This is a genomic window from Fibrella arboris (assembly GCF_041321095.1).
Lineage (GTDB): Bacteria > Bacteroidota > Bacteroidia > Cytophagales > Spirosomataceae > Fibrella > Fibrella arboris.
The window spans coordinates 1-115,343 of the sequence record NZ_JBGGWE010000017.1 but is presented as its reverse complement, the minus strand read 5'-3'; the positions used below and the strand labels follow the sequence as shown (position 1 = coordinate 115,343).

The 115,343-nt window shown below is 49.4% G+C and carries 93 protein-coding genes, 1 tRNA gene and 1 pseudogene (1 of these 95 running past the window's edge); 61 read left to right on the top strand and 34 right to left on the bottom strand.

Translation table 11 applies throughout. The features are described from left to right. From ACAW75_RS23210 to ACAW75_RS23195, 4 genes are all read left to right on the top strand, one after another. Positions 1–1,307, top strand: partial view of an SdrD B-like domain-containing protein gene (locus ACAW75_RS23210; protein ID WP_370731158.1) — the end only. Its footprint begins 3,064 nt before the window's first position; only the last 1,307 of its 4,371 coding nucleotides appear in the window; its start codon lies beyond the left edge, outside the window; its stop codon occupies positions 1,305–1,307. 95 nt (positions 1,308–1,402) lie between these two features. Further along, positions 1,403–2,419, top strand: a complete 1,017-nt coding sequence (locus ACAW75_RS23205; protein ID WP_370731157.1) for a YpdA family putative bacillithiol disulfide reductase — start codon at positions 1,403–1,405, stop codon at positions 2,417–2,419. Between the two features lie 116 nt (positions 2,420–2,535). Then, positions 2,536–3,522 carry a bifunctional heptose 7-phosphate kinase/heptose 1-phosphate adenyltransferase gene (locus tag ACAW75_RS23200; RefSeq protein ID WP_370731156.1) on the top strand — a complete coding sequence of 329 codons (987 nt, stop codon included), beginning with the start codon at positions 2,536–2,538 and terminating at the stop codon, positions 3,520–3,522. A gap of 56 nt (positions 3,523–3,578) precedes the next feature. Continuing rightward, complete coding sequence (locus tag ACAW75_RS23195; RefSeq protein ID WP_370731155.1) at positions 3,579–4,184, top strand: Uma2 family endonuclease; 606 nt, start codon at positions 3,579–3,581, stop codon at positions 4,182–4,184. On the opposite strand, the gene ACAW75_RS23190 is transcribed toward ACAW75_RS23195, so the two are convergent. The 3 genes from ACAW75_RS23190 to ACAW75_RS23180 form a co-directional block, all read right to left on the bottom strand. Next, positions 4,181–4,726: a GNAT family N-acetyltransferase gene (locus tag ACAW75_RS23190; protein WP_370731154.1), complete on the bottom strand. Its 546-nt coding sequence runs from the start codon at positions 4,724–4,726 to the stop codon at positions 4,181–4,183. The genes ACAW75_RS23195 and ACAW75_RS23190 overlap by 4 nt on opposite strands. Before the next feature lie 10 nt (positions 4,727–4,736). Beyond that, positions 4,737–5,780 carry a uroporphyrinogen decarboxylase gene (hemE, locus tag ACAW75_RS23185; protein WP_370731153.1) on the bottom strand — a complete coding sequence of 348 codons (1,044 nt, stop codon included), beginning with the start codon at positions 5,778–5,780 and terminating at the stop codon, positions 4,737–4,739. A gap of 100 nt (positions 5,781–5,880) precedes the next feature. Beyond that, complete coding sequence (locus ACAW75_RS23180) at positions 5,881–6,546, bottom strand: Rossmann-fold NAD(P)-binding domain-containing protein (protein ID WP_370731152.1); 666 nt, start codon at positions 6,544–6,546, stop codon at positions 5,881–5,883. Between the two features lie 246 nt (positions 6,547–6,792). Between ACAW75_RS23180 and fabF the strand changes: the two genes are divergently transcribed. The 4 genes from fabF to ACAW75_RS23160 all read left to right on the top strand — a co-directional run bounded on the left by fabF (position 6,793) and on the right by ACAW75_RS23160 (position 12,306). Further along, complete coding sequence (gene fabF / locus ACAW75_RS23175; RefSeq protein ID WP_370731151.1) at positions 6,793–8,046, top strand: beta-ketoacyl-ACP synthase II; 1,254 nt, start codon at positions 6,793–6,795, stop codon at positions 8,044–8,046. A gap of 442 nt (positions 8,047–8,488) precedes the next feature. Further along, positions 8,489–9,412, top strand: a complete 924-nt coding sequence (locus ACAW75_RS23170) for a Fic family protein (protein WP_370731150.1) — start codon at positions 8,489–8,491, stop codon at positions 9,410–9,412. 12 nt (positions 9,413–9,424) lie between these two features. Then, positions 9,425–10,486 carry a glycosyltransferase family 4 protein gene (locus ACAW75_RS23165; RefSeq protein ID WP_370731149.1) on the top strand — a complete coding sequence of 354 codons (1,062 nt, stop codon included), beginning with the start codon at positions 9,425–9,427 and terminating at the stop codon, positions 10,484–10,486. Between the two features lie 287 nt (positions 10,487–10,773). After that, on the top strand, positions 10,774–12,306 hold the full coding sequence (locus ACAW75_RS23160; RefSeq protein WP_370731148.1) for a Do family serine endopeptidase: 1,533 nt from the start codon (positions 10,774–10,776) through the stop codon (positions 12,304–12,306). 198 nt (positions 12,307–12,504) lie between these two features. On the opposite strand, the gene gmd is transcribed toward ACAW75_RS23160, so the two are convergent. Together gmd and ACAW75_RS23150 are read right to left on the bottom strand one after the other, a co-directional pair. Beyond that, positions 12,505–13,617 (bottom strand): GDP-mannose 4,6-dehydratase, encoded by a 1,113-nt coding sequence (gmd, locus tag ACAW75_RS23155; protein ID WP_370731147.1) that lies wholly within the window; start codon positions 13,615–13,617, stop codon positions 12,505–12,507. Between the two features lie 81 nt (positions 13,618–13,698). Then, positions 13,699–14,286, bottom strand: a complete 588-nt coding sequence (locus tag ACAW75_RS23150; RefSeq protein WP_370731146.1) for an SPOR domain-containing protein — start codon at positions 14,284–14,286, stop codon at positions 13,699–13,701. Between the two features lie 87 nt (positions 14,287–14,373). On the opposite strand from ACAW75_RS23150, the gene murB reads away from it, so the two are divergent. Both murB and ACAW75_RS23140 read left to right on the top strand, forming a co-directional pair. Continuing rightward, positions 14,374–15,399: a UDP-N-acetylmuramate dehydrogenase gene (gene murB / locus ACAW75_RS23145; RefSeq protein WP_370731145.1), complete on the top strand. Its 1,026-nt coding sequence runs from the start codon at positions 14,374–14,376 to the stop codon at positions 15,397–15,399. Positions 15,400–15,485: 86 nt separating this feature from the next. Next, positions 15,486–16,565, top strand: coding sequence for an NAD(P)-dependent alcohol dehydrogenase (locus tag ACAW75_RS23140; protein WP_370731144.1), 1,080 nt, complete (start codon positions 15,486–15,488; stop codon positions 16,563–16,565). Positions 16,566–16,668: 103 nt separating this feature from the next. Here the strand turns inward: ACAW75_RS23140 and ACAW75_RS23135 are convergent, their stop codons facing one another. Then, on the bottom strand, positions 16,669–17,580 hold the full coding sequence (locus ACAW75_RS23135) for an ROK family protein (RefSeq protein WP_370731143.1): 912 nt from the start codon (positions 17,578–17,580) through the stop codon (positions 16,669–16,671). 105 nt (positions 17,581–17,685) lie between these two features. Between ACAW75_RS23135 and ACAW75_RS23130 the strand changes: the two genes are divergently transcribed. Then, positions 17,686–18,027, top strand: coding sequence for a PadR family transcriptional regulator (locus tag ACAW75_RS23130; protein ID WP_370731142.1), 342 nt, complete (start codon positions 17,686–17,688; stop codon positions 18,025–18,027). A gap of 3 nt (positions 18,028–18,030) precedes the next feature. After that, positions 18,031–18,693 (top strand): hypothetical protein, encoded by a 663-nt coding sequence (locus ACAW75_RS23125; protein WP_370731141.1) that lies wholly within the window; start codon positions 18,031–18,033, stop codon positions 18,691–18,693. Positions 18,694–18,919: 226 nt separating this feature from the next. Here the strand turns inward: ACAW75_RS23125 and ACAW75_RS23120 are convergent, their stop codons facing one another. Next, complete coding sequence (locus ACAW75_RS23120; protein ID WP_370731140.1) at positions 18,920–19,927, bottom strand: T9SS type A sorting domain-containing protein; 1,008 nt, start codon at positions 19,925–19,927, stop codon at positions 18,920–18,922. A 155-nt stretch (positions 19,928–20,082) separates the two neighbouring features. Here ACAW75_RS23120 and ACAW75_RS23115 point away from each other — a divergent pair, with 155 nt between their 5' ends. The 4 genes from ACAW75_RS23115 to ACAW75_RS23100 all read left to right on the top strand — a co-directional run bounded on the left by ACAW75_RS23115 (position 20,083) and on the right by ACAW75_RS23100 (position 25,393). Continuing rightward, complete coding sequence (locus ACAW75_RS23115) at positions 20,083–22,065, top strand: sensor histidine kinase (RefSeq protein ID WP_370731139.1); 1,983 nt, start codon at positions 20,083–20,085, stop codon at positions 22,063–22,065. An 84-nt stretch (positions 22,066–22,149) separates the two neighbouring features. Further along, positions 22,150–22,836, top strand: a complete 687-nt coding sequence (locus ACAW75_RS23110) for a response regulator transcription factor (RefSeq protein ID WP_370731138.1) — start codon at positions 22,150–22,152, stop codon at positions 22,834–22,836. Between the two features lie 13 nt (positions 22,837–22,849). Next, positions 22,850–23,824: a porphobilinogen synthase gene (gene hemB / locus ACAW75_RS23105; protein ID WP_370731137.1), complete on the top strand. Its 975-nt coding sequence runs from the start codon at positions 22,850–22,852 to the stop codon at positions 23,822–23,824. A gap of 231 nt (positions 23,825–24,055) precedes the next feature. Then, positions 24,056–25,393: a dihydroorotase gene (locus tag ACAW75_RS23100; RefSeq protein WP_370731135.1), complete on the top strand. Its 1,338-nt coding sequence runs from the start codon at positions 24,056–24,058 to the stop codon at positions 25,391–25,393. Positions 25,394–25,516: 123 nt separating this feature from the next. Here ACAW75_RS23100 and ACAW75_RS23095 read toward each other — a convergent pair whose 3' ends face one another. From ACAW75_RS23095 to hisH, 6 genes are all read right to left on the bottom strand, one after another. Further along, positions 25,517–25,855, bottom strand: coding sequence for a phage holin family protein (locus ACAW75_RS23095; protein WP_370731134.1), 339 nt, complete (start codon positions 25,853–25,855; stop codon positions 25,517–25,519). Between the two features lie 71 nt (positions 25,856–25,926). Next, a complete protein-coding gene (hisIE, locus tag ACAW75_RS23090; protein WP_370731133.1) occupies positions 25,927–26,529 on the bottom strand; it encodes a bifunctional phosphoribosyl-AMP cyclohydrolase/phosphoribosyl-ATP diphosphatase HisIE in 603 nt (200 codons plus the stop codon). A 43-nt stretch (positions 26,530–26,572) separates the two neighbouring features. Next, on the bottom strand, positions 26,573–27,334 hold the full coding sequence (hisF, locus tag ACAW75_RS23085; protein WP_370731132.1) for an imidazole glycerol phosphate synthase subunit HisF: 762 nt from the start codon (positions 27,332–27,334) through the stop codon (positions 26,573–26,575). After that, entirely contained in the window at positions 27,328–27,759 is a 432-nt protein-coding gene (locus ACAW75_RS23080) for a GNAT family N-acetyltransferase (protein ID WP_370731131.1), read from the bottom strand. Before ACAW75_RS23080 ends, hisF begins: the two co-directional genes overlap by 7 nt. Then, positions 27,749–28,471, bottom strand: a complete 723-nt coding sequence (gene hisA, locus ACAW75_RS23075) for a 1-(5-phosphoribosyl)-5-[(5-phosphoribosylamino)methylideneamino]imidazole-4-carboxamide isomerase (RefSeq protein ID WP_370731130.1) — start codon at positions 28,469–28,471, stop codon at positions 27,749–27,751. The genes ACAW75_RS23080 and hisA overlap by 11 nt, the downstream gene beginning before the upstream one ends. Before the next feature lie 88 nt (positions 28,472–28,559). Continuing rightward, the gene (gene hisH / locus ACAW75_RS23070; RefSeq protein WP_370731129.1) at positions 28,560–29,153 is read right to left on the bottom strand and encodes an imidazole glycerol phosphate synthase subunit HisH; all 594 of its coding nucleotides are present in this window, start codon (positions 29,151–29,153) and stop codon (positions 28,560–28,562) included. A 247-nt stretch (positions 29,154–29,400) separates the two neighbouring features. On the opposite strand from hisH, the gene ACAW75_RS23065 reads away from it, so the two are divergent. The 4 genes from ACAW75_RS23065 (at position 29,401) to ACAW75_RS23050 (ending at position 36,181) form a co-directional block, all read left to right on the top strand. After that, positions 29,401–30,384 carry a GDP-mannose 4,6-dehydratase gene (locus ACAW75_RS23065; RefSeq protein ID WP_370731128.1) on the top strand — a complete coding sequence of 328 codons (984 nt, stop codon included), beginning with the start codon at positions 29,401–29,403 and terminating at the stop codon, positions 30,382–30,384. Positions 30,385–30,515: 131 nt separating this feature from the next. Continuing rightward, positions 30,516–32,888 carry an SLBB domain-containing protein gene (locus ACAW75_RS23060; protein WP_370731127.1) on the top strand — a complete coding sequence of 791 codons (2,373 nt, stop codon included), beginning with the start codon at positions 30,516–30,518 and terminating at the stop codon, positions 32,886–32,888. Positions 32,889–32,895: 7 nt separating this feature from the next. After that, positions 32,896–33,996 carry a Wzz/FepE/Etk N-terminal domain-containing protein gene (locus tag ACAW75_RS23055; protein ID WP_370731126.1) on the top strand — a complete coding sequence of 367 codons (1,101 nt, stop codon included), beginning with the start codon at positions 32,896–32,898 and terminating at the stop codon, positions 33,994–33,996. Positions 33,997–34,303: 307 nt separating this feature from the next. After that, positions 34,304–36,181 (top strand): beta strand repeat-containing protein, encoded by a 1,878-nt coding sequence (locus tag ACAW75_RS23050; RefSeq protein ID WP_370731125.1) that lies wholly within the window; start codon positions 34,304–34,306, stop codon positions 36,179–36,181. A 562-nt stretch (positions 36,182–36,743) separates the two neighbouring features. Here the strand turns inward: ACAW75_RS23050 and ACAW75_RS23045 are convergent. Then, complete coding sequence (locus tag ACAW75_RS23045; protein WP_370731124.1) at positions 36,744–40,094, bottom strand: right-handed parallel beta-helix repeat-containing protein; 3,351 nt, start codon at positions 40,092–40,094, stop codon at positions 36,744–36,746. A gap of 321 nt (positions 40,095–40,415) precedes the next feature. Between ACAW75_RS23045 and ACAW75_RS23040 the strand changes: the two genes are divergently transcribed. The 11 genes from ACAW75_RS23040 (at position 40,416) to ACAW75_RS22990 (ending at position 53,575) form a co-directional block, all read left to right on the top strand. Next, positions 40,416–41,678: an oligosaccharide flippase family protein gene (locus tag ACAW75_RS23040; RefSeq protein WP_370731123.1), complete on the top strand. Its 1,263-nt coding sequence runs from the start codon at positions 40,416–40,418 to the stop codon at positions 41,676–41,678. A 36-nt stretch (positions 41,679–41,714) separates the two neighbouring features. Beyond that, positions 41,715–42,281 carry an acyltransferase gene (locus tag ACAW75_RS23035; protein ID WP_370731122.1) on the top strand — a complete coding sequence of 189 codons (567 nt, stop codon included), beginning with the start codon at positions 41,715–41,717 and terminating at the stop codon, positions 42,279–42,281. Beyond that, a complete protein-coding gene (locus ACAW75_RS23030) occupies positions 42,281–42,934 on the top strand; it encodes a class I SAM-dependent methyltransferase (protein ID WP_370731121.1) in 654 nt (217 codons plus the stop codon). The genes ACAW75_RS23035 and ACAW75_RS23030 overlap by 1 nt, the downstream gene beginning before the upstream one ends. Beyond that, entirely contained in the window at positions 42,931–44,220 is a 1,290-nt protein-coding gene (locus ACAW75_RS23025; protein WP_370731120.1) for a hypothetical protein, read from the top strand. Before ACAW75_RS23030 ends, ACAW75_RS23025 begins: the two co-directional genes overlap by 4 nt. 383 nt (positions 44,221–44,603) lie before the next feature. Continuing rightward, positions 44,604–45,515: an O-antigen ligase family protein gene (locus ACAW75_RS23020; RefSeq protein WP_370731119.1), complete on the top strand. Its 912-nt coding sequence runs from the start codon at positions 44,604–44,606 to the stop codon at positions 45,513–45,515. A gap of 208 nt (positions 45,516–45,723) precedes the next feature. Continuing rightward, a complete protein-coding gene (locus tag ACAW75_RS23015; protein ID WP_370731118.1) occupies positions 45,724–46,851 on the top strand; it encodes a glycosyltransferase family 4 protein in 1,128 nt (375 codons plus the stop codon). Positions 46,852–46,854: 3 nt separating this feature from the next. Next, entirely contained in the window at positions 46,855–47,997 is a 1,143-nt protein-coding gene (locus ACAW75_RS23010) for a glycosyltransferase family 9 protein (RefSeq protein WP_370731117.1), read from the top strand. A gap of 62 nt (positions 47,998–48,059) precedes the next feature. Then, a complete protein-coding gene (locus ACAW75_RS23005) occupies positions 48,060–49,655 on the top strand; it encodes a capsule assembly Wzi family protein (protein ID WP_370731116.1) in 1,596 nt (531 codons plus the stop codon). Positions 49,656–49,805: 150 nt separating this feature from the next. Then, complete coding sequence (locus ACAW75_RS23000; protein WP_370731115.1) at positions 49,806–51,185, top strand: sugar transferase; 1,380 nt, start codon at positions 49,806–49,808, stop codon at positions 51,183–51,185. Between the two features lie 275 nt (positions 51,186–51,460). Beyond that, the gene (locus tag ACAW75_RS22995) at positions 51,461–52,600 is read left to right on the top strand and encodes a serine hydrolase domain-containing protein (protein ID WP_370731114.1); all 1,140 of its coding nucleotides are present in this window, start codon (positions 51,461–51,463) and stop codon (positions 52,598–52,600) included. A gap of 36 nt (positions 52,601–52,636) precedes the next feature. Next, positions 52,637–53,575, top strand: a complete 939-nt coding sequence (locus tag ACAW75_RS22990; RefSeq protein WP_370731113.1) for an alpha/beta hydrolase — start codon at positions 52,637–52,639, stop codon at positions 53,573–53,575. Between the two features lie 85 nt (positions 53,576–53,660). Here ACAW75_RS22990 and ACAW75_RS22985 read toward each other — a convergent pair whose 3' ends face one another. Together ACAW75_RS22985 and ACAW75_RS22980 are read right to left on the bottom strand one after the other, a co-directional pair. After that, complete coding sequence (locus tag ACAW75_RS22985; RefSeq protein WP_370731171.1) at positions 53,661–54,563, bottom strand: prohibitin family protein; 903 nt, start codon at positions 54,561–54,563, stop codon at positions 53,661–53,663. A gap of 282 nt (positions 54,564–54,845) precedes the next feature. After that, on the bottom strand, positions 54,846–55,271 hold the full coding sequence (locus tag ACAW75_RS22980; protein ID WP_370731112.1) for a DUF1573 domain-containing protein: 426 nt from the start codon (positions 55,269–55,271) through the stop codon (positions 54,846–54,848). Positions 55,272–55,566: 295 nt separating this feature from the next. Here ACAW75_RS22980 and ACAW75_RS22975 point away from each other — a divergent pair, with 295 nt between their 5' ends. The 5 genes from ACAW75_RS22975 (at position 55,567) to ACAW75_RS22955 (ending at position 61,043) form a co-directional block, all read left to right on the top strand. Beyond that, positions 55,567–57,975 (top strand): alpha-ketoacid dehydrogenase subunit alpha/beta, encoded by a 2,409-nt coding sequence (locus ACAW75_RS22975; protein ID WP_370731111.1) that lies wholly within the window; start codon positions 55,567–55,569, stop codon positions 57,973–57,975. Between the two features lie 100 nt (positions 57,976–58,075). Beyond that, complete coding sequence (locus tag ACAW75_RS22970; protein ID WP_370731110.1) at positions 58,076–59,467, top strand: 4Fe-4S dicluster domain-containing protein; 1,392 nt, start codon at positions 58,076–58,078, stop codon at positions 59,465–59,467. A 43-nt stretch (positions 59,468–59,510) separates the two neighbouring features. Continuing rightward, positions 59,511–60,041, top strand: a complete 531-nt coding sequence (locus ACAW75_RS22965) for an NADH-quinone oxidoreductase subunit J family protein (protein WP_370731109.1) — start codon at positions 59,511–59,513, stop codon at positions 60,039–60,041. 64 nt (positions 60,042–60,105) lie between these two features. Next, complete coding sequence (nuoK, locus tag ACAW75_RS22960; RefSeq protein WP_370731108.1) at positions 60,106–60,417, top strand: NADH-quinone oxidoreductase subunit NuoK; 312 nt, start codon at positions 60,106–60,108, stop codon at positions 60,415–60,417. Then, complete coding sequence (locus ACAW75_RS22955; RefSeq protein ID WP_370731107.1) at positions 60,414–61,043, top strand: 2OG-Fe(II) oxygenase; 630 nt, start codon at positions 60,414–60,416, stop codon at positions 61,041–61,043. Before nuoK ends, ACAW75_RS22955 begins: the two co-directional genes overlap by 4 nt. A gap of 78 nt (positions 61,044–61,121) precedes the next feature. On the opposite strand, the gene ACAW75_RS22950 is transcribed toward ACAW75_RS22955, so the two are convergent. The 3 genes from ACAW75_RS22950 to recQ all read right to left on the bottom strand — a co-directional run bounded on the left by ACAW75_RS22950 (position 61,122) and on the right by recQ (position 66,027). Further along, positions 61,122–62,291, bottom strand: coding sequence for a PSP1 domain-containing protein (locus ACAW75_RS22950; protein WP_370731106.1), 1,170 nt, complete (start codon positions 62,289–62,291; stop codon positions 61,122–61,124). Positions 62,292–62,399: 108 nt separating this feature from the next. Then, a complete protein-coding gene (gene purD / locus ACAW75_RS22945; RefSeq protein WP_370731105.1) occupies positions 62,400–63,683 on the bottom strand; it encodes a phosphoribosylamine--glycine ligase in 1,284 nt (427 codons plus the stop codon). Positions 63,684–63,795: 112 nt separating this feature from the next. Then, on the bottom strand, positions 63,796–66,027 hold the full coding sequence (gene recQ / locus ACAW75_RS22940) for a DNA helicase RecQ (RefSeq protein WP_370731104.1): 2,232 nt from the start codon (positions 66,025–66,027) through the stop codon (positions 63,796–63,798). 181 nt (positions 66,028–66,208) lie between these two features. On the opposite strand from recQ, the gene ACAW75_RS22935 reads away from it, so the two are divergent. Continuing rightward, positions 66,209–67,201 carry a KpsF/GutQ family sugar-phosphate isomerase gene (locus ACAW75_RS22935; RefSeq protein ID WP_370731103.1) on the top strand — a complete coding sequence of 331 codons (993 nt, stop codon included), beginning with the start codon at positions 66,209–66,211 and terminating at the stop codon, positions 67,199–67,201. 41 nt (positions 67,202–67,242) lie between these two features. On the opposite strand, the gene ACAW75_RS22930 is transcribed toward ACAW75_RS22935, so the two are convergent. Continuing rightward, the gene (locus tag ACAW75_RS22930) at positions 67,243–67,836 is read right to left on the bottom strand and encodes a TIGR04282 family arsenosugar biosynthesis glycosyltransferase (RefSeq protein WP_370731102.1); all 594 of its coding nucleotides are present in this window, start codon (positions 67,834–67,836) and stop codon (positions 67,243–67,245) included. 233 nt (positions 67,837–68,069) lie between these two features. On the opposite strand from ACAW75_RS22930, the gene ACAW75_RS22925 reads away from it, so the two are divergent. The 5 genes from ACAW75_RS22925 (at position 68,070) to ACAW75_RS22905 (ending at position 79,247) form a co-directional block, all read left to right on the top strand. After that, complete coding sequence (locus ACAW75_RS22925) at positions 68,070–68,438, top strand: RidA family protein (protein ID WP_370731101.1); 369 nt, start codon at positions 68,070–68,072, stop codon at positions 68,436–68,438. A 118-nt stretch (positions 68,439–68,556) separates the two neighbouring features. Continuing rightward, positions 68,557–70,095 (top strand): glutamate--tRNA ligase, encoded by a 1,539-nt coding sequence (gene gltX / locus ACAW75_RS22920; protein ID WP_370731100.1) that lies wholly within the window; start codon positions 68,557–68,559, stop codon positions 70,093–70,095. A gap of 272 nt (positions 70,096–70,367) precedes the next feature. Continuing rightward, positions 70,368–75,605, top strand: a complete 5,238-nt coding sequence (locus ACAW75_RS22915) for a hypothetical protein (protein ID WP_370731099.1) — start codon at positions 70,368–70,370, stop codon at positions 75,603–75,605. Between the two features lie 155 nt (positions 75,606–75,760). Continuing rightward, positions 75,761–76,066, top strand: a complete 306-nt coding sequence (locus ACAW75_RS22910) for a 2TM domain-containing protein (protein WP_370731098.1) — start codon at positions 75,761–75,763, stop codon at positions 76,064–76,066. A gap of 280 nt (positions 76,067–76,346) precedes the next feature. Next, the gene (locus ACAW75_RS22905; RefSeq protein ID WP_370731097.1) at positions 76,347–79,247 is read left to right on the top strand and encodes a M16 family metallopeptidase; all 2,901 of its coding nucleotides are present in this window, start codon (positions 76,347–76,349) and stop codon (positions 79,245–79,247) included. Positions 79,248–79,343: 96 nt separating this feature from the next. Here ACAW75_RS22905 and ACAW75_RS22900 read toward each other — a convergent pair whose 3' ends face one another. Further along, positions 79,344–84,440 (bottom strand): PA14 domain-containing protein, encoded by a 5,097-nt coding sequence (locus ACAW75_RS22900; protein WP_441656234.1) that lies wholly within the window; start codon positions 84,438–84,440, stop codon positions 79,344–79,346. A gap of 283 nt (positions 84,441–84,723) precedes the next feature. After that, the gene (locus tag ACAW75_RS22895) at positions 84,724–85,806 is read right to left on the bottom strand and encodes a Gfo/Idh/MocA family protein (RefSeq protein ID WP_370731095.1); all 1,083 of its coding nucleotides are present in this window, start codon (positions 85,804–85,806) and stop codon (positions 84,724–84,726) included. A 294-nt stretch (positions 85,807–86,100) separates the two neighbouring features. Between ACAW75_RS22895 and ACAW75_RS22890 the strand changes: the two genes are divergently transcribed. The 3 genes from ACAW75_RS22890 (at position 86,101) to ACAW75_RS22880 (ending at position 88,723) form a co-directional block, all read left to right on the top strand. Continuing rightward, positions 86,101–87,240: an acyltransferase family protein gene (locus tag ACAW75_RS22890; RefSeq protein ID WP_370731094.1), complete on the top strand. Its 1,140-nt coding sequence runs from the start codon at positions 86,101–86,103 to the stop codon at positions 87,238–87,240. Between the two features lie 156 nt (positions 87,241–87,396). Continuing rightward, positions 87,397–87,915: a lipocalin-like domain-containing protein gene (locus tag ACAW75_RS22885; protein ID WP_370731093.1), complete on the top strand. Its 519-nt coding sequence runs from the start codon at positions 87,397–87,399 to the stop codon at positions 87,913–87,915. 193 nt (positions 87,916–88,108) lie between these two features. Next, complete coding sequence (locus ACAW75_RS22880) at positions 88,109–88,723, top strand: cysteine hydrolase family protein (RefSeq protein WP_370731092.1); 615 nt, start codon at positions 88,109–88,111, stop codon at positions 88,721–88,723. Positions 88,724–88,844: 121 nt separating this feature from the next. On the opposite strand, the gene ACAW75_RS22875 is transcribed toward ACAW75_RS22880, so the two are convergent. Together ACAW75_RS22875 and ACAW75_RS22870 are read right to left on the bottom strand one after the other, a co-directional pair. Next, positions 88,845–88,967, bottom strand: coding sequence for a hypothetical protein (locus tag ACAW75_RS22875; RefSeq protein WP_370731091.1), 123 nt, complete (start codon positions 88,965–88,967; stop codon positions 88,845–88,847). A gap of 671 nt (positions 88,968–89,638) precedes the next feature. Then, a complete protein-coding gene (locus ACAW75_RS22870) occupies positions 89,639–90,874 on the bottom strand; it encodes a spore maturation protein (RefSeq protein ID WP_370731090.1) in 1,236 nt (411 codons plus the stop codon). A 120-nt stretch (positions 90,875–90,994) separates the two neighbouring features. On the opposite strand from ACAW75_RS22870, the gene ACAW75_RS22865 reads away from it, so the two are divergent. Next, positions 90,995–91,678 carry a M15 family metallopeptidase gene (locus ACAW75_RS22865; protein WP_370731089.1) on the top strand — a complete coding sequence of 228 codons (684 nt, stop codon included), beginning with the start codon at positions 90,995–90,997 and terminating at the stop codon, positions 91,676–91,678. Here the strand turns inward: ACAW75_RS22865 and ACAW75_RS22860 are convergent. The 5 genes from ACAW75_RS22860 to ACAW75_RS22840 form a co-directional block, all read right to left on the bottom strand. After that, positions 91,662–92,921 carry a hypothetical protein gene (locus tag ACAW75_RS22860; protein WP_370731088.1) on the bottom strand — a complete coding sequence of 420 codons (1,260 nt, stop codon included), beginning with the start codon at positions 92,919–92,921 and terminating at the stop codon, positions 91,662–91,664. The two genes, ACAW75_RS22865 and ACAW75_RS22860, sit on opposite strands and share 17 nt — an antisense overlap. Before the next feature lie 9 nt (positions 92,922–92,930). After that, positions 92,931–94,163: an acyltransferase family protein gene (locus tag ACAW75_RS22855; RefSeq protein ID WP_370731087.1), complete on the bottom strand. Its 1,233-nt coding sequence runs from the start codon at positions 94,161–94,163 to the stop codon at positions 92,931–92,933. 106 nt (positions 94,164–94,269) lie between these two features. Further along, positions 94,270–96,405, bottom strand: a complete 2,136-nt coding sequence (locus ACAW75_RS22850; protein WP_370731086.1) for an outer membrane protein assembly factor BamB family protein — start codon at positions 96,403–96,405, stop codon at positions 94,270–94,272. Positions 96,406–96,500: 95 nt separating this feature from the next. Beyond that, entirely contained in the window at positions 96,501–97,532 is a 1,032-nt protein-coding gene (locus ACAW75_RS22845; RefSeq protein WP_370731085.1) for a YfiM family lipoprotein, read from the bottom strand. Positions 97,533–97,732: 200 nt separating this feature from the next. Next, positions 97,733–97,876 (bottom strand) — tRNA-Ser (locus ACAW75_RS22840). A gap of 38 nt (positions 97,877–97,914) precedes the next feature. Between ACAW75_RS22840 and ACAW75_RS22835 the strand changes: the two genes are divergently transcribed. From ACAW75_RS22835 to ACAW75_RS22795, 9 genes are all read left to right on the top strand, one after another. Beyond that, positions 97,915–99,177, top strand: a complete 1,263-nt coding sequence (locus tag ACAW75_RS22835) for a phage integrase SAM-like domain-containing protein (RefSeq protein WP_370731084.1) — start codon at positions 97,915–97,917, stop codon at positions 99,175–99,177. Between the two features lie 87 nt (positions 99,178–99,264). After that, entirely contained in the window at positions 99,265–99,534 is a 270-nt protein-coding gene (locus ACAW75_RS22830; protein WP_370731083.1) for a helix-turn-helix domain-containing protein, read from the top strand. Between the two features lie 2 nt (positions 99,535–99,536). Continuing rightward, the gene (locus ACAW75_RS22825) at positions 99,537–99,779 is read left to right on the top strand and encodes a hypothetical protein (RefSeq protein ID WP_370731082.1); all 243 of its coding nucleotides are present in this window, start codon (positions 99,537–99,539) and stop codon (positions 99,777–99,779) included. 58 nt (positions 99,780–99,837) lie between these two features. Beyond that, complete coding sequence (locus ACAW75_RS22820; RefSeq protein ID WP_370731081.1) at positions 99,838–101,277, top strand: SIR2 family protein; 1,440 nt, start codon at positions 99,838–99,840, stop codon at positions 101,275–101,277. 1 nt (position 101,278) lies between these two features. After that, positions 101,279–101,767 (top strand): TIR domain-containing protein, encoded by a 489-nt coding sequence (locus tag ACAW75_RS22815; protein ID WP_370731080.1) that lies wholly within the window; start codon positions 101,279–101,281, stop codon positions 101,765–101,767. 16 nt (positions 101,768–101,783) lie between these two features. Continuing rightward, a complete protein-coding gene (locus ACAW75_RS22810) occupies positions 101,784–102,671 on the top strand; it encodes a nucleoside triphosphate pyrophosphohydrolase family protein (protein ID WP_370731079.1) in 888 nt (295 codons plus the stop codon). 38 nt (positions 102,672–102,709) lie between these two features. Next, a complete protein-coding gene (locus tag ACAW75_RS22805; protein WP_370731078.1) occupies positions 102,710–103,711 on the top strand; it encodes a nucleotide kinase domain-containing protein in 1,002 nt (333 codons plus the stop codon). Further along, complete coding sequence (locus ACAW75_RS22800; RefSeq protein WP_370731077.1) at positions 103,675–104,169, top strand: TIR domain-containing protein; 495 nt, start codon at positions 103,675–103,677, stop codon at positions 104,167–104,169. The genes ACAW75_RS22805 and ACAW75_RS22800 overlap by 37 nt, the downstream gene beginning before the upstream one ends. A 5-nt stretch (positions 104,170–104,174) precedes the next feature. Further along, positions 104,175–104,825, top strand: coding sequence for an Nmad2 family putative nucleotide modification protein (locus ACAW75_RS22795; protein WP_370731076.1), 651 nt, complete (start codon positions 104,175–104,177; stop codon positions 104,823–104,825). A gap of 113 nt (positions 104,826–104,938) precedes the next feature. Here ACAW75_RS22795 and ACAW75_RS22790 read toward each other — a convergent pair. The 4 genes and pseudogenes from ACAW75_RS22790 to ACAW75_RS22775 all read right to left on the bottom strand — a co-directional run. Continuing rightward, a pseudogene (locus ACAW75_RS22790) lies at positions 104,939–105,532 on the bottom strand (nucleotidyl transferase AbiEii/AbiGii toxin family protein); the annotation flags it as partial. A 69-nt stretch (positions 105,533–105,601) separates the two neighbouring features. Then, on the bottom strand, positions 105,602–106,327 hold the full coding sequence (locus tag ACAW75_RS22785) for a type IV toxin-antitoxin system AbiEi family antitoxin domain-containing protein (RefSeq protein WP_370731075.1): 726 nt from the start codon (positions 106,325–106,327) through the stop codon (positions 105,602–105,604). A 184-nt stretch (positions 106,328–106,511) separates the two neighbouring features. Then, a complete protein-coding gene (locus tag ACAW75_RS22780; RefSeq protein ID WP_370731074.1) occupies positions 106,512–106,988 on the bottom strand; it encodes a hypothetical protein in 477 nt (158 codons plus the stop codon). Between the two features lie 102 nt (positions 106,989–107,090). Then, the gene (locus tag ACAW75_RS22775; protein WP_370731073.1) at positions 107,091–107,495 is read right to left on the bottom strand and encodes a helix-turn-helix domain-containing protein; all 405 of its coding nucleotides are present in this window, start codon (positions 107,493–107,495) and stop codon (positions 107,091–107,093) included. 338 nt (positions 107,496–107,833) lie between these two features. Between ACAW75_RS22775 and ACAW75_RS22770 the strand changes: the two genes are divergently transcribed. The 4 genes from ACAW75_RS22770 to ACAW75_RS22755 all read left to right on the top strand — a co-directional run bounded on the left by ACAW75_RS22770 (position 107,834) and on the right by ACAW75_RS22755 (position 111,471). After that, positions 107,834–109,171: a radical SAM protein gene (locus ACAW75_RS22770; RefSeq protein WP_370731072.1), complete on the top strand. Its 1,338-nt coding sequence runs from the start codon at positions 107,834–107,836 to the stop codon at positions 109,169–109,171. Between the two features lie 25 nt (positions 109,172–109,196). Beyond that, positions 109,197–109,688 (top strand): hypothetical protein, encoded by a 492-nt coding sequence (locus tag ACAW75_RS22765; protein WP_370731071.1) that lies wholly within the window; start codon positions 109,197–109,199, stop codon positions 109,686–109,688. 89 nt (positions 109,689–109,777) lie between these two features. Next, positions 109,778–110,503: a DUF6088 family protein gene (locus ACAW75_RS22760; protein ID WP_370731070.1), complete on the top strand. Its 726-nt coding sequence runs from the start codon at positions 109,778–109,780 to the stop codon at positions 110,501–110,503. Then, complete coding sequence (locus tag ACAW75_RS22755; RefSeq protein WP_370731069.1) at positions 110,500–111,471, top strand: nucleotidyl transferase AbiEii/AbiGii toxin family protein; 972 nt, start codon at positions 110,500–110,502, stop codon at positions 111,469–111,471. Before ACAW75_RS22760 ends, ACAW75_RS22755 begins: the two co-directional genes overlap by 4 nt. Before the next feature lie 157 nt (positions 111,472–111,628). Here ACAW75_RS22755 and ACAW75_RS22750 read toward each other — a convergent pair whose 3' ends face one another. Beyond that, positions 111,629–112,084, bottom strand: a complete 456-nt coding sequence (locus ACAW75_RS22750; RefSeq protein ID WP_370731068.1) for a mobile mystery protein A — start codon at positions 112,082–112,084, stop codon at positions 111,629–111,631. 699 nt (positions 112,085–112,783) lie between these two features. Between ACAW75_RS22750 and ACAW75_RS22745 the strand changes: the two genes are divergently transcribed. Next, positions 112,784–114,157 carry a hypothetical protein gene (locus ACAW75_RS22745; RefSeq protein ID WP_370731067.1) on the top strand — a complete coding sequence of 458 codons (1,374 nt, stop codon included), beginning with the start codon at positions 112,784–112,786 and terminating at the stop codon, positions 114,155–114,157. After that, positions 114,154–115,227 (top strand): hypothetical protein, encoded by a 1,074-nt coding sequence (locus tag ACAW75_RS22740; protein ID WP_370731066.1) that lies wholly within the window; start codon positions 114,154–114,156, stop codon positions 115,225–115,227. Before ACAW75_RS22745 ends, ACAW75_RS22740 begins: the two co-directional genes overlap by 4 nt. The last annotated feature ends 116 nt before the right edge of the window (positions 115,228–115,343 follow it).

Genomic DNA, 115,343 nt, shown 5'->3' with positions numbered 1-115,343 from the left:
ATCAGGCGGTTTCTCCCTACGCGGTGTTATGGACGGGCCCGAACAACTTTACCAGCACCGCCAATCCACTGTTTACCAGCATCGTAGGCAACTACACGGCCACGGTCACTTTCCCGAACGGCTGTACAGCGGCTTCGGCTACTGTCCAGGTTAAGCAGGGAGCCAGTACGCCACCATTTATGGCGATTACCATTGATGGAATAGCCAACGTATCGTCTGCCACGCTAACCTGCGCAAAACAGTCGGCGACGCTTTTTGTCAGTTCACCGACGGCTGGCGCCGTGTATGTTTGGCAGAGTCCGGTGGCCCCTACCAGCGTTACGGCCAATAGCCTGGTTGTGAGTGCCCCTGGCGTTTATACCCTGACAGGTGCGTTACAAGGCTGTATTGGTGAGCCGGTCAGCGTGACCATTGCTGAAGACAAGGGCGTGGGCCCTGTTTCGATCAACAACGAAACACTGACCTGCAGCACAACAGTTGTGGCGCTGACAGCGCGGGTCAATGGGGCACCGTCACCTTATCCTGTCATCTGGACTGGTCCGGCTGGCTTCGCCAGCAGCAGCAATCCGATCAGTGTATCGATCGCGGGTCAGTACACAGCCTATGTCACCTTCCCCAATGGTTGTACGGCCGTGTCATCTCCCGCTACCGGCACCGTGACACAGGGCGACCGGTCGTTGCCTTTCATCGATGCAATTGGTGGCGCCAAGCTGTGTCCGACCTGCTCGGTGACGCTTGCCGCTGATGGTAGTAACGTATCATTCTTCTGGACAGGTCCGAATAACTTCACCAGCACGGAGCAGTTCCCGGTCGTGCAGGACGAAGGCCTGTACCGGGTAACGGCAACAGATCTGAAAACAGGCTGCTCTGACTTTATCGAGGTAGTCGTGGAAGGACCAACGTCAGACCCCTGCCCGGTCTTTCTGATCAACCCTTCGGCGCTTACCGTTTGCTCGGGCGATCAGGCACCGGCGGTCACCGTATCGATCACCGGCGGCGGATTTGCAGCCGGTCAGCAAGTTCAGTTTGTGCAGTTCAGCGCTCCACAATCAGGAACGGCTATGTATGCGGGTGGCACGGTAATCAGTACGGTAGCGCCCAACGCGTCGAACCAGGCCGTGTTATCGCCGGGTGCGCTGGCCCCACTACTGGCGGCTACTACGGCGCAAACCGTATACATCTACGCCATCATAAGCCCGGCACCGGCGCATGTAGATGGCATACCCGACTGCCGGCCGGCAGCGCTGGTAACCGTGACGATCACGCCACGTGCCTGTGTACAAATTCAGGCGACCCGGATACGATAACTTGTTGTTTCCCGCTTGCAAAGCCCCCAACGGACAAACCTTTGGGGGCTTTTTTTATGTTATCCCTTCAGATGCATCATGATATCCCGGCCAATATGACAACAAACTCGCAACCTGTCGACGTAATTATTGTGGGGGGTGGTCCCTGTGGCCTGGCAGCAGGCATTGAAGCTGCCCGGAGTGGACTGAGCCACCTGATTTTGGAAAAAGGCAGTATTACCGAGTCAATTCGGCGGTATCCGAAACTGATGCGCTTCTTTTCAACGGCAGAAAATATTGAAATTGGCGGAATTCCTTTTCCGGTGTCGAGCGTGAAGGCAAACCGGAACGAAGCGCTACAATATTACCGTAAAGTAGCTGCCTACTATCGCCTGAAAACAAAGGTGTTTACAGAGGTCAAAAGCGTGTCGAAACAGGGCGATGTCTTTCGGGTACTTACAACCAAAGACGAGGCGTTCTACGCCTACAAAGTGATTATGGCCACGGGTTATTTCGACAAGCCACGCTGGCTGGGTATTCCTGGCGAAGATGGCCCGCAGGTGTCTCATTACTACGATGAGCCCTTCCAGTATTCGTTTACGAAAGTGGTGATCATTGGGGCCTCGAACTCCGCCGTGGAAGCCGCCCTCGAATTATATCGGCACGACGTTGATGTGACTGTTGTTCACCGGGGCGAAGACTTTCGGTCGACGGTGAAATACTGGCTTATTCCCGATGTAAAAAACCGGGTGAAAGAAGGAAAGATCAAGACCGTTTTTGGTAGCTGTGTCACCCGGATCGGCAACGATTATGTACGGGTTCACAACACCGTAACGGGCGAAATAACCAGGCTCCCCGCCGATTTTGTCCTGATCCTGACGGGTTACACCCCCGATGCCGAACTGCTTCTGCGCTGTGGCATTGAGCTGGATCCCGAAACCCAGATTCCCTACTACGACCGCACCACCTTCGAAACCAACGTACCTGGCCTGTATGTGTGTGGTACGGTGCTGGCGGGTATTTTCACCGAGAAGGTCTTTATCGAAAATGGGCGTGAACACGCACAGGCTATCGTTGATCACATAATGGGCCGTGAGATTCACAAGGTCAACGAACTGGTACAACGAATCTAAAAAACAGTCCTCTGTCTTCTGTTTACAGGCTTCCGTTGCGCTGCTGAGGCACGAATTGCTGAATTAGCGGAGCAACAGAAGACTGTAAACAGAAGACAGAAAACTATTTTTGCGGGATGAATACTCCCCTTTCCGATTTATTTGCCCAGTTCAATAACCTGCGCGTTTTGGTTATTGGCGACGTCATGCTCGATGCCTACGTATGGGGTCGCGTTGACCGTATCTCACCCGAAGCACCGGTTCCGGTTGTGACGGTCAATCGCCGCGAGGTACGTCTGGGCGGAGCAGGCAACGTACTGCTCAATGTACAGGCACTGGGAGCCGAAGCCATTGCGTGTTCGGTCATTGGTACCGATATGGCAGGGGACCAGCTCCGGCAGCAGCTCCTGGAACGCGGCCTGAACTGCGAGGGGCTAATCCGGTCTGAATCACGGATTACCACCATCAAAGAGCGGATCATAGCCGGGTCACAGCAGGTTGTTCGTGTAGATACTGAAACCGACCGCTACATTTCTGACACCGAACGTACCCAGCTGGTGGCGATGGCTAAATCGCTGATTCCGGACTGTCAGGTGGTTATTTTTGAAGATTACGACAAAGGGGTTCTCAGCCGGGAAGCCATCGCCGAGATCACCGCCTTTGCCAATGCGCAGAACGTACCTACGGTGGTTGATCCCAAAAAGCGGCACTTCCTTGACTACGAGCACACCACGTTGTTCAAGCCTAATCTGAAAGAGCTAAAAGAAGGGCTCAAAGTTGATTTCAACGTAGATGAGCCGGGCGAGCTAACCCGCGTGGTCGATGAGTTAAAAACACGCATGCAGCTGTCGGGTACCTTGATCACCCTCTCTGAACGGGGCGTGTACATTGATTTCAACGGCGAACAGGTCAAGCTTCCCGCTCATATTCGGAAGATTTCCGATGTGTCGGGGGCAGGCGATACAGTGATCAGCATTGCCGCCTGTTGCGTAGCGCTCCGCCAGTCACCTCTCCGCATTGCCGGACTCTCGAACCTGGGCGGCGGCCTCGTCTGCGAAAGCGTGGGCGTAGTACCCATCGATAAGAACCGGCTCTTTGACGAGGCCATCCGGTTGGCGATTTAATTCCAGCCGTGAACGTCGTATATTTCTACTGAAAACAGACCACAACGCAGTTTGCCATGACCACTCTTGTATTGCCAATCGAGCTTGAGCCAGGTGCTGACGTGTTCGAGCAGTTGCGCCACATGACTGATGATGAGTTCTATTACTTCTGTCAGGACAACGCCAGTTTCAACTTTGAACGCGATGCAAGTGGAGATATAAAATCTATGGGACAAACAGGTGGTGAAACCGGCGAACGAAACAGCGAATTAGTCGCTGAATTAGTTATTTGGAACCGGCAAACAAAGCTGGGTTTCGTCTATGATTCGTCAACGGCTTTCCGTCTACCTAATGGGGCTGTCCGTAGCCCTGACGCTTCCTGGATAACTGCCGAACGCCGGAATGCATTTACGCCAGAGCAACGCAAAAAATTCCTGCCTCTTTGCCCTGATTTTCTGGTTGAACTGGTGAGCGAAACAGATTCGCAGAAAGCCACTGAAGAAAAAATGGCCGAATACATGGCCAATGCATGTCGACTGGGCTGGCTTATCAACCCAAAAACGCAAACGGCAAAAGTGTACCGCGCCAACGGCTCCATTGATGTCGTCACTACGTTCGATGTCAGCTTATCGGGCGAAGATGTACTGCCGGACTTCTCATTGGCTCTTTCGCTGTTCTGCTAACGTACCCACGATAGCTTGCGTACCTGAAGATCGGCCGCCGTTTTCCAGGCATACCGAAGGCTGACAGCCTCGCCGCCACCCGGCGTTTCATGCACTTCACGGCCTACGTTTACCCCACCCATGCGTTCGTAAAAGTGAATAGCAGCCCGATTGGCTTCGTACACCGACAAATGAAAACCGGGCTGCGTTGCCTGCGGAATCACCTGCCGGGCTGCTTCGCGCATCAGGCCCGCTCCAACTCCCCGGCCTTTCAGGGTCGGTAACACGTGCAAGTTGTCGATGAGCGTTCCGAACTGGGGCTCAGCGTCGAGAAACAGGCAGATAAAACCACTGAACCGGCCCGCTTCTTCTGCTATCAGAACGCGCTGATTAGCCGCCGGGCTGCCAAGCCGCTGTTGCCAAACAGCATCCCGTTCGTCGCTAATAGCACCATCCAGATAGTCGTCGCGGAGAATGCCCCGGTAGGCCAGTCGCCAGCTTTGGGTATGCGCTTGGGCAATCGAGGCTGCATCAGCTAGCTGAGCCGTTCGGTAGGTTATCATGCTCCCTTTTTTAGGCCGAAAATTCCTTCACCGCCTCAATAAATACCCGTACATGATCGGGATTGGTATCGGGATAAACACCGTGGCCGAGGTTGGCAATATGGCGCTGCGGACCAAACGCCGTCAGCATCTGGCGCACCTCCGCCCGAATCTGGTCCGGTTCGGCGTAGAGCACGCAGGGGTCCAGATTCCCCTGTAGTGTTTTACCGGGAATCAGCGCCCGCGACTCGGCAATGTCCATATTCCAGTCAAGGCCAACCACGTCGCAGTTGAGCTGACCAATCGCCTGACGGGCGAAGAAAGCCCCTTTGGCAAACACGGTGATCGGCGTATGGCCCACCTCCGCATCTGCTTTGATGGCATCGCAAATCTGCCTGATATAGGGTAATGAGAAGGTGTTGTACTGCTCGGGAGACAGAATACCCGCCCACGAATCGAATAACTGCACCAGATCGGCCCCGGCACGTACCTGGGCTTTCAAATAGGCGATAGTGCTATCGGTAATTTGCTGGAGCAGGGTGTGGGCAAAAGCCGGGTCGGTGTACAACAGCTTTTTGGCAACAGAGAATGTTTTCGACCCTTTCCCTTCTGTCATGTAACAGAAAATGGTGAACGGCGCTCCGGCAAAACCCAGCAGCGGCACCCGCCCATTCAGCCTCTGTTTGGTGATTCGGAGTGCCTCCAGCACATACCCAAGGTCCTGTTCCGGATCAGCCACGTGCAGCCGTGCCAGATCGGCAGCAGTACGTACTGTTTGCGGGAAAACCGGACCGCGTTGCTCTACCATTTCATAGGGCAAGCCCATCGCTTCAGGAACGACCAGGATATCAGAGAAAATGATGGCGGCATCGACACCCAGTAAATCAACGGGTTGAACGGTCACTTCGGCGGCTAGTTCGGGCGTCGTTGCCAGCTTAATAAAGCTGCCTGCTTTCTCCCGAACGGTCCGGTATTCGGCCAGGATCCGGCCCGCCTGACGCATCAGCCATACAGGCGTGCGCTCAACCGCTTCGCCCCGTGCAGCCCGGAGCACTAAGTCATTCTGTAACTTCATGCTGCAAATATCGGGGGAGACTTAAGAATTAAGCGTTAAGACGCAAGAATTAAGCGTTGGCTGGCTCATCAGCACGTTGGCGGCAACCAGGTTTCACCGCTTACCCTTCCCCGGCCAGTGCCTTAATATCGTTCACTTCCAGCACACGCCGTTGTTTCCCTTTACCAACCGCGTTGATCATCGCCCGGCCCAGTTGGTGAAGGGTGATCACAAACGACGGAACCAGTAGTTTCGCAACGGGATATAGCCAGCTTATGTATTTGTAATAACCGTTGGTGTTTTTCATGCCGGGCATAGAGTGAATGTAGGCAGGCCGGAAATTGAATACCTGCTTGAATGGCAGGGCCATCAGGTCATTTTCGGTTCTTCCTTTCACCCGTGCCCACATCGAACTTCCCTGTTCTGTACTGTCGGTACCCGCCCCCGACACATAACAGAATGTCATGTCAGGATTTCGCTGACTCAACAAGGTAGCCATGTGCATGGTCAGCGTATGGGTAAGCCTGCTATAGGTTGTTTCATTCAAGCCAACGGACGATACCCCCAGGCAGAAAAAACAGGCATTAAAACCGGTCAGCTTATCGGCTACCCCCGATAAGTCAAAGAAATCAGGCACAATCAATTCCTGTAATTTAGGATGCACAATACCACATGGCTTACGACTAACACTAAGTACCTGAATTACCCGGTCATCCTCTAAGCATACATGTAACACGCCTTCCCCAACCATCCCCGTCGCCCCCGTTACAATTGCTCTAATGTTCATGAATTCACTGTAAATGTTTATGATTATTGGTGTGTATGAATTTGTCTTCTGCGCAGCAGGACATTTTCCTGTCTCGTTAGAATAACCTGAGTAATGGTAAAAGGTTGACGATAAGTAGTATAGGCGGGTGTGTTTCCGATCAACTAATTTCTTGCCGATGCAGGCCAACTACCATCGACAATCGTTAACTATTTTTCTAATTCCCCGAATCGCAGCATCTTTGCGGCACAAAAGCATACCCCTATTATGGAGTTGAAACGAGTTGTTGTGACGGGCCTGGGTGCCCTTACCCCTATCGGAAACACTGTCGAAGCCTTCTGGCAAGGCCTGAGCACGGGCACCAGCGGAGCCGCACCCATCACTAAATTCGACGCATCCCTGTTCAAAACCCGCTTTGCCTGCGAGGTGAAAGGGTTTGATCCTCTTAATTATTTCGATCGTAAAGAAGCCCGGAAGATGGACGGGTACGTTCACTACGCCATCGTTACCGCCGATCAGGCCATTGACGATGCCGGCTTGCTGAGTGAAGGCATCAACAAGGAGCGGGTTGGTGTTATCTGGGCATCGGGGATTGGTGGTCTGCATAGTTTCCAGGAAGAAGTGCTGAGCTATGGCGCCGGCGGTAAAGTGCCCCGCTTCAGCCCATTCTTCATTCCGAAAATGATTGCCGACATGGGTGCCGGTATGATCTCGATTCGGCATGGCTTCATGGGCGTCAACTTTGCCCCTGTTTCGGCTTGCGCGTCGAGCACCCACGCCATGATCGATGCGTTCAACTACATACGGCTGGGTAAAGCAGATGCCATCGTAACAGGCGGTTCTGAATATGTTATCACCGACTCGGCGCTGGGTGGTTTCAGTAACATGAAGGCCCTGTCTGAGCGCAACGATGATCCCCAGCGTGCTTCCCGTCCGTTCGATGCCGACCGCGACGGTTTCGTATTAGGGGAAGGGGGCGGCGGCATTATCCTCGAAGAATACGAACACGCCAAAGCACGCGGCGCCAAAATTTACTGCGAACTGGTTGGCACCGGAGCCACCGCCGACGCCTACCACATGACAGGCACCCACCCGGAAGGGCTGGGCGCGGCCAATGCCATGCGGGAAGCCCTGCGTGAGGCTGGCCTGCAACCCGACGACATCGATTACCTGAACGTTCACGCTACGTCGACACCCATCGGCGACGTATCCGAAGCCAAAGCGATTGTGAAGGTCTTTGGCGAAAACCCAACAAACCTGAACATCAGTGCTACCAAGTCGATGACGGGTCATCTGCTCGGCGCAGCCGGTGCGATTGAAGGGGTAGCAGGTATTCTGGCCATGCAGCACGGCCTGATTCCGCCAACCATTAACCTCGACAATCGCGACGAAAATGTACCGGCGGGCCTCAACCTGACGCCCAACGTAGCGCAGGCCAGGACCGTCAACACGGTCTTGAGCAATACCTTCGGCTTTGGGGGTCATAACGCAACGGTCCTTTTCAAGCGATTTGAAGCGTAGTTCTATCTTCGTCACAGGATCTCCTAATTTTGCAAAAGTTAGGAGATCCTGTGACGAAGATAGAACTACCTCCCGCTCCTAAGCCTCTGCTTGATTTGATTGAACAATTAGTAGATAACCCCAGCCTTACCCCCCAGTTGGTTGGTAATGCAGAGTTAATTAGGTCGATCAATACAGCTACGCTTACTGGGACAAGGTTAAATACAAAGTACCCAACGAACTACGAGCCGTTATTACGCCAGAAGAACTATGGTACATCGTTAAGTTCAATCGACAAACAGGTAAGCACCTGTTATCAATGGGAGGAGACTCATTCTCCTTCACGTCTACTGATGCACTATATAGCCAGCTCCATGAGTTCGACCTCAATCTGGGTGGTTCGCTAGGCGGTCAATCTACACTATCAGATACAGACAGGCATCGTTACCTAATTGGATCAATCATGGAAGAATCTATTGCTTCCAGCCAGATTGAGGGAGCAGTTACGTCACGAGTGGTGGCAAAAGAGATGTTGCGCAAGCAGCGCCCACCCCGTAATCATTCGGAGCGGATGATTGTGAATAACTACACCACCATTCAGCATATAGTGGCCAACAAGCAGCGTCCACTCACACCAGGCTCGTTGCTAGAACTACACAGGCTTATGACGTCTGACACGATGGATAAGCCAGAAGACAGCGGCGCGTTCAGGCAAAACGACGATATACATGTAGTAGCTGCAACGGATGGGGAGCTAATTCACACCCCTCCTTCCTATACGCTCCCTAATTTTGTGGCTGATCTATGCCACTTTTTTAATGACGAAACGCCTACTTTCTTCCTGCATCCTATTGTGAAGGCAAGTATCGTTCATTTCCTCATTGGTTATTTTCATCCGTTCACAGACGGCAACGGTCGCACAGCCCGCGCTTTGTTTTATTGGTACTTGTTGAAACGCGGGTATTGGCTCACCGGGTACCTGTCTATCTCAGGGGTTATCATGCAGTCTCGTAACCAACACTATAAAGCCTATCAGTATACTGAAGTTGACGGTAATGACCTTGGCTATTTTGTTAACTATCAGGTCAAGGCTATGCGGCGGGCTTATGATGAGCTGAAAGCGTATATAGACCGGAAAGTTACTGAAAAACAGCCAGTCAGCCAGTTACAACTAACATGGAACCTATCGTCGAGACAGGCAACAGTAGTAAGCTGGTTGCAGGCCGAACCAAGCCGCATATTGTCTGTTAAAGAAGTAGAACTAGTACTGGGTACGTCAAATCAGACGGCTCGGACCGATTTACAGGGATTAGTCGATAAGGGTTATATCGATGAAATACGTGTCAATCAGAAAGAAAAGCAGTTTGTTCTCCATTCTCAGCCTTAATTCATTTTTCTCTTGACTCATATTTTTGTCGATACCGAACGGATTCGTGACCTGAATAGCGGGCTGGGACAAACCTGTCTGCATGTGGGGCAGGAATTGGTTCGGCAACAGCCCGCAGGTACGTCACTGACCTTTCTGGTGCCACCGGGCCAAACAGGTGTGTTTGGGGTGCCATCAGGTACGTTGCAGTATCGGGAAGCCAGCTGGCGGTACAAACTCTACAGCCCCGGCCAGTTCGATGTGTGGCACAATCTACATCAGGACGGGGCCTACTGGCCTGCTCAACGCCCTGGCAAGCTGATCCTGACGATCAACGACCTCAATTTCCTGGAACGTGCCGATTATTCAGACGCCAAAAAGAAGCGGAAGCTCGCCGCCGTTCAACGCCGTATTGATCGGGCACAGGTGCTGACAACAATCTCAGATTATACCGGAACGGTCGTACGCGAGTACCTGAACGTACCTGAGACAACATCCTTACAAACCGTTTACATTGGCGTCTCTGGCCTGCCCGCTGCGCCCAGCGAGTCTCCCGCTTCACTGACCAGCCTCGATAGGCCGTTCTTCCTGTACCTGGGTGTGCTGCATCCCAAAAAGAACGTTCAGGTGCTGCTGGCGCTGGCACAAGCCTTTCCCGATTATTTACTCGTGTTGGCAGGGCGGAATGACCACCCCTATGCCAAACACCTGGCCAGTCAGGTCAATGAACTCGAACTAACGAACGTACTACAAACCGGGCCCGTTGATGAAGTGGCTAAATCGTGGTTGTATGATCAGTGTGAAGCCTTTCTGTTTCCTTCGCTCAGCGAAGGCTTCGGCCTGCCCGTAGTTGAGGCGATGAGCGTTGGCAAGCCTGTTTTTCTGTCGCGCCTCACCAGTTTACCTGAGATTGGCGGGCGCGAAGCCTATTATTTCGATTCGTTTGATCCAGAGGCCGTGGTGGAGACGCTCCGGGCCGGGATGCGCGATTATTACGACGACCCGCTTAAAAGCCAGCGTCTTCAGTGGCAGGCGAACCGGTTCCGCTGGGAAAATACAGCGAAACAGTATTGGAAATTATATTTGGAAGGATAGTTTCAGGAAATGAGTCTCATGTTCCACGTTTCAGGTTTCAAGTGCGCTGCTTACCTACCAGACACCAATTGAGCAGCGCACTTGAAACCTGAAACGTGGAACCTGAGACTGGAAAAAACATCCGCTGTTAAAAATCGTTAAGGGGGTGTCGGTAATCGAATTTTTCGCGGGCCACTCCTCGTTATACCATCAGAAGCGGTGATCAGGCCATCGGTTGAGTCGACCAAACCTAAGCCTTTTAGCCGCCCATAAATCCTACATAAAACAACTGTCAGTACCCCAATACCATGAAAAGCAACTGGAAAGTTTTAGTGTTGATTGCGCTCCTCTCGAGTGCCGTAACACTGGGCGCGTACAACCTGCTTGGGTTCAACAAGCGGGACGTCGTGTTTACCGAATCGTCGACGGGCTCACCCTTGACCCGGCTGGCCTCACTAACGGGAAATGCCCCCACCGGCGCTCCCGGCGATTTTGCCTATGCTGCCGAAGCCGCCTCACCTACTGTCGTGCACATTCGCACAACGATGACCCGTACGGTTCGTCAGCAACAAATGCCTGATATCTTCCGCGAATTCTTTGGCGACGAATTTGGTGGCCAGGGGCAGGGCGGTAGCCGTCCACGCCGTGAGCAGGGGCAGGCGTCGGGTTCGGGTGTCATCATCTCGAAAGACGGGTATATCGTTACCAACAACCACGTTGTGCAGGACGCCGACGAGGTTGAAGTGATCATGACCGACAAACGGAGCTTCAAAGCGAAAGTGATCGGCACCGACCCGCTCACTGATCTGGCCGTCGTTAAAATTGACGCCAGCAACCTGCCAAGCATCACTTTGGGTGATTCAGATGGCCTGAAACTCGGTGAATGGGTGTTAGCCGTTGGTTATCCCCTTGACCTGGAATCGACTGTAACGGCCGGTATCGTCAGTGCAAAAGGCCGTGGTATCGGTATTCTGAGCCGTAACCAGCAACCCCAGCAGCCTGGTGCCAAGCCCGTCGATACGCCGATCGAGTCGTTCATTCAAACTGACGCGGCTATCAACCCTGGTAACTCAGGTGGTGCGCTGGTGAACCTGCGCGGCGAACTGGTGGGCATCAACTCAGCCATTGCCTCGGCAACAGGTTATTACAGTGGTTATGGGTTCGCGGTACCTGTATCGCTGGTGAAAAAAGTAACCGCCGACCTGGTTAAATTCGGTAATGTACAACGCGGATACATAGGCATTCTGCCCCGCGAACTGGATAGCAAAGTGGCACAGGAAGTGGGTGCTAAAGTGGGCCGTGGTATCTACGTAGAAAGCGTAACCGATAATGGTGCTGCCAAAGCGGCCGGTATTCAGAAAGGTGACGTGATCGTGAAGATGGAAGGCCAGCCACTCGATTCTGATGCGCAGATGCGTGAGGTCGTTGGTCGTCGGCGTCCGGGTGATGTGCTCAATGTAACCATCAACCGGGGTGGTACGGAGCGCGAGGTGAAACTTGAACTCCGCAACCGGAATGGCGGGCGCGACGTGATCAAGAAAGAAGAAATGGCCACGGCAGGCATGAAAGCCCTGGGTGGTGAATTCACCAACCTGAGCGATAAAGAGCGTCAGCAACTGGGCGTGAGCGGTGGTGTTCGCGTCAGCAAAATTCTGGACGGCAAACTGGCTGAAACAGAAATTGAAGAAGGCTTTATCATTGTAAAAGCCAATGGCAAAAACGTGAAGACAGTAAAAGACCTGGAAACGATTGTGGGCAATGTGAAAGAAGGTGAAGGGCTGCTGCTCATCGGCATGTACCCTAACAGTTCACGCATGATCTACTACGCGGTGCCTGTGTAAGCAATAAAATCAACAGGCACGAGTTGGCGCTGTTGTACAGTAAAAAGGGCGCCGCCGGGAAACCGGCGGCGCCCTTTTTCATCCTCCCGCCTCGAATACACCAGATTTAAAAGCCAGCGAACGTACCCAGGCGCATCGGCATAAAAAAGGGCTCCTCCTGCTTAGGAGAAGCCCTTTTTGGTATAATCCTTCCGAATTCTATTCGTAATAGTTCAGCACCTGGTGACCGCTCTTGGCGAGTAACTGATCGCGCTGGAAGAGAGAAATATCAGCCTGCATCATATCTTTTACGAGCGCTGGCAGATCGTATTTCGGTGTCCAGTTCAGTTTCGTCATCGCCTTGGTTGGATCGCCCAACAGCAGGTCAACTTCGGTAGGACGGAAATAACGGGGATCGATCGCCATGACTTCTTTACCTACCTCAACCGGGAAATCAGGGTTGCTGGCGCTGGCCACGTAGGCTTTCTCATCAACACCTTCGCCCCGGAATTCCAGCTCAACGCCGATTTCCTGGAAGGCCATTTTGATGAAATCACGTACGGTGGTGGTCACGCCCGTCGCGATCACGAAATCTTCGGGCATTTCCTGTTGCAGAATCAGGTACATCGCCTCGACATAATCTTTGGCATGGCCCCAGTCGCGCAGGGAATCAATGTTACCCATGAACACTTTATCCTGTAAACCCAGACCAATACGGGCAACAGCGCGGGTGATCTTACGCGTCACGAAGGTTTCGCCCCGTAGCGGCGATTCGTGGTTGAACAGAATACCGTTGCAGGCATACATGTTGTAGGCTTCGCGGTAGTTCACCGTGATCCAGTAGCCGTACAGTTTGGCAACGGCATAAGGTGAGCGCGGATAAAAAGGCGTGGTTTCAGACTGTGCGTGGCCTTGGACACCGCCATACAGCTCAGACGTGGACGCCTGGTAAATACGCGTTTTTTCGGTCAGGCCCAGCAAGCGTACTGCTTCCAGAATGCGGAGTGTACCGATACCGTCTACCTGAGCCGTGTATTCAGGTTCGTCGAAACTCACCCGCACGTGCGACATAGCGCCGAGGTTATAGATCTCGTCGGGCTGAATTTCCTGAATGATTCGGATGATGTTCGTTGAGTCAGACAGATCGCCGTAATGGAGTTTAAACCGAACATGCGTTTCGTGTGGATCTTCATACATGTGATCGATCCGCTGCGTATTGAAGAGCGAACTCCGGCGTTTGATGCCATGCACTTCATACCCTTTTTCGAGCAGCAATTCGGCTAAATACGCTCCATCCTGCCCCGTTATGCCGGTAATCAACGCTTTTTTCATGCGATTATAATTATTCTAAGAATTTGTAAAATTTCGTGTATAACCCTGTAAAATTACAATAGGAGGGCCATTTTTTTGCATTTATTTTATCAACAGGCCCCGCCGAACGTCCACTTTATCAGGCTGTAACTGGGCAGAAACGAAGACAGCCCTCAATTTACTGAAATATCGTTCAGCGTCCATCTTTTTCATAAAGTCGCCAACCTTCAGACGATACGTTGGCTGTTGGTAACTCATGTAGGCACTCAATTCAGGAAATAATTGATATAACTGCAGCTTGGCGGCATCGGCGGCAGCGCGTTCGTTGCCCACGTAAACCTGCACGCGATAGCCAGGGGCATAACGTACCCGGCGGTTTTGTACCGCCATGGTATCCAGAATGGCATCAAGGCGTTTGTTCACGTGCAACGCCTCGGCTGGCAGGACCTGACCGCCGGATCGCTTTGGCGTGTCTACGACCCGTCCGGGCGGTAACGTGGCCGGAGCAGGTGACGCAGGCTTATTCGTTGGCGGAACAAACACAGGGCGGGTAGCCGACAAGTCTTCCGAGTACTCGTTGTAGCTGCCGGTGGTTGTGCGGTTCCCGGTAGTGACCGGCGTACGGGCACAAGACCAGGCCACCAACGCGGTGACTCCGAAGACGGGCCATTTTCCTAGTAAACGCATCATAGGCGGTGGGGTAAACGAGATTAAGCAACCTTTAAGGACCTTACTGGTTGCAAAACTACTACTTTTGGGGTGATCATTTTATTACCTATGCTGACCGTACAACGTGGCGTCTCGCTACGGCCTTATACCACCTTCGGCATCGAGGCCCAGGCCAATTATTTCGCTGACATCGCCTCTGAGACCGACCTCACCACCCTCTTTCAGCTGACCGAATTCAATGAACTGCCCCTGTTGGTTTTAGGCGGTGGCAGTAACCTGCTGCTCACTCAGGAGTTTGCCGGTCTAGTCATTCGCCTCACGATCGGTGGTATCGAGGTTGTCCGTGAAGATGATCTCCATGTGTACGTGCAGGCAGGAGCAGGCGTAATCTGGCACGAGCTTGTTATGTACTGCGTAGCCAACAACTATGCTGGTATGGAGAACCTGTCGTTGATACCGGGCACTGTAGGGGCGGCACCCATGCAGAATATTGGTGCCTACGGCGTCGAGATCGAACAGATCTTCGACCACCTGGAAGCCGTTCATGTGGGCACTGGTGAGAAGCGCCGGTTCAATCACGCCGATTGTCGGTTTGGTTACCGCGAAAGCGTTTTTAAACATGACTTGAAAGGCCAGTACATCATTACATTGGTCACCTTCCGACTCGACAAAACACCTACGTTTCATACCCGCTACGGTGCCATCAGCGAGACGCTTACCGACATGGGGATCACCGATGACACAATGAGCATTCGGGCCGTGAGTGATGCGGTCATTCAGATCAGGCGCAGTAAACTTCCCGATCCGGCCGAGATTGGCAATGCGGGCAGTTTTTTCAAGAATCCCGAAATTCCTGTGGCCCAGTTTGATCAGCTAAAGGCCACGTACCCAACCCTCCCCGGCTATCCCACAGGCACCAACCTGGTGAAGGTGCCAGCAGGGTGGCTCATTGAGCAGGCGGGCTGGAAAGGATACCGACAGGGTGATGCTGGCGTTCATGCGAAACAGGCACTTGTCCTGGTCAACTACGGGCGGGCAACGGGCAGCGACATTCTGGCCCTGGCGCAGCAGGTACAGGCATCCGTGCTCGATAAATTTGGCATTACTATCAACCCGGAGGTAAATGTGCTGTAATGAGCGGGTCACCGCCGCAACACAGCCTCAAACAATCTACTAATTTACTAGGTTGGTGAGCGTATAAACAGTAATGGCTCAACAACATGGATTTAGCAAAAGTCAAAGCGTTTGGAACCTCTCGTTCCCTTATCAATTCGTTGAATGCCCTCTCGGTGATGGAAATCGAACGGGAGGCACCAAAAGCCGACGAAGTACTCATCGAGATTCTGTATTGTGGCGTTTGCCATTCAGACCTGCACCAGATCAAGAACGACTGGGGCAACACACTCTGGCCTTGTGTACCTGGCCACGAAATAATTGGCCAGGTAGTGCAGGCGGGATCAGCCGTCGCGAAATTCAAAGAGGGGGATACCGTTGGTGTAGGGTGCATGATCGATTCATGCGGTCAGTGCAACTCCTGCCATGACGGACTAGAGCAGTACTGTGAAGGGCCTGTCAGCTTTACGGCTACCTATAACGGCCCAATGAAGCCCGACGGCAGCGGTTACAACACATTCGGCGGCTACTCGACCTACATTACCGTAAAAGAAGCATTCGTGCTGTCGATTCCCGATTCGCTGGACATACAACGGGTAGCTCCGATCCTATGTGCGGGTATCACCACCTATTCACCCTTACGCCATTGGCATGTACAACCCGGCCAGTCGGTGGCGATCGTAGGCATTGGGGGTTTGGGGCACATGGCGGTGAAACTGGCTAAGGCGATGGGCGCTACCGTAACGGCCGTTACGCGCCGGGAAGAGAAACGCGCAGATGCGGAAGCACTCGGTGCCGATGCCGTACTTGTTTCTGCCGATGACCAGGCCATGACGGCCGCAGAACTCTCTTTCGACTTGATACTGGTGACTATTCCTGACGCTTTCGATGTCAATCCATACGTTAACCTGCTGAAACGCGACGGCAACCTGGTCACCGTGGGCCTGCTGGGACCCTACAAAGAGCCCGTCAATAACATGCAGGTAGCCACTCATCGCCGGTCGATCGGCGGGTCACTGATCGGCGGTATCAAAGAGACACAGGAAGTGCTCGATTTTTGCGCCGAACACAACATTATGCCCGACGTGGAGCTGATTCAGATGCAGGACATCAATGATGCCTTCGACAAGATGCAAAAGGAAGAAGTGCGCTTCAGGTACGTGATTGATATGCAATCACTCAAGTAGCGGAGGGGTGAAAGAGTGAATGGCGACAGAGTAAAAGAGCGGTGCCTCGTACCAACTGGTGCAGAAGCACCGCTCTTTTACTCTGTCGCCATTCACTCTTTCACTAAAAGCAGAGCGATGCGGCTCCGAGCAGGCCGGCGTCGTTGCCGAGCGTGGCTTTATTAATGGTCAGTCCTTCTTTGTAGTAGGGTGTTAGCCAATAGTCGAGTTCTTTCTGAACGGCAGGCATGATGTAGTCGAACGAGGCCGATAAGCCGCCGCCAATCAGAATCTGCTTGATGTCGAGAATCCGAATCAGCGATACCAGGCCCTCGCCCAGCATTTCGCCTACCTCTGTCCAGACGGCCAGCGCCAGTTTATCGCCTTCTGCGGCGGCAGCTACCAGACCCGTCGTTGAGATACTGCCATCATCGGGTAGCGTAGTTTGCCCTTTGAAGGCAGACCGGCGCTCGTTGGCCAGGTCGAGCAGTTCTTTTTTGCCGATATTGCGCTCCAGCACTTTGCCGTTCCGCGAGGGAATATGACCTGGCTCCATGGCGTTGCCATCGCCACCGACAAACACCTTTTTGTTGATGATCGCTGCACCGCCTACGCCTGTTCCCAGGGTGATAAAGATGTAATTTTCATCATTCATGTCCTCCACAAAATAAAATTCGCCGAGGGCCGCCGCATTGGCGTCATTTTCCAGGAAAAATTCTACATCGGGAAAGCGTTTGTTCAGGATGTCGACCATCGGGACGCCGTTCAGCTCTGGAATCGCCGTGATTTCGAGCGGCGTGGTGCGCTCACGGTTAATCATACCGGGCAACCCGATGCCTACCTTTTTCACTTCCTTATTGGCATACAGTTCAACGGCAATCGCGTCGGCAAACTGTTCCATGAAGTGTCCCGACTGCCGCCAGCTATCGGTATCGTGGCTATAGAAATTGGTGATTTTACCCGTTTTAGCGTCAACTACGCCCATTTTAACGTTCGTGCCGCCCACGTCGATCCCTAAATACTGCGCTGAACCCATGTATACGTGACTAATTATTGAGGTTATGCTGCGAAGTTAAGGAACCGCTACTTTTTTCAATACCTAAGATTCTATAGTATTTAATCTTCCTATATACTTGCACGGATGAACAGCACTACGCAACACGTCCTGAAGGGAAGCCTCCCGGTGATCATCCTGACGTTGCTGGCAGGCCGGGAGCGCATGTATGGCTATGAGATCACCCAGCAGGTAAAGGCCATGACGGCCGGCGAGATGGTACTGACCGAAGGCTCCCTGTATCCATCGCTGCACAAGCTGGAAGCCGAAGGGTTGCTCACCGCCGAAACCGAGGTCGTTGCCGGACGGGCGCGGAAATATTATTCCCTGACCAAAACCGGCCGTCTGCAAACCGTGAGCCGCGTGTCCGAACTCCGCTCATTCATAGACAACCTGAACACGATCCTGAACCTGAAACCAGCCCGTTGAGTCATGCCCCTTACCAACCAACAACTCGCCGACCTACGCCATGACCTAACTTCGCTGGCTGATATCAGATACGATCACCTGGCCGACGAACTGCTGGACCACTACGCCACGCTGACCGAAGAGAAAATGGCTACCGGCCTGTCTTTCTACGAGGCCAGCACCGACGCTTTTCTGGCGATGGGCAACGGCGAAGGAATACGACGGATCCAGGTAAAGTATGAGATAGAAACAAAGAAGCAAATCAAGGCACGCTACTGGCGCATTGTCAAAAGCTATTGCCGCTGGCCAACGGTAGTAACGACTTTGCTGGTAGGTACGTTATTGGTGAATTTGTATTTGACCTTGCCTGCTAACTACCTCAAAACCATGACCATAGCCCTGTGTTTATCGCCTGTCTTCGTAGTCCTGTCAGCCTGGATTCCTTACTACTGGCAGAATGATACCCGTAAGAAGCTCGTCTGGAAATACATTAGCGATAACGGTGCATGGCCAATCAACACAGTCAATATCCTGATTAATTTATACGATTTCCCTACCTATACGGCCCCAATTACATGTAGAATGGCACTCATTCTACTACTCGCCATTGGCTGTCTACGTCAATCAATTAGCCTGGCGCAGCTTACCCGCGAGACGTTTTATTACAAACCGATTTTTCAGCGGTAAAATGGCCTCTACCGTAGAGCCGCAAGATGTTTTGCGGCTCTACATTCTAGACGCGTCGGCAATACCCTACTGGTGCTTAAAAGTCAAACCCCGGCAACGTCTCAGGTACGTTGCCGGGGTTTGACTTTTAAGCACCAGCCCAAAGGTCTTCTGTTGCGCTACCAAAGCAACCAAGTGCTGCTAAGCAGCGCAACAGAAGACAGCAAACTGTAAACAGAACACTTTTTTATTTCGTGGTGGCTTCGTCTTTTTTCAACACCACACGGCGAACGGCACCATCATCGTTCTGGGTAACAGTGACGAAGAAAACCCCTTCGGCTTTGCGACCCAGATCGACCTGACCAACAAATTCACCGGAGAAATCTTTCAGCTCGCGCCGGGCTACTTCTTTGCCTTTGGGGTTGGTCACCACAATAAACGCATCGCCTTTGCCGGGAGCGGTAAACCGAACGTTCAGCATAAACTTATCCGGATTGCTGGGATACGCTTCCAGGCCACGAATGGTCGATCCCTGCGTACCTCCGCTGCTTCGCGACCAGGTTTCGAAGGGCATCGTCAGCCGCTCATCCAGCCGCTGTAGCCCCTGCGAACGGGACAGCCGGTCGGCCAGGGGCGCAAATTCACGTTCGAACGTATAGCCAAACTCTTTCATATTTCTAGCCAGCGAATCGAGGTTGCGGCGATCGAAACGAAATACCCGCGTGCGTTTACGCCCCAGTGAATCGTCGTCGAATGTCAGGCTTCCTTCCAGTTTGAAGTCGTCGTCAGCAAGACGGGCGCCAGGCGGCAAGGGTGCGCGTGGTGTGCGGGGCGCCCGTGGTGTAATAGCCGTACGGGGCGCTCGGGGGATGGTAAACACGCGGGCAGGCGCATCGGGATTAACAAATACGCCGCCAACAACATCATTCCCGCCACTGCGGTTATTGAACCGGATACGATCGGTTCCGCGTGCATCTTCGATCGTTACCGAAATCTGGCTGTCTTTACCCTTATGAGTGGCTCGGAGCGAGTCGATCAGTTTATTCACAATGGCGTCGCGCTTTTCATCGGTCATGCCTTCGGTGCGGTAGGTACGTTCAATTTCACGGAGTTCGTTACCGTTCCGGGCGGTCACTTTCAGCCGCATTTCGCCCGTACCGGGGGCGGGTGTCTGGGCTAGCGCCGTTACGGTCAATCCACCGGTCAGACACGTACCCAGCGCGAACCGGAGCAGGTTGTTCACTGTTTTTTTCATAGTTAGCGTAGTTTTCGAGGGGTTGATCAGTTTGATAAAACCCTGTCTTGTTGCCTGTTAAAAGTTGTTAAGTCATCTACCCGCAACGGGATAGACGCGTACTTTGTATAGACGGGTCACCGCGTTAACGCGTTGCACCGATTCCGTTAAATTTAATGTCAACGAAACAAATTCGCTGGATTGTTCTTTCGATGGCCATAGGGCTGTTAGGTTTAGTGGGGTTTCAACTCTACTGGATCAGCAATGCCCTGTATTTACAGAAAGAGCAGTTCGATTATAAAGTTACCGATGCCCTTCAGGAGGTTGTGCGCAGCCTGGAACGGCAGGAGATCCAGTATCAGGCCCGGCACCGGCTGGCGGCTCAACAGCAGCAACAGCAATTGAAAGCCATTGGCAAAGGCAATCAGCTAGTCGATAACCGGGCAACTACGCCCCGGGCAGATCGGCCCTATAGAAAACGGCAGCCCGCGCTGGTTACCTCTCCGTCGCACCAGTTGGAAGAAGGTATGCCAGGCACGGTTACGATTCAGATGGATGCTTTGCAACCCATTCAGCGGTCGCTTACGCCGGAACAGCTTCGCACCGTCGATGAGTTTTATAAACAGCAGGACGAGCTGATAGCGGCCGGTGACCTGGAAGCACAGCTTATTCAGCAGGAACGTTTTGGCCGCTGGATCGATCAGATTTTGCAGGGCCACATTAACGATGTGTTACTGTCTTCATCCGGGCTGGTTATCCCCGATTCGGTATCGCTGGCTCGACCTAGAACGAACCCGCAACGTACCCACGGTCCGGCGGCTGGTTTAGCAAAACAAGGCAGTGAATTCCAGCGGCGGACCGGGCTGACAAATAACGCAGCTAAAGCCGCAACTGGAGCCGCAATTTCTCCAGTTGCGGGCAGTAATCGGCCTGGAAGCGGCACTTCTGTTACCGATCAATCAGAGACCATCAAGGATATTTTCAGGGGTGTGCTTATGGCCGACAGGCCGCTGGCCGAACGGGTAAACCGATTCATGCTGGATACGCTCCTGCGGCAGGCGCTCACCGAACGCGGCATCAGCATTCCGTTCGATTACGCCGTTCGCAGTCCGCAGCAGGGCGATCTACTCTTTACGTCTACCGGCCTTACGCTGGGCAACATGCCGGTAGCCGCCCGAACGGCTATTCAGCAGCAGTTCGATGAGTCGGCCTATAAAGCGGCGCTGTTTCCAAACAATATGCTGGAGACGGGTAATTACCTCTACCTGTTTTTCCCGGATCAGCGAGCCTTCATCCTCAGCCGGATGACCGCCACACTGGCCGGTTCGGCCATTCTGATTCTGGTGATCATGGGCTGTTTCTATGTCGCCATCAACACCATTCTGCGGCAGAAGAAGATGGCCGATATCAAGAATGATTTCATCAACAACATGACACACGAGTTCAAAACGCCGATTTCGACCATTGGACTGGCCGTTGAGATGGCTCGTGATCAGTTGACACACAGCGCGGAGCCAGCATTGGCAGGCGCTGGTAGCTCAATCACGCCAGTGCCCGGCCTCACCGAGCGGCTCTCCAGGTACGTCAGCATCATCCGCGACGAAAACCAGCGGCTTGGCTCCCACGTGGAAAAAGTGCTTCAGATGGCACTGCTCGACAAGGGCGAAGTAAAACTGGCGCTGGGCCCGGTCAATGTGCACGACGTTATCGAGAAGGTGCTGAACACCATGAGCCTGTCCATTGAACAGCGGCAGGGTGAGCTGGATATGGAGTTCGACGCCACGAGTGAAATTGTGCTGGCCGACGAGATTCACCTGACCAACATGCTATATAACCTCATCGATAATGCCATCAAGTACTCGCCCGATCACCTTTCGCTGCGCATTCGCACGTCGAATACGGCCCTGCCGAACGGGAGATCGGCTGTGGCTATCGCTGTGGCTGATAGCGGATTAGGCTTAACGAAAGAGCAGATCAGCCGGATATTCGAAACGTTTTATCGCGTTCCTACCGGGAACCGACACGATGTAAAAGGCTTCGGCCTCGGCCTGAGTTACGTAAAGAAAATGGTCGACGAACATCAGGGCCAGATCACCGTGACCAGCACCCCCGGCCAAGGCAGTGAATTTCAACTTATTATACCACTTTATACTGAGTGAAAGAGCGAAAGAGTATAGTGCAGTTGTAGTTTGCGAGGCTGCTCTTTCCCCCCTTCACTCTTTCGCCATTCACTCTTTCCCCTTATGCCCTCTATCCTTCTCGTTGAAGACGATCCGAATCTTGGCCAGCTCACGCAGGAATACCTGACACTGAAAGGCTACCCCACTGACCGCGCCACCGATGGCAACGCCGGTTTGCAGCAGTTCATGGCCGGGCAATATGATCTCTGCATCCTGGACGTGATGATGCCGAAAAAAGATGGCTTCACGCTGGCCAAGGAAATTCGGATGAACGGGCGCGACGTACCCATCATCTTTCTAACGGCCAAATCCATGCAGGAAGATACCATTCAGGGGCTGCGGCTGGGGGCCGATGATTATATCACCAAGCCGTTCAACATGGAGGAGTTACTGTTGCGGATTCAGGCTATTCTCCGGCGCTACCAGGGAGCCGAGTCGCAACCCGAAACGACGATGTATCAGATAGGTACGTTCCGGTTCGACTATCCACACCAGCTCCTGTTCCGGAATGACGACCCAGCTGGTCAGCGACTAACCAGTAAAGAATCAGAACTGCTTAAACTGCTGGCCCAAAACCTGAATCAGCCGTTGGGACGCAGTTTCGCGCTCAAGGTAGTATGGGGCGATGACTCGTACTTTAATGCCCGGAGTATGGATGTGTACATTACGAAGCTCCGTAAATACCTGAAAGACGACCCCGCCGTGCAGCTCGTGAATGTACATGGCGAGGGATTTAAATTGGTAGCGTAAGAGTTTTCTAACCATGAACATTATCCGCCGTCCCCGCCGCAATCGTCAGTCGGCCGCCATTCGCGACATGGTGCAGGAAACGCGCCTGCATGCCTCTGATTTTATATTCCCCGTTTTCATTCTGGAAGGGCAGCAAATACGGTCTGAGGTAAGCTCGATGCCCGGCATCTATCGCTACTCGCAGGATCTGCTGCTCGACGAAATTGGCCGGTGCCTTGATCTCGGCATCACCACCTTCGACCTGTTTCCGAACCTTTCGGAAGCAAAAAAGGATAAATACGCTACGGAAAGCCATAACCCCGACGGGCTGTATCTGCAAACGGTACGCGCCATCAAAGAAACGTATCCCGAGGCGGTGGTCATGACCGATGTGGCGATGGACCCCTATAGTTCCGACGGCCACGATGGCATTGTCGAGAACGGCCATATCCTGAACGACGAAACGCTGGACGTACTCGGCCGCATGGCCGTTGCCCAGGCCCAGGCCGGTGCCGACATTGTCGGTCCTTCCGATATGATGGATGGGCGGGTTGCCTATCTACGGCAGGAACTGGACAAAGCCGGTTTTCATAACGTGGCGATCATGTCGTACTGCGCCAAGTATGCGTCGGCTTTCTATGGCCCATTCCGCGATGCGCTGGATTCGGCGCCCAAGTTTGGGGATAAGAAGACGTATCAGATGAACCCCGCCAATCGCCGTGAAGCCCTCATCGAAGCTGAACTCGACACGGCCGAAGGCGCCGATATGCTGATGGTGAAGCCCGCGCTGGCCTACCTGGACATTATCAGCCTGTTGCGGCAAAACAGCCATTTGCCCATCGCCGCCTATAACGTCAGTGGTGAATATGCCATGATCAAAGCGGCTGCCCAAAACGGCTGGCTCGATGGCGAACGCGCCATGATGGAATCGTTGATGGCCATCAAACGCGCCGGTGCCGACGTTATTCTGACCTATTTCGCTAAAGAGGCCGCTGCGCTGTTGCGGTAGCAACGGTACGCGGATCAAGGGAATTAAACCGATTTGCGCGGATCTCTGATTGAAGCGGATTCACAGGTTCAAGCAGATTTTTGATTAAACGGATTGGCTTTGCCCGTGGCTAAAGATCCGGTAGAATCCAGCTATCCGCGCCAATCCGTTTACATCCCCCACATCGGCGGACCCATAAACCATTCGCGCCAATCCGTTTAAATCCCTTCAACCCGCGGACCATTCACCCCTATGACTTCATACCGTATTCTTAATGCCCGGCTCATCAACGAGGGGCGATCACAAGAGGCCGACGTTCGTATCGAGAATGGCTTTATTACCGAAGTAGGTACGTCCATCTCTGCCAAGCCTGGTGATCAGGTTATCGACGCAGCCGGTCAGTATCTGTTGCCCGGCGTCATTGACGATCAGGTGCATTTTCGCGAGCCGGGCCTGACCCATAAAGCCACCATACGCAGCGAATCGCGGGCGGGCGTTGCCGGGGGCGTCACCACGTTCATGGAGATGCCCAACACCACACCGAATGCCCTGACCCAGCAGCTCCTGCAGGATAAATACGACATTGCAGCGGCTACGGCTTTTGGCAATTACTCGTTCTTCATGGGTGCCTCGAACAACAATCTGGCCGAGGTATTGCGCACTGACGCAACGGCGGTTTGCGGCATCAAAGTGTTTATGGGCTCCTCAACGGGGAATATGCTCGTTGATAACGAGCAAACGCTGGATGCGCTCTTCCGGGAATGCCCCATGCTCATTGCTACCCACTGCGAAGACGAACCCACCGTTCGCGCCAATACCGAGCGGTACAAGGCTGAATACGGCGATAACGCCCCCGCCTGGATTCACCCGCTGGTTCGAAACGAGGAAGCCTGCCTGATTTCGTCGTCGATGGCGGTTGAGCTGGCCAAACGGCATCATACGCGCCTGCACATGCTGCACCTGACGACTGCCGACGAGCTAAATCTGTTCCGCAACGATATTCCCCTGGCTGAAAAACGGATAACAGCCGAGGTGTGTGTGCATCACCTGCATTTCACGGCCGACGATTACGAGCGGCTCGGCAACCAGATCAAGTGCAATCCGGCTATTAAAGCGCCGCATCATCGCGACGCACTCTGGCAAGCCCTGCTCGATGATCGTCTCGATATTATTGCCACCGACCATGCGCCACACACCTGGGACGAGAAACAGCAGCCTTACTGGCAGGCTCCGTCCGGGCTTCCGCTGGTACAACATCCGTTACTCCTGATGCTGGAGGCAGCCAGGCAGGGAAAACTGTCGCTCGAAAAAGTGGTACAGAAAATGGCCCACGCCCCCGCCGACTGTTTTCAGATCGATCGGCGGGGGTACGTTCGCGAAGGCTACTGGGCCGATCTGGTACTTGTCGATCCAACGCAACAGACCACTGTCACGCCTGAGTCTATTCTGTATCAGTGCGGCTGGTCGCCATTGCTGGGCGAAACCTTCAGCCATCGTATCACCCACACGTTTGTGTCAGGTACGTTGGTATATGAGCATGGTCAATTCCAGACTGATAAAGCCGGTCAACGACTGGCGTTTTCGCGATAGGTACGTTGCTTCGCGCGTCGGGCCCTTCGATTAGGCGTCCCCGACGCGCGAAGCAACGTACCTATAACCAAAAAGGCTCGATCCACGTGGATCGAGCCTTTTTGGTAAAAAATCGAGTGCACACTAGTTAACGACGGTGTCGATGAGCCAGGTCACAATTGAGACAACGAGGCTAAACAACAGGGCGGCGATAAATCCGCTCACGGCGAAGCCACTAACCAGATGGGCCGTCAGGTAGACCATCAAGACGTTCAGAACAATCAGGAAAAGGCCGAGCGTAATGATCGTGATCGGAATGGTCAGAATAGTGAGAATGGGTTTCACAAAAGCATTCAAAAGACCCAGTACAATAGCGACAACCAGGTACGTAGTGGGGCCGCCCGACACTCTGATGCCGGGAACGAAGATACTGGCGATGTAAACGGCCACTGCACTAATTAAGATACGAATAATGATTCCCATGATGAGAGCTAATTGAGGATTAGTGTGTGAAAGAAAGACAGAACATTAGCTCTCAAACGGTAGACGTTGGCCTATTGTTTGTCGTGCCGCTGTTGAAGCACAGCAATAATATCATCCAGGTTCATGTTTTTCTGTTCCAGCAAAACCAGAAAGTGGAACAGCAGATCAGCGGCTTCGCCCCGAAACAGGTCGTCATTATTGTCTTTGGCTTCAATGACCAGTTCAACGGCTTCTTCGCCAACTTTCTGCGCAATCTTGTTGACTCCCTTTTTGAACAACGAGGCCGTATACGACGCATCGGACGGATTGACCCGCCGATCGTGGATGATTCCCTGCAAATAGTTCAGGAACTGCCCTTTACCCGTATTCACCTCCTCGAAACACGTATCGGCGCCGGTGTGGCAGGTTGGTCCATCGGGGCTGGCTTTGATCAGCAGCGTGTCGCCATCGCAGTCAACGAGTATCTGTTTCACATGCAAGAAATTGCTGGACGTCTCCCCCTTGGTCCAGAGGCGTTGCTTGCTGCGGCTAAAGAACGTGACCATCCCTTCGGCTTCCGTTTTCCGATAGGCCTCCTCGTTCATATAGCCCAGCATCAGCACCTTGCCTGTTTCAGCATCCTGAATAACAGCAGGCACCAGCCCATCGGGCGATTTATCGAAATTGATAGTCATAGTCGTGTAGAAAAGAGGCTGCAACACGGGGTGTTACAGGTTGTTAAGTTGTCAACCGCATTGAAATACCCTTTTGATGCAGGTACGTCTTTAGATCGGGAATGTCAATTTCTTTGAAATGGAATATACTGGCTGCCAGTCCGGCATCGGCTTTTCCTGCGGTGAATACCTCCGTGAAGTGTTCCATCGTGCCAGCTCCACCTGAAGCAATCACCGGAATATTCGCCGCCCCCGACACGGCGGCTGTCAGTTCCAGAGCGAACCCTGCTTTAGTGCCGTCGGTATCCATAGAGGTCAGTAAAATTTCGCCGGCGCCACGTTGCTCTACCTCCCGCGCCCAGGCCAACGTACCCAGGTCAGTAGGCCGACGCCCCCCATGCGTGTGCACAATGTGTGATCCGTCGACGTACCTGGTGTCGATGGCGACCACAACGCACTGACTGCCAAATTCAAGGGCTAGCTCATCGATCAGCTCGGGCCTGCGCACCGCCGCTGAGTTGATTGATACCTTGTCGGCACCCGCATTCAGCAAAGCAGACACATCCGCTATCGACGAGATACCGCCCCCTACCGTAAACGGAATATTCACGGCATGGGCCACGCGCCGAACCAGATCGAGCAGCGTCTTCCGTTCATCAACCGTGGCTGTAATATCCAGAAAGACCAGCTCGTCGGCCCCCTGGGCGGCATAGATGGCGCCCAGCTCAACCGGATCACCAGCATCACGCAGGTCGACAAAGTTGGTTCCTTTTACGGTACGCCCATCTTTGATGTCGAGACAGGGGATAATGCGTTTGGTTAGCATGGCTGATAAGGGTTTTCCCGTTTCCGCTGCATAAACAGATCAGGTTGGTCTAAGGCGGTAAAACCGAATTGAGCGTAAAGCGTGTGAGCGTCGCGGGTAGCCAACACCCAGCGACGCAGCCCCTGTAGCGTTGGCCAGGCAGAAATAGTCGCCACCAGCTGTTTCGCAATACCGCGTCCCCGGTACGCGGGAAGCACAAATACATCGGCCAGGTAAGCAAACGTAGTCTGGTCGGTGATCACCCGCGCAAAACCAATCTGCCCCTCGCCCTCATACACGCCAAAGCAGAGTGAGTTATCGATAGACCGCTGCACAAGATCGATCGGAATATTCGCTGCCCAATAGGATTCCTGACTCAGAAAACGGTGAATCAGCGGTACGTCGAGCCGGGCCTTGTCCGTGCTGATGGTTAGCTCACTGTTCATTGATGATCGACAGTTCTTTCAGTGTCACCCGGCCTTCGTAGATCGCTTTGCCAACAATAACGCCGAAGAGCTTCATCTCAGCCAGTTTCTCAATATCGCCCATGTTACTTACCCCGCCGCTAGCCACGATGTTCAGCGTTGGTGCCCGTTCCTGGAGATTGCGGTAAAGATCAAACGATGGCCCCTGCAACAGCCCATCCTTAGCCACATCGGTGCTGATCATGTGCGTTATCCCCTTATCCACCCAGTTATCCACAAAATCGTAGACCCAGATCGTGGTTGCTTCCTCCCAGCCCCCAACGGCGATCTTCTCATTTTTGGCGTCGGCGCCCAGAATCAGTACGTCAGCGCCGAACCGTGACAGCCAGCGTTCAAACAGGTCAGGGTTCTTCACCGCAATGCTGCCACCCGTAACCTGTTTCGCGCCGCATTCAAACGCAATTCGCAGATCATCATCGGATTGCACACCACCCCCAAAATCGACATGCAGGCTGGTTTTTGTGGCAATAAGCTCCAACACCTTATGGTTGATGATCCGCTTTTCTTTCGCGCCGTCGAGGTCGACCAGGTGCAGCCGGGTCAGGCCAGCATCTTCAAACTGCTGCGCCACTTCCAGCGGACGGGCATTGTATTCTTTCTTCTGGGCATAATCGCCCTGGGTCAACCGAACAGCTTTCCCATCTATTAAATCAATGGCAGGGATAATGTGCATAGTGTATGAAACACGGCGGCGCAGTGAACACAGCCGGATGAGGTGTTAACCGTTAACACTCGGTGTGCTTGGCGCCGCTGTGCTTTTATTAGATCATTAAAAAATTCTCGAGAATGCGCTGACCTACATTACCGCTTATCTCGGCGTGGAACTGGGCGGCATAGAAATTATTTTTCTGGAGCATAGCACTGAATGGTCGGCCATACTCACAGATAGCGGTTGTATCGGGGCAAACATCGGCGGCGTAACTATGCACAAAGTAGACATACGGATCAACAGACAATCCGGCAAGCCCTTCGGTGAGCGGGCCACGCAGACTATGGATATTATTCCAGCCGGTATGAGGCACTTTACCCGCCGACGCAGGAAACCGGCGCACGTCGATATCGAAGATTCCCATACAGGTCGTGTCGTTCTCCTCTGAATACCGGCACATCAACTGCATACCAACGCACGTACCCAACACAGGCTGGGTCAGGCTTGGGATCAGCTTATCAAGTCCCCGTTCGCGCAGGTACGTCATGGCGGTACTTGCCTCACCTACACCGGGGAAAATAACCTTATCGGCCGCTCGTATGGTAGCTTCGTCATCCGTCAATTCGTAGCTGGCCCCAATCCTGTCGAGGGCGTACATCACCGACTGTACATTCCCCGCATTGTATTTAATAATTACGGTATGCATAAAAAATGCCCGGCTCCTGACAGAGGCGGGCTGGTCTATTCGTGAGTCAATTGGTACTAACCACAAGACATAGCGCCATCTATCTGCCTAAGCAAATAGACCGATGATGCACTAAAAAAGAATGCTTGCGCGTAATCATGTCGTAAATTTACGACGCCCCGTTGAGAACGCCAATACAAAGCCAATAAGGTGCTGTCAGTCATTCCTGTTCATAACGGCATATTTTTGCCCAATAATACCGTTACTTATGAAAACAGCCCTCATTTGCGGCGTCTCGGGACAAGATGGAGCTTATCTGGCTAAACTACTTTTAGAAAAGGGATACACTGTCTATGGTGGATCACGCGATGCCCAAATGTCGTCATTCCGAAACCTGGAACGGCTGGGTCTTCGGAACTCGGTAAACCTTGTCTCGGTAAGTATCAATGATTTCCGGAGTGTTTTGCAGACTCTACAAAAAGTAAAACCCGACGAGGTTTATAACCTGGCCGGTCAGAGTTCAGTCGGCTTATCGTTTGAACAACCTGTTGAAACGTTGGAGAGTATCAGTATTGGCACTTTAAATCTGCTTGAATCGATTCGATTCACCAATCAGCCCATTCGCCTGTACAATGCAGGCTCCAGCGAATGTTTTGGCGACACAGGTACGTTGTCGGCCGACGAGAACACGCCTTTTCGGCCCCGTAGTCCATACGGCGTAGCTAAAGCCGCCGCTTTCTGGCAAGTAGCCAACTACCGGGAAGCGTATGCGCTCCATGCCAGTACAGGCATTTTGTTCAACCATGAATCTCCATTGCGGCCCGAACGATTCGTTACCCAGAAAATCGTGTCGACAGCCTGCCGAATAGCGAAGGGAAGTGCTGAAAAGTTAACTCTGGGCAACATTGATATTGCCCGTGACTGGGGCTGGGCCCCCGACTACGTGGAAGCCATGTGGTTGATGTTACAGCGCGATGTGGCCGATGATTACGTAATCGCCACCGGGAAAACGCATACCCTGAAAGATTTCATCGCTACCGTTTTTGATCAGGCTGGACTTCACTATGAGGAACATGTTGTCTCTGACCCTCAGTTGTTTCGACCCACCGACATCGCCGAAGGACATGCCTATCCGGCAAAAGCGAAGTTGAAGCTGGGATGGTCAGCCAGGCATACGATGGAAGAAGTTGCCCGTATGATGGTCGATGCTGCCATGAATCAAGTCCATCCCCAGCTTATCCCGGTAAACTAGTTTTGCCGTACAAGACAGGTCACAGTTCGGCCAGCAACTGCTAAGATGACAGCCACTCCATCAGTTGGGTCCTTACTTTTATCAAAACCGTAGTAGATTTGTAGTCTAATTCTGGTCATTGACCCTTTGTCATGTCCGTAACTCACTTGATACTACACGCTTCTTTCCGTTTTAGCTATTTTTTCAGGACCGTCTGTAGCCTGTTGCTGGCTGTACTGACCTTTACGGCACTGGCCCAATCACGAGTTGATCAACTATCTGACGAGCAGGTTCAGGAGTTTTACCGCCGGGCGCAATCCAGCGGTTTAAGTGAGCTCCAGATCGAACAGGCTGCCATGTCGCAGGGATACACGCTGGATGATATTGCCAAGATGCGCCGTCGCATCGCACAGATTCGCGGCCGGGCACCACGTACCTACCAGAACAGTGGCGATGTTGATACCAGTATTGTTCGTTCGCTACCCAATGGCTTATCACGCCGTAGGCTCGACTCCCTGGGCTTGCCTCGCCTCGATTCATCCCAAGTACGTAGTCGCGTATTTGGGGCGTCGCTCTTCCAGAATGCCAGCCTTTCCTTCGAGCCCGATATTCGGATAGCGACGCCCCGAAACTACGTAGTTGGTCCTGATGATGAGATACTTCTTGATGTATATGGTGCGTCATCAGACAACTTCCGTCTTCGGGTTACTCCCGAGGGCACCGTCAAAATTCCCAACCTGGCTCCGGTCATTGTCAGTGGCTTGACCGTCGAACAAGCCGAGCAACGCATCATCGCCCGGCTACGGCAGGGTGGTTTCCAGGGCCTGGGAACGGCAGGCAGCGGCACGTATGCAACAGCTTCGGTAGGTAAGATCCGAAGCATTCGGGTTACGCTGGTGGGTGAGGTCGTGAGGCCAGGTACGTATACGATTTCTTCGTTAGGGTCAGCTTTCAACGCACTTTATCTGGCGGGAGGCCCAAATCCTGAGACAGGCTCGTTCCGTCGTATTCAGGTCATCAGGGGCAACAGAATCATTCGCACCATTGATCTGTATGATTTCCTGCTCCGTGCCGACCAACGCGATAATATTCGGCTCCAGGACCAGGACGTAATCCGGGTAGCCGAGTACCAGACCCGCGTTGATGTACAGGGAGAAGTACGTCGCCCTTATCTGTTTGAATTACTACCTGGCGAAACGTTTCAGACTTTACTTGGCTTTGCAGGTGGCTTCAATGAGGAAGCGTATACCGCATCGGTTTCAGTTCGTCGGAATACGTCACGCGAACGAAAAGTCCTTACCATAACTCCCGACGACTTTGCTCAGTTTGTACCGCAACGGGGCGATCGCTATACCATTGGCCGTATCCTGGACCGCTATGAAAACCGTGTCCAGATCATGGGAGCCGTTATGCGCCCTGGGGATTACGCCTTAGGGAATGGATTGACAACGGTTGGCGAGCTGATCCGACGGGCAGATGGCTTACGCAAGGACGCCTTTACTACCCGAGCCAACATCTTTCGGGAAAAAGAGAATACCGACATCGAGAATCTGACATTCGATGTTGCCAGACTGCTTCGCAAGGAAATTGCTGACATCCCACTGCAACGCCAGGATAGTGTCGTTATTCAATCCATTCGCAACCTGCGTGAGCCCTATTACGTGTCTATTAAAGGAGCCGTAAATAAGCCTGATACATTCAACTTTGCCGACAACATGACGGTGTCGGATCTGATCACCTTAGCCGGGGGTTTTCAGGAAGGAGCTACCGCCAACCGATTAGAAATAGCCCGCCGTATTCGCAGCGATTCTACGTCAGAGCAAGACAACACGGTAATTTACCGTTTTGCGCTCGACAGAGCACTTAGCCTTAATCCTGACGACGCTCGCTTTGTCCTTCAGCCCTTCGACATCGTCTATGTACGTACCCAGCCCTATTACGGCAACCAGCAACAGGTTGTGGTCTTGGGTGAAGTCCTGCATTCAGGGACCTATGCGATATTGAACCAGACAGAACGGATCAGTGATCTCATTGCACGTACGGGCGGTTTAAAACCAGACGCTTATTTACCCGGATCGCAGTTGAAACGGAATAGTCAGGTAGTCGGCACCGATATCCGGGCCGTTATAGACAATCCCTCGAGTGAAGGCAACCTCCTTCTGCAAGACCGAGATACGTTATATATCCCACGTCGTTCAGATGTGGTCCAAATTCAAGGCGCTGTGCTCAACCCGTCGACGGTGAGTTACGAAGCAGGTTTATCATTAAAAGACTACGTATCATTATCTGGCGGTTACACTGAAAATGCACGAGTTGGTCGTTCTTACGTTGTCTATCCGAATGGGCGAAAAGACCGAACAAAACGGTTTATTGGTTTAAAAAGGTATCCGGCCATTCAACCTGGGTCAATGATCGTAGTACCGTTTAAACCTTTGGATAATAATCGTTTAAGTACCATTGAACGGGTTACAATTCTATCTGTAACGGGTTCCCTTGTCTTAGCCGTGTTAAACTTTCTGCGCTGATAACACTATGTCTATTACTGAAAAAGACCAGACTAGCAGCCAAATAGACGACGGCACTATCGAAATCAGGTTGAGTGACATCGTAACTTTCTTGAAGAAAAGTCGGAGATTCATGCTTATAGGCTCCTGTCTAGGTGCTATGATAGGAGCCTTATACGCTTTTTCTCTGCCAAACCAGTATACTTCACAAATTACTGTACTACCTGAGTTACAGAACAAAACGAGTGCAAATCTTAGTAACCTCAGCTCTTTGGCTGGTCTGGCCGGTATTGATGTAAATAATATGCCGGGAGGCTCAGATGCCATTCGGCCTGAACTATATCCTAACGTTATACAAAGCATCCCATTTGCCTTGTCACTCTTTAGGAAACCTGTGTATACCAAAGGCGCAAAACAGGCTCAATCCTTCGAGAGCTTTTGGCAACAGCATCAAAAACCAGGCTTACTTAATTGGTTACCACTGGGTAGAAACGACGATTCTGATTCACTTCTGACTAGGGCTGCTCACACTAATGGCGCTTTGCAAATAACCAAAGCCCAAGAAGCCATGGCGAGAGATTTAAAAGAATATGTGTCGGCTTCGTACGATAAGAAGTCAGGAGTTTTAATTATCAGTTCCACCATGCCAGACCCATTGGTCTCTTCCAGTGTCGCAGGGTTGTCGCTGGATTATTTGACAGACTATGTAACCACCTATCGTACAGAAAAGGCGCGGCGTGAAGTTGACTTCCTTGCTCAGCAGGTCGTAGCTGCTAAACAACGTTACCAACGAGCGGAGTATGAGCTATCTGCGTATCGCGACAAGAATCGAAGTGTATTCCTCAATACAGCTAAAATTGAGGAGCAACGTATACAGGCAGAGTTTTTATTAGCTCAAGACCTTTATAACACCTTATCGAAACAGGCCGAAATGGCTAAAATTAAAGTGCAGGAAGAAACTCCCGTTTTCAAAATTCTGGAGCCTGCTCAAGTTCCTTTAAGGAAAAGTGGACCAAAGCGTCTTTATATCATACTAGGCTTGGTAACACTAGGCTTATTCACAGGGTTAGCTTCGCAACTGATAGGCTCATTTTTAAGAGGTAATGCCATGCTTGGTAGTAGAAGCTAAAACTTTGATAGTGCATTTGGCACCCTATTTGTGACGTAAAAAGCGTGTAGAGCGCTATTGTGAGAACTGACATAAGCTGGCACGACCACCATCATTTTTGCACCTGAATACGAAAAGTGCTAAATCAGTCGCTCGGGCCTGGAAGTTAATAGCACATCTTAAAACGGGGCACTAGAGAGCGGTATGTCGTTAAGGCCTATTTTGAAGGTGTAATCTATACTCTTGGAAAACATTTTGACTTCAGAACTATTATTACTTATTTAGCTATACACTAGGCCAATTATCAGTTGCATTCACGCTCTGAACTATGAGAAATATTTTATTCTTCGCGAGTTGCATAGCAATCTCCAATTTGGCGATTGCCCAAAGTAATCAGACTAATATCGTATTAACGACACCATCATCGTCAACTCCTGGGTCCGACAATACATTATTGGGTGTAGGTGCAGGCAACAACAATATGAGTGGCGCCGGCAACCTGATACTAGGACGTAGTGCTGGCTCATTAAATATGGGTGGGACGCAAAACGCCTTCGTAGGTGGTGGAGCTGGAAAGGTGAACACATCGGGTAGCTATAACAGCTTCATGGGATATGAGGCAGGTTCATCTAACACAACTGGCAATAACAATTCGTTTTTCGGCAACGGATCAGGTTATACGAACACCACTGGCTTCAATAACCTCTTTGGTGGATATAGAGCTGGCTACTTTAACAGCTCGGGAAATAGTAATGTTTTCTTAGGTTCAGGTTCAGGTTATGCAAATAGTAGTGGATCAGACAACACGTTTATTGGAGACAATGCAGGTGGCGCCAATTCGACTGGCGGAAGCAACGTCTTCATTGGATCGTTAACAGGATCCTCCAACACAACAGCCTTACAAGGAACATTCATTGGAGCTCGTTCCGGTGTGGCCAATAATGCATTTGGTAACACATTCATAGGTTATCAAAGCGGTTTAGCTAATACGATAGGTGGAGATAACGTATTTATTGGTGTCAATGCAGGTCGTTCCAATGTCGACGGAAGCTTTAATTTGTTTTTAGGTGGTAATGCCGGTCAAGCAAACGTAAGTGGACGTGAGAATATCTTTTTTGGTTCAGGTTCAGGCTATACGAATACATCTGGACGCTTTAACACATTCCTTGGTCTTAATAGTGGTTATTCAAATACTAGTGGAGAAAATAACGTATTCTTAGGTCAGCGGGCTGGGTACCTGAATAGTTCAGGTGGCTATAATTTGTTTTTGGGTGCCTCTACTGGCTACACAAACAGTACGGGGGCCTACAATACATTTGTTGGCAACGGTTCAGGGTATTCGAATAGCAGTGGAGTCAACAATACCTTTGTTGGTCTGAACAGTGGTTTTAAGACTACTGCCTCAGATAACGTTATGCTTGGGCGAGACGCTGGCTTGGAAAACGTGGGTGGCCAGCGTAATACATTCTTGGGCACAGGAGCAGGCGTATCGGCAGCAAATCCAACCTTACAGAATGCAACAGCTATCGGATACGGCGCTCAAGTCTCTGCTAGTAATAGTTTGATTCTAGGCAATGGAGTCAATGTCGGTATTGGGACAAGTAGCCCACAAGCAAAACTAGAAATAACCCAAGGTACGGACGGGAATAGCGGAATACGGCTAACTAACTTAAAGTCAACTTTTACACCTACAGCAAATGCGAATAAGTTTTTGACCGTCAATGCAAATGGTGACGTTATACTAGCAAACTACACGGCTTCAGGCTTGCGTCAGGCGGTCGATAACTATTGGAGTGTTCAGGGAGATTATCTTCAGAACAACGCAGGTACAGGTGTAATCATTGGCACAAGTGTCTCAAAAACTCCTGCAGGTTATAAGCTTTTTGTTGAAGAAGGTATTCTCACTGAGAAAGTAAAAGTGGCTATTAAGAATACATCTGAGTGGTCTGACTATGTATTTGACCCAACCTATCAGCTCAATTCTTTATCTAATGTGGAAGCTTTTATTAAACAGCACCATCACTTACCGGGTATATCTTCTGCCGAAGAGGTGGTAAAAGATGGAATGGATGTTGCTAAGACGAACGCTAAACTTTTAGAAAAAATAGAGGAGCTTACGCTTTATATGATTAACCTCAATAAAGAAGTTAATGCATTGAAGAAAGACAACGGTAATCTACGGAAGCAACTAAATAGAAGGAAATAACTTTCATAGACTACTATAGACACAAAAGCCCCTTACAATAGGGGCTTTTTTATGGTTAACGCTCCGTCACAAATTAGTTGACGGCTTATTCCTGCTAATTAAATTATTTGGTTCATTGAGTACAATCAATACAATTAAGGGTAAAGGGTATTATATACACTAGTTACAATGTATTAAAGGGTAAAACCTTTATGGGATAATTTCTTTGATCTTAGAACCAGTTACGCATATTCACTGATTCTAAGATCAAAGAATTCTATATTGTACCAATTACAAAGAAGCCATCTCATCGTCTTTACTAGCTTTATTACACCCTGGAATAGCTATTATCGGGATTCATATTGCCAAACTTGAATCAGTCGATTATCTTATTTTTCCAAGCTTACAAACTAATCTGACCCGACTGTTAGCTACCGCCCTGATTAACTATTATTCTATCTAGCATATTGTGTATTTCGCTCTACTCACTTATACCAAGTGAACCACGTATTTTAAAAGCGAAGGTGACTGCGAAGAAAAAAGAAGGCCAAAATCTATCTCATTGCGGATTGCAACTCGTTGATCAATAGACGCGAAAGCTTGCTTGAGCTTGGTCATCTTCACCTCTTCCATATCCGTTATTCGGTGTAGAGTCAGGATCAGGATTTCCTGATACAAGAATCTGCGCTTGATTAGTCCACTGACCAACTGCAACAGCACGCGCTGTGAAAACAAATACGAAACTTTCGCCAACAGGTAGCCTGTCCAGTGAAGCACTTAGTAAACTGCCATTCTGCGTCCAGCCAGTACCGCTAACAAAGACTAAACCAGCAGGAAGAACATTCTGAATTTGAATACCATTTGCATAAGCTCCACCTTGATTTGTAATTACCACCGTGCAACTGACTAACTGGTTAATAGACAAAGTATTGCTACTTAGTTTTACGCGTAGGTTAAGATCTGCCTTTGTTTGATCAGCTACAGGTTCATTCGTCTCAACTGCTGGCAAACTTCTCTGATTAGGATTAGCAGAAACAAATATGGCATTACTACTTTCCCTAGTTCTAAATACAGCTTGGCTCTCGTCATCCTCTCCATTACCCGTCCCAGAATTTGGTGTGCTATCGGGATCAATATATGTGGATGACCTTATGTTGACGTCCATTTTGTAAATACCTGGCACAGTTGGACGAGCCTGAAACGTCATTACGGATTCAGATAGACTTACTAAATTAGTTACCGTGCCACTGATTACTCCATTCACTATTTGTAAACCTGTACTATTTGTAACTTGTAAATTCGGAGGTAATCGTATTTCCCAACGAGCGTTAACAGGGGCAGATGTGATACCTGACATCCCATTATTCCGTACTCGAACTCTAAACGTAGTAACTTCATTAGTATTTACTACTTCTTTGTCTACATCAAGTTTAATACTCAGGTCGGCTGAGCCAGTAGTTTCTGCTGTCTCACGAAATAGAACAAGCGAGCGATAAGCTGGAATGGTTACCTGATCTGAATAGAGTTGGTTATTCACGTCGCGGTAGTTTCCGTTTAGTGTCACTATAGAATCTGTAGCAGTAGGATTATAAATGATGAATGAAAGTTTATCAGGATCAATACGACTGATAGAAGCTTCCCTAAAACTAAAGTTATCGACAAACAAAGGCTGGGCATTTTCGAAGACGCGTAATACGACTAACGCATTATCTAAATCTCTAATTGGTCTGATCGCCACCTCATATGATTGAGCCGTTGTGCCTACAACAACAGCAGGGCGAGTGTCAACTAGTGGTAGGAATGGAGCGAACTGGGATTGGATATACACTTGTACCAATCGATTGGGAACTGTACTTATTGCATCAAACCGTACAATATAATCTTTGTCTTTAGACACGGCATTGATTACTTGAGCCGCATAAAGCGATGCACCAGGATTATTCGTAACAGATGTAAAGTTTAAGTTTAAGCTACCACCGTTGTTGACACGATTATTATTATCCCAAGTCCCCTGCCCGTTACCAAAATCGCTAAAAATGAAAGGACCGCCAAAACCATAGCCAGAGTTAAGCGTAAAATCACCACCGACCACACGTTCAGGTCCAGTGAATGAATTAAATATATAACCTTTATAAGTTAACGGCGACTTTGTTGAATTAAGGTCTTTACCGTATCTCGTTTGCCATTCGTTTAACGACTGTGGATCAAACAAGTTTCCATTAGGTGGAGCATATGACAAGCGCAAGGTTTGCACATCATCTAACGGCCGAGCATAACTGTTACTAGTAAATGAACCGAACGTGGATAAATTTGCAGTATAAGAGTTGTAAATAGCTGCGTATTGAGTAGGTAACTTGGCAACGAACACATTATTACGCGTCACGTTGTTTGTGGATGGACAGGAAGTTGTATAATCAATTGTATACTGAGTATCAGTGTTATCAAAACTTGTGTTGCTTTCAGTAAGAATATTGCTAGCGTCATGAAGGTATATACCAGCTCCAGAGCAATTGAATGTTGTGTTATTCTTGACAATTATATTTTGTATGCAGTTATCAAGATAAATACCATTAGCGCCAAGAAAGCCATCTGGCGTTCCCTCAGGAACGCCTAATCCATTAAATACAATATTCTCTAACAATTGCACATTGCCCATTGTCTCTTGGTCATTATTAGTTATATACAGCCCCCCCCCGTCGTTTTTCGTCATACAAAAATTAGAGACTACGTTTTGCTGTACAATAGTATTGTCCTTGGGGAAGTTAAGAGCCGAATAACCAGTACTATCAATTACGTTTTTTTCTATCAGAGTATTAGTTCGGCTATACGCAGAAAAAGCGTTATACTGTGCATCGCCAGACTTGCCCCTTCCAGGTTCTAAAGCCGTTCGTAGAATTACATTATTCCTAAAAGTGAAGTTATTATACGTATCTATCTGGAAACCATTGTTATTGGTTTTAATAACTTTATTACTATCAAATAAGACGGCATTACCTGATCCGCTGAAATAAACGGCATTTTCCCCAGAATTTATAATTTCGCAACCTCGCACCGTAATGTCTGAACAATTCTCAAAATACATTCCGATATTTAAAGTCTCAGCGATCTGCAAGTTGTTAACACTAATACCTGACCTGCCCCGAGCTGTAACTCCTTGACTATATACAGTGGCTGTTATTGATGCGTTATTTGGGTCGGACTGACTAGAATATAATGTAATTTTTTTATTAGCTGTGTCATAGTGCCATTCACCTTGACGGTCTAACGTATTCGGATGGTTTTGGATGAAGTATCCAAAACCATCCGATAAGTCATAGGCAGACGAATTACTTAACGTAATAGTGTTACTGTTTTGCTGGGTTATTAACGCCCTATCTATTATAAAATAATTAGACCGAACCGCTACCTCTCCACCTATAAAGTTTGATGGAAGAGGTTGTTGACTTACCAGTGTAGTCTTTCCAACATGAGATTGTACAGTTAAGTAGCCCCGATTGGGCTCATTTGGATTAGGGTAACGACCTAAAGGCAACGATACAGCATTAGCATATAGCCCAGTAATTCCTGAACTACAATTATTACAAGTAGCTTGCCATCGGCCATTTCCAACATTTACCCAACCTGACACAACTTCGGAACCCGCAATGATTGGTTTATTGCCCGTACCATATGAGTCAATAACAATTGGGTTGATGGCTGTACCTGATTGGCTAATAAGCAACATGCCACGAAATGTATCACCCCGGCGAAAGAGAACTCGGCTTCCTGGTTGTAAGACCAATGTATTAACCTTACTTATACTCCTCAGAGGTGTATTTGCACTAGTTCCATTATTCATATCATCGCCCGAATTAGAGACGTAATATGTCTGTTGAGCTTTCAACTCTGTTGAAGAGCAGACTATTAATAGCAGCAAATAGATGTAGTATTTCATAAACTTTGCTTAATATCAGTAATATGTGTAGGCTTTGCTTTTAAGTCCGCGTGAAAATATAGAGATAAAGAACGTCCCACGCTCAATTATTAGTACAAATACTCATATTTTAATATGAGTATTTGATCATTAATTAACAGTTCAATTAGTGATCTTATTTTTAATAAAGCAAGTGAGATACATTATAACAGCTATTTTTACAGGCTGTTTTAATATATACCTAGAGCGCAAATCTGTCTACAACAGATGATAACGTTATATTAGTAGATGAAAAATAATAGGTTGATTACTAATGGTGTAAAACTAAGACGACGGTTATTCATGGCCCTTCAGTCGGACAAAAAACTATTCACTAACTTCTTATCGCTTGGTCTTGTACAGTTTACCAATTTTGCTTTACCCCTATTAACATACCCTTACCTATTTAGAACAGTAGGTAAGAGCTACTTTGGGGCAATAACATATGCCTTTAGTTTAATGGTCTATTTATCTGCTCTTACAGACTATGGATTTAATATATCAGCACCGCGAACAGTTGCACTCGTGCAAAATGATAGAATAAAATTATCAAAAATAGTCTCTATCGTTTATCAAACAAAAATATATATATTTTTGGCATGTAACTTATTGTTGATTCTTGGCTTATTGACAATTGATAGATTGCAGGAAGATTTATGGCTATACGGCTTGGGAACCCTATATTTAGCTGGCACATGCGTACTACCAACTTGGTTATATCAAGGCTTGGAAGATATGCGTCATATTACTTGGATCAATTTATTAGCAAAAGTAGTGTCTACGTTACTTATATTTATTCTGATTAAAAAGCCTGAAGATTATCAGTATACAGTCGGACTATTCGGTGTAGCTAACTTACTTTCAGGTCTAATTGGAGTTTTTTATGCGTGTAGAAGGTATAAATTAACTTTGAATTGGCAGCCCACCAGCATCATTATAAAAGAGTTAAAAGATGGATTTTATCACTTCTCATCTAGCCTATCCTCAGTCGCTTTCAGTAATTCTACGGTCTTTATTCTCGGTCTCTTTGTAAGCAACGCTATTATAGGCTCTTACGGAATCGTAGAGAAAATAATTTTTGCTTTATGGCAATTAATTAGTATATTTTCTCAAGTAACATATCCTGTAATATGTCGATTAGCTGTTGATTCTCATAAGCTTGTCTTAGAGTTTATGCGCAAGTATTACGTTCTCTTTACAGCCGTAATCGCATTAGGATGTCTACTAGTAGCTTTCTTTGCAAATGAGATCATTTATGTCGTAACTGGGCATTATCAGTCTGATACTGTAACATTATTACGTATCCTTAGCATTTTCCCATTCATAGTTTGCCTAAATGTATCGGCTTATCAACTTCTACTTGTTTACGAAAAACAGAAAGTAAATGCCCTAATATTCAATGTATCAGTCCTTCTAAATGCAATTGCTTGTACCGTACTATCATCAATATATGGCGCAATAGGAGCTGCGTATTCAGCTATTTTTACACAGATAGCTGTAACTTTGTCATTACATTGGGTGCTTGCGACACGATTTCCTAATCACTCTTTATGGGCACACAGATAATGATAGCCTAATAAGGTCGAAACATATATCTAATGCATGATCAATCTCGTAAAGCTCATTATCAACAGGTTAAGCAAGGTATTTTTACAGATTGATATACCTGTAAGCAGTTATGTGTCAGTGCCTTTTATTGGCCTCACAGGAGGACGATATATCAAAATAGGTCAAAACTCAACTATTGGTAAGCATGCATGGTTAGCTGCATTTGATACTTTTAGAGATCAGCGATTCAAGCCATCTATCAACATTGGTGATAATGTCACTATAGGTAACTTCTTTTGCCTTACAGCAATTGATAAAGTTGAGATAGGTGATGGTTGTTTGTTTAGTGAATATGTCTATATTTCAGACCATTCACACGGTACTGATCCCCGCCTTGGTTCTCCTGCAATCCAACCATTACATAGCAAAGGCAATGTCATTATTGGCAAAAACACCTTTGTTGGTTATCGAGCCTCTATTTTACCAGGTGTTAAGCTAGGAGAGCATTGCGTTGTTGGCGCTCATTCAGTTGTAACTCATTCATTCCCTGATTTTTCTGTTGTTGCAGGTGTACCAGCAAGGTTACTAAAAAACACGGATAGTAACTTATCTCAGATATAATGCGACTTTACGAACAGAAGCAGACTAACTACTTTTCTCAAGTTAGAGAAGATTTAATTGGACAAATACCCCATAGCCCAACTACACGGCTATTGGAAATTGGAGCTGGTGGCTGTGATACGCTAGTTGCAGTCAAAGAACGTAAATTAGCCTCGGAGGTTTTTGGAGTTGAACTGTTTTCTATAGAAAACTCTAATCAACAGAATCCCTTAATTGATAAACTTTTTATCGGAAATATTGAACAAACTCTCCCTGATTTTCCTATTGGCTATTTTGATATCATACTTTGTGGAGATGTTCTCGAACATTTAGTTGACCCTTGGTCAACTGTCCAAAAGATAAGCCGCTTCTTAAAGAAAGGTGGACTAATCATTATCTCCTGCCCAAACATACGAGAGATTATTAACTGGAGTCGTATATTAGTAACTGGGCGTTTTCAATATGAGACTAGTGGTATTATGGACAAAACTCACCTGCGTTTTTTCTGTAAGAAGGATTTGATAGAAATGATGACTACTAGTGAGTTAGAGCCTGTCCGCGCAATCGACAATTATTTCATCACGCCTAGAAGGAAGAAGTTTCGTTTACTTCACCTTGGGATATTAGATCCTTTTCTAGCGCCACAAACTATTGTCGTAAGCAAAAAAATATGAAAGCTGTGCAAGCTGTATTCACGATTGTCGCTAAAAATTACATCCCTTTAGCAAATATTTTAGGAGATTCGCTAAAGAAAATACATCCAGACCTTAATTTTTTCATTATAGTAGCTGATCGCGAAGATGGACTCATTCAATTCAATCAACAACGTTATCCAATAATTTCTGCTGAAGATCTTGGGATAATAAGCTTGAAACAGATGGCGTTTAAATATAATGTAACTGAATTTTGCACATTTCTTAAGCCGTTTAGTTTTCGGTATCTTTTTGAAAAAGGTTTTGAAAGAGTAATTTATTTTGACCCTGATATATATGTTTTCAATCCGTTAGATAAATTATTCAATGATTTAGAGGATTGTTCAATGATATTGACGCCTCATTATAGCACAGTCCAAGATACTTACACAGGCCTCTTTAATGAAGGTAATATACTGTTTGCTGGCATATTCAATCTAGGATTTTGTGCGTTGAAACAGTCTACTAATGGGCAAGGTATCATTAGTTGGTGGAGTAGTAGATTATTAGACCAGTGTTACGCAGATAGAACAGATGGTTTACACGTCGATCAGAAATGGACAGATTTTCTACCTATCTTATTTGATGACATTAAAATTGAAAAAGGGCTAGGCTACAATATGGCTGTGTGGAATTGGCATGAACGGCAGATTATTTCAAAAAATGGCCATTTTTTTGTTACAAATCGTGTTCATGGTGGTGATGCTCAGTTGCTAGTTTTTTACCATTTTTCAAATTATAAATTTAAAGATGCGGCGGATATCAAAAGATATGTTCCTGTAAACGTTACAACAATGCCTGATGTAATGGATGTCAGTAAATTTTACGCGGATTTGTTAGTTCAAGAGAACATTGCTATTCAATTGACGAAACTTTCGTATTCTTATTCAGCCTTTGATAATGGAAAATCAATAACACATTTCCACCGTCGCTTTTATAGAAGGCTGCTTGATATTAACAAGGGTGATTCAGATCCATTCAATACTTCTAGAGTATATTACCAACTTTTGTCAAAAAATAAACTAATCAGCAACGATCGTAATATTGACAAATTAAATGAATCAAATTTTGAAGGCTTTGATCGAAAATTATTAATCTTAAATAAATTATCAATGTTATTAAAGCTACTTATTGGTTTTGATCGTTACGCATTACTATGCAAATTTATGTATAGATACGTAAGAGCCGAAAATCAAGTTTTTTTAATAAAAGAGTACTCATCGCTTTTATCTTTCATAAATGAGAATAAATATATAAATTCAAAATGAGGGATTATGCAATTTCTTATCGTCAACTAATCGGATTCCTCTTTTTTCTTGTCTTTTTAAGTTCTTCGTTTGACATTTTTCTCAATTTAAAAATAGGCGGATTTTCATTTCGGTTTATTTATATTATCGTCTTAATATTATTCTCATTATATATTAGTGAACTTTTTAGAAAAGGTTTCATTACTGTTCGCGCAATCGGGCTACTGCCTTTTACAATTTGGTCTTTGTTGCTCATAATATTTATACCTAATACTCCTCTAGTTGGACGAAATATAGGATACATTTTATGGTTGTATATTCACTTCTTGTTTATAGTGATATGCGGCTATTATACCAGAAAGGACACAATACACAATTTCGTAAAACTATACTTAATTACTTTCTTGATTATAGGCTCTTTCGGTCTACTTCAATTGTGTTTTGGTTTAATTGGTATTGATTTACTTGTAGCACAATGGTGGATTGAAGGTCGGCTGCCTCGCTTAAACGGATTCTCTTATGAACCATCATATTATGCCACCTACTTACTATTGGGCTTTTCATTATCTTATTATTTGTATAGAAAAAAATTTACTATTTATAAAAATATACCCCTATATACAGCTTTAATTACGGCAATTGCGATTTTTCTTAGCTCATCAAGAATGGGAATCGTTGTAGCATTTTTGCAAGTAATATGTTTCGAATTAGTGATAGAGCGTAAAAGTATCAAGCAATTATCTTTATTTCTAACTATTACGATATTAGTCGTAAGTTTCTTATTGATCATATTGATAACGAATGAAAATCTTTCTTTTTTATTGAGTGGTTTAGGAGTAATGGGTGGTTCAGCGCATTCAAGTTTAGAGCGATTAGATGGCTTTCTTACTCAGATTACTATATTTAGCCGAAATCCATTGAAGGGTTATAGTTTAGGCGGCGTCTCCCAAGCTATAGCTTTCGAAAAGGGCGTCACTATACTTTCTCAAGAAACGATAAAGCCATATGATGTTAGTATAAATATATTCGTCGAAGTATTAACCGCTAGTGGAATTATAGGATTTATATTCTTTTTAAGATATATATATTGCTTATTAATAAATACTATAAAAAAAGCTAAGACATATAATAAGTTTGATATAAATAGCCTTTTGTTAAATGGATTCGTATGGAGTCTTTTATTCGAATTTATTATATTGTGTTTTAATCAAAACATCCTGCGTGCCTATCTGTGGGTACACATTGCATTATTAAACGGCATATTTTATCAGATAAAGTCAATATCACTTAATGAAAAAGATTACAATTCTGGTTAATTTTTATGTATATGAGTTTTGCATATGATAGAAATATAAATAAGGCATTGCATTGCGTGTTACACAATTCACATGTAATCAGGCTACTACTTGTTCTTAGATAGAAAGCCTATCAAATTTTAAAAATTCATTTACTAATACATCTTAATTTCTGTCTAGTCTAATTTTTTACAATTTTACAATCTGCTCCTTATTGTATATTCTGCTCATGACAACTCAATTGAAAACTGTTTGTGTTGATGCACGGATGCTTAATAATTCTGGTATAGGCATATACATACGCCATTTCATAAAAGTATTATTGGCTAATTCTCATTACTCAGTTGTATTACTTGGACGACACAGAGAGTTATCTGTTTATTTTTCATCAGCTTCTTATCGCCATATTGAAGCTGATTTTCCGATTTACTCTATTACTGAACAAATAAAACTTCCTTACCTCATACCAGACTGCGATGTATTTTGGTCGCCTCATTATAATATTCCTGCTTTACCAACTCGCGCTAGAAAATATCTGGTGATGGTTCCAGACGTATATCATCTAGCATTTTATAATACACTTAGTACTGCGCAAAAATTATATGCTAAAACGTTCATAAACCTCGCAGTAAGGAAAGCGAACGAAATACTCACTATTTCCAGATATTCAGAAGCGGAAATCCTCAAATTTACAAATATTAAACGGACAAATATTCACGTAATCTATCTTGGTATTGATAATGGACTATTCACAAGAATTGATGACTTATCGATTCGTAAAAGTACCCGCGATCGTTACAATGTTCCAGAAAAATATGTGCTTTTTGTTGGTAATGTTAAACCTAATAAAAATTTAAAGTCATTAGTTGCCGCCTTTATTCTGCTACTTGAATCCCTCCCTAACCATCACTTACTAATTGTAGGTAAAAAAGAAGGATTTATTACAGGAGACAGCGAGTTATTTACTTTAATTGATGAACACGAAGTATTGCGAGAGAGAGTAGTTTTTACTGGTTATGTAGAATTTAGTGATTTGCCTGTTCTTTATAGTATGGCATCTGTATTCGCATTTCCGTCATTATATGAAGGTTTTGGCTTTCCCCCACTTGAAGCAATGGCCTGTGGTTGTCCTGTCGTCGCATCAAACCGTGCTAGTATTCCCGAAATTTGTGGTAAGGCTGCCTTATATGTTGACCCTTTAGACTCAACCTCTTTTGCGAGTGCACTATATCAAATGATAACTGATAATGCGTTGAGAACATCGATTGTTCAAGAAGGCTATAGGCAAGCAGCTAAATACGATTGGAATAGAGCAGGAGAAGAATTTATTCATACAGTTAATTCATTAATTGACTAATAAATGGAGCGTGGTAATCAATATTTAAAATTAATTGATCGGTATGCAGGCATCCCACTATTATGGATACTTGGCCAGTTTCAGACGCATAATCGTAATTTACCTTCTGATATTAAACGAATCGCAATTATCAAAGGGGCTGCGATCGGCGATACAGTTCTGCTGTCGGCTATCGTTCAAGATATTCGTGCTCAGTTTCCTACAGTAGAGCTACTATTTTTTTGTGGGAAAACGTGTTTTGACACAGCAAAACAAATTCCAGGGATAAATCAAGTAGTATTAATTGAAACAACGAAGCCAATCAAATCTATACAAACTTTACGTAGCGCTGGTTGTTTTGACATTGTAATTGACGCAGGACCATGGACCCGACTTGAGGCATTACTTGCTTACTTTACTAATGGACTATTCAAGATTGGGTTTCACTCTTTATACCAGTATCGCCATTACGGATATGACTTGGCTGTTGAGCATTCAGACAAACAACATGAGCTTGAGAATAATCGTAACTTAATACGCTCTTTTGTAACTGCACCTACGCACATGCCAACATTGGTGCCACCAAGTATAAACTTCAAGAAAATTCAAGATGAACTGGGGCTATCTAATTCTTTTTGGATCTTACATGCTTGGTCAGGCGGTTTTAAGGGTCACTATAAGGAATGGGTTAACGAACGTTGGGTAGGTATAGCTGCAGATTTATCTGCACAAGGATATCAAGTGCTTTTTTCGGGCACTAAAGCTGATAGCTTTAAAACAGCTGGCTTGGTTGATGATTGTCTTCAAAGAGGGATTCCAGCAGTTAATTTGGCAGGTCAGACATCACTTTCTGAGATGATGGCTATTTTAAAGATGTCGAAGGGTGTCATCAGTGTTAATACGGGTATAATGCACATAGCAGCATCATTAGGTGTTCCGGTTGTGTGTCTAAACGGTCCAGTTCCTTCTTTAAGATGGGGGGCTTTGTCTACTGAGGCTATCAATATTGATGCAAAAGGTAGTGAATGTGGTTACATCCACCTTGGATTTGAATACCCTAAAGACGTTCCAGATTGTATGGGGTCAATAACAATACATGATGTTCAGACAGCGATCAAGAAAATCATAGAAGCGGATTATACAAATAATGATGTCGAGAAAAAGTAATGAGCAAGTTTTGCCTCGTATCTAATTCATCCATTACGAACTAGTCAACTACATTTGTCGGTGTGCCTTATCATACTGAGGTATCATTTGCCCATTTGAGCTACAATACCATGCAGATGCGTTTGACAAATATTAGTTGTACCCGGACACTCGCGATTTGTGCTTCATTATTTTTAAGCATAAATCTGAACGCTCAACAAAAACTCTTTAGGTTCCCTCAAAGCTATGAGCTTGAAGCAGGTACAATTCTTTCTTCATCGTCGAAGACACCGTTCTGGTTACGTGCGAATCAATATGGGTCCGTTCCTTATAATGCTCCTTCCGCTACAGTAAAAATCGGATTTTCAGCTGATTACGACACAACTAAGCATCAATTTGATATTGGATATGCTGCGGATTTGATCGTTAATGGGTCAACCAACATTGATTACTCTCCAACCCAGGTTGCTCTGCTTCAACAGGCTTACTTTAAAGTAAAATATGGCGTAGTTGAAGCTTATATTGGGCGTCGGCGTGAAATTTTTGGTCTAGTCGATACGACGCTGACATCAGGGGCATATAGCTGGTCAGGAAACGCATTACCAGTACCAAAGATCCAAATTGGTATTCCACGTTATACTCCTATAAAATTCACCAAAGGCTGGGTATCTGTAATGGGCACATTTGCCCATGGCTGGCTGGGGGGGATCTATGTTCGTAATGCCTTTCTGCACCAGAAATCTCTTTTCTTACGAGTTGGCAAAACGCAAAGTACATTTCGGGCTTATGGAGGGGTCAATCATAATGTAGTTTGGGGAGGAATCAGTCCTGACTTAGTCGGAACAGGTATAGTTACTTCCGAACACCTGCCTGCTAGTTTTCGTGACTATCTGTTAGTCGTATCTGGTCTACGTACGAATAGCCAAGCAATTATCCCAGTAGGTAGTGACCTCACTGATTTTGACATAACAAACAGAATAGGTAATCATCTGGGATCGATTGATATAGCACTGGAAGTTGATTTACGTAGGCATTCTTTATTTATATACCGCCAAAACCCCTACGACACGGGGGCGCTATTCTACCTGACAAGCATCGCTGATGGTTTGCATGGAATCCGGCTAAGAAACCATAGGCCTAATGCTCTATTTCAAAACATCCTGTTTGAATTTTTAAACACAGCAAGCCAGGGAGGGCCGGAGTTTGTTATTGAAGATCCACAGCGCCGGGGAAAAGTGAATTATTTCAACAACGCTCAATTTCGTGATGGGTGGGCTTATCAACGTCAAACCATTGGCACACCCTTCATCAATCCCAATTATGACATTAATGGGCGTACTTCATTCGGGGGATACACAATCAACAATCGAATCTATGCCTGGCATCTGGCAGCGTCAGGTACGTTGCCCGTTCAGGTGAGGTGGCTAAAGCAACACCCTGTTTATGTAACAAAGTTATCGTTCAGCAGAAATTTAGGCACTTATGATACCCCATTCCCACGACCGATTACTCAGTTTTCTATGTTAATCCAAGCGTCTGCTATCGTTCAATCGCAAGGAAGTATAGGATCATTGGTAGATGGTACAGAAGTGATTGGAAAACTAGCTATTGACGCGGGAGGATTATATCCATCTGGTACAGGGGTGTACTTAGGCGTGCGTCGCAGTTGGAGCAAATAGGATATTTCTAATAAGTCAGTTAAAGTTTATAGAATCTCTCTGGCTTCTAAAGTCTATATTTGCAGCTATGACAATAAGCCATTGCCTAACAAGGTCTCGTCTTATCTGTTTACAAGTCGTACCTTAAGTGACTACTAGCCGCATACGGTCATGAGGCATCGTTATTCTGTTCTCCTTTTTCCGCTACACGTCTTCTTCGATTTCGTGTGTCTGAACCTATCTTTTACCAGCGCCTATTGGTTAAAGTTTGGAGAGATGGCAGGTGTTGCTCAACCACCTTACCAGTCACTATGGATAGCATTCAATGTTGTATGGGCTACCATAGTATTACTCACTCGACCATATATATTCCCGCGTCAGCTTTTTAAAGCCATTCCTCTACTGAAGAAGCTAATCTATCTGACAGCCCTTCACGCAGCCATTATCGCTTTGTTCTGGCTATTCGTAAGGGGTGTTTACTTCTCAAGAGGCCAATTAGCCTACACATATATTCTCTTCATATTGACTGGTGGCTTATTCAGGCTGGGTGGTCTCGTGTTTTTACAATATTACCGGGCCAGAGGGTATAACAACCGCAGATATATTGTAGTAGGCTATGGTAAACTGGCGAAGACGATCACTGATTTCTATAAAATTCATCCTGAAATGGGCTTTCGATTTCAAGGATATTTCGACTGGCCTACCAAGGAGAATGAGGGTGAATTAGTAGGGTCATACACCGATTTGCCCAAATTTGTGCGTCGTGAAGAAATTGACTGTGTGTACTGTTGCCTACCCTATATTGACAATACCCAGTTAAAAAACATCATCGATCAATCTGAACTACTTGATTTTCAAGTCAAATTATTAGTGGACTTCAGAGGTTTTTTGACTAAAGGCGCTTCTGTCGAGTACCATGACTTCCTGCCTGTTCTTAATCTATCGTCCCAAGATCTTGATGATTTCCGAGTGGCTTTTTTAAAGCGGGCATTTGACGTTGCTTTTTCGCTGTGTGTGCTGATAGCTGGTTCGCCAATCTTCGTTTTAGTAGCTTTAATTACCCGATTTACTTCGGTAGGTCCAATTTTTTATGTGCAGGAGCGAATTGGACACCGCGGCAAACCGTTCATGATCTATAAATTTCGGAGTATGTATGTGGATGCAGAGAAAGCAGGGCCGTCTTTATCTCAAGGTAACATTGATAACCGCATTACGCCCTGGGGCAGAATTATGCGGCAAACCCGTATCGATGAGTTACCCCAGTTTCTAAATGTACTGTTTGGCAGCATGTCGGTTGTGGGGCCAAGGCCCGAAAGGCAGTATTTTATTGATAAAATAACGGAGGTCGCCCCTGAGTATGCAGAACTTCTTAAAGTGAAGCCGGGTATTACCTCCATTGGGCAAATCCGCTTCGGATACGCCGCCAACGTTGATGAGATGGTTGAACGCCTGCGCTTCGACCTACTTTACCCCAAGCGGCGCTCTCTGCTTCTAGACCTGTGGATCATTGCCCATACCCTTCGGGTCATGGCGCAGGGACGAGGGCGTTGAACCTTCTTAACCAGATTTTTAATACTATTTTATAAGTAAGAAGCTTTGACTGCGTTTGTAAGCAGCACTATTTTTACAACGTTGCTTATTGGTAGCCATAGGCAATTAGTTTTTTCTTTTCAAGTTATTAGTAACCGCATTGTGCGACAGGTTTTGTGCTGATGAGATTGATGTTGTGTCGCCGGGCAATGACAGCCCCTCTTTTCCTTCTACTTCTATTCGGAATCTCTTGCGGTCAATCGACCCAATACAAGTCGAATCAATCAGTTGCCGAGTTGCGTAATTGTGCAGAAGATCAAGTCTTATCTCCTGCCGAAGAAGCTACGTTGCGTGCAGCTATCGGCGCTGATCAGAAAACTCAGCAGATCGAAGCGATCATTCAGCAGAAAGTACGTAGTGGCCTCAATGGTAATGTGCTGGTTGCACAAAAAGGCCTTGTCCTTTATAAACATTGCTTTGGCTTAGCGCATTTTGAGAAAAGCAGCCGCGATTCGCTGGTAGAACAGTCAAAATTTCAGTTGGCGTCGTTGTCTAAAACATTTACAGCTATTGCTGTTCTAAAACTACAGGAATCGGGTAAACTCGCTTTTACTGATTCCATTCAGCGCTTTTTCCCCGATTTTCCCTACCACGATATTACTATACGTGATTTGCTTAGCCATCGGAGCGGGTTACCCAATTATGTGTACTCATTCGATGACAGCATGAAGGTGAACTACTATCGTAAAGAGCCAAAGCTCCCCACAAATGCCGATGTGATGCACTGGTTTGCAACGGTAAAACCAACACCCAAAAAATACAACGTACCTGGTCGGGGGTTTTCTTACAATAACACCAATTACATGGTGCTTGCAGCAATTGTTGAAAAAGTAACCAAGCAGCCATTTGATGAATACTTACGGAGAACCATTTTCCTGCCTTTAGGGATGCATAACACGTACGTAGCCACTACGAAAAATGACTCGATCAATCTGTTTCGAACGGCAGGGTACCAAATGAATCGTCGGATTCCGAAAGATTATTTCGATAATGTAGTTGGCGATAAAGGAGTTTATTCGACCATGGGTGATCTGTTTCGCTGGTATCGGGCTCTTAATGGTGATTGCCTGCTTTCACGAAAAGCACTTGCCGAAGCGTTCATTCCACGTAGCTTTGAACGCAAAGGCCAGCGTAATTACGGGTACGGTTTCCGAATGCAGTTAGATGCGATGAACCAGCCTGAGTTTATTTATCATACTGGCTGGTGGAAGGGCTACAACACGATGTTCTGGTTTAGCCCCAAAGATGAATATGTCATTATCATCCTTGGCAATCGGCTTAATTCAACTGTCTACCGGGTACAGGAACTGATCGATATCCTTCATGGTAGTCCGAAGCAAGGTATCGAGGATGTCAGTGGGGAGGTAGAGATTTAACTGAAAGGGCTTTGTTTGACAACGAAGCCCTTTTTTATGTATTTATCTACGCTAACCAGGCTGGGTGTAGCCTGCCTTTTTTCCATGACCGCAATGGCGCAGGAGGTATTGCCGCTGTGGCCGGCCAATAATATGCCCAATGTGCTTGCCGGTGCTCAATCGACAACGATCACTGAGAAGAGCGTAACGAGTGGTGGAATCATGCGTATCAGCGACGTAGTAACTCCAACACTGACCGTTTACCCAGCCAAGAACGCAGCAACCCTTGCAGCAACAGGCACCGCAGTTATGATATGTCCGGGCGGTGGCTACTCTATCCTGGCAGCCGAGCATGAAGGATCTGCTATAGCCAACTGGTTCGCAGAGCGAGGCATTACCGCGTTCGTATTGAAGTATCGGCTGCCCGACCCGCGGCTACAACAAACACCACATGAAGCGCCGCTTGCCGATGCCATGCAGGGAATGCGTTTAATCCGCCAGCAGGCAAAACGGTATAATATTAATCCAAACCAGATTGGCGTGATGGGCTTTTCGGCGGGGGGGCATCTGGCTTCTACGCTATCAACGCATTACGACAAAGGGCCAGGGGCCGACCAACTAGCGAAGCCCAACTTCTCCATACTCATGTATCCTGTTATCACCTTTGGTGATAAAGCGCATGCCGGATCACGGACAAAACTGCTAGGTACGTTAGCAACTGACCCCAGCTGGATTAATTATTACTCGAACGAAAAGCAGGTTTCGGCCACTACGCCACCTACTTTTCTGGTTCACTCAATGGATGATAAAACGGTTCCTGTCGAAAATAGCATTGATTATTATCTGGCCTGCCTGCAACAAAAAATTCCGGCAGAAATGCACCTATATCCAACTGGCGGACATGGTTTTGCGTTACGTACAAAAGCTGGTGAATCGGTAGCTACCTGGCCTATAGCGCTTGAAAATTGGTTGAAACAATTACCAGTAGGCAAGTGAGCTAATGGGTCATTAAGGTGTTGATAGCATCAAACTGGGTCGCGATCAACTGCTTGTCCACCTTAATGACCTCATTTCCAGACACCTAGTTGCTCAGTAATAAAGGTGCATTGCCCCGTCCATTCATAATTACGATTTTCGCATTGGGCGACGCAGCCAGTTCTTTTTGCGCTTTAATCTGCTCATACTGCAACTGTTTATCACTCAAACCTGTCGATAAAATTTTCTGATAATCGGCAATACCCTGCGCCTCAACTCGCTTACGTTCGGCTTCCTGACGTTCCTTCTGTAAGACAAACTGCATTTTTTGCGCCTCCTGCTCCGCACTGATTTTTGATTCGATAGTCAGTTTTACGGAGGCTGGCAGATTAATTTTCCGTATCAACAGTTGCTCTAGCAACAGGCCACGTTTGCGGAAGTCCGTTTCGATGCTCTTGTAAATCCGGTTTTGAAACTCATCCCGGCGAGTTGAGTAAAGTGCCACTGCGTCGTAATAGACGGCATTATCCCGAATGCGTGTGCGCGTGACGGGTCTGACGATCTTCTCGTTATAGTCGGTACCGATTTCCCGATAAATGCGGGGTGCGTCAGCCTGAATGACCCGGTACAAAACAGTTAGGTCAACGACTACTTCCAACCCGTCGGCCGTTAAGACACGAATGGCATCGTCTCCTCTCTTTTCGCCTTCATCGATATCGGCCGACATGGTGTAGTTCTGCGTTTTTACGTCAAATTCGGTAACCGTAGCGAGTGGATTGACAAAGTTCAGGCCCGGCATCAATACTAGGTCGGTCACTTTACCGAAGAGTGATACAACGCCAACTTGCCCGGCGTCAATCTGCCGAATACTGGCCGTCAGCGCACCCAGAATGACCAGAATAGTACCAATAACCTTTACTGGGCGAGCGTAGCGTGAAAACGATAGCGCTGGTGTGTTAATGGCAAAGCCTGCAATGAGCACAGCAATACCGATAATAATAAAAAACATGGTTTTCTGCGTGGTTAAGAACGCATCAAACGTAGTCAATTTCAGCCCCTTGGCAACAGACACGGGAAGAACGGACACGGGCCTGTAGTATCGGTCGCCCGGTTGGACAAACAAAAAAGCACCCGGTACACTACCGAATGCTTTTCAGGTACTACTTGATCAATTAACCCTTCAGTAAAAGAGTTTTACTATGTTTCGGCCTGGCGTTTCAGATGCCAGCGCTCAATTCGCCTTGCCAAGTAGCAGCGCAAGGCGGCTGGCAGCATAAGGCCTGAAACGTATTTACTTGGTTCCTTTTTTCTTGCCCGACGCCGCCTGAGCCGCTTCTGCTGCCTCTTTTGAGACAACTTCACCTTTCAGAGTCAGGTATACGGTTGAGGTCTTAGCGTTGCTGGTCACAGTAACCGTTTTGTTGAATGGCCCCATACCAGCCGCATTGAATGTAGCCGACACGCTACCAGTCTGACCTGGCGCAACCGGATCTTTCGACCACGATGGTTTTGTGCAGCCACAAGAAGCAGTAGCATCTGTCACTACAATAGGAGCAGTACCTGTATTCTTGAAAGTGAATACATACGTTACGGGCTTACCTTGCTCAATTTTACCAAAGTCATGGGCTTCTTTGGCGAACGTAGCGACCCCGTCCTGGGCGAAGCTAACACTAACAAAGGCAAAAAGAGCTACGAAAAGTGATAATGCGGTTTTCATTGTTTAATCAGATATTGGTTTGGTTGTCTGGTAGATTCAGATGCTAAAACAAATATACCACAAACGCTTTGCCAAAGACTGTTTGGCGGTTGTGGTTTCAACAAAGAAATCGAAAAAATCGTTTTTTTGATCGATGGATTCCTTTGCCGTACTTTTACTTTTCATGACCTGCCTGCTGTTGCATTAGAGTATTGACCGTAGATAAGGTTTAAATCGTGTTGCTTTTTCTATCCATCACTTAGTCAACGCACTACTTCATCAGTTTGAATTTTGACCATAAACCTGTGCCCATGCTGTGATTGCAAATGAATCTCTTCGCACAACGGACGCTCTAAGACGGGATGCAATCCTGGCCGATTACCAAATTGCCTGCGAAAGTCGGCAGGTCAGTTTGCTAGGCCGAAAGGACGTGATGGGCGGCCGGGCTAAATTCGGCATTTTTGGTGATGGCAAAGAGCTGGCTCAACTGGCTGCTGCCCGTGCTTTTCAGCGAGGCGATTTCCGGTCAGGTTATTATCGCGACCAAACGTTCGTTGCTGCGCTGGGTGAACTGCGCTGGTCCGAATTCTTTGCTCAACTTTATGCGCATACCGATCTTGCGCATGATCCCAATACGGCTGGCCGGTCAATGAATGGCCATTTCGCCACCCGTTGGCTCGATCAACAGGGGCATTGGCGTAACCAGACAGACCTGTTTAATTCGGCCTGTGACATTGCCCCTACCGCCGGCCAAATACCCCGCTCTGTGGGTTTGGCCTATGCCTCTAAATTATACCGAAACAACCCGGATTTGTCGAGTCTGACCCAGTTCTCCCATCAGGGTAATGAGGTCACGTTTGCCACTATTGGCGACGCATCTACCTCTCAGGGTATGTTTTGGGAAACCATAAACGCCGCGGGGGTCCTTCAGGTCCCTTTACTTGTGTCTGTCTGGGACGATGGGTACGGCATATCGGTACCTGTAGAATTACAAACTACAAAAGGCAGTATTTCAAAGGCATTAGCTGGTTTCCAGCGTGACGAACATGACCAGGGGTTTGCTATTTTTACGGTTAAAGGCTGGGATTATACTGCCCTGATGGACACCTATGAACGGGCTGCCCACATTTGCCGTACCGAACACGTACCTGTGCTGGTACACGTCCAGGAGCTGACCCAACCACAGGGCCATTCAAGCTCGGGATCGCATGAACGTTACAAATCATCCGATCGGCTGGCCTGGGAGCGTGAACATGATTGCAACCGACAGTTTCGTAGCTGGATTTTAGCGAACGCGATTGCCACCGAAGACGAACTGATCGAGCTTGAGAAAAAGGCGCTAAGTACCGCTAGAGACGCTCGCAATGCGGCCTGGAAGGCATATCAGAGCGCCATGGCAAACGAGCAGTCGGAGGCGCTGGATTTGCTGCAACAAGTAGCCCGAAACCAGCCAAAGTCGGCCGATATAATGGCCATTCGGATGGAATTGCAAAAGACCGTCACGCCTATCTATCGGGATTCAGTATCGGCCGTCCGGAAAGCATTGCGGCTGCTTCGTGCTGATCAAGGCCCGGGCAAACAGGCGCTGCTACGCTGGCTCGCCAACACGAGCGAGCAACATACCGATCGCTTTAGCTCCCATTTGTACAGCCAGTCCGACGAATCACCATTGCGGGTGACGCCAGTTCCAGCGCACTATTCCGATGAGAGCCCTACAATCGATGGATACCTGATTATGCAACGGTACTTCGATAGTCTGTTTAGCCGGGAACCACGTGCCGTTGCTATTGGGGAAGATGTTGGGCATATTGGTGATGTAAACCAGGGCTTTGCGGGCCTTCAGGAGAAATACGGTCATCTACGCATCACCGACACCGGCATTCGCGAGACGACCATTATTGGCCAGGGAATCGGGCTGGCCATGCGCGGCCTTCGCCCCATCGTAGAAATTCAGTATTTCGATTACATCTTTTACGCGCTCGCTACGCTGACCGATGACCTGGCTACGCTGCATTACCGCACGAAAGGGGGCCAAAAGGCACCGGTTATTATCCGTACACGCGGCCACCGGCTGGAAGGCATCTGGCATTCGGGGTCGCCAATGGGCGCCATGCTCAATAGTCTGCGTGGCATTCATGTGTTGGTGCCGCGCAATATGGTGCAGGCCGCTGGCTTTTATAATACGCTCATTAAAGGTGATGACCCGGCGCTTCTGGTCGAATGCCTGAACGGCTATCGATACAAAGAACGCCTGCCCAACAATATTGCTGACTTCTGCCTGCCACTGGGCGCTCCTGATATATTACAGGAAGGGTCTGACGTAACGGTGGTCACCTATGGGTCTATGTGCCGGATTGTGATGGATGCCACTGCTCAGCTAGCCGAAACAGGCATTTCTGTTGAAGTCATTGATGTACAGACGCTATTGCCTTTCGATCTGACGGGCACCATCGTCGAGTCGCTTAAAAAGACAAGCCGGGTTTTGTTTGCCGACGAAGACTTTCCAGGTGGTGCGTCAGCCTATATGATGCAACAGGTGCTGGACCAGCAGGATGGGTATCGTTATCTGGATTCGCCGCCGCGCACGCTAACCGCTAAAGCACACCGCCCTCCTTATGGCTCCGACGGTGATTATTTTTCGAAACCCTCTACCGACGACGTCTTCGAAGCGGTTTACGCGTTGATGAGTGAAGCCGAACCAAATCGGTTCCCAGCCCTCTATTGATCCATTTTAACCGTAAAGACGCCAGGCTTGCCGCAAAGATTGACGAGAATTCCTGCCTTCTTTGCGATGAACTCAGCGTCTTTGCGGTTAAAATAAAACCATGTCTTATTTCTCAGATATACGCAACGGTATCCGTACCACCCTGAAGGGACTGAGCCTGACGGCGCGCCACCTTCGGCATGCCACGCACCGACGTGAAGCGGTCGGCGTGGCAGATAACGCTTATTTCGATCTGAAAGACGGGCTTGTCACGTTGCAATACCCACACGAACAGCTACCCATCCCGGATAATGGTCGCTATCGCCTTCATAACGAGATAGACGATTGTATTGTCTGCGATAAATGCGCTAAAGTTTGCCCCGTAGACTGCATCACGATCGACCCGATCAAGGCCACCGAAGAAGTAGGACGTGCTTCTGATGGGTCGCCGATCCGGCTTTATGCGGCTCAGTTCGACATCGACATGGCTAAGTGCTGTTACTGTGGCCTCTGCACAGCCGTTTGCCCCACAGAATGCCTGACGATGGAGAAGAAGTTCGACTACAGTACGTTCGAGCTTGGTGATCTGACCTACGAATTTGCGAACCTGACGCCCGAACAAGCCAACGAGAAACGAACTTTGTATGAGCAGTTTATTCTCGAAAAAGAAGCGGCCAAACGTAGCAAGGAAGAGCAGGCAGCCGTAACGAATACAGAGCCACTAGCTACCAAACCGAAACCGGCATTCAGGCCAGGCATGAAACCGGCGGCAAAAGCAAGCCCAGATGCCGCCACAGAGCCGAGCAACGTACCTGAGCCTGCATCGGCGGCAGCTCCTGCGGTTGAACCGAACGTACCTGAACCTGTTACGCCAAAACCACGGCCCGTTTTTCGACCGGGCATGAAACCGGCGGCAAAAGCAGCCAATCCGGCGTCGGCGCCACCAGTTGAAACGGGGAATTCAACGGAGGGGAGCCAGCTACACCCGCTCACTGATCCCGCTCCTACCGAAGCAGAGGCGATAGCGATGGAGGGTGTGGCCGAGCAGCCTCATGTTACCGAGCCGTTGAGCGCCGTCGACAAGGACGTACCTGAAGCTGCTCCTAAAAAGACGGCCCCCTTCCGACCAACGATGAAGCCAGTATCGACAGCGGCATCAGTTACCCAACCAGACGACGCTCCCGAAGCGGCGCCCAAACCAAAGCCAGCGTTCAGGCCGTCGATGAAACCGGCTGCGCCAAAACCAGTTGGTGCTGACGAACCGGGCAGTGTGCCAGAGCCATCTTCCAGCGGTGAACCAACGCTCCCTGCTACTGCTGAGCAGGCCATCGTCAAGCCAAAACCAGCTTTTAAGCCAACCATGAAGCCGGCTGCCGCAAAACCGGCCATGCCTGAAGCTGCTACGGAAGCATTGGATGAACAGGAAACCCCGCCCATTCAGCCAGAGGCAACACCACCCACAAAGCCTAAGCCGGCATTCAGGCCCACTATGAAACCAAAATCATCTGATTAGTGCGTGTGAGCTAGTCAGGCCTTACTGTTAACCCCTACTTGCGTTGATCCAGGTCGCCTTTTTCTCGTTCATTGTCATAACCCTGTCCAGCGCCGTTGGGTTGTTATTGACGCGTAACGTGTTATATGCCGCTTATCTGCTCTTGCTGACACTGGTTGGGGTAGCAGCGCTGTTTGTGTTTGTGGGTGCCGATTTTCTGGCTGTTTCACAACTAGTCGTATATGTTGGTGGTGTGCTGGTATTGGTGCTGTTTGGCGTTATGTTAACCAATAAACAGCCTTCCGTATTACCCGATGGGAAGCCCGCCAACGAACGTTCTAATGCAATCCTAACGGAAAATCGTCGGCCCTGGCTGGCTATTTTGCTGGCGGGTGGCCTGTTTTGGGGGCTGAGCCGTTTGCTGATCAATGCTCATTTTGTGGTATTCGACCGCCCCCTTGCCACGGTCCCGACAACGATCGACGTCATTGGCCAGCAACTCATGACGGAGTATGTGCTTCCGTTTGAGATGATCAGTATCCTTCTGCTCGTGGCGTTGGTAGGGGCAGGCTATCTGGCTAAGTATAAAAAATGAATGACCAATTGCTCTGCTGCGCAACGTAGCTGCTCGGAACGATTGGTTATTAGTCATTATCGACATGGAACTTCAACTTGCTGGAATTCTTCTTTTAGTCGCAGCAGCACTGTTCAGTATTGGGTTGGCGGTGGTGCTCACGAAACGGCATGCCGTTGTTGTGCTAATGGGCATTGAATTGATGCTCAACGCCGTGAATCTGAACCTGGTAGCTTTCAGTCAGTACGATCCCGATCGATTACAGGGGCAGTTATTCAGCTTGTTTGTGATGGTGGTGGCCGCTGCCGAAGCTGCGGTAGCGCTGTCGATGGTCATTCAGGTGTACCGGCATTTTCGGACGGTGCGGCTCGACGAACTTACTGACCTTCACCAATGACAGATTCAGAGACGCTGTTCGAATCGCTCATTGATGGCGTTCTTACTACCGGATACGGTGTAGTTGATGCCTTTCTCGCGCCCAATGAGGTAACAGCCTTACAAAACCGGCTACGGGAACGGCAGGCAGCGGGGCAGTTTCGCGAAGCGGGCATTGGCCGGGCAGCCGACCAAAACGGGCAGGCGGCTGTTGAGAAGACTATTCGGGGCGACGAAATTCTATGGCTCGATGCCGATTCAGCAACGCCCGAAGAAACCGCTTTTCTGGAGCGCATCGATCAGTTTATCGGGTACGTCAACCGCACCTGTTACCTGGGACTACGCGACAGCGAACTGCATTATGCCCGCTACCCCGTAGGTACGTTCTATAAACGCCACCTCGACCGCTTTCGCTCCGATTCAAGGCGCAGACTCTCGGTGATCTGCTACCTCAACGACAACTGGCAATCTACAGACGGCGGGCAGTTGGCAGTGTACTTGCCCCAGGCAGATGGCAATGAAAAAACTACGCTCATTGACCCCGTTGGCGGCCGACTGGTTTGCTTCGATAGTGGCCTGCTGGAACACGAAGTGCTTCCCGCCACCCGCGATCGCCTCAGCCTCACCGGCTGGTTACGCACGGCTTAATCTCCACTGGCAGATTACCTCCTATCAGGTAGTAAAAAAGCCCCTGCTATTGAGTCAGGGGCTTTTTTAACATTACGCTTACCGTTTCTTTTTCTTTTTACCACTTCCGCCGCCACCGCCGCGAATAGCGTACTTTTTGTCGAGTTGGGTAAGGTCGGCGTTGAGGGCCGCTAGCGGCACAACCTCTTTCTCACCAACTGGCGTTAGCACGTCGAACGATTCGGGAATGACGCCTTGCTTATTCAAGGCCACAATCTCTACTACCCGTTTGATCGGCAGCGGATGCCAGGTGCTTTCTGAGCTGTAGCCAAACCACATGATCTTACGGAAGATGTCGGTCTTCTGCAAAAACGCGCGGCCTTTCTGCGTTTCCAGCGGCTTTTCTACCGTCGGAATATCGCGTAAGGCATCAACGTAGGTGTCTAGCTCATAGTTGAGGCAGCATTTTAATCGCCCGCATTGGCCCGATAGCTTAGCTGGGTTGAGCGACAGATTTTGGTAGCGCGCTGCCGAGGTAGTGATGTTCTTAAAGTCGGTGAGCCAGGTGGAGCAGCATAGTTCGCGTCCACAGGAGCCGATACCGCCAATGCGTCCCGCCTCTTGACGTAAGCTTATTTGCCGCATTTCAACGCGCACTTTGAATTCGCCCGCCAGCATTTTGATCAGCTCTCGAAAATCAACGCGTTCTTCCGATGAATAATAAAACGTGGCCTTCGTATTGTCGGACTGAAACTCCACATCCGACAATTTCATATGAAGCTTCAGTTCGCGTACAATCTCACGAGCACGGTAAAGGCTCGGCAGGTCGCGCAAAACGGCTTGTTCGTGCTTCTCCAGGTCACGGGCTGAAGCCAGGCGATGAATTGCCTTCGTATCGTCGTTGATCTGAACGTGCTTGCGTTTCAATTGCAGCCGAACCAGATCACCCTGCATCGAGACCGCCCCCAGGTGGTAGCCCGACGTCATTTCGCACACCACAAAATCGCCGGTGGTCAGGTCCAGGTTATGCACGTTGCGGAAATACTCTTTCCGACCTCCTTTAAATTTCACTTCCACGACCCCGTAGGCCGGACCGGCAATCGGCGTCATATCGCTTAGCCAGTCGAATGAATTCAGTTTATTGCAGCCACCAGATGAGCAGCCCCCGCTCGAACAACCTGCCGTTGCAGTAGCCGTTTCGCCACCCGCCACAACAGTTGTTTTCGCCCGAGACCCACATCCGCCAACCGCACAGGATTGACATCCCATTTTTTTTCAGTTTTTCGTTTACTGTCTTCTGTTTACTGTTGCGCTGCTTATCCACCAACATCTTGTTTAGGCGAAGCAACGAAAAACGGTACACAGCGAACAGTACACTCAGTCTTGGTACCGGATCAGATCCAGTCCTATATCTTTTCGGAAATACTTTCCGTCATAATGCACCGTTCGGGCCGCCTCCTGCGACTTCCGAACGGCATTTTCGAGCGAGTTTGCCAGGGCCGTAATGGCCAGCACCCGCCCACCGTTGGTCACGACCGAACCATCGAGGCTGGTTGTGCCCGCGTGAAACGCCGTGACATCGTCTAGCCGGTCAAGGTCTGTTATCGGTTTACCCTTCTCATAAACGTCGGGGTACCCACCAGCAACCAGCACCGTTGTGACGGCAGTCTGCGGCGACACCTGCATCGTTACCTTGTCTAATTCCCCATCAGCCGCCGCCACCAGTAATTCCACCAGATCAGTCTGGATACGGGGCAAAACGGCTTCTGTTTCAGGGTCACCCATACGCGCATTATACTCAATGACGACGGGCTCACTCTTCACGTTCATTAAACCAATGAAAATGAAACCTTTATATACGATCCCTTCCTGTTGCAGGCCCGCTAGCGTAGGTTTCACAACACGCTCTTCCACCTTCTGAAGAAACGCTTTATTAGCAAACACAACCGGCGAGACGGCCCCCATACCACCGGTATTAGGGCCTGTATCACCTTCACCAATCCGTTTATAGTCTTTAGCTTCGGGCAGAATTTTGTAGTTCACGCCATCACTCAACACAAAAACAGACAGCTCAATTCCCCGTAAAAACTGCTCGATCACTACCCGGTCACCTGCCTCTCCAAACCGGCCATCGAGCATTTCCCGCAGTGTATGCTGCGCCTCCTGAACCGTCTCGGCAATAATCACGCCTTTTCCGGCGGCCAATCCATCGGCCTTCAATACGATTGGCAACGAATGACTTTCCAGGTACGTTAAGCCCGCGTCGATAGTCTCCTTACTGAACGTTTGCGACGCCGCCGTAGGTACGTTGTACTGGGCCATGAACCGCTTGGAAAAGTCTTTGCTACCCTCTAGCTGGGCGCCTCTGGCGTCGGGGCCAACAATGCGTAGCTTGGCCAGACCGGGTTGCTGACGCAGGTAATCAACTACGCCTTTCACCAGTGGTTCTTCGGGGCCAACTACGACCAGATCGATCTGGTAGGTACGAACCGCTTCGGCAATGGCGGCAAAATCAGAAAAACCGACAGGCAGGTTAGTGGCGATTTGCGCCGTGCCGGCATTACCGGGGGCTACATAAAGCGTATCGCACAAAGGACTCTGGGTCAGTTTCCACGCAAACGCATGTTCACGTCCGCCAGAGCCAAGTAGAAGTATATTCATTAGAGGGTTTCGAGTGTCAAGTTTCAGGTATCAAGTGTCAGGTGCTTCGCTTACTCACAGTTTGTTGTTAAGCGAAGCACCTGACACTTGATACCTGAAACTTGACACTTTTTTAATTGGCTACTTCCGACAGGAATTTGATACGCATCAGGCGCAGTTCCTGTTCGGTAAAATCATCACTGTCAAATTCCTTGAGGGCAACGGCAATGTTGTCGGTTTCGGCCCGCATGAAATACTCAAAAATCTCTTCCTGCCGGTCTTCGTCAATAATCTGGTCGATGTAGTAATCGAGGTTCAGGCGGGTACCTGAATAACAGATATGTTCCACCTCCTCGACCAGATCGACTAAGGTAAGCCCTTTGGCTTCGGCAATTTCTTCGAGATCTACTTTACGGTCGATCTGCTGGATGATATAAATCTTGATCTTCGATTTATTCACCGTCGATTTGACCACTACATCCTTATCCGTTTCGATCTCGTTTTCGTCAACGTATTTGGCGATGAGGTCAATGAAGGGCTTGCCGAATTTCTGCACCTTGCCCATGCCCACGCCGTTGATCTGGGCCATCTCTTCCCGCGTAACCGGGTACGTTGTGGCCATTTCTTCCATAGACGGGTCCTGGAAGATGACATAGGGGGGCAGATTTTTTTCTTTGGCGATCTTCTTACGAAGGGCTTTCAGCAGACCCAGCAGTTCTTCATCGTAGGCGTTGCCTCCACTCGCCGCCTGAGCCGCCGCATCATCGGCTTCTTCTTTTGCATCGGCGGTTTGCTGCTCGTAGTCGTGATCCTGCGAGAGCATGACCGGGTAAGGGTCTTCGATGTAGTTCATGCCCTTTTGCGTCAGGCGCAATACGCCGTAATTATCGACGTCTTTTTCCAGGAAGCCGTAGATCGTAATCTGCTTGATGAGCGAACACCAGACGTTGCAGTCTTCGCTGAATGATTTACCCTTTCCGTACAGGTCCAGTTTGTCGTGTTCGTAGCTGGTCACATACTGGTTGTCGGTGGCTGTCAGCACATCGGCCAGGTGACTGACGTCGAACCGCTGATCGGTCTGCAGCACGGTTTGTAGCGCCAGCACAATCTCGGCCTGTGCTTTAAACCTGGGAGTTGGCTTCAGGCAGTTATCGCAGAAACCGCAATCTTTCTCAACGTATTCCCCGAAATACCCCAGTAGCTGCCGCCGCCGACATACGCCCAGGTTGGAATAGGACACCATTTCGGCCAGCAGGTGTTTGGCGTTGTCGCGCTCGGTGACCGGCTTGTCTTTGTTGAATTTCTCCAGCTTCAGAATATCATCATAGCTATAGAACATCACGCAGTTTCCTTCCAGCCCGTCGCGCCCGGCCCGGCCTGTTTCCTGGTAGTACCCTTCCAGCGACTTGGGCGCATCGTAGTGAATTACAAACCGCACATCCGGCTTATCGATCCCCATCCCAAAGGCGATAGTGGCACAAACCACGTCGACCTCTTCGTTCAGAAAAGCATCCTGGTTATTCATCCGCGTTTGCGGGTCAAGGCCAGCGTGATAGGGTAGCGCTTTTACGTCATTTACGCGCAGCAGTTCGGCAATGTCCTCCGCCGTTTTGCGGCTCAGGCAATACACAATACCTGACTTTCCCTTGTTCTGCTTAACGTACTTGATCAGCGCTTTTTTAGCATCCACCTTAGGTTTGATCTCGTAATAGAGATTCTTCCGGTTGAACGACGTTTTGTAGACGTCGGCATCTTCCATATTCAGGTTTTTCTGAATATCGATCTGCACTTTGGGCGTGGCCGTAGCCGTTAGGGCAATGACGGGTAAACCCATCCGGCCCGAGTGATGGCCGATATTGTCGACGATACCCCGGATCTTACGGTATTCAGGTCTGAAATCGTGGCCCCACTCCGAAATACAGTGAGCTTCATCGATGGCCACAAAGGATATACACGCTTTTTTCAGGAAATCGAGGTTTTCCTCTTTTGTCAGTGACTCGGGGGCAATGTAAAGTAGTTTGAGGGTACCGTTGAGGGTATCCTTTTTCACTTTCGTCATCTCGGCCTTCGAGAGTGTCGAATTCAGAAACTGTGCGTTAATGCCAAAGGCATTGAGCTGATCGACCTGGTTTTTCATCAGGGCAATCAGCGGTGAGATCACGATGGCGGTGCCTTCAGAAGCAATGGCGGGCAACTGATAGCATAAGGATTTGCCGGCCCCGGTGGGCATAATGACAAACGTGTTGCGGCCTGCCAGAATATTGTGAATAATCGCCTCCTGGTCTCCCCGAAACTGGCCGAACCCGAATATTTCTTTTAGTCGCTCCTTCAGGGTTGTTTGAACGGAATTGTCAATCTGCATCATGGTACGCTACTACGGAAGGTGAGTGGAGCCTGCGTGAGTATCTATCTTTGTCAATAATTACGTGAGGGTGGTCTTTTCGAAAGTAAGACAAAACCTATATTTAGTAGGGCTTAGTCTATAGTATGATGAAGGAACTTAGCGAATTTACAACCCATCTGTGTTACCTAAGCATTTCTGGACGTTGAAACTAACAAAAAATCTACAATCGATTGCCCGCGACGTACTGCTGGCCGAAGCCGATGCGATCCGCGCAGCAATTGATTATCTGGATAGCCAGTTCGACCATTGTGTAGCTGCTATTCTGGCCTCACCGGGCCGGGTTGTGGTTACCGGGGTCGGAAAAAGTGCCCTGATTGGCCAGAAACTCGTAGCCACGCTGAATTCGACAGGCACTCCTGCCCTGTTCATGCACGCGGCCGATGCCATTCACGGCGACCTGGGCATGGTGCAAGCCAACGATCTGGTGCTGGCTATTTCGAAAAGCGGCAGCACGCCCGAGGTCAAAGTGCTGGTTCCGCTCATTCACCGCACCGGGGCTAAATTGATCGCGTTGGTGAGTGAAGCCGACTCCTACCTGGCCAAACAGGCTGATTTTGTTTTGTTGGCACCCGCCCCCCTGGAAGCTGACCCGCTGAATCTGGCCCCTACCACCAGCACTACCGTTGCCATGGCCCTCGGTGATGCCCTGGCCATTGCCTTGCTTACAGCCCGGGGCTTCACCCGGCAGGATTTTGCCCGGTACCATCCTGGTGGCTCGCTCGGCAAAAAACTGTACCTCAAAGTAAGCGATCTGTTTCCGGCTAATCAGTGCCCTTGCGTTACGCCAGACCAAAGCATACACGACACCATGCTAACGATGTCGGCCGGGCGATTGGGGGCCACGGCTGTGCTGGACCGGCCGGGGGCAGGTACGTTGCTGGGCATCATTACCGACGGGGATGTGCGCCGTATGGTGAGTCAGTATGATGATTATCGCCACCTCTGCGCCCGCGATATCATGACGCAGCACCCCGTCAGCGTGTCGCCTGACGATTACGCCGTGGCCGCGCTGGAGCTCATGCAAAGCCGGAATATCACGCAGATTTTGGTTGTAGAACCGTCAGGCGGAACGCCGCCCGGTACGTTGGTGGGCTTCGTTCACCTTCACGATCTGTTAAAAGAGGGGCTGGTTTAATCGCTGGCCAGCAGAGCTAGTTCTCGCCACAACGCCTTGCTTTACTTCTCTACGCGGATGGCCTGCTCATAATCAGTCCATTCGTCGATGTCGGTCAGTTCCTGGAGGCGGTCGAACGTGAGCCCTTGCTGACGAATGGCCTGCTCGGTGAGCCGCCGCAGCGCAGGCTGACTCCAGGGCATCTGGTCAAACAAAGTCATGTGCAACGCTTTCATGCCCAGCAGGTAATACCCTCCGTCGGTAGCAGGCCCAATCACCACATCGACCTGATCCAGGCACTTGAAGGCCGTATTTATATGTTCCTGCGTAATAGTCAGGCAATCACTGCCGATAATCACCACTTTTTCGGCACCGGCAGCAAATCGCTCGCGGAAGGCATTGGCCATCCGTTCACCCAGGTCCTGGCCTGTTTGCAGCGCTTTTCTGTAGCCACGCCACTCATCGTTTTCGTTCACAAAGTCACCGTAATACACGGTTTTCTCCCAGGGACCAGAGCGCGTTATCTGCTGCGTGTATCGAAGTAGGTGGCGGTATACCTCAACGGCCTTTTCATGACCAACCGTTTGGGCAATGCGTGTCTTAACGGTGCCGGGAATCGGATTCTTAACGAAGATGATCAGGTGGTGGGTAGCCATAGGATGTGTACTTTTGTGACTTGGTACGCTGGGATAATCCACGGGTTGTACTGGTACGCGGAGTGAAGGGAGTAAAAACGATTACCGCTGATTTTTGATTTAAGGGAAAGGTGAAGCAGAGCAAATCCGTGGTTCACAGTAAAAAGCCGCGGTAATCGTTTTTACTCCCTTCACTCCGCGTACCAGTACAACCCGTGGATTATTCCAGCGTACCGTAAATATCATTGAAGACGATGTCGAAGCAAATAATTTATACCGACCAGGCGCCTGCGCCGATCGGACCGTATAATCAGGCCGTGAAGATCGGCGACACCTTGTATGTATCGGGCCAAATCGCGGCTGACCTGGCGCCACTTGGCGATATCCAGGCCGAAACGCGGCAGGTAATGGAAAACCTGGGCGCTATTTTGCGGGCGGCCGGTATGGAGTACAGCAACGTGGTGAAGGCAACCATTTTCGTCAAAGACCTGAATAACTTCGCCGCTATCAACGAAACATATGGCCGCTTTTTCACCGCCGATTTTCCCGCCCGCGAAACGGTTGAAGTAGCCCGCCTCCCTAAAGACGTCAACGTCGAAATCTCAGTTATCGCCGTAAAATAAAGGAGGAAGGAGAGGAAAGGGACTGGCGGGAGGAAGGGTGTTTGCAATCCCACGTACCTAAGTAACGGTGCAAAGCTCCTTCCGCCAGTCCCTTTCCTCCCCTTCTTCCCCTCAGTTCATGCAAACTCCTCCACGCGTTCGTTTCGCGCCTAGCCCAACGGGGCCGCTTCATATTGGCGGCGTTCGAACGGCACTCTATAATTACCTGTTTGCCCGAAAAATGGGCGGACAGATGCTTCTTCGGATTGAAGACACCGACCAAAACCGGTTTGTACCGGGTGCCGAACAATATATCATTGACGCCCTCAGCTGGGTAGGTATTCAGATCGACGAGGGACAAACCGCGACGGGTTCTGTTGGTCCAGATGCTCCATACCGGCAGTCGGAACGCAAGGCCATTTACCAGCAGGAAGCCCTGCGGCTTGTTGAGGAAGGCAAAGCGTATTACGCTTTCGACACAGCCGACGAGCTGGAGGCGATGCGGCAACGGCTCGAGGCGGCCAATGCCCCCGCCGCGCAGTACAACGCCATTACGCGGATGCAGATGAAAAACGCCCTGACGCTACCCGCCGACGAGGTAAAGGCCCGTATTGAGGGTGGCGAACCGTATGTGATCCGGCTAAAGACACCCCGTAAAGAAGAGGTCCGGCTCAACGATCTTGTCCGGGGTTGGGTGAACGTGCATTCGTCGGCCATTGATGATAAGGTGCTGTTGAAGTCGGACGGGCTGCCTACCTATCACCTCGCCAACGTGGTTGACGATCACCTGATGCGGATCACCCACGTAATTCGGGGCGAAGAATGGTTGCCCTCGGCACCGTTGCACGTGCTGCTCTATCGCTACCTCGGCTGGGAAGATACGATGCCCCAGTTTGCCCACCTGCCACTCCTACTGAAGCCCGAAGGCAATGGTAAGCTGAGCAAACGTGACGCTGACCTGGGCGGTTTTCCAGTATTTCCGCTCGAGTGGACAGACCCAACTACGGGCACGGTGGCGCGCGGTTTCCGGGAAGATGGGTATCTGCCCGAAGCCCTGGTTAACTTCCTGGCGTTACTGGGCTGGAACCCCGGCACTGAACAGGAACTCTTCACGATGGATGAACTGATCGCCGCCTTTGATCTGGAAAAAATCCATAAGGCAGGCGCTCGATTCGATATTGAGAAGGCGAAATGGTTCAATCATCAATATATCCGGCAACAGGCAGCCAGTGATCTGGCTCCTACTGTACAAAAACAGGCGCAAGAGGCTGGAGTTGACTGTTCGGCCGAGAAAGCGGAGAAGATCGTGGCGCTACTTAAAGAACGCGTCACCTTCGCCAGCGAACTGTTTGCCGAGGCTAAAACCATTTTTTATGCCCCTACCAGCTACGACGAAGCTGTGCAGGCTGCCAAGTGGAACGACGATGCCCGGCGGGCTGTGATGGCCTTCCGTGATGCACTGATCAATTACAAGGGTGCGTTTGAAGCCGACGCCATTAAGCACCTGCTGGCCAATACCCTGGCCGAAGCGGGTATTAAACAGGGGAAAGTGATGCAGGCCATGCGGTTGGCCTTAACCGGACTGGGTACGGGTCCTGACCTAATGCTGACCATGGAAATTGTTGGCAAAACGGGCGTGCTCGAGCGCCTGGACAATGCCATGACCACGCTTCAATAAGCCGCCGCTACCGGAAGCCACAGGTACGTTGAAACAACGTACCTGTGGCTTCCGGTAGCGGCGGCTCGATACTATGCACCAGCCAATAATAAGAGATACAGGGTACCCCTCGGCAAATAGACAGATATCTCTATTTAGTTAAATAAATTATCTATCCGGTAACACTGTTTTTATACAAAGTCCTTTTTAATCTCTAATCTATATAGATTGGCATGAGATTGGCCGCAAATTGATGTAGGTTCGGGCTTTGCCCACCCACGCGATCCAACTATATGTTAATCTTTACCCGATTGGTAGTCTATGCCACGTTGGCCTATACGCTACTGACCCTGCCTCTACTGGGCCAGGTACGTTCTGCTCTTCCGCCAACTCGTTCATTGTCGCCCAGGCAGGCCGATTCACTCCGGCGTCGGCAACTGGCAGAACAGCTACGCCGGACAATCGACCCTGCCCTGGGCCGGGTTCCGACCGAACGGCTCGAGGCCATTCAAAATCAGCTAACCAGTCAGTTGCCAGGCCAGCAGCAAGGGCGGGCTCGCACAGCCATTCCCGACGTAGCCTGGACAGAACGGGGGCCATTTGGGTTTACAGGTACGTTGCACACCTTTCTGGCCGATCCGGCCGATCCAACCGGGCGCATCGTTTGGGCGGGCAGTACCAATGCGGGCTTATGGAAAAACGCAAACCTGATCGACCCGGCTACGAACTGGGTACCCATCAGTGACAGCTGGGAAAGCAAGAATATCTCGGCACTCGCCTCCGACCCTACCAACAGCAGTGTTATTTATGCCGCTACGGGCTATCCGCTTGGCCAGACCAACGGAGGTGGTATCTGGAAAACGACCAACAGAGGTGCCACCTGGCTCCGCTTGTCGGCCACCACTCCGGCGCAGTCGGGCACGTTGATACAGGCCGCTTTTAACCGAATTGCCGGGCTGGTCGTAACTAAAACCGGGCTACTGCTGGCGGGCACTCAGGGAGGCGTACTTCGCTCGGCCGATCAGGGGCAGTCGTGGCAGTTTTCGCTGGCACCCCAACGGCAGATCGGCAGTCAGTCGGTGAGTGGCGGCAATGATCATGTTTCGGCTATCCGGCTCGGGCAGGATGGGCTTGTGTACGTGGCTATGGCTACAGGCCGGCTATTTCGGTCAACCAGTGCGGCAGCAAACGCCTGGACCGAGATCACGCCGCCGAACATGGCCCCTTACACGGGTATTCGGACAGAACTGGTGGTGGCTGCTCCTGCCAGTGGCACGGCTCAAACGCTATACGCCGCTCAGATAGCCGACGATGCTTCTTTGGGCGGATACACCCTTCACTGGCTACAGTATTCGACCAACAGTGGTCAGACCTGGCAACCCATGACACGGCCTGTTTATCAGGATGCGCCCGACCTCGACATTACGCTGGGGCTGGGCGCTCAGTACTTTACCTTGAGCGTTTCGCCCGATTCAGCGCAGGTCGTATATATAACGGCCTATGATCGGCTCTATCGATCGGGTAATGGCGGGAACACCTGGTCGGCCGGACAAAGCATTGGCCGTACTACCGCTTTTTCGCCCTTACCTAACCAGGGCGTCGTATGGGGAAGCGACAGCCAGGTTTACTTCTCAACCACCCAGCAACTCCTTACCTTGGGACTCGATGGCGTAGAGCACTACCGGAGCAATGGGTTTGGTGGCCTGGAAATCGCCGGGTTGGCCATGAAGAACGTAGCCCGCAGTCGGTACCGGCTCACGGGCAGTTCAACGGAACCGGGCCTGCTCGAAACACCGGAAGCAGGTAACGCAGGCGGCACCCAGGTAACGTACCCAGCCTATCCGCTCAGGCCATTTATCGATCAGGACGAACCGACGGTTCAGGTGGCGGCTACCACAAACGGCGGTTTTCTGACCCGAAACCTGACAAACTCTACGGCTTGGGACTACTATTCGATGGGTTGGGGAGCCATTGATTATCCAGACGGCGGTGTTGAATACGACAGCCGTAGCAATACGTTCTTTTTCTGGTCAGACGCCTACCGAAAAGCAGTGGGAATTGGCACCACTCCAGAAATCATGGTCCTCGATAGCGGCCGGTTGCCACGGCCCACCTACCTGAAAGCAGGCGCATCGCCCAACACGCTTTTTGCCGCCACCCTGGACGGGCGACTCTACAAGCTCTCGGCCACAGACCAGGCAGTGCCCACCCTTACCCGACTCGATGGCGGCTCGTTTCCATTGGGCAGCACCATTAGCGGTGTAGACGTGGGAGCTACTGATAATGAGTTGATTGTAACGCTGTCGAACTACGGAATACAGTCGGTTTGGTACACGACCGACGGCGGCGCCAACTGGCTCAGTAAAGACTTGCCCGCCCACGGTCTGCCCGACCTACCCGTTTATGCCGTTCTGATCAACCCCACAAACCGGCAACAGGTGATGCTGGCTACTGAACTGGGCGTCTGGTCAACGAACGACATCACGGCGGCCAATCCGGGATGGACGCTGACCAACACCGGGGCGCCACTTGTCCGGTGTAAACAATTCATCTACCGCGCTGCCGATGAGCTGGTAGCCGTTGTCACGAGCGGTCGTGGCGTGTGGGAAACGAATGCCTGGAGCCTCGATGCCCCCATCGTGCAGGCAGGGGGCCTGTCGACTACAGCCCTTTGCGCCGGCACTACCTTGCCCGTGAGCTACACCCTGCTTAATGTGCAGCCGAGCCGGGTAGTTGTGCGCCTGTCAGACGCCTCGGGTGACTTCACGAATGGTACCGACATTGCCGCAGGAACCACCAGTCCACTGCTGGCTACCGTACCCGCCAGTGTTTCGTCTGGCACTGGCTACCGTCTCCGGCTCGACGTACCTGACTTCAGCATTTCGCAACTGATCAGTGGTTCGCTGACAATCACGAATCTGTCGCTCAGTCAGGCCAGCATTCTGGACCGGCGACAACTGACAGATGCCCGGCTGGCCGATGTCCGGTACGTGTCTGGGTACGTTTGCCCCGGCGATTCGGCCCTGTTACGCGCTTACCTGCCGAATCAGCCCAACAACCTCACCGCTACATACCGATGGGCCATTGACGGGCAAACGATCTCGGGGCAGACAACCGCGAGTTTGGCAACGGGTCAGACGGGCACCTACAGTTTCACGGCGTCGGTGGGTAGCTGCACCACCACCAGCGCAAACAACCTGCTGCTGATCGCGATCGACGCGCCCACGGTCAGCGTCCTTAGCCCGATAAACACCGACGACGGGCCAATCTGCCCGGGCACATCCGTTCCGCTGGGCACCTCGTACCTGGGGCAACGGGCAGTCTACCAGTGGCTTCGTAATGGCGAAGCGGTAAGTGGCGGCACAACACCTGTTTTTTCAGCGACGGCAACAGGTTCCTATGCTTACCGGCTCACGTTCAGCTCATCGGGGGGGGCTACCTGTGCAGCATCAGCACCAGCAACGTACCTGACAGTCAACCAGACAATTCTTCCGCCAACGATTGCCGTGGCCGGCGATGTTGCCCCAACTACCTGCGGCACAGCATCATTGACACTCTATGCTACCAGCCAGCCCGATGGCACCACGTATCAGTGGCTCAGAGAGGGCCGGGTGATAGCTGGCCAAACCAGTTCACTGGCCACTGTAAGTCAGGGTGGCACCTATCGACTGCAGGTGCAGCGGGGCACGTGTACGGCCGTGAGCGACCCCATCACGGTAACAGCAAACAGCCAGCTTAGCAATGGACTGTATTACTACGGCAGCACGACCCTCTGCACGGGCGAATCGCTGGTGCTTTATGCAAAAAACACCAGCCATGCCCTGCAATGGACTAAAAACAACGTACCCATCACCGGGGCCACTGGTTTTAGCTATCTGGTCGACACGCCCGGCAGTTACGCCCTTCGCTACACATCGGGTAGCTGCTCGGGCACGGCGGTGGCGGTCTCCGTTGTTTTCAGCCAGACGCTGACGCCCACCTTACTGCTGAACGAACGATGTACTGAAGTAGAACTGTCTACCCGCGATTACCCCCGCACAGGAACCGTCACATTCAGCTGGCTCCGTAACGGGCAACCCGTTAGCCAGGGGGTGCAGACGTACCAGACCGTAACGGAATCGGGCCTATACAGTGTTTCGGTGACCAACGGCGTATGCAGTGGTGTATCGAAACCAGTCAGTGTAAGCATTGGCCAACCGGTAAAACCAACGATTGCCGCCCTGGGTGGCCTGGTGCGCTGCCCCACGTCGGCGGTGAAATTGCAGCGAACGAGCGGACCATACAGTTTCTGGAGGTTCAATGGCAGCCCCCTACCCGGCGCCACGTCAGACCAGGTGGTGGCGGCCGAAACAGGGGTCTATAGTCTGGTCTATCAGCAGGGCAGTTGCTTAACCGAATCGGCTTCGGTCTCGGTGGTTATCGGCCAGCCCGCGTCGGCAACGATAGCGGGGCAACCCTTTATCCGGTCGGGTCAATCGGCGGTGTTACCGGTTCAGTTGAGTGGGGTGGCGCCCTGGTCTTTTTCGGTGGTGGGTGTCAAAGCTGTGACAAACACCTATCAGAATCCGTATTCGCTGACCGTTACGCCCAGCCGCACCACTAGTTATTCCCTGATAAACGTGGCCAACGGCTGTGGCATTGGCGCTGGTGCGGTTACAGTTATAAACGTGTTTGTCGACGGGGCCGATGTGTCGCTCACCAGTTGGGTCAGTAAACGATCCTGCCAACTGGGCGATACGATCACCTATTCTGTTCGGGTCACAAACGCCGGACCAGACGCAGCAGAAAACGTGTCGGTCATCAACCGCCTTCCGTCCGGGCTGAGCTACGTTGGCAGTTCATCGGCAACCACCGGCGATAGCCTGCGGCTTAGCGTTGGCAACGTACCTGCGGGCGAATCACGACTGGTCAGTTTTAAAACGAAGATAAACCGTCGGGGAAAATACGTGAATGCCGTAGAACTCGTTGCCTGCAACACGCCCGACCCGGATAGCCAACCCAACACAGGCACGGCCGATGGCGAAGACGATGCCACGCTGGTCGACTTACGGACGGCTGATACCACCCGCTATCTGGCTGTTTCACCTAACCCCTACGGGCGAATCTTGCCGACTGTAGCCAGCAACCAACCGGCGGCGATACCCAACCAGGCCGATTTAAGCGTAGCTCTTTTTGTGAATAAACGGCTGGTATTGCCCCGCGATACGATCCAGGTGACCCTGGTTGTGCAAAATCAGGGGGGCACGTCTACGTCGCTGGTGCAAACCGGCCTGACATTACCCAACGGAACCTATAGTTTGGATAAAACCACCTGGAGAACAGCCAGTACGGCTATCACCATCGATATAGGTCAAATGGCCGCAAGCTCAACCGTTAGCCGAACCGTGTATTGGTTGCCGACCGCCTCCGATTCCTGTCGTGTTGAGGTGATCCGTTCCGCCGTAGCTGATCCCGATTCAACGCCCAACAATCGAAGTACACGCCCCGGCGAAGACGACGACGCCGTTGTTGATGTCAGAATGCTTCGCTGACGACTCAGGGAAGAGGCGCTACTTCATCGGTTAAAAACTACTGTTCAGCCCGACGTGTGGGCGGTTGGTCAGATACTGCTGGCGTTGGCAGGCGACGCAGGCTACTTTCAAGGCATCAACTGACCATGAAGCTGACAGACAAACCTGCATCCGTTATGATACCCTCAGAAACTCCCCATGATCCAGTCTTATGGAAACAAGCCAAAGAACGCGTTGGCTTCCGTATGCATCTACGCTCATACCTGATCGTCAATGGCGGCCTGTGGCTTATCTACCTGTTCACCCAGTTCAGCCTGGTTCAGTCGGGCCATCGCGGTTATCTGGTGCCCTGGCCAATTTTTCCTATGCTAGGCTGGGGAATCGGGTTAGTATCACACTATGCTTCGGTTTACCGTAGCCCTAACCAGCGCAACCAGGTTGAGCGCGAGTATGAAAAGCTGAAAAGACAGCAGACGTACTAAGTGATAGGCAGGTAATTCTGATTGCTGCTGAAGAAGCAAAAGCAGCTAGTCGCGCCAGCCAGAACCAACCCTCCGGCCAGTAAGTAACCGATCCCAACAAGGCCACCGCACAGCTTGCGGTGGCCTTGTTGCTTACCAGCCAGAGATTCACGACTGACTGTCCGTTAGCCACTTCCAGGTACGTTGGCAGCGCGTGTGGCCCAGTAAATTCGTTGGTCATCCGTTATCAACGTGTTGATTCTATGAGTAACTTTCAAGCTTACTTCGTCTAGTACCCAACATGAAAAAAGCAACTGTTTACCTGTCGGTACTGGTGAGTTGCCTGATAGCAGGCACAACATCAGCACAGACTAAGTTAGTGGAGAAGGTGACCCGGCCAGGGAAAGAGCTCCTGATCCCGTACGAAAAATACGTGCTCCCCAACGGCCTTACGCTGGTTGTTCACGAAGACCATTCCGACCCGGTGGTGCATGTCGACGTAACGTATCACGTTGGCTCGGCCCGCGAAGAAATTGGCAAGTCGGGTTTCGCGCACTTCTTTGAACACATGATGTTCCAGGGTTCCGACCACGTTGCCGATGATGAACATTTCAAGATCGTGACCGAATCGGGCGGCACCCTCAACGGATCAACCAATACCGACCGTACCAACTACTACGAAACCCTGCCCAGCAATCAGCTGGAGCGCGCGCTCTGGCTCGAAGCCGACCGGATGGGCTTTCTGCTCGATGCCGTAACGCAGAAGAAATTCGAGATTCAGCGGGCAACCGTGAAGAACGAGCGCGGCCAGAACTACGATAACCGCCCCTACGGACTGGCCAGCGAATACGTAGCTAAAAACCTGTTTCCGTATGGCCACCCCTACTCCTGGCTGACGATTGGCTACATCGAAGACCTGAACCGGGTCAATGTCAACGACCTGAAAAACTTCTTCCTGCGCTGGTATGGCCCTAACAACGCCGTACTGACCATTGGCGGTGACGTGACCCCCAAGCAGGTGGTAGCCATGGTCGAGAAGTATTTTGGCAGCATTCCACGCGGACCAGAGGTAACGAAAACGGTGGTACCCGCCGTAGTGCTCGACAAAGACCGGCGCGTGTCGTACGAAGACAACGTTCGTTTTCCGCTGCTTCAGATCGTGTTCCCAACGGTGCCCAACTACCACCCCGACGAAGCACCGCTCGATGCCCTCGCCGAGATCCTGGGGGGCGGCAAAAACTCCCTGTTCTACAAAAACCTGGTGAAGCCTCAACTGGCTGTTCAGGCTAGCGCAGGCCACCCAACGTCGGAGCTGGCCGGTCAGCTGACAATGCGGATTCTGCCTTTTCCGAACAAACGGCTGGATAGCACCGAAGCCATCGTTCGGCAAACATTGGCGGAGTTTGAAGCCCGTGGCGTTACCGACGACGACCTGGCCCAGTTCAAGGCATCGCGTGAGGCACAGCTCATCTCGGGGCTGGCCAGTGTAGCCGGTAAGGTATCACAACTGGCGGCTTACCAGACGTACCTGGGCACGCCCAACTACATTCCGCAAGAGATCAAGCGGTACAACAGCGTGACCAAAGCCGACGTGATGCGGGTGTATAACCAGTATATCAAAGGCAAAAACGCGGTACTGCTGACGGTGTACCCAAAAGGCAAAGCCGATATAGTGGCCAAGCCCGACGACTATACGATTGTGACAACCGGCTATAAGGCTCCCGACTACGGGTATTCGGGGCTGACTTACGCCAAAGCGAAAGACAGCTTCGATCGCAGTGTAAAACCCGGTCCAGGCCCAAACCCGGCGCTGAAAGTACCGCCCTTCTGGACCGACAAGCTACCCAACGGCCTGAAAGTAATCGGTACGCGTAACGACGAGATTCCGACCGTTACGATGCTGTTCAGCATTAAAGGCGGGCACCTGCTGTCGGCAAAGGACCCATCGAAGGCGGGCATCGCGCAGCTGACGGCATCGCTGATGAACGAAGCAACGGAGCGGTATTCGAACGAAGTGATGAACACGAAACTGGAGAAACTGGGTGCCAACATCAATATCCAGGCTACCACCGAAGAAATCAATGTTTCGGTTGAATCGCCGGTCAAGAATATCGACTCTACACTGGCGCTGCTGGAAGAAAAACTACTGCACCCCAAGTTTTCGGCCGATGATTTCGAGCGGCGCAAGAAGCAGCAACTGGAAAACATTGCCAGCCAGAACACCCAGCCGGTCGTTATTGCCAACAAAGCCTATAACAAACTCCTGTATGGCGAAGGAAACATCCGCGCCGTTCCCCTGAGTGGCACCACCAAAACGGTTGAAGCCATCACGCTCGATGATGTGAAGTCGTTTTATCAGAATGCACTCTCACCATCGGTCACTAATCTGGTGATTGTCGGCGACGTTGAGCAAGCGGCGGTGATGCCCAAACTGGCTTTTCTGACCAAGTGGGCCGCTAAACCGGTTGCACTACCCAAAGAAAGCGTAGCCCGGAAAATTGACAAAACCCGCATTTACCTGATCGATAAGGAAAAGGCGGCCCAGTCGGAGATTCGGATCGGTTACCTGACCGACATGCCCTACGATGCAACCGGCGATTATTATAAAACCGGACTGGCCAACTACATGCTGGGCGGCGCCTTCAGCAGCCGGATCAATATGAACCTGCGCGAAGACAAAGGGTGGACGTATGGTGCCCGGTCGGGCTTTGCCAGCACCAAAGCGCCTGGCCCCTTTACGGCCAGTGCCGGGGTGAAAGCCGCCGCCACCGACAGTTCGGTGGTCGAGTTTATCAAGGAGATGAAGGCCTATGGCCAGTCGGGTATTACCGAGCCCGAGCTGACATTTGTGAAGAGTTCGCTTGGCCAGGTCGACGCACTGCGTTACGAGACGTCGTTCCAGAAAGCCATCTTCCTGAGCCGGATCATCGATTATGATCTGCCGAAGAACTACGTGGAGCAGCAGGCCAATATTCTACGTACCATCACCAAAGCACAGGTAGACGCCATCGCCAAAAAGCGACTCCCCGTCGACAAGATGGTGATCACGGTAGTTGGCGATAAAGCGCTCGTTAAGCCTGGTCTCTCGAAGCTCGGTTACGAAGTAATTGAGCTGGACAAAGAAGGTGATCCAATCACCACGGCTACATCTACCGGTGCTGCTCCTGCCCGCATGGGTTCGGGTGGCGACAAAAACGAGTAGCGTTATCAATAATGCCAAAAGGCCGCCTGCTCGGAAGAGCGGGCGGCCTTTTCTGTTTACGGGCCTGAACGGGCAGCCAGTTGCTTTGCCGGGCGCTTATTCGCCCAGCAACACTTTCCAGGTACGTTGCTGGTCGCCCTGGGTCAGTTTCAGGATGTAGAAACCACGGGTCAGTTCGCGAACGGGCAATGTCAGCCGGTTTTCGCCGGCCGTTACCGTATGGTCTGCCTGTAGCACCGACATCCCTGCCGTACTGATCATCTGTACCGTAGCCGTTCCGGCCTGCTGGCTGATGTACCGGATCGTCAGTTCATCACGGGCAGGAACCGGATACACGGTCGACTGCTGAATAACTGATTCATCGGCGACAGCCAGACGAGCGCTTCCACTGGCCGGATACAGCCGAATCTGGGGAATGGTTTGCTGGGCCTGTCCTGGGTACGTCCACCGTAACCGGGCCACGGCACCCACGGCACTTTCATAATATTCCATCCTGATGTTGTACTTCTGACCAGCCACCAGCGCCATGCTGTTGCTGTTGGTTGTGGTAGGGGCGTGGTCGTTCCAGTCGTTGATCACCTGTACATCATTTACCCATAAGCGCACCCCGTCATCGGCAATGGTCGTGAACACGTAATTGCCTGTCACCGGCGCTTCAACCTGGCCCGTCCAGCGAACCGAGAAATTATCAACGTTGACACCGCTACCCGGCGAACCGTTGCCCCAATCAAAGTCGATCACCGCGTCGGTACGGCTCATCACGCTGGGTGCCGTCAGGGTCTTGTTGTTGTAATACTGACCCAGCAAACCAGTGCCCGTACCCGTGTTGGCAGGCGGAGGGGTGCCGGTGCTCACCCGGAAATAAGCGGATGCCGGAATAACCTGCTTGTTGACACCGGGCCCGCTGTAGCTGACGCTCAGTACCTGGCCACCGCTGCCCTCGAAATACTGAATGGTGATGGCATGACGACCAGCTTTCAACCCAATGGTACCCGACCGCTCCTGCTCGGCATGACCGCCATCGTTGTTCACCACTTCGGTAGTGCCGATATAGAGTTTACTGCCATCATCCGAGTAGGTGTAGAAGGTATATACCCCATCGGCAGGTACGTTCACGTAGCCTTTGAACTGCAGGCCAAACTGGTCGTTTCGGTAAGCGAGGTTCAGATCGGCCTGCCCAGCCGTACCCGTACGAACCGGCGTCAGGCTGTTGAAGTTGGGAAGCGTGTTCCAGTTGCCTTCGTAATAATTATAATCCAGGCCAGCCACGGCATTATCCGGGTTCTCCGGGTCGCGCAGATTGGCGGTGGGCGGTGGCGGTGTGGCCGTAGCTATCCGGAAAAACGCCGAGGCAGGAATAGCCTGTTTGCCAATGCCGGGACCGCTATAGCTAACTGTCAGCGCCTGACCGCCACCAGCTTCAAAATACGGAATGGTGATCGCGTGCTTACCGGCTTTCAGCCCAATGGTGCCCGATCGTTCCTGCTCGGCGTGGCCACCGTCGTTGTTCACCACTTCAGTGGTGCCGATCAGCAGTTTGCTACCATCATCGGAGTAGGTATAGAAGGTATACACCCCGTCGGCAGGTACGTTCACGTAGCCTTGAAACTGTAAACCAAAGTTATCGTCGCGGCTGCGTACCGTTACGTCGGGGACAGTGGCTACTGCTGTACGGGCAGGCGTCAATGCCGCAAAATTGGGAATGCTCCCCCAGCTGCCTTCGTAATACCGGTAGTCCAGGCCCACTACGGCATTATCCGGGTTCTCCGGGTCGCGCAGATTGGCGGTGGGTGGCGGTGGCGTGGCGGCGGCCACCCGGAAAAACGCTGAGGCGGGAATGATCTGTTTGCCAATGCCAGGCCCGCTGTAGCTGACACTAAGAGCCTGCCCACCGCCCCCTTCGTAATACGGAACCGTGATGGCATGGCGACCGGCTTTCAGCCCAATAGTGCCCGACCGTTCCTGTTCGGGATGGCCGCCGTCATTATTCACTACCTCAGTAGTGCCAATAAACAATTTGCTACCGTCATCAGAGTTGGTAAAGAAGGTATACACGCCATCGATAGGTACGTTCACATACCCTTTGAACTGTAACGCGAAGTTATCGTCGCGGCCACGAGGGCTAATGTCTGGTAGTGTGGCCGTAGCCGACCGAACGGGCGTGAGAACGGCAAAGTTGGGCAGGGCCGACCAGTTGCCTTCGTAATAACTATAATCGAGCCCAGCCACAGCATTGGCCGGATTCTCCGGGTCGCGCAGGCTACCTGTTGGCGGGGGTGTATCGGTACCCACCCGGAAGAAAACCGACCCGGGAATTGCCTGCTTGTTCAGGTTGGGACCGCTGTAGCTGACGCTGAGAGCCTGCCCGCCGCCGCCTTCATAATACGTAACGGTGATGGCATGCTTACCGGCTTTCAGCCCAATGGTGCCCGACCGCTCCTGCTCGGGGTGCCCTCCGTCATTATTTACCACCTCATTGGTACCGATGTAGAGCTTGCTACCATCATCGGAATTAGTAAAGAAGGTGTAGGTTCCGTCGGTGGGTACGTCGATGTAGCCTTTGAACTGTAACGCGAAGTTATCGTCCTGGTTGCGGGGCGTGATGTCAACCTGACTGGCTATGCCTTTTTTGACGGCTGTCAACGCATTGAAATCGGGCAACGACGACCAGCTCCCTTCGAAATAACTATAGTCCAGACCCGCTACGGCATTGGCGGGGTTTTCCGGGTCCCGCAGCGGAATAACGGGTGGCGGGGGTGGGGTATCGCCCGTATTTTTGAACAGCACGACCGACGTGAACGGAGCCAGCGTCACCTGACTGGTGTACAGCGTATTGCGTGCATCACGGTACGGCTCGTTCAGCGAAATGGTCTTATCCTGGTTGGTGTCGTTGTATTCGAGCCGAATGAAATCATCGGGATTTTGCGCGGTACGGGTAGCCTCCTGCACTTGTACATTGTCGATCCAGAGCGTTTGGCCATCTTCGTTCACCTGGAACACCACGATAGAGGATGCCTCGCTGGCGTTGGCCATGAACGACACCTCGACATGCTGCCGGATCGTACCGACCAGAATTAGTGAGCGGGTGTCGAGGTCACGGAATGAACCCGTTTTTTGCCGGATGAACACCTCTGCCCGTTTTCCATTGCCCGATGCAATGGCATCGAACGTCAGTAAGTACACCTGATTCTGATTCACCGCTCCAATGTCTTTCGAGGCCAGCACGTAGGAGTTGCTCTGGTTCGACGCCGATGGAAACGAAATGCTCAGGCTACCTCCGTCCAGGCGGTTAGCGTTGTCCCAGGTGGCGCGGCCATTGCCGTAGGGACTGTAGGTGTCCCAGCCTTCGTTGGTACTGCCAAACGTATTGTTGAGCTTAAAAACGCCGTTACCCGTTGTGGCAAAAGGCTTGTAGGTCAACGGGCTATTCAGCGAGTTGGGGTCTTTACCATACCGGCTTTGCCACTCAGCCAGCGACAGATCATACCCGATAACGCCGGAGCCGGGATTCGACACCGCCCGAATTTTGAACTCGTCGTTGAAAGGACGGGCATACACGTTGTTATCGAAAGCACCAAAGCTGGTGAGGTCATTCAGGTGCGATTCGTACTTGGTCACCAGTTGCGCCGCCGTTTTACTCACCAGCACGTTGTTCTGAATCAGGTTGTCGCGGGGTGAGCAACCGCCGTTGCGGCTGTTCACCGCCAGTTGAGCTTCTCCGTTGTTGAACGACGTGTTGTTGGTGAACTGTGCCGTCATGGCCCCATGAAGGAAAAAGCCCAACCCATGAGTATTGAAAACGGTGTTGTCGCGAACCTCTACGCCGGTGGTGCAATCATCAAGGAAAATACCGTTGGCGCCTGAGTAGGCCCCGCCAGGCGTCCCTTCGGGTGCGCCAATGCCGTTGAAGACAATGTTGCTCAGAATACGCACATTGTTCATGGCCTCCCGGTTGCCGTTCCAGATGTACAGGCCACCGCCATCGCTTTTGGTGAGGCAGAAATTCGATACCCGGTTGCGCTGAACAGTGGTGCTGGTCACGAAGCTGATACCGTTATAACCGATCTGATCAACCACGTTGTTCTCAATCGTTACCCGATCGGTCAGCACCGTGTTGAAGCCATTGTAGGTGCCATCGCCGTCTTTACCACGACCCGGCGTCAGGCCAACCCGACGTAACGTATTGCCCCGGAACGTGAAATTCTGGTAGCCGGTAATAGACACGCCGTTATTATTAACGTCTTCGATCAGGTTATTCTCGACCAGAATGGTATTGCCGCTTCCCCGCGCAATCAGGCCATCTTCGCCCGAACTGGTGATGTCGTTGCCCGTCAGCGTAATATTCGTCCCATTTTCGATCAGTACACCCGTGTTAATCGTTTGGGTGATGGCCAGGTTACGTACCTGAATGTTGGTCACGAACGAAAGGCTGATGCCCGACGAAAAAGCCGTCGCCGTGATGGTTTGGCCGTTCGGGTTATCGGTCGAATACAACTGGAGCGTTTTGTTGCCGCTGTTGTAGTACCATTCGCCGTTCTGATCGAGCGTGGCCGGATGGCTCTGAATGAAATAGCCCCAATTGTCGCTGAAATCATATGAGTTGGGGTGATTCACCGTAAACGTGTTCCCGTTTTGCTGGGTGATCAGGCTCCGGTTAATGATCCACTGCACGGGCCGGTCAACCACTTCGCCCCCCACGAAATTGGCAGGCACTGGTTCCTGGCTGGTTAACTGCGTATGTCCGCTATGCGACTGAATGGTGAGGTAGCCCCGGTTGGGTGCGTCGAGGTTCGGGTAACGGCCCAACGGAAGAAGGGTGCCATTTCGGTACACACCCGTTACCTGACTGCCCAACGCCGATGCGCTGGCCTGCCAGATGTTTCCGCCTATGTTGCTCCAGTTGGTGATGGGCAACGATGCCGCCAGAACCGGTTTGCTGCCCGACCCGAACGCGTCGATACTGATGGGTTGCGCTGACGTACCTGACTGGCGGATCTGCAACGTACCCCTGAAGGTATCGCCCCGACGGAACAGCACCTGATCGCCGGGCTGAAGCGTCAGGGTGTTGATTTTCGCGAGTGTCTGAAAGGGTGCGTCGGCCGATCGGCCAGTGTTGCTGTCATTACCCGAGCTGGCGACGTAGTAGGTCGTTTGGGCATATGTACTGGCTGACAGGCTCGCCAGCCCGACCATGAACAACAGGATGTGGATGGATGAAAATAGAGTTTTTTTCACACGATAAGCAGTTGTTGAGTTGAATTAACCATCAATTAATCAATGAATTGCTAAAATAAGCCCATAATAGTCTACTAATTATGTAAACTTAGTTATTGGAGTTGATTCACTAATCCGATAGAATTGATACTAATTCAACTCAACGACTACCCGGTAGTTAAAAAAAGGCGGTCACTTTTACTTAGTGGCCTGCTGCCGGGCACAATCCTGCTCGGTGCCGCCCGGCAGCAGGGCTGCTTTCTTACCTATTCAGTTGAACAGCGTTGCCTGTTCGGGTTGACTCGTAGATAGCCTGGAACAATTCAACCACCCGTCGCCCGTCGAGGGCCGTAATGGCGGGCGGGGTCTGGGTACGTATCGCCCGACAGAAATCGGCCAGTTGCTGCCCGAAATAATGCGTCAGGGCGTCGGTTTTTGCAAAGAATTGGTGGTCTTCAGCCTTAAAGCTTTCCAGCAGTTCTTCTTCTCCCGGAACAGTCCACAGGTCGTTGATAGGTGGATCCTGAATACCCGACCGGCCGGCAATAAACATACTGCCACCGTCTGTTTGTACGCCAACGGTTGCCCCGTTCTGGCCGTGAATATGGACTTTTCCGTATAGGCCGGGTTTCTGGCTGTTGCTGGCGACAATGTTGCCAATTCCGCCGTTTTTGAACTGCACAATGGCGGCGGCGGTGTCTTCAACGTCAATATAGGGGTGATTCACATTCCGCCAAACGCCATATACCGATTCAGCCTCGCCCATATACCAGAGCAGCAGATCGAGCTGGTGGGGTGCCTGGTTCACCAGTACGCCACCGCCCTCATGCGCCCACGAGCCGCGCCACGGGTCACTCCCATAGTACGCCTCATCGCGCCAGCCGAGCATCTGGACCATACCCAACGCCGGTGTCCCGATTTTACCCGCGTCGATTGCCTGGCGAATACGTTGACAGGGTGCATAGAATCGACGCTGGCTAACCACGCTCAACAGTTTTTGGGTACGTTCGGCGGTGGCAATCATGGCGTCACAGTCTTCCAGCGATGCAGCCAGCGGCTTTTCGACCAGCACATGGGCACCTGCTTCGAGAGCCGCCACAGTTGGCTCGCGGTGGTTGGGGTGCGGCGTTAAGACCACGCAGACATCAATGCCCTCGCGGGAAACCATCTGTGCCACATTGGTATACGGCTTACAATCGTACTGGCTGGCGAAATCAGCGGTTTTCTGTTCATGCCGGCCACAAACGGCTACCAGTTGAACGTCGGGTGTTTGTTGGGTAGCCCGGGCATGGAGGTGCGCTACTTTGCCGGGGCCGATCAGGGCTATTCGGAGGGGTGCTGGCATAATCAAGTTGATGCGATGGTCAATGTTCCTTCATCAGAAATCGACATCTTGCATACAGAAGAAAGGAACCAACCCAATTTAATGTGATAGCACGCGGATATAAGGGGGTAAACAGGTTTACGGCGACAGGCAAGGGGGGTAAAAGCTTACGCCTGAATAGCCTCCCCAACTCCTTTTCGTCTGCCCCCCACCTAGGCCTGTTGCAGCCGTCAGGGCCGCTGGTATGGGGCAATCGTCCGCATCCCATCCAACAATTCGTGCCAGTCCATTAAATCCGTAAAATCCGCGTACCCTATGCGCCTCCGCTCACTCGATGCTTTTCGCGGTCTCACCGTTGCCGCTATGATCCTGGTCAACAACGCTGGCGACTGGGCTCATATTTATGCGCCACTCGAACACGCCCCCTGGCATGGCTGGACACCCACTGATCTGATCTTTCCCTTTTTTCTGTTTATCGTGGGCGTATCGATCACCTTTGCGTTGAAACCGGCCACGTCTACTTTACACGGGCAGGCCGATACGTCCGGGGTAGTGGCCAGGATCATCAAACGCGGATTGATCCTGTTTCTGCTCGGCTTCTTTCTGAACCTGTTCCCCCGTTTCGATGTCAGTAACGTGCGTATTATGGGCGTGTTGCAGCGTATTGGCCTGGTGTACATCGCCTGTGCGCTCATTTACCGCAAAACGACACCCGGCCAGCAGGCGCTGATCGCGATGGCCATCCTGCTTAGCTACTACCTGATGATGACTGCCATTCCGGTGCCGGGCATTGGTTACGCGAACCTGGAGCCGACAACTAATCTGGCCGCCTGGCTCGATTTCACCGTGCTAACCCCCGCCCACGTATACCGCCCCGCCGGCGTGTGGGACCCGGAGGGGCTGCTGAGTACGTTTCCGGCAGTGGCAACCAGTCTGTTGGGCTTACTGGCGGGCTACTGGCTACAGGCTAAACAGTACGGATCAACCGTGCGCGACAGTCAGAAAGCGCTGTTCCTCTTTCTGGCCGGGCTGGTGCTGGCCGGGCTGGGTACGTTACTCGCTCCCCTCTTTCCGATCAACAAAGCCCTCTGGACCAGCACCTATGTCCTGCTGGCAGGTGGACTCGCCATGTGCGGACTGGCCCTTTTTTATTACCTGATCGATGTTCGGAAAGGCCTCCGCTGGAACGGCGTATTCGTAGCGTTTGGCGTCAATCCCATCACCGTCTTCTTTCTTTCGGGTCTGATTCCCCGCATCATGACGCTGATTCAGCTACCTAACCCAGACGGAAGCGCCACGAAGGTGGGGCTGAAAGATTACCTCTACAAAGGCTTCATTGCCCCCCACTTTTCCGACCCGTATATGGCCTCGCTGGCAGGTGCCCTTACGTTTGTGGCCATCTGGGGCGTCATTCTGTGGGTGATGTACAAGCGGCGGATCATCATAAAAGTCTAGGTACGTCCGGCCCGATCCCCGGCGAATGAGCGCAATAACTGGCCCTGCGTATAAAGCCGTCGGCCACTCACTCAGTAAAACTCTCTTTTATAGGGGCTCTCTGTCAAATCTATTGGCAATCAGGTATGTTTAGACACACAATACACGCTCTACCTGATGACGTTAAAGCTGATTACCCGCCGCCTGTCGTGGGCCTTGTTGCTAACAATTCCACTGTGGTTTGGCTGTAGTAAAAAAGATACGGATATAACCCCCAGTGCGGCCTCTATTCAGGGCTCCTGGCGCCAGTTTGGTTACACCATCGATCCAGCCTTTGACATAACAGGAAGTGGCACTAAAGTGACGGACATCCTGGAGGCTTTCAAATCCGTTACCGGCGGGGCACAATTCGTTGATTGTTACAAGTCGGTCACCATCACGTTCAATGCCGATGGTCAGATTACCGGCACCGTCTCTATAGCCTGTAGCGGAATTGACGCCAGTATTTTTGGCAGTACCGCCACCTGGTCAGCTACGGGGAGTAAAGTAAAAATAACCGAGGGCGCTGCTGTTCAAGAGTATGATGCCACCATTAGCGGCACTACTCTAAAGCTCTCGCAGACCTTTGTTGACGACTTCGACAACGACGGTAAAACCGAGACAGCAACGGTAAGCTACGCCATGACAAAGGTGTAAATCTGTACACGTTGAGCTGGAGCGACTGGTAACGCGCACAGATGCGTAGCCGGTCGCTTTTGTGTCTAGGGCCCATTGGCGAACCAGCGATGACAAAAAAAGGTATTTGGGGTTAGTGATAGTTACAGACCAGTGCTGATGCAGCGGGATGCGTCTGCATACCGATTGGCCTGCCATTACCTTTCAACACGTTATGAACCAGACAAGTGAAGACCTTCACGGCAGTGCCCCCGATTCATCGCCGGTAGCGTTACTGATCATCGACATGATCAACGACCTGGAATTTCCTGAAGGCCCCGACTTTCTGAAACCGACCCTTGCCGCCGCCGACCGTATTGCCGCCCTGAAACTGCGGGCCAAATCAGCCAATATTCCGGTGATCTATATCAATGACAATTTCGGCAAATGGCGCTCCAACTTCGACGACCTGCTGGCCCACTGTCTGAACGATGGCGTGCGTGGCAAACCGGTGGTCGACAGGCTACGCCCCGATGCCGACGATTACATGGTGCTGAAACCCAAGCACTCGATCTTCTACGCCACCACGTTTGAAACGCTGATAACGTACCTACAGACCAAGACGTTGATCATGACCGGCATTGCCGCCGACGTGTGCGTGCTGTTCTCGGCTATCGACGCCTACGTTCGCGACCTGAAACTGATCATCCCCCCCGATTGCATCGCCTCTGGCTCTGCCCAAAACACGCAGGACGCACTCGCCTATATGCAGCGCGTCCTCAGCGCCGACGTAGTGCCATCAGCAGAAATAGATTTAGCCGGATTAATAGCGCAGGGAGTTGGCTCGTGAAGACCATCCGGGTGTGGCCGTTCGGGTCAGTAGAGACGCCAGATTTTGCCGCACCGGCGGACCGGTCTCTGCACGTGCGCCGGCAACATGCCTGAACGGTCAAAAGAATCTGGCAACGTACCTATGTCAGCTGAAACCCGTGGACGTGCAGGAATTTACGGACAATTAGCTCAGGTTTGGTGTCTTTGCTACGTACCCGCGACATGTTGTAGCTGCGTTGTTCGGGTGTATGTACGTCGGCCATGTTGTGTTCGTTGCGTGTATAGGCCTATAACGAACAGCATGCCGAATTGGTCGACGGGCGGCGTAAAACCGTCCGTTGCTGTTTCTACAGGCACTTGGCAGCAACGTGCCTAAACAAGCACGACTTCCTCTTAAAACGGTGACTATCATCAGCGGCCCATCGGGCCATAACATCGGTAGCTATCCGTCGAAAGGGTACGCCTAACGTCCCGTTAGGGACATAACATCGGTAAAGAAAGGCCCGGCATAAACCGATATTGTGCCCCTGACGGGGCGTAAAACGCCGGGATCGTGCCTATTTCCTACCGATGTTATGGCCCGATGGGCCGCCGACGGGAGCGGTTGCCAAATCAGTTCTACCCTATGGCTCTAGCCTTGAAAATGGTGTATGTAGTCAGCCAGATCATCGAGTGGCTCGTTAAAATCAGGCGGAATTGATCCCCAGCCAGTCAGGGAACCTGCTTTACGACGTTTACCTGACTGAGGTATCTTCTCCAAAAAGGTAGACAACTACTTCTGTTTCTTCCTCAACGGGCGGTCTTTCGTGCAGAATGATTCGGCCGTTGCTGTAGGTGCCTTTAACCGCTGTCAGCATGATGAATAAAATGAGGGCTTACCAAATGCTGGCATACCGGTTCAGCCGGTAAGTTGTCCTATATCCAAGGTACCTGATTAGTGAAAGAAGAAATACCCCAGCGCGATACCGGCCATGACGCCGATGAAGTCGGCCACCAGCCCGGCTACGATGGCATAACGCGTTTTTTTGATGCCAACCGACCCGAAATACAGGGCCACGATGTAGAATGTGGTGTCGGCGGCGCCCTGGAAAATACAACTCAGGCGCCCCACGAACGAATCGGGGCCAAACTGCTTCATGGCGTCGATCATCAGGGCGCGGGAGGCACTGCCGCTCAGGGGCCGCATCAGGGCCACGGGCAGCGCGTCGGTAAAATCGGTGTTCACACCCGTCAGGCTGATTACGTATTTCATGCCCCCTACCACATAGTCCATCGCACCCGAATTGCGAAAAGCCCCGATGGCCACCAGCATGCCAACCAGGTAAGGGATGATGCGCACCGAGGTGTCAAACCCAGCCTTTGCGCCGTCGATAAACGTGCTAAAGACGTCAATCTTTTTCCGGATAGCGCCAAGTAAAAACGTTACGATGATGCTCATCAGCAACAGGTTACCAACTAGTTTCGAGACCACCTCAAGCCGTTCTTTTGGTAAGCCAGCTAATCCCCATAACCCCAGCCCTAACACCGCACTGACGCCAAGAATACCGCCCATCACGGTCGTATTGAACAGATTGAGACGCTGTTTGATGCCAACAATCAGAATGCTGGCTACGGTGGCCACATACGTACCTATGAGGCAGGGAATGAAGATATCTGACGGGTCGGCAGCACCCAGAATGGCCCGCTGCGCCATGATGCCAAGCGGAATAATGGTGAGGCCCGATGTGTGCAACACCAGGAACATGATCTGCGCGTTGGAGGCCGTTTCTTTATCGGGGTTCAACTCCTGCAGGCTCTCCATGGCCTTCAGCCCAAAGGGCGTCGCGGCATTGTCGAGGCCGAGCATATTGGCCGAAAAATTCATGATCATTTGCCCGTTGGCAGGGTGATCTTTGGGGACTTCGGGGAATAGCTTATTGAAAAAAGGCCCGATAACCCGCGCAATGGCAGTAATGGCGCCTATTTTTTCGGCAATATTGAGCAGGCCCAGAAAGAAAGTCATGACCCCGGCTAGTGGCAGGGCAATGTCTATGACGGCCACTTTCGACGAATCGAATAGCCCTTCGACCAGGAGTTTAAAGATTTCAGTATCGCCCAGAAAAATCAGTTTGGCGAGCGCGACAAGGAAGGCAATCAGAAAAAAAGCTACCCAGATGTAGTTGAGGGCCATGTGGTGAAGGAGTGAAAAGCGAATGAGTGAAAGAGCGATTCGCCGCTGCGGGACCAAGTCGGGCGGCATTCCCTTTCACTGTAAGTTTACGACCGCAAATACTAACAAGCAACCAGCCCGATGAAGCTCCGATTCATTCGCCTCCAGGCAGTCACCCTTTCGCTCATTCACTCGTTCACTTTTTCACTCTTCGCCCAAACCGACGCTTCTATGCAGAAACAGGGGCTTGTGAATGTACAAACGGTTGACCCGGGCCTATTGGTCGACCTGAAGTATTCAACGACAGACAACTTTGTGAAACAGGACGTATATGGCGATCTGACGCGGGCCTACCTGCAACCCATGGCCGCCCGAAAACTGGCTGCGGCCAGCCAATGGTTACAGACCCGTCGGCCCGATCTGCGCCTGCTCATTTACGATGCCGCCCGACCTCAGGCGGCCCAGTGGAAACTATGGAAGGCGCTGCCTCAGTATGCAGAACGGCAGCGACGTACCTACGTGGCCGACCCCCGCGAAGGCTCTATCCATAGCTACGGCTGCGCCGTTGACCTTACCCTTTCTACCGACGACGGGCATGCCCTGGACATGGGCACTCCCTACGATTTCTTCGGGGTCAAAGCCTACCCGAAGCAGGAGGCGCAGTTGCTCAAAGCGGGTCAGCTAACGAAACAGCAGGTCGATAACCGACGGCTGCTGCGGCAGGCGATGCAGGCGGGGGGGTTTATGCCTATCGAGTACGAATGGTGGCATTTCAACGCCCTGTCGCGCCGCCAGGCCAAACAACAGTTTAAGCGGATAGAGTAGCGATGGGGCCACGCCGTAACTGACGAATAGCCAGCCAGACACACCAGACGAAGCCGGCGATGATTACCCATTCCATCACATATTCGGCCAGATACAGCGGATTCGAGAAGGAACTGAACGTGTAGTACGGTTGCTTCATCCGCCACCACACAGAGGGGTGATTGGCAGCCAACAGATTGAAGATGAGCAGAATAACGACTTCCGTTTTGTCGCGCAGGTTGGTCAGGCAAAAGACCAGCGGCAGCATAAACGCGAAGGCGTAAACGGTAATGGCATTTTGCTGCAACACACTCATGGCCGCAAAAATGGCGATGTAGAGCAGGGGCAGGTAGCCTGTCAGGGCATCACGCTTGCGCACCCAAAGCGTAGCCAGGCCAATCACCACGAGCAGCATAGCCAGCGTGATCCATTTGCCGAGATTACCGTTGAGCGTGACATGACCAGCCAATACCGGATTCAGCACCGAGCGCCAGTTGGGTGCTTTCAGGTAGTCGCCTTCATGCAGGGGCTGATCCATAAACAACGTACCTGTAGTCAGGTATAGCCACACCAATACGGGTAAACCAACCACAGCCGCCCCAGCCACGAACGATACTTTACGACGGGTGAGCAGAAACAGCGGAATCAGGAGCAGCACGAATGTGGCTTTGGTGAGCAACAGCCCTATGCCCAGGGCCACACCACCCAGAAAGGCGTTCTGCCGGGTTTGCCATAGCCAGACACCCGCCAATGCCGCCCCCCAGACCAGAATATCTTCCTGACCGCTGAACACGGCGAAAATGAACGAAACGGGCAACAGGTAATAAATGAGGCAGCGAAACAGCCGTTCGCCCTGGTTCAGCTGAGGCAAATAAATGCGTTGCGTTAGCCAGACGGTCACTGTCTCCAGCAGCAGCAACGTCAGCACGATAACCCGGATGTTGTCATAAATGGCCAGTGGAATAGCCAGCAGGTAGCCAAAAAACGGGCTGTAGGCATTGTACGCGCCCACATAGGGAATCTCCAGCCGCGTTGCCGACGCAACGATGGGATAGAAACACTGCACATCCGACTGCGGCTCGAAACCCAGAACGACATACGTACCCAGGAAAGGCAACAGCCGGAAAAAGACAAAAAACAAGGTAAGCCAGGGCGCTTGCTTCGTGCTCAATACTTGCTCTACACGGGTACGTTGCCAAAGCAACAAACCAATGGCCAGTGTCAGCAACAGCGAAGAAATACCTTTTACAAGCAGAATAAGCATGGGATACAGTTAGGGGGCCAGCGGTGTGGGAGCCGGAGGAGCAGGTTGTTCGGCGGGTCGACGACTGGACGCTACAACGGCGAACCGGTCTTTCAGCGACAAGAATGGCTTTTCAAAATAAGTATAGGACAACCAGGCAACCAGCGTTGTCAGGGCAAAGCTACCCATGTACAACAACGCCATAAAGGAAAAATCGGCGCTGTTGCCTGTAACGGGCAAGCCCGGCCACAGCCGTAACAGGCCGTTCATACACAACGTAATCAGGAGCGGGTGATACATGTAGAGGCCATACGAAATATCGCCCATGAACCGCGTAACGGGGTGATCGAGCTTGACCAGCGAAGCCGGATTACCCGCCAGATTCAGCAGCATGAAGCAAAAGAAAAGGGCGTAAAACTCATAGTTGAAACCCGGTACCCGAACGCTGAACACAAAGCAAAGGGCCAGCACGCTGTATACTGCAATTTGCACGTTCCGCTGGAAAATAGGCTGCAATACCCGATGGCGTGAAAAAAGCAGCCAGGCACCAACCCCGCCAATAGCCATGCAGCCAATGCGGAACTGGGCCATAAAAAAGGCCAGCACAATAAACGGCGACCGCTCCGGATCGTCGCCCAGGTAGGCAGGGCGCGCCACAAAACGCTCGTAAAGAAACCAGAGCGCCAGCAGCCCAACCACACCCAGCACGATTTTCAGCGTTCGCTTCGGATTGTTACTCAGTACCAGCCACGGCCACATGAGGTAAAACTGCTCTTCTACGCCAATAGACCAGGCGTGCGACACCATGGGTACGTTGCCAAACAACGCCAGCGCAAAATTGGGCAGCACCAGGCCGTAGAACAGCAGCTTCAACCCAAACTGGTCAGATACATCGCCCAGCATGGCCGGCGTATGCAGCATCGGGATCAGTGGCCATACCAGTAGCCCTAGACCCACAACCAGAAAATAAAGTGGCCAGATACGCAGTACCCGTCTGATGTAGAATTTACGAATGGCAATTCGGCCCGTCTTCTGCTTTTCGGCCAGCAGTAGGTACGTGATCAGAAAACCACTCAGCACAAAAAACAGCGACACACCCAGCCGCCCCAGCTGGTAGGCAAATGGCCGCGCCCAGAGGTCTTCCCGACCAAACAGAAAAACCGATTTGTATTCTTCAATATGGTGCACAATCACCGCCGACGCAGCGATGAATCGTACTCCATTAAAGCCCTTAAAATAGATAGGGTTAGACGCTTGAGTCATAGAACCAGATACCAGAGCCCGCTTCGGGACCACACAAAACTACGCTAACCTACCCAGACCGGTGTGCATTAGACTGACTTTTCAGCCCGTAGTTACCTAAGCGGCCTTAGGGCAACGCAAACGCGACGTACTGATTTCCTCTTTTCGTACCCAGCTTTCCACCGCCACAGGCAATGACAACATACTGTTTACCAGCCACCTGATAAATGCTTGGTGTGGCATGCCCAGCCGCAGGCAAGGTAGTTTGCCACACCACTTTACCCGTTTTTGTATCAAACGCCCGAAACTGTTCATCTTTTGTGGCAGCGATAAACAACAGCCCGCTAGCCGTTACCGCCGGACCGCCGTAGTTTTCCGTGCCGGTAGGTACGCCTCCATGTTTAGCCGAAATAGCCTTTATGTCGCCAAGCGGCACTTGCCAGCGGTGTTGGCCTGTGTTCAGGTCAATAGCCGTGAGGGTTCCCCAGGGTGGCGCAATGGCAGGCAGCCCCTGGCTATCTACAAAGCGATTATAGCCGGTGATTTTGTAGGGTTGCTCCGGTTCTTTTGTCCCTCTTTTCGCCAACGTTGGGTAGGCGCTGACCTCTTTCTTTTCCTGATCAAACAAAAAGGCCAGCAGTGCCTGTTTTTCGTCGCCGGAAAGCTGCGTGAAGCCCGGCATCATCCCTTTTCCGCCATTTACAATCTGCGAAACGTATGCCCTATCGCGTCGGTCTCCAATGTCGACCAGCGACGGATAACCACTTTTCGGGTTGCCTTTCCGCTCAGGGCCGTGGCAGGTCTGGCAGTTCACCGTATATACCCGCTGACCGGGGCTCAGGTGTGCCAGTTCATCTTGCTTAGGCGCAGCGCGTAGCTTAAATATCCAGGCCATTTCATTGGCATTTACATAGAGGGTTCCGTTCGGATCGGCGGCAGACCCGCCCCATTCTGCCCCGCCGTCACAGCCCGGAAAAAGCAACGTACCTGTGGTCTGATTAATCGGCGACCACGGGCGATGGTCAATCGTGTTAAACAGGGTCGTGATCGAATCTTTATCTACCGAGTATGAATTCAACTGGGTAGCGGTCAATGTTTGCCGGGCAAAAGGCGCGGGCAACGTGGGAATGGGCTGCGTGGGCCAGGCCGACTCACCAGGCATCTCTGACGGCCGCATGGGTGTTTCCCGAATCGGGAAGATCGACTTACCGGTGGTGCGATCAAACACGTAGACGTATCCCGTCTTGGTCGTCTGCGCCACCACATCGATCGGCTGACCGTTCCGACGGATGGTCAACAGCGTGGGTGGCGCGGGCAAATCACGATCCCAGATGTCGTGGTGCATGAACTGGAAGTGCCACAATCGTTTACCGGTGCGGGCGTCGAGGGCCAGCAGGCAGTTGGCAAAGAGGTTCGTCCCCTTGCGATTGCCACCGTAAAAATCGAAGCTGGCCGAGCCAGTCGGTACGAACACGATCTGCCGCTTCGGGTCGTAGGCCATTCCCGCCCAGCAGTTAGCCGCGCCAATGTTCGGATTCTTATAGGCGTCTTTCGGCCAGGTGTCATAACCCACTTCGCTGGGGTGCGGGATGGTGTGGAACGTCCAGACCAGCTTGCCCGTCTGCACATCAAACGCCCGAACATGCCCCGGCGCTGCACCCGCCTCCTCCGACACGCGAACGGGCATGATGATCAGGTTGCCGGCAATCGTGCCGGGTGTGTTCGAGATAATAAATTTCTCGCTGTTCTCCGGGCCTAGCCCCGTGTGCAGATCAACGTGCCCCCCCGCACCAAAGGTTGGCACAGGCTTTCCTGTTCTGGCATCCAGCGCATACAGGTTGCTGCCCAGCGTGTACAGAATACGTTGATCTGTTTTTTCGGGGTTTTGCCAGAACGCTACGCCCCGGCTGGTACTGTGCCAGGCTTTCAGCGCATCGCCAAACCGCCAAAGCTCCCGTCCGGTGGCCGCGTCGAGCGCAAAGGCCTGTACCGTGGCTGTAACGCCATACAACACCCCATTGACGATGATTGTGTTGCACTGCATCTGCCCGCTGTCTGGTGCACTGTACGTCCAGGCCACCCGTAGCTTCTGCACATTCTCGGGCGTAATCTGCGTCAGCGGCGAATAATGCGCCCGGTCGGGCCCACCCAGGTAATCAGCCCAGTCGCCATTATCGGGGTTAGCGGGCGTGAGGGCGGGCAGGAAAAGCAGGCCCAGCAGGGTTAGTGTAAGGGCAGTCAAGCCTAGAAATACACGGTTCATATGGATCGATTTGTACTATTCCCCAAATATATAGCCTGATAAGTAGCTTGAAACAGAATATCGCCCGGCTTCAGCTTCAGGTTACCAGCTACAGCTCAAAAATAGAGTCCCCATAAGCGCGGTGTAGGCGCCACCTGTAGGGTAGGCATGGGTACTTTGATGTAGCTCAACACGTGTAGCACCGATCTGACCCACGGTTTCCGTGGCTTGAATAGCTTTACCAAATTAATGTCTGGCGCCAGATACACTTCCCATAGCCCTCCCTCCCCATTACGCGTTGGGCTCCAGGTAGTTGCGTCCAGCCCAAAGCCTACTGAGACCTGAAGCCAGTCGGGCCACTTCTGCCGGAGCGATGGTCCGAAGATGTATGTCGGTGAAAATGAAAACCAGTACGCCTGATTGATGTAATCGTCAATGGAGAAGGCCTGCGTTTTTATACCTCGATGGTCGAAGTATTTATTGGTACGCTGCCAATAGCTGAATTTAACCTGACTATCCTTGAAAAACGGCGAGTGATTTTGCAACATAGGCCAAAAACCGCCCAACGTACCCACTGTTACATCGGCCCAGCTAAATCCATAACGTGGCGAGAAACCATCTTTGAACTCAATACTTAGCTGCACAAATGCAGCGGCCCCTACCGCACACCATTCGGCCCGCCGTTGCGGCATCCCTGCCCATCGAAAACCGCCGTAGTACACGTCGGCGGTGAAAATTCCACCCAGCAAATGCCCTAGTTTATCTACGTTACTGGCGTACCGAAAATCACGGCCATCGTCGAAGTGGAAGTTGGTATACCCTTCACTCCACCACTTTTTCTCCAGATAAACGAATGTAGCGCCCAGCGACAATACCGACGAGCCGAGCAACAGGCCAGTACGCGCCCGTCGGGTTGACCTCAGGAGCGTATCAGGCCGGGTCAGCCTGTCGGAACGTACCTGGCCCGACGAGCCAATGACAGTGATCGAATCGGTACTTACCTGGTTCTGTGCTACTTGGTAACTGACGGGCGGGTTTAGCAGGCTATCGGTGGCCGACTCGCAGGCGGTTGGTTGCCCGACTGCTGCTGTGTGTAGACAGCCAATCAGGTAACTGACCGAGAAAAGCAGACGTGTAAAAACGAGCATTGGAACGCAGTCAGATGAGAAAGCAGATGGTCAAAATTACCCGAATTTCTGCCTTGCCCACAATGGGGGAAACCGTATATTTGCCACTCATTAAAAATGGTATGCATGCATACTACCGCGCAAAACCACTCGTATCACTGGATACCAACAAAAAAGCCTTCCCTGATTAGAGAAGGCTTTCTACGAAGAACTCTTCGCGGTGGTGATGGACGGAATCGAACCGCCGACACAAGGATTTTCAGTCCTCTTTTAGCTGGTTTGATATGGTTCGATATGTATCAATCACACTGATTATCAGCGCATTAGCAAATATATCAAACCAGCTAAAACCAAGTCAAACCACCATTTGTTGTACCATTGTTGTACCAACTTCGGAGGCTAAATGGCTGTTGTTAAGCTTGTTCTGCGCAAGAAACCGAACAAAGATGGCTTGTTGCCGCTGACTTTGCGCATCACGAAAGACCGTAAGTCATCTTTTATTTATCTGGGGTATCATATCAGCGTCGATGATTGGGACGAATCCCAGCAACGCGTCAAGAAGTCGCACCCCAATGCCGCCCGGCTCAATAACTTTATTCTCAAGAAGCTTTCCGAGGCTAACGACCACTCGTTAGAGCTTGAAACGCAGAAAACTTACGTCTCGCCGGGAGCCGTCAAGCAGAAGATCAAACCAGCAGCCGGATCGACTTTCTTTGCGCAAGCGGACCTCTATCTGCAACGCTTGAAAGAGGCCGGAAAATACAACCAGTACACGGCCGACAAGCCACGGGTGAAACACTTCAAAGAGTTCATCAAAAATGACCTGGCCTTCCAGGACATGACTGTTGCGATGCTGGAACGGTTTAAAGCGTATCTGCAAACCAAGCACAATCATTCCGAACGATCTGCTGTCAATCACATTGTAATGGTGCGCTCCGTCTTCAGCCATGCTATCAAAGATGGCGTGATTGATGGCAAGTATTATCTGTTTGGCAAAGGCAAGATGAAAATCAAGTTTCCTGAATCCAGCAAGGTGGGATTGAACGCCGAAGAGATCAAAAGCTTGGAAACAGTGGCCTTAACTGAACCGGCCAACCACGCCCGTAATCTGTGGCTATTCTCTTACTATTTTGCCGGTATGCGTGTGAGCGATGTATTACGTTTACGGTGGAGCGACTTTCAGAATGACCGGCTGCACTATGCGATGGGTAAGAATGACAAAAGCGGCTCTCTCAAAATACCGGAGAAGGCGATCAAGATCATCGACCACTACAAAGCCTTTCAGCAGAATAAAGCTGATTTGGTGTTTCCAGAGTTGAAGGGCGTCGATTTTGATGATAAGTTTATCACCCAGCGCACGATTGCCTTCAAGACGAGTGCGATTGATAAATGCCTCAAAAACCAAGTGGCTCCAGCGGCTAAAATCGACAAGAAGCTGACGATGCATTTGGCTCGTCACTCCTTTGCTCAAGTGGCGAGTGATAAGATCCCCGTGCAAATCCTGCAAAAACTCTACCGGCATAGCAGTATCCTGACCACGATGGGTTATCAATCGAACTTTACCACCCAGCAGACTGATGATGCGTTGGATGCAGTGCTGAACATGGACGACGATAAAAAGCAGAAGCCAGCGAAACCAAAATCACCCACGCGTAAACCGAAGTAACCAGATTCGTACTTTTGAATTTTGCAAAGAATCGCTACCTTGCTATGGTCTGCCACACCTTAGCGCGGCTAAGCCGCGTCCCTCCTAATGGAAGTAATATGCCTCCAAGACGATGCGTTTTACGCCTTGATTGACAAGGTGGTAGAGCGTATTCAGCAGCAACAGAACGTCCGAGACGATAAGTGGATTTCCGGCAGCGAGGCTATGCAACGCTTGCGCATTCAAAGCAAGACCACATTGCAGAAGCTGCGTGATGAGGGCAGCATCCGTTTTACCCAGCCAGAGAAGAAGATCATTTTGTACGACACTGATTCAATCGAGGCGTACTTGAACCGTCACGCCAAAAGCACCTTCTAGCCATGACTGACGAAGACGAACCATCACCAGAGTTTTTAAAGGGTTTCAATCATGGCTACCAGCTATCGAAGCATGAGCCGGAACTACTCAACAAGCTCTTACAGGCACAGCAAGCTGGCAATACGACTAATGACTACACCAGAGCCATGCAGCAAGGCAAGGAACAGCATCAACGCGAAACACTAATGGCCGAGATAAAAGCTATTCGGACCAAGCAGAGAGTAGCGGTAAAGAAAAGACGATAACGTTAGGACATTTCTAAATTAGAAAATAAATTCCTAAATCAAACTTAAAAACTCTAGAATGACAACCCAACAAGAAAGTTTTATAAATGACTATTTAAAACATTTAATAAACGGTGATGCTGCAATTTTCGCAGGGGCAGGGTTATCAGTGGGGGCAGGATACGTAGATTGGCGAGGTCTTTTGCGAGAGATCGCTCAAGATCTTGATTTAGAAATAGATAAAGAGTCTGATCTTATTTCGCTAGCGCAGTTCCACGTCAATGAAAGAGGTGGAAGAGGTCGATTAAATCAAAAGATTATTGAAGAGTTTACCGAGAAAGCTGAACTAACAGAAAATCACAAGATCTTGGCGAGACTTCCAATACGTACTTTTTGGACGACCAACTACGATTCTCTCTTAGAAGACTCTCTAGAGGAATCCGCAAAACGAGTAGATGTAAAACATACACCTTCTCAGTTAGCCAATCCTCTCTATAAAAGGGAAGCAGTGGTTTACAAGATGCATGGCGATGCAAAACATCCTCAGCACGCGATATTAACGAAAGATGACTATGAGCAATATCATCGAAAACATGAAGGTTTTATAACTACTCTCAGCTCAGATTTAATATCAAAAACCTTTCTTTTCTTAGGTTTTAGCTTTACAGACCCGAACCTTGATTATGTTTTAAGCCGCGTAAAGTTGTTTTTAGACAGTAACTCACGTCCACATTATTGTATTATCAGAAAAGTTAACAGACGAGATTTCAAGGATGACGCTGAACATGATTACGCAACGCGCAGACAATCGTTAATGATCTCTGATTTAAAGCGGTTTCAGATTCAAACTGTAGCTGTTGAAGAATATTCAGAAATAACAGATATCCTGTTGGAAATCGAAAAGAGGTTTAAGCAGAATACTGTATTCATCTCTGGGAGTGCTGCTGATTATACACCATATACAGAGCAAGAATCCTTGGAATTCGTTCACAGCTTAAGCAAAGACCTGATTAAACAGAAGTACTCCGTAGTAAATGGCTTTGGACTTGGTATAGGAAGTGCTGTAATTAACGGTGCTTTAGAAGCTATTTATAGCTCACCCAAAAAATATAACGAGGATCAGTTAATAATGAGACCATTCCCTCAAGTCAAAACGGGAAGTAAGGATTTACCAGAACTATGGCATGAATATAGGCAGAGAATGATCTCTTTTGCAGGCATATCTATCTTTGTTTTCGGCAATAAGATTGATCGATCTTCTGGGAATATTGTTTTAGCAGATGGTGTAAAGAAAGAATTCGATATTGCTATATCTCAAGGTGTGTTGCCAATTGCAGTTGGTGTTACCGGCAGTGTTTCTCATAACTTATGGGAGGAAGTTAAAAATAATTTCGATACGTATTATCCAAGTTTAAGAAACATAGAACCGTACTACTTATCTTTAGGAGACCCAACAAAGACCCTAAAAGATCATATAAAAACAGTTTTGGAAATTATTAAAATCATAAACGGAAAATAGAATGGCACGTAAAGTGTTTTTTAGTTTTCACTATGAGAGAGATTCTCATCGTGTTTCTCAAATAAGAGAGTGTAATAGCATTACTCAACATTTTATAAAAACGCCGTTTTTGCCAAAATCAGAATGGGAATCAATTGAAAGAACTGGCCCAATTGCGATAAAGAAATGGATCGATAGCAACATGGAAGGTACCTCAGTTGTGATTTTGTGTTTTGGACTTGAAACGCATCTACGGCCTTGGGTTAAGTATGAGCTGGAGAAGGCTCATAAAGAAAAAAGGGGCATTATTGCAGTCAATATGAATGGTATGAAAACTATGAGTCATCAAGTAGACCTACCAAGTACAAACCCATTGAACAATGCCTTTGACCAGAATGGTATAGAGTTAATCCGCTATAGTGCATATTTAACTTACCATTGGATAAACGATGATGGACGCAATAACATTAACAATTGGGTTGAAACAGCTGCTCAATTAGTAGGACGGTAATTTTAAACATAATGTTATGACACTAGACGAGTATCAGAATAAATCAAAATCAACAGTTCAAACTTACAATTCTAAGGATCAAGAAAATTACTTTCTAGGCTATTTAGGATTGGCAGGAGAGGCGGGTTCAGTTTTAACAACTTTAAAGAAATCAATTCGTGACGGCGTTGGTTTTGGTAGCTTTGAAGACAAATTAAAGGAAGAGCTAGGAGATGTATTATGGTATATATCCGCAATAGCATCACATTATAACATTTCTTTGGAAGAGATCGCTGAAGTTAATTTATTAAAAACCCATGATCGCTTCGAAGAGCTTGATTTATTAAATATTCCTAGATTTGATGAGAAATATGAAGAAAAATTTCCTGACAATTTTGTCATTAACTTTATAGAAGAGCAAGGAGAATATTTTTCAACTGTTAAGATGGTATGGGAAAAAGAGGCATCAGGAGAACAAATAGATTTGGGGGATACTTTGACAGATAATTCAAAGAAACCAAATAATTATCGCTATCACGATGTATTTCACTTAGGATATATAGCATACCTAGGTTGGTCGCCAGTGTTGAGAAGTTTAATGCAACTTAAAAGAAGGAGTGATGCACTAGCATTAGAAACAGAAGATAGAGGTAGGCCACAAGTGGCTGAAGAGGCTGTTACATTAATAATTTACAACTATGCGAAAGGCAATAAAATGCTAAAGTCTAGTGATCGGATTGATACTGAACTTCTTAATACTGTTAAGCAGTTGGTAGTAGACTTGGAGGTCGCAGCAGTGAGTTCTTATCAGTGGGAGAAAACGATTGTTGAATCTTATAAAGTATTTCATCAAGTGGTCGATAGTAAAGGCGGCAAAGTTTTGGTTTCACCTAAAGCGCGCCAATTAAAATACTTAGGCAGATAGCCTTACAATTTTTACATTTTACAATGCGAACTCATTTTGTGAAATTATCTAAGCCTCAGAAGTCTAATGTGTACGAAGCATATTGGAAGTTTGCGGTTGATAGAAACGAAGTATTTACTAGACGTTTAACAGATCCATTTGGTCCCTGGACCAATGATCCGGTAATCAGAGATAATAGATTTACCAATATTTTTAGAGCTTCAGATAGGGTCAGCCAATATTTAATAAGCCTCCAGTACTCTAAGGACCATGATGCACAAGAGGTTTTCTTTAAAACACTACTTTTTAAAATTTTCAATAAAATTGAGACTTATAACTATCTTGATAAAGAACTAGGAAACATATCTTCAAGAAACTTTTCAGTAAACGATTATGACAATCTATTAACAGCCCGTATGGCAAATAAGCAGACAATATATTCAGCTGCTTACATCATGCCTTCAGCGGGTAATGTATTTGGCTTCAAGTATAAGCATACAAATCACTTGGCTCTATTAGCTAAGATGATGGATGACAGAGTCTTTGATAAGATAACTGAAAGTAAATCTCTTGAGGGAGTTTATAACATATTGTTATCATATCCATCATTTGGTAGCTTCCTTGCATTTCAATACACGATTGATCTTAACTACAGCTCAATAACAAATTTTTCGGAAATGGATTTTGTTGTTGCGGGGCCAGGAGCGAAAAACGGTATCTTGAAGTGTTTTTCTACTCTTGGTGATTATAGCTACGAAGATATAATTAAAATGATGGCTGATAATCAAGAAAATGAATGTAAAAGACTTGGCTTACCTCTGCCTACTTTATGGGGAAGAACTCTTCAACTAATTGACTGTCAGAATCTTTTCTGCGAAGTTGACAAATATCTCAGGGTAACTAATCCAGATCTTAATGCAGCATCAGGAAAATCAAGAATAAAGCAAAAATACTTGTTGGCGAAAGCACCTGTTGCGTTGTTCTTTCCGCCTAAATGGAATTTAAACGATAAATTAGACAAGACATGTCAAACGAGAGCAAACGCAGGCATTTTTTTATAAGTCATCATCATAAAGATGATGAACAAGTATCTAATCTAACAAAACTTCTTTCTGGGCGTGGCTTTGATGTTAGAAACAGCTCTGTTCGTATGAAGCCTGAAAACCAAAGGCGTATGGATGAAAAGAAGGTAAGCAATAAGGTTATTGAGCGCATTCTAAGAATGAAGATTTCTTGGGCGGGTACAGTCGTTGTCTTAATAGGGAAAGATACTCACAGTAGGCCTTGGGTTAATTGGGAAATTGATAAAGCGAATGAACAAGGTAAGAGAATTGTGGGCGTTTATTTGCGTGGTGGTACTGAAGTAGATGTGCCACCTAGTTTAGAAAAGTACAGTTCAGCAATCGTAAAATGGAATACCGATAGCATTATGGACGCAATAGATGGAAAGAATATTTTTCAATCTTCTGATGGCAGTACTCGGCCTGCACCTAATAAGGGTACTTCATCCAATTGTTGATTTTTATGCCAAGAGTTTATATCTACGTAGTTGATCGCGATTTTGGTTTTGCACCAAATCCATTTCATGGGGTATGTACACTTGCTACTTGTAAGCCTGGCATTAGAAGCACTGCTAAAATAGGGGATTGGATTTTTGGTCTCGGTGGTAGCAAGCTGAAAGCTTCTGGTCGTTGTATTTTTGCGATGAAAGTAACTCGAAAAATGACTTTCAATGAGTACTGGCTATCAGAGGAGTTCAATGATAAAAAGCCGGTGCGTAATGGAAGTAAAAAAATGATGTTAGGCGACAATATTTATTTTCTGAATAATGACAATACATGGCAGCAAGCTCACTCCCATCACAGTATGGAAGATGGAACTATAAATCAATACAATCTGACCAGGGACACAAAATCTCGAAACATATTAGTATCAAATTATTTTTTCTACTTTGGCAGTTCCGCGCCGGTTATTCCACAAAACCTTTTATCTGCACTTAATTATAAGAATGCTATCGGTCATCGGGTTTTTGATATCGATCCAGCTTTAGACCTAGTTTCTTGGCTAGAAAGTGAGTTTAAGGGATCTCATAATTGTGTGTTAGCAGATCCTTTTAACTTTGATCATAGTCATGCGCATTACTCAGTAGCAACTAATCGTGTGTCAAAAAAATGATCTTTTTCATTTTATCAGTTTCTAAAATGGGACTGTGAACCTTCTTGTTAAACCAACTTCCTCCTTAGTTATTAAGAATTAATTTGGTTTGATCAGGGATGGATGGCAATTCGTTACAGTACAGCTTGTCTCAAGACATCTGCAAATAGAATTACCTTATTGCGATCCGCTTTGTAGAATAGAAATGGTTCTACATCTTTCGCCATATCGTCCATTTCCAACGTTTCACAGTGATCTAGCAGCCGTTCTTTCAACGTTACGGCGTCTTCTACTCCTACTTTTTGGGCGAGGTAACGGTAATCCGGCTTGATGCCACGACCAAGGAGAAACACAACATCAAAGAAATCACGGCCTTTGTTGCGTGGGCGGTTGAGGATGGCGTAGAATTTCTGTGCCAGGATGATGTCAAGGGGTGTCGTAAAAATTTGGACAATCGTGTCGAACCGGTTGAGTAATACGGTGTCTGGTTTAAAGTCGAACTCTTGCGCTTCCGTATCCAGTTGAATTAGAATCTTCTCTTGTTCGTAGCCCGATAGCCCATGCTGAAACAGCATTTTCGGAAAACGTATGTAGCAATGATACGCTCCTTTATTGATGGTTTTAAACTCGACGGTATAGCCCTGGAGCTTTAACCCTTCTGCGATGACGGCTGATACCTGATCAAACTGTTCAGCGGTGATGTTGAAATTGTCAAAATCCAAATCTTCCGAAAACCGCTGATATCATGGATGAGCCGCAGGCACGTACCCCCTAGAAACGCAAACTGATTGCGAAAATCACTGGTTGAACAGAATTTCCAGTATCCGGCATTGTAAATATTCGCGCAGCATAAACCGCTTGGCCTGTTGCACATGGCTTGGAAAAGACGTCTGAATGGATGGCAGGCTAAGCATTGTCATCTGCTGAATAATATATTGAGACAAGGCGGTTACCCGCTGATCGCCATATAAGGCTGCATATTCCTCGATAATAGCCGTTTGTGCAATGTCAGCCAAAACGGACCAGTTGAGGCGCAACCCGTCAATATCAGCCCTGTCGCGCCACTGTGGATTGAGATAAAGCGTATCTAAGATGGCCTTTTCCGGCTCGGCTATCAAAATGGGTTTATTCTCCCATCGCTCGATGCGATAGCCGAAAAACAAGGCAGGTTTGACGTGTTTATAAATCATCTCCCCTAACGGTGTCTCAAAAGACTTAGTCTTTTGGGTCGAGACCGAATAGGTTCGATAGACCCCCTCTGGGATCAGCCCGTAATGGCTCAGAGCTGACCAAAGCGAAATATAAGAATCCCGATAAATCCTATTGGCCGTATAGAACGCAGATTGTTCTGTTACGGGTTGATCCGTCCAGCGGTAAAACCGGTTGATGATCTTTTGGATATAGTCTTTCTCTTGCCAGTCGCTTAAACGACGCACATGGAAGTTCGGAAAGGCTTTCTGAACCTCGTGGAGTTCGATCACACCACTATTACGAAAGGCTTGCTGAAAGGCGATGAGGTTCATACATTTCCTTTTTCTGCTAAATATAGCATAAAAGAGGAATGCACTATAAAGACTTGCTTGTCAAGCATGCTGCAACAGGTACGCCTTCAGTTTATATGCCCGTTTTGTTATTTTCCACAAAAGCAGCATATAAACGCCTCCGTTTGATATAGCGCAACGACCTGTTGCGTAACACTTACCGCACTTACCGCTTATGACCACCCCGCTTATATTGCCAGGATTGGCGGCGTTTTTTGGTCTCCTCCATCATTTTCTTGATGTCCTCATCTTTGGGATTACTGGCTGACGGCGGGGAGGCTTGTAGTGGTTTGCCCGGTTGTGGTGGCTCCTGATTTTTCTGTTCTCGGTTCGCCTGTTGCTTTTTATAGTTTTGCATCATCACAACGGCCTTGTCCTGGCTCTCTGAGATATCCGGCTTTTTCTCGACTTGCGGCAGATCAGGCTCGTTGAGGTGAGTTCTTTGCTCTTGCTCGAAACGGGTTTGCATCGCATCGCGCTGACGCTCGAAATCGGCTTGCAGCCGTTCTAGTTGCCCATCATAGCGCGTCTGGTCGAAATGATCGCCTTGCAGTTTTCTGATCATGGCCTGATCGGCATAAAACCGCTGATGAAGCTGTTCCAGCTCTTTGTCTTGCTGGGCTAAGAGGTCGCTGTATGACATTGCTCAATACAGTCTGCGTGGATTACAAATTTTTAGCTTCTAGGCTTATTTTTATACAGATTGCCGAGAGCTTGGACGTAAGTAGTAACTGATTGGCAGTCTTTACCCTTTAGCGGTTAGCAATTTCTGCAACAACTCATTTTTCTCTTGCTCTAATGCGAGCATGCGTTCATAAAGCGCGATCTTCTGATCATATAATTCAACTATTTTCTCAATCGGATTGAAATTATACTGAACAGATGCTGCATGATCATGGTATGTATTTGAGAAAATTTGGACGATAGAATCTTCCGTAAAGTTTTCAATAGCTGCTTCTGATACACCTAGGGCTTTCGACACCTTTTGTAGAGCCGCTTGGTCCAATGTTTCCTTTTGTTCTAACTGAGAAACAGCTTGTTGGCTTAACCCGAGCGAGCTTGCCAAAAACTCCTGTTTGATCCCCAACATCTCGCGAATGCGCTTGACATTACGACCGTGATGTACGGTTGGTGGCGGCGTGTTCTCCATACACAAAGCTAATCCAATTCAGCGTGGTAAAAAACAAGCTGTCGGCTTGTGCGATACAAGGCCTACCAGCGCAGCCAAGCCGTTCAGAGCCAGTAGTTTTAGCCTCACAACGCTAATACGCTGGACAATGACAACTTCGCTCAATACCTCTCTGCTTTTCGATGATTTGGCCTTTCTGCAACATCATCTCGGCCAGAGCCAGCTTATTGCCTCATCGGTCAATTCCAATTGTGATTGCTCAAGTGCGCCAACCGCATTCCGTTCAGATTGCGACTGTGCCAGTACAGTTTTAGTGACCGACGACTGCAATTGTGGCAGTTCACCCACTCACTTATGTTATGATGACCGCCACACCCATAAAATCCCCTCATCTGCTATTACGGCCCGTTGAGGACGGCTATTTCTACGCAGTCAATTGCGCCCATTCGCATTCTCTCCGGCTCCTGAACCAGGCGCAATATGAATTATTGAATGCTGTTGACAGCCAGACCGATACGGCAGTACTGGCGGAAGGGTTTGGCCTTGCGCCGGACATGGTAGACGGCTTTTTCAGGCTATTGGCTCAAACCGAACTGATCCGGTTTGATGATCAGTTCAGCCAGCCGACAAAGCCGGACCTGGTAAGTTCGCTCAATTTCTGGATACACACCACCAACCGTTGCAATCTGTCTTGTGGCTATTGTTATATCGGGACACTCAATACTAGTGGCGGCATGAGTGCCGCCGTGCAGCAACAGCTATTGCACAAGCTGATAGAAACCGTGCAGCGGCGTGGCCTTGCCTCGGTCAAACTTCGGCTGGCCGGTGGTGAACCGCTCACGCAGTTCAAAGCCTGGCAAGCCTTCATTCCTCAAGTCCGGGAGAGGCTGGCCGAAGTCGACTGTGGGCTGGATATCTCGTTTTTGACTAACCTGACGATCGTCAACGACGACATTATTGCCTTCGCCAAAGCACAGCACATTAGCTTTGGCGTATCGCTGGATGGGGAGGGGGCCTACCATGATGCCACCCGGTCGCTGCGGCCCGGCGTTGGTACGTTCGACCGGGTGGATGCTAATCTAAGAACATTACTGGCAAACAACATTCCAGTCTCGACTAGCACCATCATTACCAACGCCAATCTGGTGGGATTACCCGACTTGACCCGCTACCTAATCGACATCGATATTCCGTTTCGCTACTCGATTGTCAAAGGCGAGGCGATTGATGCCGGGCTTCTCGATCACTACCTGACTGAAGCCTACGCCATCATGTTTGAGGCAATCGAAGAAGGATGGCGGTTCTCGCAACGGCATCAATTCTGCGACCTCAAGCCTAATGAATTAGGGTTTCAGACCTGCGCGTCGGGTTTCTCCGGCGGGGCCGTCTATGTCGATGGTACGGTCAATTACTGCCATACCCATGTCGGCGACACCGCCAAACAGGCGCATTCAATCTTTGATGAGGGCTTGGATTTGGTCGATATGATTCAGGCTGTCAGTCATTATGAAGGCCCACGCTCGACGGACTGCCAGACCTGTCGTTACAAATCGGTGTGCACCAGTGGCTGCCCCGTCTATCGCGTCGATGGCAAAGATCCGCAATGCAGCCTCTATCATCAGTTCATCCCTCTGATCTACGACCTCCAGGCAAAAGAGCGATTGCAATTGCTGCGTGAATACCAGATGATGCAGTGACATTGACCAGCGGGGGAGGATTTACTTGTCCATCATTGTTTCGATTATCATTTCTCTGCTGGCTTTGCTGGCAACCTTCTACCAACTTTATCTACAGCGCGTCCATAATGAAAAATCGCTCAAGCCATTGGGTCAAATCTTTCTGATAGATCGTAAAGACTATGTGGCTGTACAGATTTTGAACAACGGGCTAGGCCCGCTCATTATCGACCGGATATTGTTCAAAATGGGTGATAATATATATTCCAGCATTCAAGATTGTCTTGATCTTGATCCGAAAGCGTATAGCCACAGTTCAGGAGACAATTCTGTGGAAAAGGTCATCCTGCCAAATTCAGCCCTGACTGTGTTTGAAGCCATCTTTGACGAAACAGACAGCGCAGCTTATGTTTATCGGGTTAAGATGCAACTAACACCGATCACGTTGAGGGTAGAGGGTCGTGATATCTACGACTATAAAATTGCGCTTGAACGGGACTTGACGTGGTTTGCCAGGCATCTTTCAGTTCAATCCTAAATTCGTCGGCAACACCGGGCATAAAATTGTCAAGTTTTTTGCACAATAAACTTGACAATTATCCGGTTTTACGATAATCTTGTGAGACTATGACTGTCTCTGAGACCATCACCCGGCAAATTGAAAAATTCCAAGAAGCCACAAGCTTTGGCTATGCCGATCTGTCGATTTCTCGGCACGATTTCTCATCTGCTGCCAAAGCCTTGGAACGGCTGCAAAAGAAAGGGCTGATTCAGAAACTCTCGAAGGGCAAATTCTACAAGCCTAAACAGACTGTTTTTGGCGAAAAGCGGCCCGACGAGCAACAGATTTTAAAACCCTATTTGTACCACCAAGGCAAACGCATCGCTTATATCACGGGCAACGCGCTTTATAATCAGTTAGGTTTGACAACTCAAGTGCCAGCCGTCATCCAGATTGCCAGCCGCGATAAGCGCATCACCATCAATACCGGAGCCATAAAAGCTACCCCCGTCAAAAGCTATGTCGATGTCACGGAAGACAACTACCAAATGCTGGGTTTCTTAGACGCGATAAAAGATTTGAAACAGATACCGGACGTAATTGTTAATGAGGCCATTACCGTCATTCAAAGCCGCATCGCAAAGTTAAATGACCGCGAAATACAGCAACTGACCGACTACGCTTTAGCTTATCCGCCACGCGTCCGGGCCTTGGTCGGGGCAATTTTAGAAAATGTAAATAAACTCAGTCGCCTTGCCGTGCTGCGGGATAGCCTCAACCCGCTGACCCAATTCGACATAGGCGTTGCTCCAACCTGTTTGCCAACGGCTGCTAACTGGAACATCCGATGAAACTGCATGAAGACACAGACCTATTCAAAGACGCTGTTAGTATCACCGCCCAACATTTGAAGTTGCCCGAAATCTATGTCGAGAAAGATTATTGGGTCACGTTTGCGCTGTACCAGATTTTTACAAGCCCCGTAGCAAACGTTACTGTTTTCAAGGGCGGAACAGCCCTGGCAAAGTGTTTTTCGGTTATCAGCCGTTTTTCAGAAGACATTGACTTGGTTGTCCTGCACAGCCCCGATGACACGGCTAACCAGCTTAAGCAGCGATTGAAGCAGGTTACTCAGGTCGTAGCTGACATGATGCCGGAAGTCGAACAAATAGGGCTTACCAACAAGAAGGGCATGATCCGTAAAACGGCACACGCCTACACGCGGGCGTTTGACGGTCAGTTCGGACAAGTACGAGATTTGATTATTCTGGAGGTCAGCTGGCTGGGGTCAGCCGAGCCATGTACCACCAGCACAGTCAGTTCATTTGTCTATGACATGATGCAGGCAAGCGGCCAGCAGCAATTGGCCGCCGATTACGGGTTACTTCCGTTTACGGTTTCGGTATTAGACCCGACCAGAACGTTTTGCGAAAAAATCATGAGTCTGGTACGATTCTCCTATACCCAAACACCGTTGGATGATCTCAGGCAAAAAATTCGTCATGTGTATGACCTGCATCAGTTACTGCAACAGGACAACATCGCATCATTTGTCAACTCCGCTGATTTTGACCTAATGCTGAGGAAGGTGGCCGCAGATGACCGGATCAGTTTTAGGAGCAATAACGCTTGGCTTAAGCATCATCCATCTGAGGCATTGATCTTTGCCGATGTCGTGAATGTGTGGCGTGAACTACGCGCTATCTATCATGGCACCTTTAAAACGCTGGTTTTCGGCACATTGCCAGCGGATGATCAGATTTTGACTACGCTACAGATGCTGAAAAGCCGATTGGCTTTGGTTGACTGGAAGGCATAGTCTCATTGGTATGCGAAGCGACTAAATGAGTGCGTCTTGAATGTTCTCCTATTCCTAGCAATCAAGTTCAGCACGCGTTGTGATATGCTGGAGTTTCAATCAATCCACCTCTTCTGGATTTAAAGGCGTTGCCCCTGGCGGGTAATCAAAGTGGGGTTCATTGATCCCAAAAATCCTTAGGGTTCTCGATCAATATTCTTTGAACCAGATCGTCAAACGATTTCGCTTTCTCATCGTTTGTCAGCTCCTGTTCTTCTAGACGCATCGTATGATTGACTTTGGCCATGCGCCTCAAAGCTATTTTTCGAGCTTGCTCCTTGACCATCTCTTCAAGGCTATCTTTTGAAACGAACCCATACACAAACTGCATCTTAAAGCCCTCAGCTATCTTCTTCAGAGACGATAATTTAAGATCACCGTCGATTTCAGCATGCTCTAAGCGCGAAATCCGTGACTGATCAATGCCGACCCGTTTAGCCAGTTGCTGAGTAGACATGCCCAAGGCTTCACGGATAGACTTTATCCAGCCTATGTCGGTGTAAAGCGCAGAAAACTGAGTTTTCAGCCGTTTATCCAGTTGCTCTCTAATGAGCTTTTTATCCCAGTAAGTCATTTTATGCAATACGTAACATTGAAAATATATTATCTGATGTCAATTATAGCATAAAAAACACCATAATCAATGCTAAATATAGCATTGATTATGGTGTTGAAATGTGACAATAGTACAATCGCACATGAGTATTCTTTTCTGACGCAGATTCAGGTTTGAAATGCAATTACCTGCTTTAGAGCGAATTAGGTGGGGCTGCGTAAGTTTAATATTTTACGCAGTCGGTGATTAAGTTGATTCTAAATCTAAACAATCCACAGTTACGCCACATCTTTAGACCAAATCAGGCTAACTCTCGGATTAGCCCGTTCAATTTGTGTTCTTATCGAAACCACTTTCCCGCAACTGCAGACTACAAGAGTGATAGGGTTAAGCAAAAGCAAATCGATATCTTCAGTAAGCGACGTATCCTTTGGGGTTCGATTAACTCCTTGCCGTTGTCGAATCTATACACCCAACAGTCTTTATATTTGCACATGGTCGTTACAAGCGGCAGAGGAAAGCACTGCGGCATTAACGATGCACAATCTGCATCTCGGTCACAGCCACCAGGTGGGAAACGGGGTATAGGAGCATATGTTCAAGCAATCAGCCTCACAGATAGTGAAAAAGGCACACTTAACTTGCGAATAGTTTGTTATCTTCGAAAGAACGAGCAAATGACAGGTTTAGATTACACTTGAGGCACATTCAACGGAAATGGAAAATAGAAAGGGAATTATAGCGGAGTCGTACACTGATTTGCAGGCACTTCCTGATTTAGAAAGAGCCTCAAAGTCATATGTAACTGGAAAAGACTCACCTTGGAGCTTGATTAAGATATTATTGCAGTCACTTGAAATAAGTATACAAAATCTAAATGATTTATTTGAGAGGATAATATTTGATCTTAATAATAATAAACTCGGAAAAGCTGTAATTAAACTTGGATGGATAAAGGACATAAATAATTTGACTATGCAAATTAGTAGTCTTGTCAACATGCTTTATGGGAATTCAATTACAGAAAGTAGTCAAAGCCTATCGACTACCTCATCTCAAATTCTTTTAAATTCAACTTATGAAGATTTTGACGTTGCCATTAATGGATATTTAAAAAGGAAATCAATAAATTTATTTAAACTACTAGAAACAAAAATGCTTAATAACGATCTTTATATATTTTTTCACTATTATCGAATAATATCTCATGAGTTAGTGATTTGGAATGAGAATATGCAAAAGTATTCTATTCCGATTAACACTAATTATGACGAATTTGTTGGGTTATCAGACATTACCCATGCTGTTGATTATCCTAAATTAAAAGGCGATACTTTTTTTAAACAATTTCGCGGGCTACATCAGATACCCGAATTAATTACATATGAAGTAAACAATCGTATTGAAATTTCAATAGTTGGTATGAGAAATGGCAGATATGAGATCGCTCACAACCACTTGAAAGTGGCAAACAATTTATTAAAAATAACGGTTCAATCATTAAAGCCCATAGTGAATAACCTATCTCATAATGATTATCATAAAATAAGAGAAAATCTTGGATTAACTAGCGGTAGCCATTCTGTCAATATACATTTCCACTTATTCAGGGATTTATACACCCTCATATCAACAGAGTACATAAATACTTTTTTCAAAAATGAAGAAGAATATAAATTAGAATTACAAAGTAATTACACGCTTAAATTAGTCGAAACCGAATTGCTTAATTTAAGATACATAATTAATCAGTGGAGAGACCTTCACTTACATCTCCCTAGAGTAAATTTAGGTGAAAATAAAACAAAATCTTTAATTGGCTCTCAGGAGGCAGTCGATGCAGTGAGAAAAATGCAATCTGCAGCAAATATTAAAGATCCTTTAAATAAATTAGACGCACTGTATTTTAAATTTTCTCAGAAAAGTGAATCGAATCTACTTAACTACATCAAATCAGAGAATTCTTTTGATACTATATTAGGTAAGCATTTAGGTGAGTTGACTCAATTACGCTTTAAATCAGTCCAAGAACGAGAAGGAGTTTTCGCTAAAACTGTAAAATTTACAAATCCCCCTAAGAGAGAGGTATGAAAAAAATTTTAAAGTATTTAACCGAACCTTTGTTACATATTTTTGTAACAATCTCGTCGGTATTTTTAATTATTTTTTATGAGCACGCGATAAAAGCGGCGGAAGAAGAGAAAACAAAAGAAATAAATATTCTTTTCGGCATATTTATTGTTTTCGTTATTTTGTTTATTGCAGCCTCGGCTTCAAGCATATTTAGAAGTTTTCAGGAAAAGTTAGAAGAAGAGGGTAAAATAAAGCAGACAGAACTTGAAATTGAAAAAATAAAGGCTGAAAGTAATAATAAAATAGCTGAAAGTAATAATAAAATAGAAGAATTAAAATCTGAGCTTGTCCTCAATAACCCGATTCATGTTAAATTCATCCCTAATCATTATGACCCCACTGGAAAATTTATTGACGAGGCATACAGAATTTCTTTAGAAGAGGTTTCCAAGGCGAAGAAAAGTATTTGGATAGTTGCTGACTATTCTCCTCCTAAAGAACCATTAATAGCTACTACAAAAAGGCAGTCTTATTACGATCAAATTTTAAAATTATTGTCCAATAAATTAAATGATAATACTGTTGGTGAACCTATAACGTATGTACGTTTCATGCAACGTCCAGACGATATTTATAAAACTATTAAAGCTAACAATGGTATTATTGATGACGGAAGGATGATCGAAGGTGATGAACAGGCTTTTGCGCATTGTAAAAAGATTTTAGATTTAAGAGAGCAGAACAGAAGTAAGGTAATAATAGAGTTGTATGTTACTCCAATTATTCCATCGTTACCAAGTATATTGATTGTTGATAACAATGAACTTTTGTTCACAATACCTCAGAGGAAAGTTAATACTAGACAAGAAACAAAGAAACATCTTGATCCAGTCGAGACAGCAGGAGTATTGCATTTTACTGACATTTCACACAATGGAAAGGCAATAGTTGAACCGTTCAAGAAGATCATTCAAACTTTATCTAGCAATGCAGAAACGGATAAAGGAGAAACGCAAATTATTTCAAGCATCAGCAGTTTCGACGATAGCAACGAATTTAAAAAATGGTACGGTAATATCGATTATTGATGCGTGAATTAGTCTGTAAAGAAACCTACCTCCTTCTTGCGAAAGAAAGCAGTAATGAGTTTGGGATTAGCTCGCAACTGAGCTAACAGATCAATCACCGATTTAGCCAATTGCGA

Excerpts from the sequence above, each read along its gene's own strand:
- ACAW75_RS23110 (WP_370731138.1), top strand. The coding sequence starts at position 22,150 with ATGCCCTCTATCCTTCTCGTTGAAGACGATCCGAATCTTGGCCAGCTC.
- ACAW75_RS22970 (WP_370731110.1), top strand. The coding sequence starts at position 58,076 with ATGTCTTATTTCTCAGATATACGCAACGGTATCCGTACCACCCTGAAG.
- ACAW75_RS22890 (WP_370731094.1), top strand. The coding sequence starts at position 86,101 with ATGCGCCTCCGCTCACTCGATGCTTTTCGCGGTCTCACCGTTGCCGCT.
- ACAW75_RS23120 (WP_370731140.1), bottom strand. The coding sequence starts at position 19,927 with ATGAAAAAAACAGTGAACAACCTGCTCCGGTTCGCGCTGGGTACGTGT.
- ACAW75_RS22755 (WP_370731069.1), top strand. The coding sequence starts at position 110,500 with ATGAAACTGCATGAAGACACAGACCTATTCAAAGACGCTGTTAGTATC.
- ACAW75_RS23135 (WP_370731143.1), bottom strand. The coding sequence starts at position 17,580 with ATGGGTTCAGCGCAGTATTTAGGGATCGACGTGGGCGGCACGAACGTT.
- ACAW75_RS22760 (WP_370731070.1), top strand. The coding sequence starts at position 109,778 with ATGACTGTCTCTGAGACCATCACCCGGCAAATTGAAAAATTCCAAGAA.
- ACAW75_RS22930 (WP_370731102.1), bottom strand. The coding sequence starts at position 67,836 with ATGGCTACCCACCACCTGATCATCTTCGTTAAGAATCCGATTCCCGGC.
- ACAW75_RS23060 (WP_370731127.1), top strand. The coding sequence starts at position 30,516 with ATGTCCGTAACTCACTTGATACTACACGCTTCTTTCCGTTTTAGCTAT.
- ACAW75_RS22825 (WP_370731082.1), top strand. The coding sequence starts at position 99,537 with ATGACTGACGAAGACGAACCATCACCAGAGTTTTTAAAGGGTTTCAAT.
- ACAW75_RS22950 (WP_370731106.1), bottom strand. The coding sequence starts at position 62,291 with ATGGGATGTCAATCCTGTGCGGTTGGCGGATGTGGGTCTCGGGCGAAA.
- recQ (WP_370731104.1), bottom strand. The coding sequence starts at position 66,027 with ATGATGCAGATTGACAATTCCGTTCAAACAACCCTGAAGGAGCGACTA.
- purD (WP_370731105.1), bottom strand. The coding sequence starts at position 63,683 with ATGAATATACTTCTACTTGGCTCTGGCGGACGTGAACATGCGTTTGCG.
- ACAW75_RS22830 (WP_370731083.1), top strand. The coding sequence starts at position 99,265 with ATGGAAGTAATATGCCTCCAAGACGATGCGTTTTACGCCTTGATTGAC.
- ACAW75_RS23065 (WP_370731128.1), top strand. The coding sequence starts at position 29,401 with ATGAAAACAGCCCTCATTTGCGGCGTCTCGGGACAAGATGGAGCTTAT.
- ACAW75_RS22810 (WP_370731079.1), top strand. The coding sequence starts at position 101,784 with ATGACACTAGACGAGTATCAGAATAAATCAAAATCAACAGTTCAAACT.
- ACAW75_RS23035 (WP_370731122.1), top strand. The coding sequence starts at position 41,715 with ATGATCAATCTCGTAAAGCTCATTATCAACAGGTTAAGCAAGGTATTT.
- ACAW75_RS22910 (WP_370731098.1), top strand. The coding sequence starts at position 75,761 with ATGATACCCTCAGAAACTCCCCATGATCCAGTCTTATGGAAACAAGCC.
- murB (WP_370731145.1), top strand. The coding sequence starts at position 14,374 with ATGCTGACCGTACAACGTGGCGTCTCGCTACGGCCTTATACCACCTTC.
- hemB (WP_370731137.1), top strand. The coding sequence starts at position 22,850 with ATGAACATTATCCGCCGTCCCCGCCGCAATCGTCAGTCGGCCGCCATT.
- ACAW75_RS23010 (WP_370731117.1), top strand. The coding sequence starts at position 46,855 with ATGGAGCGTGGTAATCAATATTTAAAATTAATTGATCGGTATGCAGGC.
- ACAW75_RS22850 (WP_370731086.1), bottom strand. The coding sequence starts at position 96,405 with ATGAACCGTGTATTTCTAGGCTTGACTGCCCTTACACTAACCCTGCTG.
- ACAW75_RS22835 (WP_370731084.1), top strand. The coding sequence starts at position 97,915 with ATGGCTGTTGTTAAGCTTGTTCTGCGCAAGAAACCGAACAAAGATGGC.
- ACAW75_RS23125 (WP_370731141.1), top strand. The coding sequence starts at position 18,031 with ATGCCCCTTACCAACCAACAACTCGCCGACCTACGCCATGACCTAACT.
- ACAW75_RS23140 (WP_370731144.1), top strand. The coding sequence starts at position 15,486 with ATGGATTTAGCAAAAGTCAAAGCGTTTGGAACCTCTCGTTCCCTTATC.
- ACAW75_RS22820 (WP_370731081.1), top strand. The coding sequence starts at position 99,838 with ATGACAACCCAACAAGAAAGTTTTATAAATGACTATTTAAAACATTTA.
- ACAW75_RS23050 (WP_370731125.1), top strand. The coding sequence starts at position 34,304 with ATGAGAAATATTTTATTCTTCGCGAGTTGCATAGCAATCTCCAATTTG.
- hisF (WP_370731132.1), bottom strand. The coding sequence starts at position 27,334 with ATGCTAACCAAACGCATTATCCCCTGTCTCGACATCAAAGATGGGCGT.
- ACAW75_RS22990 (WP_370731113.1), top strand. The coding sequence starts at position 52,637 with ATGTATTTATCTACGCTAACCAGGCTGGGTGTAGCCTGCCTTTTTTCC.
- ACAW75_RS23195 (WP_370731155.1), top strand. The coding sequence starts at position 3,579 with ATGACCACTCTTGTATTGCCAATCGAGCTTGAGCCAGGTGCTGACGTG.
- hemE (WP_370731153.1), bottom strand. The coding sequence starts at position 5,780 with ATGAAGTTACAGAATGACTTAGTGCTCCGGGCTGCACGGGGCGAAGCG.
- ACAW75_RS22815 (WP_370731080.1), top strand. The coding sequence starts at position 101,279 with ATGGCACGTAAAGTGTTTTTTAGTTTTCACTATGAGAGAGATTCTCAT.
- ACAW75_RS22985 (WP_370731171.1), bottom strand. The coding sequence starts at position 54,563 with ATGTTTTTTATTATTATCGGTATTGCTGTGCTCATTGCAGGCTTTGCC.
- ACAW75_RS22870 (WP_370731090.1), bottom strand. The coding sequence starts at position 90,874 with ATGGCCCTCAACTACATCTGGGTAGCTTTTTTTCTGATTGCCTTCCTT.
- ACAW75_RS22860 (WP_370731088.1), bottom strand. The coding sequence starts at position 92,921 with ATGCTTATTCTGCTTGTAAAAGGTATTTCTTCGCTGTTGCTGACACTG.
- ACAW75_RS23030 (WP_370731121.1), top strand. The coding sequence starts at position 42,281 with ATGCGACTTTACGAACAGAAGCAGACTAACTACTTTTCTCAAGTTAGA.
- gmd (WP_370731147.1), bottom strand. The coding sequence starts at position 13,617 with ATGAAAAAAGCGTTGATTACCGGCATAACGGGGCAGGATGGAGCGTAT.
- ACAW75_RS23130 (WP_370731142.1), top strand. The coding sequence starts at position 17,686 with ATGAACAGCACTACGCAACACGTCCTGAAGGGAAGCCTCCCGGTGATC.
- ACAW75_RS23200 (WP_370731156.1), top strand. The coding sequence starts at position 2,536 with ATGAATACTCCCCTTTCCGATTTATTTGCCCAGTTCAATAACCTGCGC.
- ACAW75_RS23180 (WP_370731152.1), bottom strand. The coding sequence starts at position 6,546 with ATGAACATTAGAGCAATTGTAACGGGGGCGACGGGGATGGTTGGGGAA.
- ACAW75_RS23045 (WP_370731124.1), bottom strand. The coding sequence starts at position 40,094 with ATGAAATACTACATCTATTTGCTGCTATTAATAGTCTGCTCTTCAACA.
- ACAW75_RS23190 (WP_370731154.1), bottom strand. The coding sequence starts at position 4,726 with ATGATAACCTACCGAACGGCTCAGCTAGCTGATGCAGCCTCGATTGCC.
- ACAW75_RS22855 (WP_370731087.1), bottom strand. The coding sequence starts at position 94,163 with ATGACTCAAGCGTCTAACCCTATCTATTTTAAGGGCTTTAATGGAGTA.
- ACAW75_RS23025 (WP_370731120.1), top strand. The coding sequence starts at position 42,931 with ATGAAAGCTGTGCAAGCTGTATTCACGATTGTCGCTAAAAATTACATC.
- ACAW75_RS22795 (WP_370731076.1), top strand. The coding sequence starts at position 104,175 with ATGCCAAGAGTTTATATCTACGTAGTTGATCGCGATTTTGGTTTTGCA.
- gltX (WP_370731100.1), top strand. The coding sequence starts at position 68,557 with ATGCAAACTCCTCCACGCGTTCGTTTCGCGCCTAGCCCAACGGGGCCG.
- ACAW75_RS23100 (WP_370731135.1), top strand. The coding sequence starts at position 24,056 with ATGACTTCATACCGTATTCTTAATGCCCGGCTCATCAACGAGGGGCGA.
- ACAW75_RS22880 (WP_370731092.1), top strand. The coding sequence starts at position 88,109 with ATGAACCAGACAAGTGAAGACCTTCACGGCAGTGCCCCCGATTCATCG.
- ACAW75_RS23160 (WP_370731148.1), top strand. The coding sequence starts at position 10,774 with ATGAAAAGCAACTGGAAAGTTTTAGTGTTGATTGCGCTCCTCTCGAGT.
- ACAW75_RS23015 (WP_370731118.1), top strand. The coding sequence starts at position 45,724 with ATGACAACTCAATTGAAAACTGTTTGTGTTGATGCACGGATGCTTAAT.
- ACAW75_RS23000 (WP_370731115.1), top strand. The coding sequence starts at position 49,806 with ATGAGGCATCGTTATTCTGTTCTCCTTTTTCCGCTACACGTCTTCTTC.
- ACAW75_RS22750 (WP_370731068.1), bottom strand. The coding sequence starts at position 112,084 with ATGACTTACTGGGATAAAAAGCTCATTAGAGAGCAACTGGATAAACGG.
- ACAW75_RS22785 (WP_370731075.1), bottom strand. The coding sequence starts at position 106,327 with ATGAACCTCATCGCCTTTCAGCAAGCCTTTCGTAATAGTGGTGTGATC.
- ACAW75_RS22740 (WP_370731066.1), top strand. The coding sequence starts at position 114,154 with ATGAAAAAAATTTTAAAGTATTTAACCGAACCTTTGTTACATATTTTT.
- ACAW75_RS22900 (WP_441656234.1), bottom strand. The coding sequence starts at position 84,440 with ATGGTCGGGCTGGCGAGCCTGTCAGCCAGTACATATGCCCAAACGACC.
- ACAW75_RS22915 (WP_370731099.1), top strand. The coding sequence starts at position 70,368 with ATGTTAATCTTTACCCGATTGGTAGTCTATGCCACGTTGGCCTATACG.
- nuoK (WP_370731108.1), top strand. The coding sequence starts at position 60,106 with ATGGAACTTCAACTTGCTGGAATTCTTCTTTTAGTCGCAGCAGCACTG.
- ACAW75_RS22895 (WP_370731095.1), bottom strand. The coding sequence starts at position 85,806 with ATGCCAGCACCCCTCCGAATAGCCCTGATCGGCCCCGGCAAAGTAGCG.
- hisA (WP_370731130.1), bottom strand. The coding sequence starts at position 28,471 with ATGCACATTATCCCTGCCATTGATTTAATAGATGGGAAAGCTGTTCGG.
- fabF (WP_370731151.1), top strand. The coding sequence starts at position 6,793 with ATGGAGTTGAAACGAGTTGTTGTGACGGGCCTGGGTGCCCTTACCCCT.
- ACAW75_RS22770 (WP_370731072.1), top strand. The coding sequence starts at position 107,834 with ATGATGACCGCCACACCCATAAAATCCCCTCATCTGCTATTACGGCCC.
- ACAW75_RS23055 (WP_370731126.1), top strand. The coding sequence starts at position 32,896 with ATGTCTATTACTGAAAAAGACCAGACTAGCAGCCAAATAGACGACGGC.
- hisIE (WP_370731133.1), bottom strand. The coding sequence starts at position 26,529 with ATGACTATCAATTTCGATAAATCGCCCGATGGGCTGGTGCCTGCTGTT.
- ACAW75_RS22745 (WP_370731067.1), top strand. The coding sequence starts at position 112,784 with ATGGAAAATAGAAAGGGAATTATAGCGGAGTCGTACACTGATTTGCAG.
- ACAW75_RS23150 (WP_370731146.1), bottom strand. The coding sequence starts at position 14,286 with ATGATGCGTTTACTAGGAAAATGGCCCGTCTTCGGAGTCACCGCGTTG.
- ACAW75_RS23080 (WP_370731131.1), bottom strand. The coding sequence starts at position 27,759 with ATGAACAGTGAGCTAACCATCAGCACGGACAAGGCCCGGCTCGACGTA.
- ACAW75_RS22885 (WP_370731093.1), top strand. The coding sequence starts at position 87,397 with ATGACGTTAAAGCTGATTACCCGCCGCCTGTCGTGGGCCTTGTTGCTA.
- hisH (WP_370731129.1), bottom strand. The coding sequence starts at position 29,153 with ATGCATACCGTAATTATTAAATACAATGCGGGGAATGTACAGTCGGTG.
- ACAW75_RS22925 (WP_370731101.1), top strand. The coding sequence starts at position 68,070 with ATGTCGAAGCAAATAATTTATACCGACCAGGCGCCTGCGCCGATCGGA.
- ACAW75_RS22780 (WP_370731074.1), bottom strand. The coding sequence starts at position 106,988 with ATGTCATACAGCGACCTCTTAGCCCAGCAAGACAAAGAGCTGGAACAG.
- ACAW75_RS22775 (WP_370731073.1), bottom strand. The coding sequence starts at position 107,495 with ATGGAGAACACGCCGCCACCAACCGTACATCACGGTCGTAATGTCAAG.
- ACAW75_RS23205 (WP_370731157.1), top strand. The coding sequence starts at position 1,403 with ATGACAACAAACTCGCAACCTGTCGACGTAATTATTGTGGGGGGTGGT.
- ACAW75_RS22875 (WP_370731091.1), bottom strand. The coding sequence starts at position 88,967 with ATGGCCGACGTACATACACCCGAACAACGCAGCTACAACATGTCGCGG.
- ACAW75_RS22865 (WP_370731089.1), top strand. The coding sequence starts at position 90,995 with ATGAAGCTCCGATTCATTCGCCTCCAGGCAGTCACCCTTTCGCTCATT.
- ACAW75_RS22905 (WP_370731097.1), top strand. The coding sequence starts at position 76,347 with ATGAAAAAAGCAACTGTTTACCTGTCGGTACTGGTGAGTTGCCTGATA.
- ACAW75_RS23115 (WP_370731139.1), top strand. The coding sequence starts at position 20,083 with ATGTCAACGAAACAAATTCGCTGGATTGTTCTTTCGATGGCCATAGGG.
- ACAW75_RS22845 (WP_370731085.1), bottom strand. The coding sequence starts at position 97,532 with ATGCTCGTTTTTACACGTCTGCTTTTCTCGGTCAGTTACCTGATTGGC.
- ACAW75_RS22800 (WP_370731077.1), top strand. The coding sequence starts at position 103,675 with ATGTCAAACGAGAGCAAACGCAGGCATTTTTTTATAAGTCATCATCAT.
- ACAW75_RS23040 (WP_370731123.1), top strand. The coding sequence starts at position 40,416 with ATGGCCCTTCAGTCGGACAAAAAACTATTCACTAACTTCTTATCGCTT.
- ACAW75_RS23170 (WP_370731150.1), top strand. The coding sequence starts at position 8,489 with ATGGAAGAATCTATTGCTTCCAGCCAGATTGAGGGAGCAGTTACGTCA.
- ACAW75_RS22980 (WP_370731112.1), bottom strand. The coding sequence starts at position 55,271 with ATGAAAACCGCATTATCACTTTTCGTAGCTCTTTTTGCCTTTGTTAGT.
- ACAW75_RS22955 (WP_370731107.1), top strand. The coding sequence starts at position 60,414 with ATGACAGATTCAGAGACGCTGTTCGAATCGCTCATTGATGGCGTTCTT.
- ACAW75_RS23095 (WP_370731134.1), bottom strand. The coding sequence starts at position 25,855 with ATGGGAATCATTATTCGTATCTTAATTAGTGCAGTGGCCGTTTACATC.